The sequence below is a fragment of the Arenibacter palladensis genome, assembly GCF_900129275.1.
Classification (GTDB): domain Bacteria; phylum Bacteroidota; class Bacteroidia; order Flavobacteriales; family Flavobacteriaceae; genus Arenibacter; species Arenibacter palladensis.
The window spans coordinates 292,151-407,493 of record NZ_FQUX01000002.1 but is presented as its reverse complement, the minus strand read 5'-3'; the positions used below and the strand labels follow the sequence as shown (position 1 = coordinate 407,493).

Below are 115,343 nucleotides of genomic sequence, written 5' to 3'. Positions count from 1 at the left end.
GACCAAGGTCCTGCGAAGTGAACGCCCTAATGCCATTGCTGCTGAAAGTCCTGCATAACTTCCACCTATTATGATGACTTCAAATTCTTTTATATCCATATTGTTATTGTTTTGAGCAAAGAGTGTAATTGGTTGTGGTATTGTAAGTGCTATACCTGATACTCCTAATAGTTTAATTATTTCTCTTCTGTCCATTAAACAAACAATTAAATGCGAAGTGGTCGCAATAGTGTTTTGGCAAATATACCATATTTTTGTATTATTGCAACATATTCGCAATAAAATATGAATCGAAGAAATACACCTACAAAAGAGGCCGTACTAAACTTATTAATGAATTCGAGAAAGGCGTTGAGTCAAGACGCTATTGAAAGGCAGTTGGATATTGAAATCAATAGGGCTACGATTTATAGAGTTTTGAACAGATTTTGTGAGGATGGGATAGTCCACAAAATAGTTGCAGAAGACGGAAAACAGTATTTTGCCATTTGTAAAAAATGTGAGAATCCACAAGAAGTTATTCAACATCATTTTCATTTTCGTTGTTTGTCGTGTGATACGATTGAATGCCTGCAAGTTCCTGTTGAGTGTTCAGTTCCCAATGGCTACGAAGTTCAAAATGCAAATTGTGTTCTGACTGGTACTTGTAATGATTGTTCGTAGGTTTATATTGTCATCAACAACTGGATAGAGCAACTAGTTACTATATTACTTATTTAGGTCTGTTTTTAATAAAATTTTTTTATTGGGCTGTTTATTAATTAAAAGCTCATTGCCCTTACTTCCACTACCCTATTCTTGTTGAATCTAACCTGCACTGGCTTGTCTAATTATATGCATATAAAGAAAAACAATTATTTAAGAAGTAGGTGCGGGAAAAGCTATTAGAGATTTTTCTAGAATCCATTTCCTTTAGTCGTTGAAAATCAACCTAAGTAGACGGAAATTCAGCTGTCCCATATTTACTTGGGCACCAGACATTGTTCAGTCAAAACGGTCTCCTTGTTGGGTTTCTACAGATTTGGTGGGACAGGCAATACTGAACACACGAAGACTTGGTTATTGTAGCAATTTTGTTTTAATCAGTTTTATTTGATTCTACAGTTAACCGACCAATATCCAATATCGTTATTGTTAACATGTGTTTCATTAATTCTTAAGTAAAGTCTACCAGAAGAAGATGCTTTAATTGTTTTCTTAGAACCAATTTCAAACCACGAATCATGGCCAACTTTTCCTATTAAGGCAGAATGTCTTAGCTTTCTCACCTTACTAAAAGATTCCCAACCATCCAGACCATCGGGGGTAGCAGATAATAGCCCCACCCTAATTTTGCCCTGAGCAGTAAATGTTAGGATATCACCTTTATTTACATAAACGTCTGTAATATTCGTCCAAGAAGTCACCTTAAGTGTATTGTCATCAATCCTTTCAGCCATTACATTTGTCTCCCCATCGAAATTATTATGCACGGTAACCCTTAGATTTCCCTTGTCATCCACTTTTAAATTATATAAATTCATCCCTACATTAGTGTAAAATCCAGAATATTTGGATGTTTTGAGAGGTAGAGGTTTTAAGTTGTTATAATGCCTTTCAAACTCCTCTATAAATGGAAATACTGATTTAGAAACTTCTCTATAATTTGAATTAAGTTCCAATCTATAAAGATTAATAATATCTTCCGGTGCGTTAGGGATTACCAGTCCTGTCCAAACACCGATATTTTTATCATGTGTATCCAAAGTGCCCATAATTATTCTGTAACCTTTGGAATTTTCAAAGGAATTAAGATCACTTAATCCTTTGCTTTGTGTACTCATATATCCAAATGCTTCTATATATTGTTTTAAGTGATTTGCATCTTTTACATTATAGGTTGCATCGTTGTTAATTGTATTTGTAAAATCAACCAGGATACTTTGTAAATTCTCAAATGTTGGCAAATTAGATTCATATTTAATTTTTAGTAATTGCCTTAAGTTTTTAATTTCAGAAATTCTTTTGTCTGCAAAATCATTAAACGCTTTTTGTTTTTTTTCTTTATTAATGGCAATCTCACGCTCTTTACTTTTTATGAATTCTGCTCTTGACTTTAAACTATTTTTTATTGAAACAATGGTAGCTTGTTTTTGGTTGATTCGAGATAGATAAACTGATTCAATAGCGTTAAGTTCTTCTATATTTGAAGATTGTGCTATTTTATTGTGTATTGCATCAGATTGTCCTACAATGATAGCTGTCTTTTTTTCTAAAATATCGTTGTTTAATGCCTTGACATTGGAGTAATTGGTAAAGTTTGAAAAGTACTTGTTGAAGTTTGAATAAAATGATTCTACTTTATCTAAGGATTGTATTTGATATAACTTTTTTTGTTCTAAGGGGACTAAAGTATCTAAAAATTCTTTTATTCTTTGGTTTACGATTTCATTAGCCTTTTTTCTAGTGGATTCATCAGCTCGATCATATACTAAAGAATTAGACATTCGAAAATTATAAAGTTGTTGTAGGTTATTTATATCAATTTTCTTATTTGCATATTCATTTGCGGAGGCTATTATTGTGCTGTTAGAAATGGAGGTCTCTTTTGTTTTAATCGAACTCAATAATGTTTCGATTTCGGAAGGCATAAGCATTCGAAATTCTTTGGTTGCATAGGCTTTATATTTAATAAGTTCATCAAAAGCTACAATACCAGAATTTAATTTTGAAATTATCTCGTTATATAGGCTTCTAGTTTTATTTAACTCAATAATATTGGTTCTTACCTTATCTGTTACTCTTTTATTCCACAAGGGTTCCAGTGCAAATTGATTCAACCAGCCAATGTGCTTTAAGGTTGAATATTTTTTCTTAGACCTACAGTTTCTAAGCTTTTTCCATTTTGAGTTTCCCCAAATACTATTAATGTTTTCAAAGGATTTATTTGCAAAAGGAATAAAATATTTATCAGAATAAAGGTTATATAGTATTCGATTACTTTTTTCACTTCCGGACCTAAGACGGCTCGTATTTAATTCTGGGAATTCTTTTTCGATAATTGTATTCCATTCTTCTAAGGAATCACAATTTTGTGAGAAAACGGTATGGCAGAAATAAGAGTTAAATGCTATAAATAAAAAATAAATTGGTTTCTTCATTTTGGTTTAATTTGGCTACAACGTACGGATATAGTAACTTGTAATTAAATTTCTTATATAAGGTCCAATTTAATAAATAATTTTGGTTGTCTTGTACCACGGTCGACATTGACCCCATCTTGTTGCTTCTACCTTCTTTGGATTGTAGAATAATAGGATGGTCTTTCTCTTTGATATTTTGGAATAAGTTTGGATATCATACTTTCATACAGTACGATGTAATGGCTTTTATCTTTTCACCCTTTGCCCCCTGAAAAATATAAAAATCTGAAAAGGTTTACTGATTTCCATTTTCTATTATCATTACCCCATTTGCAGCTCCTTCTTTGCTAATGTTATCAACTTGATTCTGAGCTATTGTAGCCTTACCCTTTTTTAGATCAAAAACAATAGTACAAATGGTTGCAAAGAATACTGCTCAACTGTAATCTTCTCCTTCTTTATCAGCTAGTTTTTGCCTTCAACGGTCATCATTTGACTTGGCAATGCAGCCGTCTAAACAGGTAGCTATAAGTTAATTCATTTTTCCCTTTGTGCCATTATTGACTGAATTTCTTTCCATCCTACATTATGCCCTATAATTATCCAAAATCTTCGTACTTACCCAATAAATATCATTATTACTGCTATAAAAGAGATACTTACCGTCCTTAGTTACAAAAGGACAAAGTTCGTGCTTTTCAGTATTAATTGTGCTTCCCATATTAACCGCATCGCCCCATTTTCCATCTTTATCTTTGAAACTAATATATAAATCACCTTGACCTTTCCCTATTTTACGGATGGAACAAAATATCATATACGACTCATCAGGTGCAATAAATACATCCGCTTCGTATCTATTGGTATTTATTGATTCGGATAGTAATTCAGGTTTGACGAATTTTCCGTTAACATATTTGGAACGGTTTATATCATAAGCATAGTTTGGTGCATTTAAAGTTTTATCTTGAGATGCGAAATAAAGTGTACCATCATTTGTAAAAGAAGCATAGTACTCATTTAAAGGGCTGTTGATCGGTAACCCTAAATTGATTGGCTCTGACCAGTTTGATTGTTTATTTACCCTTTCTACATACCAAATATCCATATCATCTTTAGTAATATCTTCATTTAGTGAACGATTGGATATGAAATACAATCTTTTCTCATCCGAAGATAACATTGGATCATTGTAGCTTATTGAAGCCGAATCGAAAAGTTTACTGGGTGGAGACCAGACACCTTCTAATAAGTTCGTGTAATGAATTTCCGTAACGCCATTATTGTCTACTCCAAAATAGAATTCATTCCCATCACCCGATATTGTACAGCCGAACTCATGTCTATTAGGTTTTGAAATTATATTCGGCGCGAATATTTCTGGTTCATTCGAAGGAGTTTTTTGGCCAAAATATACCATAGTATTGTCTGTTTCCGAACCAACATTTCCTTTTGCAGATTCAATCAGTTTATTTGGATCGAAGCCAATACCATTTTTAAATACAATTTCCACTTCTCGAATAACTTTGGGGTTTCTTTCCAGATCTCCATTGAGAACTACAATATTGGCCAACTTTCCTTTCTCAATTGTCCCTATGTCAGTTCTTGACAGTAGCTTTGCTCCATTAGAGGTCATTACCTGTAATGCTTCCTCTGGCTTGAATCCAGCCTCAATAAATAGTTCGTAATTTTTTTGATCTCCAAATCCGGGCATATTGTGGAGGCCAGGATCAAGACCTGCTACCAGCAATCCACCTTGCCTGAAAAATTGAAGTTCGTATGCCATTGATTTAGCCAACCATTCTGGTTTAAAATACCAGTCGTTACCCTGTTCTTTCTTACGTAATTTACGCTGGTGATACGCTTCTTTATGAATGGGAGCCATTACTTCAAGGTCTCTGGCATCTGCCATTACATTAGCTTGTGCTTCAAAAATGGCAAGTGTTGAACCTAGTGCCACCCCATTGTTTATAAGGTTTTGTTGCACATCTTTGACCGTATCACTGTCAATGTCCAGATTTGTTCTAAAGTCGTTATTTTTAGAGCAAACTCCAGTTTCCCTTTCTGTTGCATGGTCATAACTGTGTATAAATCCATGTTCTATGGCATCGATCCCTATTTCTGCAGCTTCGGTAAAAGTTGTTGCACAAAGGTGACCTGTTACTTTTAGATTATTCCTATGTGCTTCATCAACTATTACTTTTAAGTCCTGTGGCCTGGTATTTCTATAAACCTTCAGCCATTGTACTCCTTTGCTTGCCCAATATCGAATGGTATCCCTGACCATTTTTTCATTGGTAAATCTTATGAAATTCGATTTACCCTCTGGACCTGTGAAATATGGCCCGGAATTAATGATTTCAGGACCAGGCTGCTCTCCCCTATCTATCGATTTTGCGATAGCTAACTCTTCAAAGGGATTTCCTGTCCCACAAGTTTGGATTGTAGTCACACCACTTGCTAAATATAGTTTAGGTGATGTAGATAGCATTGCGGATTCAGGTATTCTCATGTGGTTGTGCATACCAATGATGCCTGGGATAATTGTCCTGCCAGATAAATTTAGTTCAAAAAAATCATCTGCTATTTGAATGTCATTGGCATCTCCAATGCCCACTATTATTCCATTTTCCATCAGAACAGTCTGTGAATTTTTGGAAGGATTCCCTGTTCCATCAATTATTTTTACATTGGATAAGGCAATATTTGGAGAGTCGAAGGAAATAAAACTTTGGGAATAATCCGATATGTCAATTCTTGTGGATTGTATATCCGTTGCCTGTTTCTGTCCACATCCTTGCAGTGAAATTAGAAAGGTGAATGTTAAAATTACAATTATATTTATTCTGTTCATTGGGCCAATATAATAAGTATCATCCTTAATTAATAAATTGATGGTAATGAAAAACTTTGATGACCGCTGTACCTGACAACTGGTTTTTTTACATTCTGTTATTTTGCTTTTGTGCGAAGTGCCAAATCTGGCATTTGACAGTGTTTATAATTAGCCTTGAACTTAAATGGACCAATGAAAACCCTATTCATTATGTACAGTGTTACCATGTTTTTTTTGTTTTTCTATTAAATGTTTTACGATATAATCCAGTTGGCTATCAATTCCGTCGATTAAGTCCTCCACAGTTAGTTCAACTTCTATGTCGGGCAGTACTCCACTACCCTTAGGGACGGTTTTGTCAAGAACATATTTATCTATTTTTACAAATGGCACGCGAACCATAATTTTTGAATTGGGTAATTTATAAAGTGCAGAATATTGTGCCGTATGAAAATAATACCCTCCTCCTGTTTCGTTGCCAACAAGTGTAATTTCCTGACAGTTTTTTGCATTCAGCGCAAAAGCCGAAGCGGCAGAAAAAGTGTTTCCTCCTATTAATACATACACCTTGCCCTTAAATGGTTTTTTGTAAGGAATCATTTCTTCCTGGGCATGGTCTTTTGTTAATATCCAACGTCCAAATTTCTTTTCAGCAGAAGCAAAATATCTTTTAAAAAACTCATTGTAATCGGCCATAGTGTGAATCACATACCTTTTTTTGGGAAGAGTATCTGTGACCGTACTTTCAGATATTCTTTGCTCAAAAGGTTTCTCTGTTAAAAAAGAGAATAAATTAATTGCGTTTATTCTGTATCCTCCAATGTTTTGCCTAATGTCCAAAATAAGATTGGACACCCTTTTCTTCTTTATATCTTTAAAGAGATCAACCAACCTTGATTTGAATTCTTTCGGGTCTAAACCGAAAGAATTGACAGTTAGTACACCGGATTTAATGGAGTCCATGTAATATACGAAGGGCCACTTTTCAGCTAATGTATTTTTAAAATGTTCTACGCGATCGGTATTTCCGTGATACATTGCAAAATGTGAGCTTCTCTTAGGGTATCTATTTTCTAAACTTTCAAATGATTCTGGGACAATTTCGATTGTTCTTAATTCGCTGTTGTTGATAGAATACTTGACGATAAAGCTTTCCTTTTCTCCATATTCATAATAGTAGAGTATACCAAATTCCTTCTCTATCTGTCTATACTTTTTGTTTAGATTGTACCCATCGGATGCTGCGTATTTCAAAAATTCTTGAATAATTATATTACTTTTTATACTTTCTATAGAAGTTATTTCTGCTCCTAGAGGAATACCAAAATCATCGGTATCCGTATAAAGTTTTCCATCGATTATTTTTAAAAGTAATGGAAATAATGCAGGTACTGTATCCATTTTAGGGTGATAAATGACTAAATGTCCATCATATGCATTTTTTGCTATTGAATTTATAGATTTAAAAAGCTCTTTAGACTCTGTTAGATCTTTTATCCGTGTTTGTTCAAAATCGTAAAAAATACTATCCCACTGCGCCTTTGAAGTGTACTCATATAAACTTGGATGGCCCGTTGTTATAATTTCTTTGAAAATGGTATAGTCTTCTAAAACTTGTTCTGGTGATAATTCGTTTTGCCCAAAAATGCAAAAAGAAAACAGGAGTAATACGATTATGTTATAATTGGTTTTCACCTTTTTTAAGAAATAGAATTTACAATATTAGTATCAAATCCCTTAACTATCAACCAAGTTGCTAAAATCAATTCCAACAAAGCCGTAGGGAAGGTTAATGTAATATAGGTAGGTGTAATAATGTTTATAACATCAAACATAAGCAGTATGCTGGCCAAAACACTGCTCAAAATAGTGGCGAAAATCCCCCAAATTGAAAGCCATCTAGGGACAAGCTTGGATTGATACAAAATATAATAGAACATTAAGTTACCTACACTCAGGATTAAAGGCATTGCTACATGGTTTATTAAATCTCTGCCTGACCGAATCAAGTTATCCAACGTATGAAAATAACGCAAGTCAGGACTTCCAGCTTGTATGAATTCCTGACTCAAGGTCAATAGCAGCAGTATGCTCATCCAGCCGATTAAAATGAAAACCACAGTTATAATTCTAAAAACTAGAAATCCAATTGTCAGTCCAGTATTGAATGTCTTAAATAATGAATAAAGTATAATAGGTATGCTCGCATAAATAAGAGCCAAGATAAACTGCATGAATGCTCTAATAAGTATCGGTTTTGAATGGTGGGAAATATTCACAAGGTTGTCCATCCCATCAATGACCGGGTCTATACTTAGAATACCTACAGCTATGCTTGAAATTAATAATACACCAACGAATATTGATTTTTTTCTGAATACGTTCGTCATATTTTTATTTATTAAAATTTGCACAAAAATATGATGACGTTGATTTTAACTCGTTGACTTAAGTTAAGAAGTCAATTATTTGTTAATTAATCTTTTTCTAATTCGGCTTAATGACTCCGGTCTTATACCTAAGTAGCTAGCGATTTGATGTTGAGAGGCTCTTTGGAGCAAATTGGGCCTTGTTTTTAGCAATTGTAAATAGCGCTCCTCCGGTGTAGAAGATTTAAATGCAGTGTATGATTCTTGTTGCTTTGTTAATATTACTTCAGCGATCACCCTGGATAGGGATTCCAATTGTGGATACTTGTGATACATTTCATTTTCCAAGGCAGGATTGCCTACATTTACAACTGTATCTTCCAAACATTCCAAGAAATATTGGGAAGGCGTTGATTTACCTATATTGGAAGGTGTAACAACTTCTTCCTCAGTATAAAACTCTATAGTTTTTTCTTCTCCATCTTTAACAAAATAGCTTCTAATACAACCTTCCAATATGAAATAACATTCATTTGAAAAATCTCCTTCCTTAAGTAGGATATCCCCTTTTTTATAGCTTTTGAAATATGCACTTTCGTTTATTGCATTCTCTAACTGCTCTGTAATCTCAGTGTATTTTGAGAGATATTTTAATATTTTACTTTTCAAAATTCAATACTTTATTGTTTAGCCCAAATTCTAAATCGGCATATATTAAAATTAACCCAGATTTATTTTTGTTCTCTTATCAAACTCAATCAATTATATTTTATGCATTTTTTAATTGTTTAAATTTATGGTGAACAATGCCCCTTCATTAGGTTTGCTTTTGACTTCGATCTTTCCACCATGTGTCTCAACAATAGATTTAACAATGTACAGGCCAACCCCTACTCCTTCTTCATGGGTATGCAAGCGTTTAAATAGGCCGAACACTTTTTCACCATGTTTTTCAGCGTCAAAACCAAGTCCATTATCTTTTATGAGCAGATAAACACTTTCGTTGCGCTTTATGGTTTTTACTTCGATTTTTAGTAACCGATCCGGGCTTTTGAATTTCATCGAATTGCTTAGCAGATTTTGTAGGATACTTATTAAATGCAAGGGTGGATATTCAATTTCAGAGCATTCGGAAAAGTCTACGTCGATGTCGGCGTTTTTAGATTTTAGACGGTCAGGAATATTCTGTTTAACTTCATCAAATACCTTTTCGAATTCCAGGTGTTTTTTCTGGTCATTTAGGGTTGTTTTAAAATTGATGACATCGTTCAGAGCGAATACCTTTTTATAAACTTGTTCAATGTTATTTTTCAATTTATTGAATAATTCAATATCCTTGTCACCACGAATACTTTGCGTATTTATCATTTCAATTAACACATTGAGATTGGTGATAGGAGCTTTCAAATCGTGAGCGGCAACATAGGCCAACTCTTCCAATTCTCTATTTTTTGTTTCAACTTTTTTGGCGTTCAATTCCGCTTTGCTTACCTCTTCTTCCAAAGCTGTATTTAACTTCTTCATTTTTTCTTCCGCCTGCTTACGTTCGGTGATGTTTTGAATGTGGACATGTACTACCGGCCTATCGTCAATTATATACATACAGGGCGTGATATCTGCAAAAAAACGGACCCGTCCTTACGTTTAAAGGTTCTTTCAACAGTTAACTTTTGCGTAGGTATCTTGTTCCTACCAAATCGAATTGAAGGCTCTTGATCAACTTTGTATTGTAAGTCTATTAGTTTCTTTCTTAGTAGTTCATTCTTGGGGTAACCAAATTCTTTGATGGCACTGTCATTCGCCTCAATGATACGCATGTCCATATTATGGATGATTTTTGGAAAAATGGAGTACTTGAAAACTTGTTTGTAAATGTCATTGGTTATTTTAACTTGTAGAAATTCTTCAAATGGATTTGTATTGTCTGAATTATCCTTTTCATTCATTTCCTTATTAAAGTCCATTTTTATGATTTTTACATGTTTCTGATGTCAGAAATCAATTCATTTTAATATTGCCTTAAGACCATAAATAAATATCTGTTGTAGCATGCAGCTATTCTAGATCATAGTCCCAATCTAACCTTTCCTTGATCTTGTTCCCTAATAGTACCCAAAATAGTTAATTTTAAATAAATGGAAACTTGTAATGGGCATTTTTGGAAAAAGGTTCTGCAGTATTAATGGGAATAATGGGTCATATAATAAATACCGAATACATAATGGCATTAAAGTTGGTCAAATTACTTATAATCTAATTCTTGTCCCAGACCACATTTTGGTCTTTTCCAATATCATGGACTTTCCATACATAGCAACCAAATCCCCACTAATTTTTTGGGATGAATTCACAATTTTTAAGTTTAGGATTGTGCCATTCTAAAAATGTACGTGTCATGAACCAATAAACCAGATACTAAAACAGTTCAGCGAATTTCTATTGAGTTGAGGCTAGGCAGTCCTTATTTTGAGACATATAAATAAGTAGCTATTATTTCAGGGATTATTTTGGATTATTAAATGAAATCGGAGATTAATTTGGTAAAACCGATCTTATATCCGGATGTTAATTGTTGATGACATATATTAAGGTATATTAGATTAATATGAGAGAAGAAACCTTATGGATAATTGATGATGATATGGTATCACAATTTGCCATTAAGTATAAGATAGGGCAATCTTACCCCAACAATAGGGTTAGTACTTTTTATTCTGTTCAGGAGGCTTTAGCCGCCCTAAAGGAATGTATGGATGGTAAATTGGCGTTTCCAGAAAAGGTTTTATTGGACTTAGGCTTGCCAGTACTTACAGGGTGGCACTTTCTGCAGGAACTGGAAAAAATTCGGGGAAATATTACCCCGTTCGAAATTTATATCGTTTCCGCATTTTCCAATTCCATGGACCGTAAGCGCGCTAAAGATCATTCTTTGGTCAAGGGCTATTTTGAAAAACCGTTGGATAACTTTGCCGTAGACCAAATATTTATGTCGCGGTAGCATGATCATGGATTAGGTTATGCTGTTGTCCATTGAGACAAAAGTGATACCTAATCTTTCCAATTTTGAAGTCGATCAAGATATAGATAACCTTCAACAAACTTTCTATGCCCTGGACCGGACATTTTCTCCAATAGATTTAAGGCCGAAATGTAGCTTGCCAAATTACCGTTCGAAGAGCTGAATTTTCCGTCCTCTACAAAGGTCACCAAACTGTCGTTCTGTACCTTTAGATTAGGGTAATCCTTCTGTAATTGTGTGCCCCCTCCGATCCAGGTAACAATTTTATGTCCATCTGCAATTCCCGATTTTCCGATCAATTGTGCTCCGGCACAATTGCTTATGGTATATAGCGTTTCCCTATTTTTTTCCTTTATAAAACTTACAATTTTCTCATTATGAACTTGTGCGTACATGTCATAAGCACTTGGAACAAACATGGCCGTAAGTTGTGGGCAGCTCTCAAAGGTGTAATCAGGAACAAACCGTATACCTTCCTCCGATGTTATCGGGTCCGCATTTTCAGCAATGGTTATTACATTAAAAAGTTGCTTTCCTTCTATACTTGGTTTGGCAAAAACATCAGAAGTGGCAATGACTTCACTCTGCAGGACGCCATTGAACATCAGAAGTCCTATCGTAGGCAATTCCTTTTTGAAAGGTTTTAAGTGTTTCGTCAAAGTGTCCGTGGTAATGCTCTGGTCTGGTAAATGTCCAGTTTTGGCACTATTTTTTGATTGGTCCATTTTGCAGCTTCCGAAAAAAACCAACAATGCAACTAATATTAGATTATACTTTTCCATAAGTCCTTAACGTATTACTTTTTATCATTTGGTTTTATGATCATTCTAAAATACTGATCCTTATACAGGTAATACCCGATCCAATTAATCAATGTGCGAAACCTATTTTTAAAATTAACCAACCCCATAATATGCACGAAAATCCAAATTAACCAGGCTATAAATCCTTTTATAAAAAACCTTTCTTTTGGCAAATCAAAAACTGCCTTATTTCTTCCAATAATTGCCAATGACCCTTTGTCCTTGTAATTGAAAGGAGTCCATGGGCTTTTGTCCCTCTCTAAATTAAGGGCCAAGTTCTTGGCCTGTTGAATTGCGGGTTGGGCCAATTGGGGATGGCCTTCAGGATAGCCAATATCTCCTTGGACCAACGCACAATCGCCCAATGCATAAATATTATCGTATCCGTTGACCAAGTTAAAAGAGTTGGTTTTTAACCTTTTTCCCTTTCCAAAACTGTCCATGGCGAAACCATTGTAAGCCTTGGCAGTTACCCCGGCCGCCCAGATTAAATTTTTGGATTCTATTGTAGTACCATCGGACAGTAAAACAATGTCTTCCTTAAAATCATTTACCAAACAGTTCAGCTTTATTTCCACACCCAATTCATTTAGCTTGGAGGAGGTATAGCTTTGGGAGTTTTTTGACATGGTATTCAAAACTGCACTTTGACCATCTATTAAATATATTTTTCCTAAATCACTTTCACTCAATTCCGGATAATCTTTCTTCAAAATAGAGGTCTTCATCTCTGCTAAAATGCCTGAAAGTTCAACTCCTGTAGGTCCGGCTCCAGCGATAACAAATGTCAATAATTTTTTTCGTTCTTCTTTGTCATCGTGTCTTGTTGCCCTGTCCAGCCTAGTAAGAATGGTGTTTCTAAGAGTTAACGCATCACTTATGGTTTTCATCGGTAAACTATACTTTTCAATGTTCTTATTACCGAAGTAATTACTTTCAGTACCTGTGGCCATAACCAATATATCATAGTGCAACTCACCATTGCTCAGCATTACTTTGTTTTCATTGGGAACCACTTCCAATAAACTTCCAAGCCTAAAGCGAACATTCTTAAAGTTCCTCAATATTTTTCTAAAGGGGTAACTAATGGCCGATGGTTCCATAAACCCGGTAGAGACCTGATAGATCAAAGGCGGAAAGAAATTATAATTATTGGCATCTACCAATATGGTTTGGTACTTTGGTGAATTTCCGATCCTTTTTATCAATTCCAAGCCAGCAAAACCTCCCCCTACTACTATTATCGACTTTTTCATAGTATTCCATTTAAGGTACAAAGGTCCTGGATTCAGCCATAAATAATCTTGAACTGGTTCAAGAAATATCTTTTTTATTTAATTTACTTACGTATTCCGGCGATAAGCCTAAAAAGCTTGCCACTAGATATTGAGGTACATTGTTTACAAAATCAGGAAAGGCCTCTTTAAACCTAAAATAGATTTCTTCCTTTGAATAAATAAAAAGATACTTTATCCGATTAAGTGAGGCACCATAAGCTGTTTGATATATCTTTCTGAAATAAGTTTCCATTTTTGGAAACCGTCGAAGTAATTCTCTTTCGTTATTATGTGTTAAGTGAAGTATGGTCGAAGCTTTAACTCCTTGGATATAACACTCTGAACGCATATTGTCGTGATAGGCCAAATAATCCGTAATCCACCAATTCTCTATGGCAAATTGTAAAGTATGCTCGGTTCCCCCTTCATCAATAATATACAATTGTAGACACCCGCTTAAAACAAAATAGTGGTCCAGGGATTTGTTTCCGGGTTCGTAAAGCAGTTCTTTTTTTTTGACAGTTTTCAAATCAAAGTACTTGGCAATCTCCTGAAACTCATTATTGTCAATGGAAGTGTATTTGTTAATATGTTCGAACAGTTTTTGCATTTTAATAGATTCATCTAATATCAAATTTAGCACAATTCATCGATTACCCTAGACCATTCAATTTTTTAGTTTTTTCAATGATTTAATTAAATCAAGTATCTGAATAGACAGCCACCCGATAATTAACTACCCATAAGTATCATTTCACAACATATTATAAAGGGTTGTCATCATTTATTGTGCTCAGGTATGTCATTTGGGTACCTTGAACTTTTTATTAATCAATTTATCCCCCGATTATGACATTGAGATGTATAATAGTGGACGATTCGTTCATGCAGCGAACTACCATGGCCAGATTAGTGGACAATCATCCGAACTTAGCTATGGTAGCCGAATATAGTAATGCCATTGAGGCAAAAAATGGTCTAAAAAATAACGAAATAGATCTTATTTTCCTGGATGTGGAAATGCCCATCATTAGTGGTTTTGACCTTTTGGAATCATTGGAAAACCCACCGCAGGTAATTCTGATTACCGGTAATCCCGATTATGCGCTGAAGGCATTCGATTATAACGTAACCGATTATCTTTATAAACCCATTTCTTTGGCCCGGTTTAATACATCTATAAAAAGGGCAGTAGCCAATTATGAGCAGATTAATAAACAGAACGAGGAAGAGGAGTACATCTTTGTAAAAAGCAACCTACGGCAGCGTAAAGTAGTTCTTAACGACATAAATTGGGTCGAAGCTCTTGGCGATTACGTTAAGTTGGTGACGAATGAAGGCAATGTTGTTATTCTTTCCACCATGAAATCTTTTGACCAAAAGTTGCCAAAGGATAAATTTCTAAGGATACACAAATCCTATATCGTTAATCTGGAAAAAGTTGAAAAGTACAATAGTAAAACAGTAGAAGTAGCTGGTAAACAGGTACCTCTTAGCAGACATAAAAAGACAGAACTCGCCGAGGCTCTTTACAACGTCTAAATTAAAGGAGCCTATAATTTGGATTTGAATATCGGGGTATTACCCCCGATATTTTAGCATGTAAATTTAAGCTGATTTCAATTCTACTGCAATAAGTTATTTGCAATATGGTTTTCCAAGAATAACTGCGATCTAATTTTCTATTTGTTCAGGCTCGGTTAGACGAAAGTTTTCAAACTTCTGACCTTTAAGATGTTTGTGCCATTTTTCAATTAATGGTCGTTCAAGTTTAAACTCACGGAATTCGTCAGGACTCATGATTGGTATTCCTTTTACGATCGGATACAACCTTTTGCAAGATGAGCATACAAAAAAGCCTTCCAAAATATTATCATCTACATCTTTTGTGATTTCTGTTAGGTTAAGGTCCCCTTTGTCAAACGGACAACAAAGTTTATCAATTGTTTCTTTTTTCATAAGTTATTTAATTTGTGGGCATATTTTTTAATGGATTCGTTGGGGGCATCGCTACTCATAATTCCTGACACTACTGCAATTCCCGTATATTTTAACTCATCTAGTCGATGGAGGTTTTCAGGTTTGATTCCACCAGCTAAATAAATAGGTAAACCGTAATTTTTTGACGTATGATGAATGGTTCTAAAATTTACAATTTCACAACTGTTGGCCGTTTGTGACTGGAAAATGGAACAGAATGAAATATAATCCAGCTTGTTCTTACTTGCCCATTCTACATGGGTTAAATCGTTGTTGCATGTAAGTCCACTAATAAATGGATGGATTACACTTCTTACAATAGATGTATAATCCTTTGGAATATCATCAAAATGTACACCATCCAATAACGAATTATTAAGCAGTTCCCATCTGTTGTTTATCAATACCGGAATATTTTTAGCATGGCATTGTTCACAAATCCTGTTGATCAGTTCAATTATGTTTTGGTTGACTTTAAAATTGTCCCAAATTTGAACTGCGGCTAATTTTTCACTCAAACATAAGTTTAATTTATTCATGAGAATCGATTCATCCATTGCCGGGTCGACAATCAAATAGATTCCAGAACCCATGTTTCTTTTCGCTTTCCCCCTTATTTCCATCCTGAATTGAGTGCTTTGAAAAAGGCCGCCCAGTAAGGGTCGTTCTCATTGTACAATAGATCATTGGCTACATCATTGGTAACGAGTTTAATACCCTGCTCCCTATGGGTTATTTTTCCCACTTCTGAGCAGAAAATATTTTCCCTGGCCAAACGATTGATAACTTTTTTTGCACTACCCTCCTTACAGGTGATGATCATCGAACCTGCTCCAATACAGTAACGTGGATCCAACGAAAACAATTTACAAACTTCACTTTGTAGAATGCCTATAGGTAGTTTGTCGTTATAAACGATTGCACCATTGTTCGAGGCGGTTGCCAATTCATATATTGCACCCAAGACACCTCCTTCCGTAACATCGTGCATGGCGGTTACATCATTATGTTCACGGTTCTGACCTACAGCTGCCAGGGCGTCCTCAAGGGAAGAAGTTTGATAAAAAGTAGCGCATGCCTGTTGTTGTATTTCGGAACCCAGTTTGTTAGTAACCGTTTCAGGGAAACACATAGCAAGTATGGCCGTCGAAGAAATAGCACATGATTTGGTAACTAATATCACATCGCCGGGTTTCGCATATTTAGAAACCAGTATTTTAGTTTTCGGAGCAATACTGACAAATGTCCCACCGCCTGCGATGGTAGAATTTTGGCCTTCAATAAAACCTGTATGCCCCCCGGTAATGGCAATGCCTATTTTTGAGCAAAAGCTGTGGATATAATCCCAATATATTTGAAAATCGGATTTCGAAAAAGTACTCGGAAGATTTAGAACAAACTGCCCATACATAGGTGCATATCCCGTGGTTGCCATGTCATTTGCCATTAATTGCACGGATAGCCAAGCGGACTCTTCCAAACCTAGACTTGTAAGTAAGGTCAGAGGGTCACTGGTCATGGCCATCGCCATAGTTCCGGGTAAATCTACTATGGAAACATCAACACCAAAATTAGGACCTACACTTACTTCCTCTCTTTTAAAACCACATTTATTACTGATAAACTGCTCAAATACATGTGGGTCTATTTTCCCTAGTTTATCACCCATTATTTTACGTCGTTTAACTGGATATATAAGCCAAAAAAGTCCCCTAAGGGTAAACTCCATTGTTGGATTGGAAACCATTTTGGTAGGCCTGTACACGTCCATTCAATGGAATAATCGCGTCCTTGAAGTGCCTCTTCGATAATTTTTGAAAGTTTTTCAGGTGTATAAAAGGTCGCTGTTAGATAGAAAGGATTCATGCCAAATACTTCTTGTATTCTTCTTCTAACTACCTTGGTCGAATTTCTGTTCATCATTCCCATAGCTATTCCATATTTTCCAACACGTGCGGCTTCGCGAATTACTTGTACTGGGTTCTTGTAATATTCAAATGTGGTAATGAATGCAAGCGAATCAAAAGTATGGTCCTTAAATGGCATGTAGTGTGAGTCTGCCATAACCAGATCACCTTCAAATAGTTCTACGGCTTGGGAGAGCATTAGTGGTGATATGTCACCACCAGTAGCCTCTATGCCAATCTCTTTCCACCAGCGTGTAAAACGTGTTGTACCACAGCCAAACTCCAATAGTGTTTTAACACGTTTGTCTTTTGAAACCAATTGCTCCATTACCTTTTTTTGCCATATTTCAGCACGCTTGTACCTACCTTCATACCATTGTTCGTAGGTGTCTGTATGTTCTCTATTAAAAAACCATTCTGGCCTGTTCTGCCAGTTTTGATCTTCCTTGGGAATAAGTTCTGAAGTTGCTTTTTCTATTTTCATTTTATATTATTTAAAACAAAAACTCCATTCTTTGGGGTAACCAATGAATGGAGCCTAAAATGAAATATCTTAGCTTGCATCCCTACGTTGGCATTATCCAAATCAGGTCTCGGGTATTATCTCAGCTTGGCTTTTACCAGGCACCCCGTGCTTTTGTGTTGATAAATGTACGATTAAAATTTAAAATTCTAAGCTATACTAAATGTTTCAAGAAGGTAAATTGTGTTACTCAAGTTTCTATTGAGAGTATCCATAATAATTGTACTTGGAAGGCACGGTCTTTGGGAAACGCCACTGTACATATTTTTGGTTGCAAGGGAAAACGGTATTGGTTCAAGATGGGCTGGCTTGAAGAATTGAATACCACATGTTTAAAATGTATTGGGATCCATCTCCGTTACATTGCCATTTAAAATAAAAAGGGTTATTGCATCTGCAATAACCCTTTTTACATTATTATGTTAACGGCTAGAACAGGAACCGCAGCAAGAATTCATTGGTGTTTTTTGCACTGGCCAATTCGCTTCGGGTACTTACCTCATAGGCATATCCCAAGAGGAGTCTTTTTTTGATGCTGATATTCACTAGTCCGGCAAATGCCCCATCTGTCCTATAACTACCTCCGAATTCCAAAATGTTATCAAAGGAAAGCATAGCGTTGAAATCCACAGAAATTGGAGCCCCGCTTACATAACGCCCCATGGTCGACGGTCTCAGCATTAGGTTGGTGGCTGGATTTAATATTAGCTCATATCCCGCAGTGGCATAGACATGTGGCTTGGCCAAAGCTGCCGTAGCCACTCCGTTGTCGTTATCCGCTCGGTCAGTGGACAATAACCTGGGCACTGCCAAGGAAGCATACCACTTACCGTTTTTCAACAATGCCCCTACCCCAACATTGGGATTAAAGCGGGATATAGTGGAAATACTGGGGTCTGAATTTATGTTATAGGTCTCCAGACCCGAGGTGTTAACACTGTAGGTGTTGCCGCCTGCCTTTAATCCAAGGTATAGTTCCGTTCCTTGGGATAACTGTAGTCTATAGGAAAAATCGATGCCCGTAAAAGTCTGACTCTCTACAAAGGTATTGCTGTTGTAAATGGATATCCCGATCCCCAAATTTTTGCTCAGGTTGGTCCCAAAGGATACCGCCTCTGCACTGGGGGCATCCCGTACGCCTGTCCATTGTTGTCTGAAACTGGCAGTCACCATTGTTTCCCCGTCCACGCCTACAAAGGCCGGGTTATAACTGTTCATATGGTACATAAAATTAGTGATCACCCCTTCCTGTTGGGCAAACAAACTTCCGCCCACTATCAAAAGTGCGCCTAAAATAATCTTATTTAATATCTGCATTTTATTGATTTCTTTTTTTCTGTAAATTATAGTTTGGTTATCGTGAAGTGATATAAAGCCATCCGTCCTGGTCTACTTTTCCATCTCCCTCATAATCGATCTGGAAATAATAGGATCCGGCATCAGGAAGTTTGGCTCCCAGGTCTTTGTAACGGCCATCCCAATTATTCTGGTAATTCCGTGCCGAGAAGACCTCTTTCCCCCATGTGTTGAATACCCTCACCAGTGAATTGGGATAGTTCTCTATATTGGAAATCACCCAGGTATCGTTGATTCCGTCACCGTTAGGGGTAAAGGCTTGGGAAGCGTTCAGCTCCAACGTATCGCAAACATCACCATGGCCATCACCGTCCCGATCTTCCTGGCCCGGGTTGGAAACCATAGGACAGTTATCCAGGGAATCCTGAACTCCATCACCATCTGCATCCTTTTGGGAATCTGAACAACCATCGGCATCCGCTACCTCATCTGCAGGGGTATTTGGACATTTGTCCAGATTGTTGCTTACACCATCGTTATCATCGTCTTTTTGACTGTCACTACACCCATGGGCATCTACAGCCTCATCTTCAGGGGATTCGGGGCATTGATCTTCCGCATCGTTCACTCCATCAAAATCACTGTCCTTTTGGGAATCCGAACAACCATTGGCATCCGCAGACTCTCCAGCTGGAGTAGTGGGACATTCGTCTATCTCATTATTGACTCCATCACCATCTTCATCTTTTTGGGAAGCAGAACAGCCTGTGCTATCTGCAATTTCACCCGAAGGAGTATTGTCACAGATATCAATGGCATCAGAAATACCATCATTGTCACTATCCTTTTGAGAATCTGAACATCCGTTGGTATCTGCTGTTTCTCCATTTGGAGTATTGGCACAGGTGTCAACATCATCCATAACCCCGTCGTTATCACTATCTTTTTGACTATTTGAACAACCATTGCTATCCACAATTTCTCCTGAGGGTGTATTGGCACAGGCATCCAAATCATTCCTCACTCCATCTGCATCCGTGTCCATACTTATGGTGGGCACATCCGCTTCTTGTGACCTATTCCCTAGTTCGTCTTCGGCAATGACCACAAAGTTGTTAGGGGCATTATCCGATAGGGATATTGTTAAAGACCAGGCCGAAGTAGTATTCTCTCCCACGTTCGCACTGGCCAACACAGTGCTATTGTCTGCAAGGCCATCATTATTCAAGTCCGTATATAAATAGATGGTAATCCCATCCTCATTATGGCTACCACTAATTTCATAAGTATTGGCTACGTGCAATACGGAGGTGGTCGGATCTAGAACAACTGGTAATTCAGGCGCCGTTGTATCCAACATTAACTCGTGGATTGTCGCCTCAGAAGTGTTTCCAGAGCCATCGGTTGCAGTTAGGTTAATGTTATAATCACCATCGGTCAGGGTGGGAACCACTGCGTTCTCATCTGCAATAGTGGTATCTAAGCTCCATTCACCTTGATCATTAACGGCAACGGAATATTGTATGGCATGGGAACCATCATTAAAACTTATTGATACCGTACTATTGGCCTCAGCTGTACCACTTAGTGTCGGATAAAGTGTATTCTGCTTGGATTGCGAGTTGACAATTGGTGGTTCTGGCGCTACATTATCCACAACCTCAATATTGAAAGTGCTTAAAGAAACAGTTACATTGGAGGCATCCGTGACGCTAAGTACAATTCCGTTGTAATGTCCAAGATCACTAAATTCAGGAGTACCGGATAACTTCCCAGTTGTGGGACTAAAACTGGACCAACTAGGCTTGTTTAAAATACTAAAAGTTAGGACATCGCCTACATCTACATCATCGCCTATTGGGGTAAAGCTATATTCCTCACCAATATTGATCTCCGAAGCAGGAACTCCAGTAATAGTGGGTGCATCGTTTACATTGGCGACTGTGATGGTAAAACACTGATCCACGGTATCTGTGCCATCGGTAGCGGACAGACATATCTGATGATCCCCCACGTCCTCGTTGGTGGGAGTGCCGTTTAACACAGCTCCTGTTTCAAGACTAACCACCTTGTTGAAGTCGTTTATGCCCCATATCAGGGTACCACTATCATTCATAGTCATTCCCCAGACCCTACCTGTGGTTGAAATATCCGTGGTAGTAGATAAATCAGCAGATAGTTTTTTAACTCCTGCACCAAAACTACTTACATAAATGTTACCTTTTGAATCCAGCTTTACATCTGAGAGGCTGGCACTGAAACTCTTAATATTTGCTGTTAGAACATTATTTTCAAATTTTGACAAATATTTGTTGTTATAGCTGGCTATGAACAACGCGCCACTTGAATTGAATCCCAATCCAAATGGATATGGTGTACCGGTAACATAGTCCGTGACATTATCATTTGACAAGTCAATTTTACTAATTTTATTGACACTATACTGCGCTACATATATATAACCATCCTTCTCTACCATAGCCAAGGGGTCTGTAATCGGGTTGATCCAATCGACTTCCCCAGCTCCTGGATTGGTTAAGTCAAGTTTTGTTATTTTATTCATGTTATAATAAGCGATGTATAAATCATCTCCTATTACCAACATTGCATACTTGGAGCTTGCAGTCACAGTCGCAAAAGAAGTCATGGTACCATCGGGTGTGATTTTAAAAATTGTTGTTCCGGATAGCTGCGCTACATAGACATTACCTTGAGCGTCTATAGCAACTCCTCCGGGACCGGTTATCGATCCGCCAAAATCTTTTGTGGTTATACTCCCCGATTCAAAAGTTAACCAATCGGGTAGAGTGGTTCCATCTTTTACCGACATGGTCACCACATCATTATCTGCATCAGATGCATTTAAGGTGTAGTTGTAAGCTTGGTCTTCTGTAGCCTCTGTTTTGGCTGTAGATGTAATGATTGGGGCATTCTGTGCAGCCAAAGAATTACTTAGAAAAAGTAGTAAAATTGTAGTAATTTGTTTCATAAGGGGTATTTAGAAGTTAAGTAGCTAGTTATAATATTATTGTAGCTTTTTTCTTGTTAAATATTGTTAACGATCCTAAGTTCGACATATTGTAGGCACCTTCAATTTTATAATTTTATGATAATTTTTCTTGGGACTGAATAATAATTGGGAGCAAAAAAAAAACTAATTCCAAGATGGCCATAGTTTTTGTTGTGAAAAAGAGAACAGATAAACTTTAAGTTATTAGTAATCAACCATTGTATTATTTTCTTCAGGCCGTTTTTGTGGTAAACATTTTATATCGTCAAAAATGTATGCCAAAAAGTTCCGGGTTTACTGGACATGAAAAAGCAGCATCAGTTCGATTATGTTTTGCGTACCTATAAACTATCCAAAAACTGAACAGCTTTTAGCTTTTCTAGTCGGCACAGCTTTGACCTAGAGAGGGCCTTTGAGTTGTGTTTATTTTTTGGGTATAATTATTAATGACACTTATACGAGGACCTTTATAGAATTAAATCATTAATAATTTCTATAAATATGATCTCCTTCTTTATGGACCATTACCTTAGTTTCAAGTTAACGTTTTCCGTTTTCGTAGTTCGTAATTTTTGTTCTAGTTTACATAGATGCTATCAACTAAAATTGATATCCGACTGGCAGATGATGATGAGGACGATTGTATGCTCTTCAAGAATTCATTGACGAATATGCTAACAGTGAGCTGAACAAAGAGACCACTTTTAGTATTTATATTCCTGTTTGATTAAAATTTGAAACTAAAATTGTTGATTCTAAAAAGGAATATCCAAATTCCCAAGTTTTTTATCCTTATGGAGTTGTCCGAATAACTAATAATCCATCGACATTAAAGCTATTACTATGGGAGAAGATTATAGGTACCATGAAATTCATCCTTAGTGTTTTTTAGAGTTGGTTTCATATAAGCAATGCTCTAGTTCATAACCCGTATTGGCCGATCTGTTGGTTCAACAATATTCTTTCTGATTACGAAATCTCCAAAATGCTCCTCCCCTAACCTATCCTGGGCATAGGCTTTAATAATTGGCTCTAATTCCTCTAAAATGTTTTCCTCGGATAACATTTCCTTATATAAGGTATTTAATCGGTCACCGTTATGGCTTGCACCCAAGTACATGTTATATCTACCAATGGCCCTACCCACAAAACCTATTTCCCCTAGTGATGATCGTGCACAGTTATTTGGACAACCTGTCATCCGAATATTAATTTCATCTTTCTCCAGGCCATTATTTTTCATAATTACCTCCAGCTTATCTATTAAGGAAGGAAGGTAACGCTCTGCTTCGGCAAAAGCCAATCCACATGTGTTCAATGCGACACAGGCCATGGAACTCTTGCGTAGGCCCGTTAGTTTAGGATGGTTACCAACACCATACAATTCCAAAATAGCATCAATGCCCTGCTTTTTACCTTCCTCTATATTTCCAATAATGAGATTTTGGTTACCTGTCAATCGAAAATCTCCTGTATGAATTTTGGCAATTTCCCTTAAAGCCGTTTTTAGCTGATAATCATTTTCATCCCTAACTCTACCATGTTCCACAAATAAGGTGTAAAACCATTTATTGTTGGAGCCTTTTAGCCATCCATATTCATCTCCGTTTGATTTGAATCGATAGGATTTTGGTTTGGCCAGATTCCATCCCAATCGGTTTTGAAGTTCCGCTACAAACCATTCCAACCCCCTGTCGTCTATGGTATGTTTTAATCTCGATAACTTACGGTCAGATCGGTTGCCGTAATCCCTTTGGATGGCTATTACTGTTTCGGCTACATCAATCACTTTTTCCTTCGGCGCGAAACCAATAACGTCGGCTAATCGCGGATAAGTGGCGTCATTACCAAAGGTACTTCCCAATCCACCACCAACACATATATTATATCCTGCTATGTTATTGTTTTCCTCAATAGCAATAAGTCCAAGGTCATTCGCAAAAACATCGATGGCATTGTTTGGTGGAATTGCCAATGCTATTTTGAATTTTCTTGGAAGGTAGTGTTGATGATACAATGGTTCAAAATCTGGGGTTCCCGCTACTTTTTCCTGGTCCAACCAAATTTCATGATAGGCAGTTGTCTTTGGAAGAAAATAATCGCTTATTTCTTTTGCAAATTGGTATACCTCTTCGTGTATATGGGATTGGTAAGGGTTTGGATTGCACATTACGTTCCTATTCACATCCCCGCAGGTCGCAAGCGTACTTAACAAAACTTCGTTAACCTTTTGAATCGTAGGTTTTAAATTCCTTTTTAATATGCCATGAAATTGGAAAGATTGTCTAGTGGTCAATTTAAGGGTGCCATTTCCATATTGCTCAGAAAGTTCATCTAGGGCCAACCATTGCTTAGGAGAAGTAACACCACCAGCAGCTCTAACTCGAACCATAAACTGGTACAATGGCTCCAATTTCTTCTGCCTTCGTTCACTCTCCAAATCCCTGTCGTACTGCTGATAAGAACCGTGGTATTTTATAAGCTTGACATCGTCGGGAAATAAAGCTCCGGTCAAAGGGTTTTTTAGGCTGTCCTTTATACTCCCTCTGAGGAAATCGCTCTTGTCCTTGATATGTTCATCTTCCGATAATTCCTTGTAATCCAATTGTTTTCCCATAAAAATATTTCCTTGGTATTTTAGCTCACCTGAATCGGCCTTAATAGATATCTGCTTGGTAACGGTTCGCAATTTGAAGATTTTTTACATACTCTTCTGCCTTTTCAATAGTTATCCCCCCCTGTTGTTGTATAATCTGCTTTAAGGCAACATCAACATCTTTGGCCATTTTTTTAGCGTCACCGCACACATAAAAATGCGCTCCTTTCTCCAACCATTCATATAACTCCTTACCGTTTTCCAACATTCTATGTTGTACATAGTGCTTTTGATCCTGATCTCTTGAAAAGGCAACATCTGCTTTGGTCAGAACCCCCTCCTTCAAATATTGTTGCCATTCTGTCTGATAAAGGAAATCTGTAGTGAAATTCCGATCGCCAAAGAAAAGCCAGGAAGGTCCCTTTTTGTCCAATACTTCCCGTTGTTGCATAAATGCCCTAAATGGCGCCACTCCAGTTCCTGGACCAACCATAATAATAGGCACTTCAGGATTTTTGGGAAGCTTAAAGCGTGTATTCCGATCAACAAAGACCTTTACTTTATCGCCAATATCAAGCCTGTCTGCCAGGGTAGATGAACAATGCCCTTCCTTGTTTCTGCCTAATGCACTATATCGGACAACCGACACCAACAGATGTACTTCTTCATCAACTACATCTTGAGCCGAGGCTATGGAATACATCCGTGGGGTATTTTTGCGCAAAATGGAAATCAGTTCGTCAGAGGTCAACTCGTACGGCACCTCGTTTATCAGATCTAAAAAATCACGTCCGGAAAGATACTCCTGAAGTGCAATTTTATCCTCAAGGATTTTCTTTAACCCCTTATTGCCTGTTAGTTCTGCATATCCGGAAAGCGTGTTCCTTGAAAGTGGAGTAAGTTCATAGTTATATGTAAGTGCATCATGTAGCGTTTTGGTACCTTCATAGGTTTCTACCTCCTTTTCACCCGCTAACTTTGTGGTATGCAAAACTGACTCTACCAGTTCATGGGAATTGGAACCGTACACCCCTAAGGCATCCCCAGGCTCATATTTTATTCCAGATCCTTCCAGATCCAATTCAAGGTGAACGGTCTCTTTGGAAGATCCCTGTCCGTTTAGATTGATTTTCTCGAGAATGGTGGCTTCAAAAAGATTATTTCTGGAATATAGGGACTTATTAGCCGGATTATCGGGAATGTTCTCTGCTTTGACCGGGGAAGTTTGGCCATTTGTCTGCACTACGGCACTAAGAAACTTGCTTTGCCAAGCCTCTGCCTGTTCTGCGTAATCTACATCGCAGTCCTCACGCGGAACAATTCTTTGAGCTCCAAGTTTTTCAAGTACGGTATCAAAATCTTTGCCAGTCTGGCAAAAGTCAATATAACTACTATCGCCTAGGCTTAAAACCGAGAATTGTAAATGCGCCAGGTTTGGTGCCTTATTGCTGTGCAGGTATCGATAGAAATCTTCAGCTTGTACCGGGGGTTCTCCCAATCCATGGGTGCTTACGATTATGGCCAATTTTTTGATGCCCTTGAGTTCCCTGGTTTTAAATGAGGCCATGTCGGAAATTACTGCATCAATTTCCAAATCCTTTACCTTGGAATGTAGGTCTTTGGCCAAACTTTCAGAATTACCTGTATGGCTCCCGAAAAGAATATGCACTTTTTCGTGTTTAAGCTCATTTTTAGTATTGTGGCCCGAATCCAATGGTAGATTTCCAGTAGCGGGGTTGTTCAAAGACGTATGAATGAGCCCTTCGAAATAACCACTTAGCCATTGAAGCTGACCGGAGTCAAGTCCGGACAAAGCTATATTGAGTTTGTCCACTTGCTCATCGTTGAACGGTCCTCTGTCCAATCCTCTTTTTAGTTCCATGTTTTCAGATAATAAGTAATTATTTATTGGGCTGGGGCGTATACCGCAAGTATGGCTTTATAACTCGATGGCCTTTAGGATATTTGGCTTCTACATCTTCCTGCCTCACTCCTGGTGGAATAATTACATCCTGGCCATCTTCCCAATCCACTGGAGTGGCCACATTATGTTCCGCTGTAAGTTTTAGTGAGTCGACAACGCGGAGAATTTCGGAAAAGTTTCTTCCCGTAGAAGCGGGATACGTAATAATGGCCTGTACCTTTTTGTCGGGACTGATAAAATAAACAGATCTAACTGTGGCAGAAGTAGATGCGTTGGGATGTATCATATTATAAAGGGTTGCCACATTTTTGTCATTATCCGCTATAATAGGGAAATCCACATTGCAGTTTTGGGTTTCATTGATGTCCTTTACCCAGCCATAATGTGAATCCAAGTCGTCAACACTAACAGCGAGTACCTTAGTCTTTCTTTTTGCAAAATCTTCCTTTAACTGGGCGGTCCTGCCAAGTTCTGTTGTACACACAGGGGTATAGTCTGCAGGGTGTGAATATAAAATTCCCCAACTATTGCCCAGCCATTGGTGAAAATCTATTTCACCTTCCGTCGTCCGCGCCTTAAAGTTTGGCGCATCGTCTCCAATTCTCAAACTCATATCTTAAATTTTTAAATTATACTATTAGGCAACTTCAAAATTAATGAAGCCTTTCAGATTCAAATTTACGAGGGTTTATTCCCAATAGCCAATTGCAAATATTAATTTATGATAACCTAAGGTTATGACGATTGTCGACCTTGATGAGTGGAAGTTATAATAGAGTTTAATGTAATATTAGTGAATAGATGCTTCTATCGATTCTCAATTCAATAACCAATGACAACTAAAAATTATGGTTTCTCCTTAAAAAATTCATTAGTAATAAGGACAACCCTCCTTCAGGACCTTGGGGCGTTATAAAATAAAATTGCCTGTGGATCGGCAGTTTTTTAATCTCTATTATCTTTAAGACGCCGCTTTTAAGTTCTTTAAATATGGCATGTAAGGAAACGAATGCCATACAATCAGAGTGTTGTAGGTAGGATTTTATGGCTTCCGTGCTGCCCAATTGCATTTCTATTTTTAGGTCTCCAAGTCGGATTCCTTTTTGCTTTAAAGCATCGGCAATGACTTCCAAGGTCCCCGATCCGGGCTCCCGTAATAGCAAAGGAATGTTCTTCAGGTTTTCGGGTCTTATCTCTTCTTTGGTTGACATAGGATTTTTACTCCCGCAAACCAGTACGATCTCATCTTTTAAGAAAGGGGAATAGTGAATTTCACGCCTTTTGGATTTGCCCTCAACTACGCCTAGTTCAATGCTCTTATTTAGAAGGGCCATCTCAATTTGTTCCGAATTGCCACTGAACAGCTCTACCTTCACATCTTGGTGCATAGCATGGAACCGGGCCAATAATGGAGGTAATATGTACTGCGTAATGGATGTACTGGAACCCACATGTAAAACCCCTTTGAACGCCTCGTTGAACTGGTTTAGATCAAACTCGATTTGCCTATAGATTTCTTGAATGTTTTCTGTATGTTTTAGAAGAACTTCTCCTGCCCTGGATAGTATTACCTTGTTTCCCCTTCGATCAAAAAGTGCCAGGTTAAATTGACTTTCCAACTCTTTTATATGTTTGGTCACAGCAGGTTGGGATATTAATAATTCCTCTGCGGCTTTGGTAAAATTTAGCCTTCTAGCAACCGTATGAAAAACCTTTAAACGAAAATCGAACATTTACAATATTACTCATATTTTTCAGTATGGAAAGTTGGAAAAATAAAAATCTGCTTATAAGAATAAAAATTACCAAGAGCTTTAGGTATTGAAAGCAGTAAATAACCCAGAAGATTTGAACGCAATGGTCTATTCTTTTATTTTTTTGAATCTCATCATGGGTATTTCTCCAATCATTAAATTTAGCCTACCCTCCTTGTCAAGGCTAAAGGCATTTATTTTTTTCATCATATTCAAAAACTGTGGTTCGCCATCACCACAATACATCATTGTGGAAGGACCAGGTTCGCCTATGGTGATACTATTACCATCAATTTTAAAATCGGCGGAATAACCGTTACAGCTGTTATTGCCCGTAATCTTCCCTGTGGTTTGGTTAAATGAAATTACCGGCTTCTTGTCCGGATATAGGCCATCAAAAGCAATCCGCGTTCCTGATATATACTCCAATTCCCATATGGAATTGTAAAGGTTATTATTACTCCCATTCTTAGTTGCGGTACATGAAACGATAACCACCATAAACAAAAGGGTTGAAACTAAAATGTAATTCTTTTTCATATAATTATTCTTAGATCAAGTTTTTACGAAATTTTCCAGTGATTATGAGCAATGTCATCATCAGGATGGATACACCCAAAATTATGCCAATATTAAACAGGGAACGTTCGAGGCCTATTTCAGGTATATTTAGAAATGGATAGGGATAATAATTTGAAATATATCCTCTTGAAACTATGAACACAACATAGATCAATGGATATAGTAACCAGTTTAGAACTGATTTGGTCTTCAATTCAGTTGTTTTCGAATAGATGAACCAATATATTAACATGTAGATCGGGATAACCGTATGTAGTAATTCATCCACCACAAATTGTAAGCCGGTAGGGTTCCATATGTGTCTTAAACTAACCTGATATACCAAGCCTACAATTAATATAAATGTAGTTAAGGCAGTAATGGCTCCATTGGACAGAATTAGGTTTAAAGGATTCTTCTTGGAATCTAAATATGACATTGTAAAGTATAGTGCGACCAATATATTGGTCAAAATGGTGAAAAAACTAAAAAAACGAATAATGGTTTCAAATAACCCTGCTTGCCTATTCATAATCAATAGGATAAATTGACCAATAATTGCAAACCACCCCATTGTAAGTCCTATGGTTTCAAGTTTTCTTTTCATTTACTTTGAATTAATTAACTAGACCAATGGCAATATACTTATTATAAAGAAATCCGAATATTAGAGAGATATTGAATGATGAAGTTTTAAGACTTGGTAAAAAAGCTATTTATTTCCTACAACGATTATTCCTTTGCTTTGGAAATTATCCGATTCTTCCAACCCATGATTGCGGAATGCCCTTTTAAATGGGCATCATGGGAATGATAGTATATATTCTTTTTCAAATCCAAAATAACCGGCCATTGTATGTTGTCCACTCCCTGCCCCAATACATTGACAATGGCCGTTTCAACAAACTTCGAGCATATTGGCCCCAATAATCTAATTTCATCATGATGACCTGGACCGGATAAACCAATATAATAATCAGCAGGTTTACCTGAAAAGGAGCATATGGGTATTTCTGGCATATCGGGCAAAGAATTTTCCACAAGTCCTCCGAAAGTTTCGCTATTTGAAAACAAGGTATTTCTGACACTTTTCATAAATCCAAATCTAGCCTCTTTTCTGTTTGGATAGAAGATTGCCCCATTTATTTTATCATCTGAATTATTAACTATTAAATAGGCTTGGGTTCAGATTATTACAGTTTTAATCAACACAACTTGTTTTTTACCTAATTTAATTCCATAAGCCGAGTATTGGCTGGCATCTGTTTATACCTTGAAAATATAGGTATTTGGGATTTAATGAACTTGTCCTTCCCAAACCGAGACACCCCAGATGGCGGCTGGCCGGCAAGTATTTCCATAAGGCTGTTGCAAGTTCAAAATAGGTCTCATAAATGATCAAAATACTTTGGTTTGTTAATTTTAATTCGGCTGAAGCAACCAAATCTAATGATTGACGTCTTCTACGAAGAATAATTAATCTTTAATGAGATTATGGGTAGCGACGATGTTAAACTAATTTTCGGTTAATAAAAAATAATCCCAACGAACACCTAGGTATTGAATCAACCTTGACATTATAATACAGAATAGGATTGCATGAATAGACAATAGTTCCATGGCTGAAAATCGTTCGTAGCGCGGTTAATGGTATAATGGCCCCATCACATAGAATTTCCATCCTCCCCTAAAACTTAAAATGGAAATAATTTCAATTGTCAACTGGATCAATGTTATGTGGGCCTATGAGTCCTTTGGGCCTATTTCTGAAACAAAGTATTAAGCCATTTTTGAAGTCCGGATATTTTTTTTCTATGTACATGTAGCGTTTTACCGCAACCTTTCGTATAGGGAATAATTTAGGTTAATGCCATGGTCCGTAGATCATTCGGGTAATTGGCGTTAAGGTATTTAAATTCAATCTAATAACTATGCGAAGGAATGGGCCATTTTGTTTAAAGCACTATTGATGCTGGGCCGTTAAAGGTAATTCTGTCCTTTTGGAATAGGGAAGACATATTGATTTTAAATTTCGATCAAGATTAATATTAATAAATTTTTATTGGTATAAGAATAGTTCTTGCACCGCTTGAATCAAAATATAAAAAATAACAGCCGTTGCTTTAAAGGGTCATTTGATTTGAACCGGAACCCATTTATTTTAAGTATCCATTTTTGGATGGACCAAAGTTCAATAATGTCCCTAAATATATATTATTATAAAGCCATAACCATCATTTTAAATAATTCTAAGTATAAAGTGTGAACGGTTTTTTTAAAATATGGGAACCTGTTCATTCACAAAATAAAATTGCGGAGAAAAAGAACAATCAATGTGGCTACCGGTTTCAGGAAATTCTTTTTAATTCCCTTAACTGGTATAATTGTGAATAAGGTTGGGCAAGGACACTAAGGATGAAGAGACGAAATTAATTTCTGGTTGTATTTCGAAAATAGGAAAAGATCAGGAACGTCTGTATAAGAAATATTACGGTTATGTCATGGCAATAGGAATGGCATATTGTACAAATAAGGATATAGCAAGAGAAGTGGTTGATGATACCTTTATTAAGATTTTTGATTCGATCGAATCCTTTGATCACAAACAATCCTTTAAAGGTTGGATAAGAAAAATAGCCATTAATTGTGCCATAGATGAATTTAGAAGAAACAAAAAACATCTATATCATTTGGACGTATCCGATTGTTCCAGGGATTTGCCGGCGGTGGAATTATTGGACAACTTGGACATTGATGATATTTATCAATTATTGGGAGAACTTCCTGAAATGTTAAGGACAGTTTTTAATCTCTATGAAATCGAAGGATATGACCATAAGGAGATTTCTGAGTTAATGGGCATAGGCGAAAGTTCATCTAGGACTTATCTCGCAAGAGCTAAGGAGAGATTGAGGGGCTTGGTAACCAGACATTTTAAATAGTAAGGATGAAAGAACAATTTGACGAAGAATTGGCAAATAAATTAAGAGACGCAATACTTCACCATGTAGAAGTCTATGAGGATGGCGCATGGGAGCGTTTTTTAACCCGCAAGAAGAAAAGAAAGAACCGTATTCATTATTGGTGTATGACGGGAGTCGCCTCTTCTATGTTGTTACTGATTTCAATTGGCTGGATATTAATAAAAAACCCACATCATCCTGTAGATTTTCAATATCCCGTAACTATAAAGGACTTCCCCCTACCCCATTCCAGAATATTGGAATCTACATCAGGCGAGGATAGTGTTGGAACTGGTATAAATCTCCTGAAAGAGAGCACCGAGATGGATAATATTAATGTAACTAAAGTTAGTGATTCTAAGCAAATGCATCTAGATGCTGAAGATACATTGGCCCATATGAATGGTAGATATGTCGATTCTAAAGGAAAAGTGAGAACAATAGTTGCCGTAACAAAGTCTGTAATGATATTTGAGAACGCTTTGCCTATTCAAGTTGGAGACATTGATTTGTTCAATTTACCCTTTGACAATTATGATTGGAATACAGAGCAGTTTGCAACTCTCAAAAAGGATGTCGACTACAAAGTTACAAGTACTGTCCAAGGGGATGTTGAAATTGGATTCCAGGTGTCGCCAAGTTATGGTTCAAATAATGCCAATAGCCAGACCCTGACTTCCACCAACTTTGGGGCCGGGGTTGTTTTGAATGTGCCGATAAAATCCTCGGCATTTGCATTTAACACTGGCGTCATATTTAATAATTTGCGACTTAAGAATGAAGAATCAATTCTTGCAACATCTGAAGCCTCAATGGAAGAGGATAAATACAATAAGGAAGAAACCAGTCTTAAGAATTTGGATATACCTATTAATATTATGTACAAGATCCCTAGTAAAAGAAACTTTATTTTTATTCAAGCAGGGATGTCGTCCTATTTAACGTTTAATGAAAATGCGGTAGCAACAAAAACGACCTTCCGTGAGGTAGAGGTATATCACGATGTTAATGGGACTATGCAGAGTTACAGGGTTAAGGAAGAGATATCTTCAAAAAAAGAATCAGACTATAAAGGAAGTCGGTTACACCCCTTTGGTACAATTAATTTATCCATTGGTTATAAGGCTCCTTTATCGGATCGGGTAAAATATGAAATACAACCCTTTTATAAGTTACCGTTAAATTCTATATCCACTGATAATACCAAAGTTCCGATGGGCGGTATAGCCTTAAAAGTTTCCCTGAATCCATGATTGTATTCTGGAAAATCAGTACTTATAAATAAAATGATATGGAAATATAGCTGTGAGTCGGACATTTGGATACATGCAGATAATTCTGGCAGCATAGTTTTCTAGAGCCTTTAAATATATTTTATTGATTGAACTATGTTGGATGGGTTTAGTTAAGAACTGGTATTCATTATCATTGGAATAAATTGTCTTTAAGTCCACTGGAATAATGTGAATGAGTACACGAAATAAGACATAGGTTGGAAAATCACTAGAATTTGAATTAGTTGTTGTTTTTATTTATCAAAAGTCTCTATTATTCTTGATAGGGGCTTTTTTTGTATCCTCAGTTAATCCAAGTTATTGCATTTGTCATCCATGTTAAATAGTGCGTTGAAATAGCATCTCTCTTAACATTTAGTATGATATATTGTTCGTCGGAAAAACAAAGTTTATGAGCCACCTTGTCCAATGTCTTTTATTGAACTTGGCCATATTTAGGATCGATTTTTCATTCTCGTTTGGATTATTTTAAAAAAAAAATTAAAAGCATGTAGCGTTTAGTAAAGCTTTAACGTAATGGGGTTATTAACATTAAAAAACAAAAATTACATGAAAAACAAGATTAAATTTCCATTGTATTACTTTTTTATTAGTATGGCTTTAGCCCCAGTTTTGACAACGTCATGTAGTAAGGATGACGACAATGATTCGGATTCAAAAGTAGCGGCCCCTACCCTAAGCAATGCCAGTGAACTTATGGCTACTTCGTTTAAAGCATCCTGGTCGAAAGTGGATTTGGCGGATAGTTACCTCATTGAAGTTTCCACCAAAGCTGATTTTAGTACTTCGGTTACGGGTTACAATAAAAAATCGGTTACCACCAACAGTACCACAATCAGTGGATTAGAAGGGGAAACCAAATATTATTTCAGGGTCTACGCAAAAGATGGTGGTGACGTGTCAAAAGCATCTGCAGCTAAAGATGCTACGACCACTAAACTAATAGCAGGACCAGTGCTAAAGGATGCAACTGATATTCAGAATACATCATTCAAAATTGAGTGGAGTGCAATAACCGGAGCAGATAAGTACCTGGTAGAAGTTTCCACCAAATCGGATTTTAGCTCTACCGTTGCCGGTTTTAATAAGAAGGAGGTAAGTGAATTATCCGCAGCCGTAAGCGGTTTGACAACCAAAACCAAGTATTACGTTAGGGTTTATACCAAAAAAGGTACAGATGTATCCAAACCATCGCCGGTCAAGGAAATTACAACAAGTTGATTGTGATAAAGTGTTTTTAATTGAGGCTACCCTAAAAAGGTAGCCTTTTTTGTAATTAAGTAGTATCTAACTGTACTATCCATTCAATGCATTGATTTGTCGACCATCCAATAGATTGATGGTTCGTGAACCGTACGTAGCATTCTTTTCTGAGTGGGTAACTTGAATTATGGTAACCCCTTCATTATTCAATTGCTTGAAAAGTTCCATAATCTCCTCGCCCTGTTTGGAATTTAAGTTTCCGGTAGGCTCGTCGGCCAAAATAAGTTTCGGAGATGAAATTAATGCGCGCGCAATACCAACCAATTGTTGTTGTCCACCACTCAGCTGTGAAGGAAAAAGATCTTTCTTTCCAACTATATTAAAACGATCCAAGGTATCAGCCACCAAGGATTTCCGTTCAGAGCTGCCGACTTTCTTATACAACAAGGGCATTTCCAGATTTTCCTTTACCGTTAGGTCATCCAACAAGTGGTAGGATTGAAATACAAAGCCAATATATTGTTTGTACAAATTGGCTCGATTCTTTTCTTTTAAGGTGTGAACTGGCTCGTTCAAAAAACTGTATTCCCCTTCGTCAAAATTATCCAACATGCCAATAACATTGAGTAACGTTGATTTACCGGAGCCTGAGGGACCCATTACGGAAATAAACTCCCCTTCTGCCACAGTGAGGTTTATATCCTTCAACAAGAAGATACGTTGCCCGCCTGAGTTTACCCATTTAAAAATGTTGTTTAGTTGTAATAGCATAATTATTGTTTATCATTTGCTCGAACGGAGTCGAGTTATTATTCCTATGTCGTCCTGGTTTTCGATAACGGCCGCAATAAAATGTTAGATTTATTTTTCACTCCGTTCTTAAACTTTTAAGAGGTTTGATCAATGCTGCCCCTATAGACTGGTAGCTAATTGTCGCTACAGCAACAGCCATAGCAATCCCACCTGCACTCAGGAATATTTCCCATCCAATATCCACCTTATAGGCAAAATCCTCCAACCATCGGTTCATCATATACCATCCTATAGGTATCGCAATAAGTATGGCAATAACAATCAACTTCAAAAAATCCAAGGTCAACAGTTTATAAATACTTTTAAAGGGAGCTCCTAAAACCAACCGAATACTTATTTCCTTTTTTCTTTGTTCCACCATAAAGGCGGACAGTGCAAACAGCCCTAAACATGCCACTAAAATAGCAAACAGGGCAAAGCTGTTGAATATTTTCCCCATGCGTTGCACATCCTCGTGCATTTGGGTAAATTTCTGATCTAAAAAGGAATAAGCAAAGGCTTGGTTGGGTACATTTTTATTCCAAATGGCTTCAATGGCTGCCAAGCCCCCCCCAATATTATCCGACTTAAGTTTTACCGAAATTGCACCGAGGTCATTGTTTGCAACAACTAAGGTAAGAGCGCTTATATCTTCCTTCAAGGATTTAAAATGGAAATCCTGTACCACCCCTACAATGGTCCAGTCCCTACCATTGTTAATGTACTTTCCAATAGGGTTCTCATAACCGAGATCCTGGGCCATTTTCGCATTAATAATCATCGAATTAATGGAGTCGGAAGCAATTTCCCTGGAAAAATCCCTACCCTCCTTCACCTTTACCCCCAGTGTTTTTATGTAATCATAATCCACTCGCCAAAATTGCGCAGGTATCCCACGATCTTCAATCCCCTCCCCCACTTTTTTAAAAGTATTGCCATTCCTTTTGGCGCCATCGATCGGCAAATAATCACTTTTTGTTACAGCTTGTACTTGAGGAAGCTGTAACAATTGTGCCTTGAAGCTTTCCGATTTATTTCCCAAAATATTGGCCCCTTCCAAAATCACAACCTGATCTTTGTCGTAACCCAGTTCTTTATGTAGGATATAGTCCATTTGCTTGTAAATGATCAATGTTCCGATAATCAGGATAACCGATGCAGCAAACTGAAACACGACCAAACCGCTTCTAAGATTTCCGCTCTTACTGCCGACACTAAGGCTCCCTTTTAGAACATTAACAGGTCTAAAGGAAGAAAGATAAAATGCAGGGTACATTCCTGCTATAATTCCAATAAATAGGGCCGAGGATGCCATAAGCGGTACAAACCACCAAACCTCCCAGGGAAATAAAATGGACTTTGCTGCAATTTCATTAAAGGTTGGTAGCAAGACCCAGGCTAACATCAGCCCCAATAAAAAGGAGATTAGACTGTACAGTACCGATTCGGTAAGAAATTGTGCAACCAAGTTATTTTTGTAAGCCCCAACAGTTTTACGCATTCCTACTTCCTTTGCCCTATTGGCCGATTTGGCGGTTGAAAGGTTAATGAAATTGATACAGGCCAATAATAAAATAAACCCTGCTATGGCTCCAAAAAGCCAAACAAACCGAATATCACCATGTTTTAGACCATCCCCCATGGCAAGATCTGATCGTAAATGTATATCGGCAATGGGTTGCAACTTGTATTCAACAGTTTTTAGGACTTGGATAAAAGCTGGGTCACGTCCATACGCCAATTGGGCCGGGATGATGTAGTTTTCCATTATGGAAAACATTTTTTTCTCCAAGGCTGGAATACTGGCATTTTCGTCTACGAGAACATAGGTGAAATAATTCTGATTGGTCCAGCTCATATTCGTATCCTCTATGGGTAACAAAAAATTAAACTGGAGATGGGATTTTTTGGGAAAATCTGGCATAACGCCGGTAATCGTATAAGGTCTTGAGGTGTTGTTATCCAATACAATAGACTTGCCCAGGGCATTCCCTTCAGGGAAATATTTATCTGCCTTGGATTTGGAAATTACAATATTGTCAGGTTGTAATAAGGCCTCCTTGGTATTTCCCTGTACCAAGGTTATCTCAAGAATTTCAAGGATGTTCTGGTTGGCAAATACAAACCCGTCCTCAAAATTGTTCTGGGATTCACCCGTTAATCGCAGGCCACGTTTCCCAGCGCCAAAGAGCTCGCTCATATTTATTTTTCCAGCCTTTTCTATCTCCGGAAAATCGGATTGTAGGGCATCCGCAAAAGGCAATTGAAAATGGACGCTCTTTTTAATTTCACCATCCATAAAACCCTGCAAAACAACCCGATAAATACGGTCCTTGTTTTCGTATTGCTGGTCATAGCTGAGTTCATCTTTAATGAATAATGCAATCAACAGACATGCCGCAATGCCCATGGCAAAACCACCGACCTTAATAAAGGTGAAGAGCTTATCACTCTTAATGCTTCGCCAAGCAATTTTTAGATAATTTTTTATCATTATTGTTGATTTTATTGATTGATGATTATTCGTTTCTCAACGATTCTGCCGGGTTGACCATTGCCGTTTTAAACGATTGGGAGAGGATTGACAATGCTGCTACCAGTAGTACTACAATGAGTGGCACTACGAACATCCAAATACTTAGGTCAATTTTGAAGGCATATTTTTCCAACCATTTTTGGGTCACAAAATAGATGATCGGTAGTGCTATTGCCCCAGACAGCAGCACCAGGCTAAGCAATTTACTTGGAATTATAGCCAAGGCCTGTCCCACCGTGGCGCCCATAACTTTCCGAACACTTATCTCCTTGGTCTTTTGCATAGCCATATGCGAACCCAGACCGAATAGACCTAAAGCAGCAATAAAAATTGCCAACAATGAAAACACCAAACAGATGATCCCAAATTTCGATTCGGCCTGGTACTGCCGGTTAAAATAGTCGTCCATAAAAAAGGAGTTGTACAAATCGTTTGGAAAAAACTCTTTGAATTTGGACTCTATTTGGCCCGTGGTTTCACGAATATTACCAGCGGCTATATTTACAGTTACGAACGAGACCCCGTAGCCCATGAGATTCATAAAGACAATTGGGTCGTACCCTTTTTGAAGTGATTGTTGATGATGGTCTTCCACTACTCCGATTATGTCAGCTGTTCTATCAATAGGGCCATACTTAAAAATCATCTTTTTGTTGATAGCCGCTTCAGGTTCTGAAAACCCTAATATTCTTGCCGCCGAACGGTTGATCAGGACCCTATGACCGGACGGAACGGGACCTTCCCTTGTATACAATGAACTAGTATCTTCCTTCACAAAATCTCTTCCTGCCAAGAGGTCGATGTCGTAGGTCTTCATAAAATCTTGATCTATAATTACGAAATTGGCACTGACCCCCAATTCTCTTGGTTTATGCACCTGTCTTATGGTATTCCCTTGTACAATTGGTTTTCCTGGTATTTCATCGGACAAGGCAACACTATTGATTCTTGGGTTTTGAACCAATTCCATTTTAAAAGATTCCACTTTCAGTTGGGTGGTTGAATCAGCATAAGTTGGTGCTGCAAAGACAAGATTTTGTTCAGCATTGAAACCAAGGTCCTGGTTCTGCATGTATGAAAATTGGTTATAAACAATGTAGGTTCCCGCAATAAGGGCTATTGAAATGGCAAATTGAGAAACTACCATAGCCTTTTGTAGTGTATTCCCTTTTGTTGTTTTATGGAACTTTCCCCGAAGAACTTCAATGGGTACAAATCCGGACAATACAAAGGCTGGATATAGACCTGCTAAAACTCCCCCGATAAGAAATATACCTATCATGGCCCACCAGACTTGCCATTCACCCCACATCTCAAAGCTTAAAACCTCTATTCCGACCAATGAATTAAAAGAGGGAATCAACAAATTAATAAATACAAATGCTATGATAACTGCAAAAAAATTAATGAGGAGCGATTCAAATAGAAATTGATGTATAAGCACTGATCTAGGGGCGCCAACCACCTTTTTGATCCCGACTTCTTTGGCTCTCTCCATCGATTTGGCAGTAGATAGGTTGATGAAATTAATCATAGCAATGGCAATGATAAAACCCGCTACGATCAATAAAAAGTACAAGGTACCTTCGCTGTTATTGGCAGAAATCTCTTTTAATAAATGAGATTTTAAATGAATGTCCTTAACTGGTTGTAATGCCATTTTTGCTTCAAAACCGTGCTCAATCATAATATCCCCCAAATATTTTTTTACGAATTCCGGAAACTTGGCTTCAACGGTCTTCTGACTTGTTCCCGGTTTTAGTTTAATGTAATTGTAAAATTCCGGCCATACCCAACTGTTGGCATGATCGCCATTTGGGCCGAAGATGTTATAGGAAACAATCATACCCATAGGTAAGTGCGTATTGTCCGGTCGTTCTTTAAAGACACCGGTTACCTTTAATTTAAAATTATCATTGACCTCTATCATTTTTTCAATAGGGTCTTCATTCCCGAAAAAGCGATGGGCTATTTTCTCGCTCAGTATGACGGAGATAGGTTCATTGAGTGCTGTTGCGGCATCACCTTGAATGAATTGTAAATCGAAAAGATCGATAATAGAATTATCGGCAAAATAAATATGATCATCATTGGCATCAGATTTTATTTCGTCACCAAAGGTATTGGTATATGAAATATTCATGGTACCAGAAAACGCCATCGGCTTATCGGCGATACGCGTATAACTTTCAACTTCCGGAAAATCCGATAGCATGGCCCGGCCCGTCATAGGGTGATTTGTCGCTGAAGTAACAAAACCATTGTCGCCCAAGTTTGTAGTAAGGGTAACCCTATACAGGTCATCAACATCAGGAATAAAGGTATCATAGCTTTTTTCGAATGTGATGTATTGTGTCAACAGGATAAATGCCGTTATTCCAATTGCTAGCCCTAAGACATTGATGCCAGTAAACAGTTTGTTCCTTAAAAAGAATCGTAAGGCAATTTTTAGATGATTTTTTAGCATGATTCCTGTTTTTAGTCCTCCCTTTAGTCCCGCCGTAGACGGGGAAACAGTTCGGTTTTTGATTTAAATTTTAATGTCTTCGTATCAATTGCACATCATTGGATATTCTTAGATATAGGATAATCTTTACTGCTACTGCCATCGCTCTACTGATTACTTAATTATTCCGTTCTCAAACTTTTTACCGGGTTGGCATTAGCCGCTTTAATGGCCTGAAAACTCACGGTTAATATTGTAATCGCCAACGATCCAATAACGGCAAAAGCGAAGATCCACCACTCCAAGATTACATGGTATGGATAGTCTTGCAGCCAACCGTTCATAACGTAGTATGAAATAGGTATGGCTATAAAACAAGAAATGATTACCAGTTTTAAAAAATCTTTGGAAAGCATGTTCCACACGTTGAATACTGTGGCTCCTAGAACCTTCCGGACCCCAATTTCCTTGGTACGCTGTTCCGCAACAAATGATGTGAGTCCGAATAGGCCAAGACAACTTATTAATATGGCCAAGGCCGTAAAAATTCCAGATAAGGTTCCAATGCGTTCTTCAGCAGCAAATTTTTCGCCATATTCATCATCCACAAAATCATATTGAAAAGGAAGACTAGGAAAATGTTCTTTAAACACATTTTCAATAATCGCCATGTTCTGACTTGCACTTTGATTTGGATTCAATCTTAAATTGTAGAAACTGGAATTGCCGTGTTTATCAAAAACATAAACACCCTGCTTAACAGGTTCATATGGCGATTGCGTAATCATGTCTTCTACAACACCAATAATTTTTAATGGCGGACCCGGATCTTCTTCATCATCATCTTTCAAAAACTTGCCAACTGGATCCTTGATGCCCATGTATTTTACTGCAGTCCGATTGATCAATACCGCGTTTGAATCGGTAGCGAACTCCCTCGAAAAATCTCGACCATCAACAATTTTCATACCCAAAGACTTAACGTATTCCGGAGTTACTTCGGTCCATGCCAAATCTTCTTGAAAACCTTCGGGCTTCCCCTCCCAATCAAATCCACTGCGGTTGGACCAAATCTGTGTGGTTGGACTGCTGGAAGCCGACATTTCGATTACCGCACCTGAATTTAAAAATTCGCTTCGCATTAAATCATATTTACCTTCAAAATCTTGACTGAAGGTAGGTATCTGAACAAGGCCAGCTTTATCATACCCCACGGGTCGGTTTTTGGCATAATTGATCTGCTGCATTACTATGACGGTTCCAATAATAAAGGCCACGGAAACAGTAAACTGCAGTACGACCAAAATTTTTCTGGGCAAGCCGGCATATTTTCCGGATGTGAAGGTTCCTTTTAATACATCCACTGGTCTAAAAGAAGACAGATAAAGTGCCGGATAGCTACCTGCCACTAAAGCAGTAATCGTTATAAACACCAATGATACAACCCAAAAATTAGTGCTGTTCCAAGGGAACGAAATTTCCTTCTTGGATAAATCATTGAATCCGTTCATGGACAATAAGACTATTATCACGGCAATAATAAACGCAAACAATACCACTAAGAAAGATTCACTCAAAAACTGGTTGATCAATTGATTTCTTTGTGAGCCAATGGATTTTCGAATCCCCACTTCCTTGGCCCTTTTTTCGGACCTAGCCGTACTAAGGTTCATGAAATTTATACATGCCAATAGCAATACAAAAGCCCCAATTATTCCGAATAACCACACATATTTTATGCGCCCACCAACTTGCTCCCCGTTTTCGAAATTGCCTCGTAGGTACCAATCTTTCATTGGAAAGAGAAATATTTTTGGATTGAATTCCGCCGTATCCTCGTTTGCATTTTTTTTCACATTCAGAATGGCCTCGGTAACTTTTTCCATTGTAGAATTGTCAGCAATCTGGACGAACATCTGAAAGGAGTTATTTCCCCATTGATCTTCAGCATTCTTCATCCATTCTTGGGTCGCGATCATTTTGTCCCACGGCATTAGGAATTCGACATCATTAAATGAATTATTAAAAGGAATATCCTCATATACCGCACTCACCATTACATCGTATTGATTGTTTACTTTTAAGGTTTTACCAATAGGATCCTCATTACCAAAAAGTGCATGGGAGACGGATTCGGACAGCATTACGGAATTTAGTTCTCGCAAACCATCTTTCTCCCCTTTTATAATTTTTAAATCCAACATTTCAGGAGCTTCCCGCTGCATAAAATTTCCTGTTTTGGAAAGACTTTTCTCTTTGTATCGCAGATATCTGGAAATGTTCCAAGAAGACATCACCAAATGCTTAAAGTTATCTGCATAACCGTCTCGTAACACTTTTTCCAAGGGTCGGGGTATCGCAGGGCCTGTACCGGTTTCTTGGTTAAATGTTTGTGATTGGAACACTTGGGCAATACTGTCTTTGTTTTTAAAATAGCTGTTATGACTAAGTTCATCTTGGATCCATAGACCAATTATGAGCGTTACCGCCATTCCCAAGGCAAGCCCGCCAACATTTATTGCGGAATAGCCCTTATTTTTCCATAGGTTCCTCCAAGCTATTTTTAAATAGTTCTTAAACATGATTTGCGTTTTTGATTTGATTGATGATATGTGTTTTCAACTTTTAGTTGTTCACTTTCGACTATATACAACTTATTTTTACTATCAACTGCGAACTGATCGAACCACCCTTTCCATTTTCTGCCCTCTATGCCACCTTCCCCACACTCAATACCGTTGGCCAAATTCGTTCGCCTTGTTCACTGTTCACTGGCTACTAACAACCGTTTCCTTTTTCACTCCGTTCGTAAACTTTTTACCGGGTTAACAATGGCCGCTTTTATGGTATGAAAACTGACCGTAAATAACGCCACCGCTATTACCATAGCTCCCACCCCCAAAAATATGAGTGGATCGATGGATATACGATATTCATAATTCTCGATCCACATCTGCATGATATACCAGGCCAAGGGGACTGCAATTAAAAGACTGAGCAATACCAGTTTTACAAAGTGAATTGATATCATACCAACAATACTCTTCACCGATGCCCCCATAACTTTTCGTATCCCTATTTCCTTGGTTCTCAACTCTATGACCATTAATGATATGGCGAAAAGGCCTAAACAGGAAAGGAATATGGCTATGGCCGATGCAGTACTAAATACTGTGGTCATAACTATTTCGCCCTCGTACCAGGCCTGTAGATTCTCATCCAAAAAGGAAGCGTTGAAGAGGGCATTATCCGTAAGCTTTTCCCAAACTAATGCGATATGTTCCATCACCAACTGTGGATTATCCGATTTAACCTTTAGGAAAATATAATTTATGCGTTCCGTTGCGGATAGATGAATGGCAATTGGATATGATTTATCGGACGGAGAATAGGCATTAAAATCTGGTATTACTCCTATAATCCTATTCCCCAATCCTGCTTCTTCCCCTCCAAAATATTTACCAATGGGATCAGGTTCTCCCATAGCCTTTACAAAGCTTTCGGTAACCACAAACGCATTTATTGTATCCGTAGCAAAGGCAGGATCAAAATCCCTTCCCTTAATAATTGGAATTTGCAAAGTCTTTAAAAAATCATAATCCGCCAAGAGCCAATCGGCCGAAACCTGGTTTTGTTTATAATCGAACCCTACAACCGACCTGACAGTAACCTTGTCCAAGCCCCTTCCTAAATTACCACCTGTCCCGGTAATGGAAACAATATTGGGATCGTTTTGAAGTTCGTTCCGCATACGCGCCAATATTTTTCTACCATCTTGTTGGAAACCTACAGGAATACTTATAACCTGCTCCTTTTCAAAACCTATAGGTACTTCCCTTAAAAAATCCAGTTGTTGACTTGCTATCCAACTTATGCAGATTAACAGGCTGGAAATGGCAAACTGACTTACCAACAAGCTATTGCGAAGCGCTCCTGGTCTCTTGGTGGAGATCTTGCCCTTTAAGACGCCAACCAAACTAAAGTTGGCCATTTTTAAAGCTGGGTATCCCCCAGCAATCAGGGTTACCAGTAAAAAGACGCCTATCATAATTGCCAAAAAGGTGGGTTGGAATAGCGCTGAAATTTCAATACCACCTCCAAATTGAGCATTAAAGACGGGTATCAATTGGGAAGCTAGGCCCAATCCCAACATAAAACCAACAAAATAGAGCAGCAATGCTTCTCCCCATAACTGCATAAAAAGTTGCCCCTTATAGGCCCCTAGAGTCTTCCTTACTCCCAGCTCACGGCTTCTTTTAAAAGAATTGGCCATGTTAAGGTTTACAAAATTAAAACAGGCAATCAATAGAATAAAGGCCCCCAAAGACATAAGGGCATATACCAATAGCTTGGAAGAACTCCTTTCCCCTGAAAAATGAATATCATTTATATTGGTGAGGTTTATGCTCAATAGTTCGGAGGATTTCTGAACATCCGACCGACCCGACCTTAGTTGGGCCAATTGATCGGGATAGTACTTTTCCACAAAAGGTTCCAGTTTCATAGCAACTTTTTGCAGATCACTATTTTTGGAGATTTTAACAAAAACACTGGATCCATTCGAGCCCCAATTATTTTGAAGTTGTGCATAATTGGGAAGTGATTGGATGCGGGCTACCGCATCAAAACGAATACTGGAATTATTTGGACAGTCTTTGACCACAGCCGTTACGGTGTAATATTCCACGTCTTCGCCTCTGCCTATTTTTAGCTCCTTCCCTATGGGATCCGATTCCCCAAAAATGGCCTTGGCCGTAGTTTCGCTTAAAGCTATGTCTTGAAAATCGGAAAGTGCCGTGCTACCATTACCAATAAGTACAGGAAAATTGAACATATCAAAAAAATTGGGATCGGTCCTAACAACCACCCGTTCAATATTTTTTTCCTCGTATGAGAAATTTTCAGGCATCCCCATATTTACCACTATAGCAGCCTCCACTTCCGGAATATCGGTCCTTAAAGCAGCAGCGGCAGGCAATGGCATCTGGGAACTCATTTCAGTACCCTGGGGACTGTTTATAAGGCGGGAAGTTCTAAACAGCTGGGGCTTATCCCTGTGGAAAGAATCAAAACTCAGATGAAAATAGGCCGTCAAAAATAAAAGGATACAAATGGAAAAAGCGATGGCCAAGCCAAAAATATGAATGGCGGAATGCAATTTATTTCTCTGGATATTTCGCCAAGCGATTTTAAAATAATTCCTAAACATGATTTTCGTTTTGATTTGATTGATGATATGAGTTTTGATTACTATCTATCCACTATCCATTGTTTACTGTTCAATTATCACTGTATATATCATACTTCCCTCTTTCCGATTAACTATTCTGTACGTAAACTTTTTACTGGATTTGCTATGGCCGCCTTTATACTTTGGTAGCTTACAGTTAGTACCGCTATGGTGAGGGCTATTAGCGCTGCAAATACAAACACCCACCAACTAATTTCTATTCTATAGGTAAAATCCTCGAGCCACTTGTTCATTAAGTACCAGCCAACGGGCAGGGAAACAATAATGGCTACCCCTACCATTTTTAGAAAGTCGGTCGTAAGATGATAAGTTATTTGGCCAATACTGGCGCCAAGGACTTTTCGGATGCCAATCTCCTTGGTGCGTTTTTGGGCATTGAAGGCCGCTAGGCCAAACAATCCAAGGCATGCGATTAAAATGGACAATATAGTAAAGGTCACGAAAATGCGTCCTAACTGCTGCTCTGCTTCATAGGTGGTATTAAAGGAGTCCTCCATAAATCGATAGTCGAAAGGTTGCCCCGGTGCGACTTTGTTCCATATTCCTTCAATACTTGAAATCGAGTTTGAAAAATTCCCAGCCTCAAGTTTTACGGCCAAAGAACCGGTAGACCTTCCCAAAGTCATACTCAAGGCGCCAATATTTTCCCTGAGCGATTCATAATTAAAATCTTTGATGACACCAATAATTGTAAAATTGTTAGAAGTCCCATTTTCAAAATTGCGAATAATTCGCATTCCCAAGGCTTCTTTGGGCTTCACTCCCAAAATGGCAACCGCCGACTCGTTGATCAGCATAGCCGTAGAGTCGGTACCAAACTGTCTATCAAAATTCCTACCCTCCAGGATTTCCATATTCATAGTGGGGATATAATCATCGTCAACATTCCATATCTGCATATTTATGGAATTTTCCGCCGTTGCCCCCCCTTCCTTAAAAAAGGAGGTATTACTTCGAACGGATGGAGTTGGTAAAAAACTGCTCAACGTTGCACTTTCCACTTGGCCAAGTTGTTCCACCTGCTCCTTAAAAGTGGTAGCTTTATCGCCCAATGTATATACATCATCAACAATCAGAACCTGATCTTTTGTAAAACCCAGATCTTTACTTTGAATGAACTTTAATTGCATAAAGACTACCAAAGTGCTTACTATTAAAAATATTGAAATAGCAAATTGAAATACCACAAGTAAACTTCTAATGTTTCCTCCACCAGTACTAGTTGCTCCTGCCCCCTTAAGCACCTTCACCGGTGCAAAACGCGACATAAAGAATGCAGGATACATTCCAGAAAAGAGTGCTAAAACCGTAGCACCAACAAATAAGGCAATCCAGAAAATGGGATTGGTAAACGGTATGGAAATGGACTTCCCGGAAAGTGCATTAAAATAAGGGATGGCCACTATTGCTATGCCCAAGCAAAACAAAAGGGAGATAAAGGAAATTAAACCCGATTCGGTCAAAAATTGCCGTATCAAGGCAGATTTGTCCGACCCCAAAGTTTTGCGAATACCAACTTCTTTTGCCCGTTTAAGGGACTGTGCCGTTGATAGGTTCATAAAATTAACACTGGCCAATAATATCAAGAACAAGCCAATGAACGAAAGAATATAGACATTTTGAATACTACTATTTGGACTTAGTTCATGGTCTTTGTTAGAATACAGATGTATATCCTTTAATGCTATGGTGTTATAATACAGGTAATTACCAGAGGCCGCCAACTGTTCTTCGGTTACACCGGGCAGAAATGTCTGTACATACGGCATTATGTATGTACCGACCATGGACTGTAAGGGCTCCTGAAGATTGGCTATATCTGCACCTGGTATCAGCTTAATAAATGTGAAAAAATTATGACTGGTCCATTCCTGATTTTGCGCATCTTCATTCCCTGCCATCGCCATAAAAACATTGTGATTTCTAAGAAATGAACGCTCTGGCATATCCTCTATTACGCCTGTTACAGTATAGGTATCGGTGTTGTTCAATATCAAACTTTGACCTACAGCTTTTTTTAATCCGAAATGTTTTAGGGCTGCCGTCTTGGTCAGGACTAAGGTGTTGGGTTCTTTTAGGGCAGTTTGCACATCCCCAACTAACAGTTCAAGACCGAACATCTCAAAGAAAGTAGCATCCACAAAGGTTGCACTTTGTTCCTTTATGTTGGCTTCCGTATTGCTCTTTCTAAGGAGCATACTGCCCAAATTCCTAAATCTAGTAGTTAGTTCAACCTGGGAAAAATCGCTTTCCATTGCTGCAGCCATTGGTGCTGAAACTTGTGCAGATTTACTCTCCGTTCCACCAAATTTTATATCTGTATTTATTCTATAAATACGATCGGCCTCAGGGAACATGGTATCAAAATTCATCTCATCGTAGATGTATAATGATATGAGCAGTCCCCCGGCCATTCCAATGGCCAGACCAAACGTATTTAGAAATGCAAAAAAGGGCTGCCTTTTAAGGCTTCTCCATGCAATTTTAATGTAATTTTTAAACATGATTAGTGTTTTTTGGCACTGATACTTGTTCAGTTCCTATTGATTTTGATGAATAAACTCCTTTATTGCATATTGTATAAACCTCCCAGGCTTCAAAACCATGTAGGTTTCCTATTCTTATAAGTTAAACTTTCCTAGCACAGCCTAGTATTTTACATCAAGGCCCCCATAGCCCTATTATGGCTTTCGGTGGCAATCTGCCCATCAAATAAGTTTACCACTCTGTGCGCATAGTGAGAATCCCGGTCCGAGTGGGTAACCATCACAATGGTGGTTCCTTCCTGATTCAACTCTGTTAATAGGTTCATCACTTCGATCCCGTTTTTAGAGTCCAAATTTCCTGTTGGCTCATCTGCCAAGATCAACTTGGGATTGGTAACCACTGCCCTTGAAATTGCTACACGCTGTTGTTGACCTCCAGAAAGTTGTTGTGGAAAATGCTTTTCCCTGTGCGCTATTTTCATTCGTTCCAATACGGCCATTACCTTTTGCTTGCGCTCACTCTTATTCATTTTAAGATAGATCAATGGCAATTCCACATTTTCAAAGACGGTAAGTTCATCTATCAAATTAAAACTCTGGAAAACAAAACCCAGGTTTCCTTTTCGTAATTGGGTACGTTGATTTTCCTTTAGGTGTCCCACTTCATGGCTAGCGAATTGATAACTTCCAGAGGTAGGATTATCCAACATACCAATAATGTTCAATAAGGTAGACTTACCACAACCCGAAGGTCCCATTATGGCTACAAATTCGCCCTCCTGAACCTTGAGGTTTACATTGTTCAAGGCCAATGTCTCCACTTCTTCGGTCCTAAAGCTTTTTTTTAGATTTTGTATTTGTATCATTCTTCGATTGGATTTTAAGTGTTATAATTAAAGACTTCTATATTTCGTTTTAGTTACAGTTTTTTTAGCGTTATTCTTTCTGCTAGACCACCTTTCGTCTCCGCTCAAGGTTCTTTTTTCCAAATTGGGTAGCTGAGGCAAGCCGAAGTTATTTCAGCACTATATTATCGGCATCTCCAAAACTATCATAGTTGGAGGTGATTACTTTTTCTCCATTCTCCAATCCTTCCAACACTTCATAATATCTGGAGTTTTGTTTTCCTATTCTTATATTCCGCTTCAATGCCTCATTACCATCCGGGTTTACCACAAATATCCATTGTCCCCCGGTACTTTGGAAAAAACTTCCTTTGGGCAGCAAGAGTGCATCACTGGATTCGCCCAACTGAAGTTTTATATTATAACTTTGCCCTGCACGGATGTTTTGTGGTTTTTCACCTATAAAGACCAAATCGATCTTGAACTTGCCATTGCGCACTTCAGGATATACCTTTCTCAACCGCAGGGTATGCTCTGTTCCATTACGCTCAAAAGTTGCATTTAAATCGCGTTTCACACGATCTATGTAATGTTCATCTATATCTGCCTCGATCTTATAATCTGTGAGTACATTTACTTGCCCAATACGTTGGCCTTGACTTATATTCTGTCCTATTTCGGCATCCAAAAACCCCAATTGCCCATCTGCAGGTGCCCGTACGTTCAAATGGTCCAGGCGTTCGTAAACCATAGTAAGGGTCTTGCGCATACGTTCCAGATCTGCATCCAATCCCGCCAAGGAGGTGCTGCGCATTTCATCGTCATGTTCGGTCTGTAGTTTAACTATTTCATATTGCTTTTGGGATAGTTCAAAATTCTCTTTCGATACTAAATACTCCTCCTTTGAAATCAATTCATCATCGTATAATTCCTGGTTCTGTTCAAAATTCCGTTTCAATTTTGTTAAATCGTACTGCGCGTTGGCCAAAGATTTTCTACCCTCAACCTGTCTGGAATCAAATGTTATTTTGGTAGACCTTAGGTCGTTCTGCTTAAGTGCCAAATTGCTTTCACTGTTCAATATTTGCTCATATAGACCAATATTCTCCAGTTTAAGGATAATATCCCCTTTTTGTACCATGGCCCCTTCCTCAATCAGTTTTTCGGTTACACGCCCCCCTTCGTAGGCATCCATGTATATGGTAGCAATAGGGGCCACCGTACCGTTGATGGTGATATAATCATCAAATTTTCCCTGTACCACCTCTGCTATGGACAATTTATCCTTTTCCGTTCTAAAAGTATGGCCCGTATTGGCCGTTATCATTTTCCAACCCATAAATAGCATGATAACTCCAATAGCAATATACCCGTAGTGCTTTGGCCTTAATCCTTTCTTCTTTTCTAATTGTATATCCATTTTAATTGGTGCTATTAATGTTAAAAATAGGTAGACCTTGATAAAAGGCCAGTGTATTCTGGTTAATTTGAAGCAGTAGTTTTACCTGTAGATTTTTATTTTGTGATGTGGCGTACATGGACTTTGCAAGATTAAGTTCCATTATCGTAAACAAGCCCTTTTCATATTTTTTTTGTGCCACTCCAAAAGCCTGTTCCTGGGCCATAATTTGCTTTTCACTCTGAATGAGCTCAACATTTAACGCCTTATTCTCTTGAACAAGTTGTTGTATGGCCTTAAAAATTTCCTGCTCCTGTATTTCCAGATTATTTTCTTCCCTTTTTAAAGCAATTTTCCGTTGCTTGATGGCAGAACGCGTAGACCAGGCATTAAAAATGGGAACATTAAGCGAAAATCCCACATATCTGGATGCATTGTCCTGAATTTGATTTTTAAATGGAATTGTAACGCCCAAGGTGTCCCTAGTGGTTTCATAGTATCCGGTGCCATAGCCGGTAGCAAAGGAAAGTGATGGGTAAAGCGCTCCCCTGGCAACACTCAGTTGTTTTTTGACTGCCTCAGTTCTATACCTTTGGGCCTTGAGAAGGGGTACGAAATCCTTGGCCAGGCCGTAAATACTATCTGTTGACAGCTTGTTATCGGCCATTGTATTGGGTACTAAAGGGTTTATTTGCAGGGTATGGGCATTTTCCAAATTCATTTCCTGTATCAGGGTAAGCTTTGCGGCCTGTAACAGATTTTCATTCTGGGTAACGTTCAATTGATCCGTATACAATACGGATTCTGCTTCATATAGATCGGCCTTGGCCTTCAACCCTATTTCAATTTGTTTATTGGCCAGTTTAAAATTGTCTTCAGAGATTGCCAACTGCTCCTTTGAAATTGCCAGAAGACCCTCGTAAAACTGAATGTCATGATAGGCCGTCATAATCCTAAGGGCCAATAAAAATCGCTGCTGTTGCGACGTTTCCTGTGCAGCCTTTAATAAAAGCTTACTTGCTTTAATAGTGTGGACCTTTTGGAAACCTTGAAAAAGATCAATGGAAGCGTTCAAGGAATAGCCATTGGAAAAAAATTCCGTATCGATTATATCATTGGTATTTGGATCTGTAGATCTACCATATCTAATATTATAATCGCCAAAACCGTTAACCCTTGGAAGCATGTCCCTTATTGCCTGGTTATAATTCTCTTTACCCGAATCTTCCAGATATTGATAGTCCAGCAGCGTAAGATTATGTTCCAAGGCATAGGAAATGCAATTTTCCAAGGTCCAGTTCTCCTGACCATTGGCGACAACACAGCTAAACAAAAACAAGAGAAGCAATTTTCCTTCTATAAAATTCATAATACAAACAGGGTTAAAAAAATCACCAATTCGACCGCTATGACAATAATTGGCAAAGTACCCTATTCCAAGTCTGTGCCAAATAATTACTATATTGATTTACAGTTAGTTATATTTTTATTTTAGAATGCAACATATTGGATTGTAAAATAGTTGTACAACAATTGTCCAATAATTGGACACTATTTATGTCGTTATAATTACAAATTGTAGTTTTGATAAATGAAGTAATTGTCTGCTGGGATAAGAAAGGGAGGTGAAGTGGACTCTTCGTTAAACTTCAACACTGACAACAATTCTATATCCGCCCCACTTATTTCAAGCAAAAGAGATATTTATAAAAACTGATCAAAAAAAATGCCTTATTAATAATATTATGGTCGAGGGAAAAATATTAGTTGTAGACGACAATAAAAGTGTTTTGAGCGCCTTGGAAATCTTGTTGCAATTTGAATACACCAGCATTACCACAATTTCCAATCCAAATCTGATATCTTCCTTTCCCGACTTATCCCAAATTGATGTCGTTTTGTTGGATATGAATTTTTCTGCTGGAGTAAATACGGGAAATGAAGGATTATTTTGGTTGAAGGAAATTAAGAAAAAGGCACCTCTTACCGCAGTTATCATGATGACTGCTTACGGGGCGGTAGAACTAGCGGTACAGGCGCTAAAAGAGGGAGCATCCGATTTTATATTAAAACCCTGGAACAACGATAAGTTCTTGGCTACCGTAAAAGCGGCTTATATGCTTCGCAAATCCCAGAAAGAAATTAGTAAATTAAAACAAAAGGAAAGTAATTTAAAGCAGGTAATTAATCAGGACAAAAATTATATTATTGGGAATTCGAAGGCACTCACCGCCGTTTTGAACCTTACCAATAAAGTGGCCAAAACCGATGTGAACGTTTTGATTACCGGTGAAAACGGTACTGGCAAAGAACTAATTGCCCGACAATTGCACCGAATGTCTCCAAGACAAAATGAAGTTTTCATCCCGGTCGATATGGGTTCTATATCAGAAAATCTATTCGAAAGTGAGCTATTTGGCCACCTTAAGGGATCGTTTACGGATGCCAAGGAGGACAGGACCGGAAAATTTGAAGCGGCCAATGGAGGCACCCTGTTTTTGGATGAGATAGGCAACCTTTCCCTACAAATGCAGGCTAAACTACTATCCGCCATTCAGAATAAGGTCATAGTACGCGTGGGATCCAATAGGCCCATTCCGGTAGATATTAGATTGGTCTGTGCCACCAATGGCAATTTGGAACAAATGGTAACCGATGGTCTCTTTAGAGAGGATCTTTTATATCGAATAAATACCATACATATTCAGGTTCCAGCACTTCGGGATAGAGGGGACGATATTTTGATACTTGCTGATTTTTATCTGAAAAAATATAGCGCCAAATATGCAAAACACGGACTCCGGATAAACGATATTGCCGAAGAAAAGCTGATGCAATACTCATGGCCGGGAAATGTGAGGGAACTTCAGCACACTTTGGAAAGGGCAGTAATCCTTTGCGAAGGAAATATTCTGAAACCTACGGATTTTATATTGAATGCGAAACCATCCCAATTAATGCCAGCGGGACCTAAAACCTTGGAGGAAATGGAACAAATTATGATTGTAAATGCCCTGCAAAGCCATGATGGTAATTATAGTGCAGCGGCGACGCAATTGGGAATATCGCGACAAACGCTCTATAATAAAATTAAAAAACAGGATAATAATGGTGAGTAAAAACTTCTATTTCCAGACCATAGGCCGAGTTATCTTTATTACCGCCACATCCTTAATGCTTGCTTTTTTATTGGCCCGGGAAAACTATGTTTTTGGCATTTTAACCTTAATTGCACTGGTATTTCAAGCCTACTATTTAATCAGATATGTAAATGAGACCAATAGAAAAATAGCCTATTTCTTCGATGCTATAAAAAATGAGGATTTCACCCTTAGATTTCCTGAAAAATTGACTCTTAAATCCCTTGAAGAGCTCAATCACAGTCTGAATATGCTAAATGAAATGATTCAAAAGATCCATTTGAAAAATCAGACCCAAGAACGATTTTACCAAGAGATCCTAAAACAGGCGGACATTGGCATTTTAGCTATCAACAAAAAAGGTCATATCCTTTTTGCCAATCCCAGATTGGAGCATATGCTTAACTATACTCCACTTAACCACATTAAACAACTGTCCCAAATTGATGAAAACCTCTATCGTGTCTTTAGTGAATTAAAGCCTTTTGAACGCCGGATGTTTCAATTGACCAATGAACGTGAAAAAATTGATTTGGCTATAAAATCCTCATCCTTTAATTTGGATGATCAAGAATTGTTATTGGTGGTCATACAAGATATCCATCAGGAATTGGACGAAAAGGAAACCGAGTCTTGGACCAGGTTGATTAGGGTATTGACCCATGAAATTATGAATTCCATCACTCCAATAACTTCCATTTCCGATTCCATTTTAAAATATCAAACATTGGCAGATAAAAATCCCGTGGATGAAACTTCATATCAAAAACGCTTGGAGAATACCATTAAGGGATTGGAGGTGATCAAGGATCAAGGAGCCAATTTAATGAGTTTCGTACAATCGTACCGCAGTTTTCTAAATGTGCCTTTGCCGGATAAGAAAATAGTTCGAGTTCAGAATTTATTGGAAAAAGTAATAATGTTGATGGGGCAGGATAAAAAGTTTTCTAATACCTCCATTGAATTGCTCATGGATGATCAAGACTTAGAACTTTTTATTGATGAAAAACAAATTACACAGGTATTGATCAATTTGTCCAGAAATGCATTGCAGTCCATGGAACAGTTAAAAAATAGTTCACTTAAATTGATAGCCGGAATCAATAATGCGGGTCAAAAATATATAGAAGTAAAAGATAATGGCCCGGGAATACCACATGAATTGATCAACGAGATCTTTGTGCCTTTTTTTACCACCAAGAATTCGGGAACAGGGGTTGGATTAAGTCTATCCAAACAGATACTACGGATGCATGGGGGAAATTTAAAGCTGAATTCCATACCTAATAAAGAAACTTCCTTTTTTCTGATTTTTTAAATATCGCAAAAAGCCCAGCCAAAATATTACAAAGGATATTTAAACTTTTATTCTTTACATGTTCATTAGACCAGATCATTACAATTGCCACCATTATGCAAAATCATAAATATACATTCCTCTGAATAGTTGGAAAAGTGTAGTCACCGGATGATCATACTGGACATCTATAATTATATATTTATTCCATTTGAAAACCTCGGCCAATACCTGGAACAAAAAATTAATCCCAAATGAATCCATTGATTAGTCTATAGGCAAATGCATAAAGAACCATTGCGAACAAAGCGGTGCAAATCCAAAAGTATATCTTAAAACCATTTTTCACAATTTGATTCCCAAGGTGTCTAAAGGCTTCTGTATATACCTTTTTAATTAGTATTGTTTTCAACATCGTTATTGTATAATTAGAATTTTTCCAAAAATATGATGCTACCATTGGCAAGCCTGACGAATTGGATAAAAAGACAACATTTTGGTTTATTTGCAAAGGGGGCTTAATGTGCCCATTATTCTAGCCGTTGGTCGATATTGTCCATGATTCACTGGCATTTTGGATATGAAGGCACCGTTGTTTTTTAGTGTTGATCAATTCTTTTGAACTTTGAATCATGTATTGCAATTGGTCTTTTTAAAATGAAACATATCGAAAATCTATTGATTTAAAAGGATTTAGGTGGTTATTTGAATTTGGTTGCCCAACGTACAAATCTTAAATCAACTAGTTGTGGAAAACGAAAATTCTAATTTCATCCAATATACCAAACACTACAAGGCAATCTCTTTTAATGTAAACTATTGTTTTAGGAATAATGACCTTCGGGAATTGTATTTTACCGTACAAACTCTGGAATCATTGGCCGGAAACAAATCGGTTGGGGATTTTATGTATGGAAAGATCGACAAGGACTTTAAATTAGGGATAGGTATAAAGGAATTCCAAATTATAATGTCCAAAGAATTGCATGAGCGTATGGGGTTGCTTTATGACGAAATTAAAAATGAGTATGTTCAGTTCATCAATACACACCTATAGTTTTTAAAGAGGAACAGCTTATATAGTTAAATTCCAGCAAATACGCTTACTGGAAAGTTATCGTAACTACGAACCTGCCAACGTCTGCCTGAATTCCTTTGATCTGCCCGGCCTTAACGGAAACCCCGAGGTTATAATTCCTGATATTTATATCTTTTAACTCCAATTTCATTAAATTAGGCTAAATGTTAATTTTTCACCCCACTACGTAACAAATGGTGAATATTTCCTATAAAAACATGTCAAATTTACGGCTCATTGTCTAATCGTGATCGGAACCTGGAGTCTTCATTTTAATACTCGCTGGTTCCCTTCCCAAAACTTTCAAATTATGCCAACACATGTAATTACCACAGATGATCTGAGGGATTTTAAGATCGAATTGATGGAGGGCTTTAAGGAGTTGCTCTCTAAACAGGCCAATGGTACAATTAAAAGGTACCTTCGCTCATTCGAAGTGATGGAGTTGCTCAATATTAGTTCAGGTACCCTTCAAAACCTAAGGATCAATGGCACTTTGCCGTACACAAAAATGGGCGGGATCCTATTCTATGATACCGAGGATATCCAAGCTATTATGAAGAAGAACAGGGTGGATTACGAATTTTAACACCTTTACTATGAACTATATCAAACACCTGAACGGAGTCTTCCTTCAGTTCTCAAAGGATAATAGACTAAACCCTACCCACATTAGCCTTTATGTGGGACTTTTTCAATTATGGAACAGTTACCATTTTCGTGATAGCTTCCATATTAACCGGGAAGAAGTAATGGCCTATGCGAAAATAGGCTCCAAATCAACTTATCATCGCTGTTTGAAGGAATTGCACCATTGGAATTATTTGTATTACCGTCCCTCCCATAACCCCTTCCAGGGGAGTACCATCAAGATGTTCAATTTTGGGACAACTGATGGACAAGTAGTGTACCCACACCAAACCAAATCAGGGACAAGCAATGGACAAGTAGTGGTACCTATAAATAAACATATAGAAACTATAAAAAACAAAACAAATGGGGGCAAACGGGACCGACCCCGAAATGAAAAAGAAGTTATTGCCTTTTTTAATGAAAAAAACTGGCCCATAGCGGAAGCGAAGAAGTTTTACTGTTATTACAAAAGCATTGGATGGAAAGTTGGAGGTACGGCCGAAATTGTGGATTGGCATGCTCTGGCGCAAAAATGGATTTTTAAGTCCATGGAGATAAAGGAGGATAAAACAGTGGTCCCGGTCAGCCAGAATACGGACAACCTGAAGTCCAGTTCCATGAAAAATTTTAATCAGCCCCTATGAATCCACATATACGCTTTGTAGGTCATAAACAATACGTCCTAGGTAGTCTTAAGGGTAATCAGATCTGCTATGATTTCAATAAAATATTGTTATACCTCAATGCCAAAGGACAAACAATGTTCGGCAAGAATTTTAGAATATTGGAACAGGACCGCGACGTCATTTACAAACTCTGTAACTATTATATCAAGGATCCATTGAATTGCAAGAAACTGGATATCGACCTTAACAAAGGTATATTACTTTCTGGGCCCGTAGGTTGTGGTAAGAGCAGTTTAATGAAGTTGCTGCGCCATCTGACTCCTTACGGCCGAACTTATGAAGTGATACCGGCACGAAATATCACTTTTGCATTTAATAACATCGGTTTTAAAATTGTGGAAGACTACGGTGAGGGGAAATCCTATTGTTTTGATGATCTGGGAGTGGAGCCTACGGGACGATATTTTGGCAAAGATTGCAATGTAATGGGAGAAATACTTCTTTCCAGATATGAACTACTATTGAACCATAATATCCATACCCACGCCACTACCAATCTCAATGCCCAGGAACTCGAGGAACGCTATGGTCCCCGTGTTCGCTCTAGAATGAGGCAATTGTTTAATTTGATCGCCTTTAAGGAAGATAGTAAGGATAAGAGAATTTAGTTACGTCTTTATTGATAAGACATATACTACACCTTGATGTCATTTGTTTTTGGTAAAATTCAGTCCTCACTTTTTAAATAATTATAAATTCCAAGCAATATGGCTAAAGCCACTGCCTTGATATTTCTAGGTTTTTGGTAATAATCCCCTTCATCAACATGGGTAACAAAACCTGTTTCTATTAAAATTGTCGGACAAAAGTCCATCGTTTCCCTTTGTACTTGAAAATTGCCCACCTTTACCCCTCTTTCCCTAATGCCCAGTTTGCGTCCGCTCTCACCTAAAACGGACGTGGCCAACTGCACCGAGGATTCCATGTGCGGATTATCCTTATCTGCTACAAAAATTTCCATTCCACTGGCTCCTGTGATGGCCGCATTACAATGTAAAGAAATGAACAAATCGCTCTTTAGTTCCCTGGTCAACATTGCCCTATCTGATAATGATATCAATGTGTCCTTGTACCTGGTCAGATAAACCTCTATCCTGTCATCCAATATAAGGTGGTTGTGGTTTAGGATTTCCTTGGCAATTTTTAAAACTACCTCCTTTTCAAGGACCCCATGGACACCTATGGCACCGGTATCCTTACCTCCATGGCCGGGATCGATGACCACAATCTTTTTTGGCAGCTCTACTTGACAAAAACTGAAGCACATTTTTAATATCAAGAGCCAAAATATGACGCTTTTGCAACCTGCCCTACTCCCGATTTTCAAGGTTATCAACATATCAGTTTCATATTACAATTCAAATTCATGTTAATTGACATCAAAACACATTAAAACGAATCATTTAATATTTTATTCACAAATTATTGATTGTCAGTATTTTATATATAAATATAAACTATTTTTCATGTAGCTATAAAGTCTAATAACTAAATCTGAACAACATGAAAAAATTATACTATCAGGTTGGCCTTACCTTACTGATTTACAATCCTGCTTTCGCTCAAATTGGTGGAATCGAAGAATCGGTCAATGACGTATCCGATACCATCCGTACCGTTTTTCCCATTATTCTGGGAGTGATTTTTCTTATCGGTTTTCTTTTTAACGCGGGACACTTTTTTGGAGAAAACGCCGATCTCAAAAAAGGTATAACACGGGTTCTTGTTTTTGTACTTATTGCCGGTGCAGTTGTTGGAATCTTCACCTATCTCATCGGAATTGTTGTCTAATGAAAAAGTACATGATATATAGGAACATTCGTAAAAAGGCCATGATAATGGGACTCCCCCTTATGATGTTCGTACTTCAGATGACTTCCGTTATAGGTTCCTTGATGTTCATCATCTTTTCTTTCAGTTTAGGGGCGATTATTTCGGCTATCATTTTCAACATTCTGCTTTTTGTATGTCTCTCCTTTTGCCATAACAACCCGACCGTATTCCACATTAAAAAAGTGTTTCCAAACACTATTAACAATAAAAGAGCAAGTCACCTGCACTATGAAGACAATTAACTTATCCGAATTTTATCCTATAATGGATATTCAAGGAAATGTCATTTTTGCCAATAATGGCAACTTGGTCCAATGCTATTCCGTGGGGTATCCGGAGATCTATTCCTTGTCGGAGAAGGATTTTGAGGAAATTCATGGGTCTTGGTTTCAAGCCTTTAAGGCGCTACCCGTGGGTACCCTCGTGCATAAACAAGATGTTTATAGAAAGGCCGGATATTCAGCCGAAAATTTGCCCAATGAAAGTTTTCTTCAGCAAGCCACTTACCACTACTTTAAGGGACGGGAATATTTGGACCACTCCTCCTTTCTCTTTTTTGTTCTTCCGCTAAAGAAAACGTTCAATACTACAAAATACGTCAACCCCTTTCGCAAAGTGGAAAAGGGTATTCATAGGCAAATGGACCATTGTGCCCGCGAATTTGTCAATGCGGTAAATGATGCCGTGTCCTTTATCAATAATAGCAGAAAAATAACCCTTGCACCAATGTGCGAGGATAGTATCCTGGAATCGACCAATAATTACTTCAATGGTTATAACCACGGATTTGACACGGATATCCAAATGAATAAAAGGTGTTTGGAGATCGGTGACCATGATTTTGACGTCATGGCCATCAATAGCGAACTCTGCTTTGGCGATATGCTACAAAGCAGTAGGCCCAATGACAGGTTTACCTCCGATGATTTTGTATTTCATCAAGGATTTATAGATGGTTTGGGACTCAACTTACATGAAAACCATATCGTCAATCAGATCATATATCTGGACGATAAATATAAATGGCGGAAATATCTAGAGAAAAGTATTGAGGAACTTAATAAGAGTTCCAATTTTGGAACTCAAAATAAGGTCGTTCTAAAGAAAATAGAGGATATTCTGGCAAAGATCAATGATGATGAAAGTTCTAGAATAGTCCGGGGACATCTCAATATAGTTTTTTGGGGAGAGGGAACACAAGAATTGGGCAGGATTGCCACCAAGATCAAAACAGAGTTCAAGGAATTGGACATCGTTCCCTATTATCCTAAAGGTGAAGAGCGGAAGCATTATTTTCTTAACAGCTATTGTTGCTTTACCTCCAACTTCTCCAACGGGGATCTTTACGTAGCCGATCTAAAGCATGCCCTTTGCCTGTACATTAACAATAGTGTATATATTTCCGATAGTAAGGGTGTTGTCTTTAACGATAGGCAATACAACATCCCAATTTTAAAGGATGTTTGGGATGAAGCCAGAAAGCGCATAAAGGCACGCAACTTTGCTATTTTTGCACCTACTGGGGAAGGTAAATCCTTTTTGGCCAATAACATTCTGCGCCAATATTTCGAAAGTGGGGTACGCCTAGTGGTCATCGACCTGGGAGGTTCCTATGATAAATTTGCCAAGCTCTACCCCAATGACCATATTGTACTTAGGTATGAACAAGGGAAAAACTTGGGTATAAACCCCTTCTACATTAGTGATAAAGCCGACCTTACTCCAGAACGGCTGGAAGATCTTACCATTTTTATTTTGGAGCTTTTGGCCGCAGGTAATGAAACCAGCAAGGCACAGGAGGTAGCCGTTAAAAAGGTCCTGTTGTCTTATTATTCCAAGTGCACAACTGGCCATTCACTGGCGTCACTTTACCAGTATGTAGATGACCATAAAGATTCATTGGTCACAGACCTCCAGATCCGTGAAATGCATTTTAGCGTCTATGACTTCCTTCACATACTTTCGGAATATGTGGAAAATGGTATATATAGTTTTCTGTTCAATACAAACACTGACCAAACCTATAAATTGGAGGACAAACGACTGATCGTTTTTGAACTTGACGAGGTAAAGGATAATAAGGAAATTCTCTCCGTTATGTTGAAATTGATCAAATCGGCCATTCAAAGAACGATATGGAGGAACAAGGCGGAAAAAGGCATCATCCTATTTGATGAGTTTGCCAAACAGTTAAAATTTAAGAACGTTCTGGAAAGTGTGGAATTCTATTACCAGGCCATACGTAAACAAAACGGGGCTATTGGTATCATCCTTCAATCCATCAACCAACTGCCCAATAATTCGACATCCGCAAGTATCCTTGAAAATACTCAGGTCATCTATAGTCTGAGGAATGAAAAGGGATATGATGAACTGGTCAACAGGCTCCATCTTTCCTCACACGATCTTAACCAATTAAAATCCATAAGGAACCAGTTAAAAGGGGAACGTAAATACACGGAAATGTTTATCAAAATCGGGAAGGATAGCAACATTTTTCGATTGGAAGTTCCGCCAGAAGTCCATGCCGCTTACCTAACCGATGGTGAAGAGAATGAAACCATTATGGCCCTTTATAGAAAATACGGGGATATGGAGACCGCCATTACGCAGTTTGTAGCGCAACAAACAAATCCTTCCAATAAAAGCAACATTTAAACCTATATACTATGAAACTTTTTATTTATAAATTATTGTTGGCCCTGACCTTGTCCTTGGTTGTTAAAAGCAACGCGATGGCCCAGGGCATGCCGGTATATGACAATACCAATTTCATCTCCTTTATGAAATCGCTGCTGGAATCAGGGAAACAGACCGCAGAACTGTTGAAGACTGTAAAATTCTTAAAGGAACAGAAGGAGAATATCGATAAGGTCAATAGCGTAATCAAACAATTGAATGCGGTAAAGGAATTGGCCAAGAACAATCAGCGTCTTTATGAAATGGTGCAGGAGGATCTAAGGCAGATCCTAAATTCCCCATATATACGGCCCGATGAAGTTGGCCGAATCTCAGATTCCTTTCAGGGAATAATTGAAAATTCCATGATGTCCATGGACTATATCGATCAAGTACTGTCCAATGATAATTTGAAAATGACCGATGCCGAACGCACGGCCATTCTCAAGGAAAAGGAACTGCAATCCATAGAAATGGTGGCCGAGATCGAGGCCAAGACCAGGCGCTATAGAGAGATAATCGCCTTTAGGCAAATGCAGGATAAAATCAATAACAGGGAAATCAACTACTGATGTCGGGGATATTTTTGGGAATAGGGCTTGAATATGTGGATACGGTCTTTCAGACCATTAAAAACAGTAGCTTTTCACAGACGGCCATTACCGGGATGAAGGCCCTGGCCGTCGTTCTATTTCTGATCAATATCATTAAGAAATACAATGAGGGCGTGGCCAACAATGAAGGTTTTTCTTGGGGATTGACCCCAGGTGAATTGACCAAGAACTTTGCGGTAGTCGTGCTGGCCATTTTTTCTACGGAGGTGCTATCCGCATTCGATAACATTCTAGTAGCTATAGAAGCCCAGTTTAGGGATACTGCTCCGGCACTCCTACCCTTACAGCTACAGGATTTGGATATCGAACAGGATGTGGGCGCCATCGACGCTGCCAAAAAAGCGTTGGCCCTACTCTACGAGGCCTTGGTAACTCCACTGTTCGGACTGAAAATATTGTCGTTTATCATAGGCTTGATCCTTTGGCTATTGGACCTCTTTATCTATCCTCTTTTTTTAGCCCAAAGATTCTTTTTGTTGGGAATCATGCAGGCATTTTTTCCATTGGTCATCAGCTTGGCCGTGTTTGAAAAGTTTCGCTCCATGGCCTATAATTTTTTTAGATTGTATGCAGGGGTCTATATGCTGGTCCCGGCATTTTTTCTGGTCAATGTATTTATCAATAATTTCTATACCGAGGTAAACCTTAATTTTTGGTCCAACCTTTTTGGTACCGATTGGGGCAGTCAAACTTTCGCACCTGTTATTCAACTGGGTTCCATCGGGTTCATTGTCCTATTAAAATTCACTTTGTACCGTAGGGCAATAACCTTTACCCTTAAGCTCTTCAGTGTCTCCTAACCCTTTAATCCCAAGAACAATATGAAAACACCTTATAACAACATCTACAAGGTACTAGGACAGAATCGATTTATAGTCCTGTCCATACTTATTGCGGCAACTACCATAAGTGCCATTGCGCTCCTCTTGGTACTGAAACTCCATAATGATGTATTGAACAAGGCTTTTATGGTCAATGTTGATGGTCAGGTCATTCCCCTGAAATTGGTCGATCAAAAGGAGAATCTCGAGGTAGAGGCCCTAGCCCATTTGGAATTGTTCCATGACTATTTCTACGGCATCGATCCGAGTAACTATGAGAGCAATTTGGAAAAAGCCCTGTGGTTGGGCAATAGCAGTGTAGCCGATTTGTACCGTCAGAAAAAAGTAGACGGTGTATATAACCGATTGCTGCAATATTCCCTGGTACAAAAGGTGCTTGCCATAAAATCCAAAATTGTCCTGGACAAGGAACCATATCTTTTTGAAACTAAAACAATATTTGAGATCAATAGGGGCTTATCTACCGACATCTATGAATTGACCACCACCGGTAAACTCATTAGGGTGGACAGGAACTTTCCCAAAAACACCCATGGGTTCATGATTACCGATTTCTTTGAAAATACACTACGAAAATTGGATAAATATGAAAATTGAAAAGAACAAAATTGTGTTTACCTCCATTCTCCTCTGTATACTACTTTTTATTACGGCATATGCAGTACTCGTTTTGGACAGCGAACAAGGACAGGAACTGGAGGCCGATCAAATACCTGTTCCTGAAATCATGAACGAACAGAAGATATATGATTCCAAATTGGATGCCATAAATGATATGGAGACGGCGAGACCTACCCTCGCTCCTAGTGTCTACGATGAAGACCTGTTGGACTCTACTGGCCTGTACGACCCTGAATTGCTGGACAAGAAAAAAATGCAATTGGTGGACAGTATTTATAAACAGGGACAGATGCGATATTCAAAAAGGACCGGAAAAACCCTAGATGGTGATACGCTTTCCCGATCCCAGTCCAGGCATATAAAGACCGAGAAGACAGAGGAATATATTGGGGCGAAGGAAACCGAGGTGGCCTCCCAGACTCTTGCCCTGGAGCACCAGCTTTTTTTTGCTTCCCACCCCATTGAGACAGTTGGCTCTGGGAATTCCGATCCAATTATCATGGTCCGAGTGGACGGCGACCAAACTGTTAAGGCGGACCAACGTTTAAGAATGCGCCTAATAAAGGATGCCAAGATCAACAATGTATTGATTCCCAAAAATACACGTATCTACGGATTTGTCAGTTTTAAGCCGAACAGGACCTTGATACGTATTGAAAATATTGATCACCTACCGGTCAAGTTCAAAGCCTACGACCTTGAGGATGGATCTGAAGGAATTTATTTGAGGAACAATTTTAGGGCCGAAGCAACCAATGAAGTGGTGAACGATATCGTCGACGATATAAATATTACCGGAATGCCACAAATTAAGGGAGTTCGAAAAGTGTTCCAACGTAACCGAAGGAGCTTCCGGGCGAACATATCCGACAACTATAAGCTCATCTTAAAATACGACAAGAACAATTTTAAAATTAATCTGCAATGAAAACCATAATCATCTTAGCAATATGCTTCATCAGTCTTGGATTGTCCGCGCAGCAACCCTTGGATACACTTTATGCCAATGAACTTAAAAATGTGGCCCTTTTTTTTCCAGAACCCGTTCGCCAAGGGATCACGGGTGCGGCCCATTTTGTTTTTAACTATAACCGCGAAACACAGCAGCATTTCGGGCTCTTGCAGGCACAACCCGGCCCTGACAGTAATCTGTTGGTGGTGACTACCAATGGGCAGGTGTATTCCTATATTTTAAAATACAGACCCGATTTGACCCAGCACAATTACTTTTTTACCGAGCAAGCGAGTATTGGAAATGAAACCCCTATAATGGATGACATCGATAAAATGAAGCAAAAAGTGGATTCCTTGGGCCGAACAATGGACTATCTCAAAAGAGCCTCGGAGTCCGTTTTGAAGTCGGCATCTGAAAAGGTGGCATTGATCCGTGAAAAGGACTTGTATTTAAAATTATTTCAACCGGTCTATTATGGCTCGGAGGTGTTTCTTAAGATGGAGGTAAAAAATGCATCGGGAGTCGATTTTGAAATCGATTATCTTAATGTGTACACCTTAAATGGTACCGATCGACGCCAATCTTCCTTTCAAAGTTTGCCATTAAGCACCATTTATGCCCATAACCTTCCAAAGCTTTTCAAAAAAGGGCAGAGCAGGCAGTTCGTATATGTGCTGCCAAAGTTTGTTTTGGCAGCATCGGAAAAATTGGCCATTGAGTTAAGGGAACTCAACGGAGGTAGAACCTTGGTACTGCAGTCCAATTTATAGTATCGTTTCATAACAGTGATGTCATCCTGGTTCCCACTTTAGTGATGGACCAATCGAATACCAAGTTGATGTTCATACAGGGGTTGGGATTTGGACTTATAAAATGGGTGTAGGCTCCCTTATACTATTCTGCTGAAGACTTCTCGTTAAGGTGGGCGTATCGACCACTTCCGGATATAGGTATTTTTCCAGGATCTCCTTTTTCACTCCCACAGTTGTCGCCGTTTCTTTTTTTGAAGGCAAAACAACAACATTTTTGGAAGGAAAAACTGCATAAAGCCAGCGCTCCCATCCCCTACTGTTTATAAGTGTTTCCTTCCAAAAATATTGTGGACCATCAAGCAACAAAAAAAGGTAACAACGACGGCTCTATGGAAAGTAAATCAAAAATTGGAACTATGGAATCATACCGAATATCCCCAAATGGAAGTGGTCAATACCCAATAAGCTTAAGCCGGCTTGGCCAAAAAAGCCTGCATGCATCAGGAAAGGAAAACACTCCGGATATAATAAGTAAATCAGTTAATCAAAATAATGTAAATCAAATGTTTAACCTTAATTTTTTTAATCATGGGAATTATTAAAAACAATGTTCAGTTAATCGGTAATGTGGGACAGGAACCAACAGTTACCAATCTTGAAAACGGTAAAAAAGTGGCTAGGTTTTCCTTGGCGACCAATGTGTTCTTTAAAAACTCGAAAGGTGAAAAACAAAAGGAAACCAATTGGCACTATATAGTGGCCTGGGGCAAGACCGCCGAAATCGTGGAAAAGTACGCCTCCAAAGGAAAGGAAGTTGCAGTAACAGGAAAATTGAAAACCCGTTCCTTTTCCACCGATGATGGCAATCAACGCTTTGTTACCGAAGTGGAAGCTCGTGAAATTCTCCTTATGGGCAGTAAATAGCAAAAAAAAAGAGGGCATCGCCCGAATTATCGATCCCTCTTTTCACTAATTAATTTATAAATACTTGATAATGAACTACAAAGTTAATGAAATAAAGATAAGTTACAAAGAACAAATACGTTCTCCTTTCTGGCACCTCATTGGATGCTCACAGGATGCAGCGAACATATTGTTCGACCAATGGAACAAAAATACCATAGCACTCCAAGAATGCTTCAAAGTGGTTTTGTTGAACAATAGCAATAAGGTAAAAGGAATCCTTAACCTGTCCCAAGGTGGAATTACAGGAACCTTGGTGGATGTAAGGATACTTTTTTCCGTGGTACTCAAATCCCTTTCGGTGGCTATTATAATTTGCCATAACCACCCAAGTGGAAAATTGAAGGCGAGCGAGGCGGATATTCAATTGACCAATAAAATCAAAAAGGCGGCAGCACTTTTGGATATTAAAGTCCTTGACCATTTGATAATCGCGCCAGATGGACGGTACTTTAGCTTTTCGGATAATGGTTTAATCTAAATACATTTGATAAGGGATGGAAACCTTCCAATCCGCCCCAACAATAACAAAAGGACCCGTACATTTTTGTATAGGGTCCTTTTTATGACCGCCACTTATTATCGACCGTTTTTTTTAGTTCATTTTTTTTGATATCAGAACCAGTGTTTTGTACCTAAACCTCGTTTCTGTTTTCTTGGTAAATGACTTAACTTTTATACACCGATAATCGGTATTGGTTGTGCTGATATTACCACTGAAATTGTTCTTTTTTTTAAGCAACTGTTTACCAGTGGTTCGGAATTTTTGTACCCTCGGCGTACAAAAAGGAGAAGCAAGAGGATAACACGCCAAGGCGATGTTATTAATTTTAATAATTTGATATTCAGTAATTTAAGTGTATTAAGTTAAATAACAATTTTAATATTTAATGTAAATCCTTTCAGAGACCCAGTATTGGTGCAATTTTTTACAGTAAATGAAACCGCTTCATACTAAGACATACAACTTTTCGGCAATAAGTATCAAAAGCCCTGTTGCAGACCATTTCAGGAAGTTTTCCAAAAAGGTGGGGCGTTCCCATACCGAAACCCTCGAATCCATGATGAACTTTTTTGAAGGAAACCAAATTTCACCAAATGAATCCCTGGGGCCCAATATGACCACTATGGAGAACAGGCTCAAAAAACGTATTAATGCCCTGGTGGCCATCATCAAGAACATTGAAAAGAATCAGACCAAACCTACCAACACCATGCTTCAACTCCTGTTCCAAGAAGATAAGGGCAAAGAAGAATCCAGCCGAGTAGATCCCATTTTTGAAGTGCAACCGCTCATCACCGAAAACGAAGAGCTTCAATTTTACCGCAATCAATATGATGTTGTGAAGCAGCAATTACATTTCATTAAATCTGATCTGCAAAGGCTTGGTGATAGCGTCACTTTCGTCAAGGGCAATTTTGGAGGAGGTTACTTAAAAATTAATTTAACCCAGGAGGAATTCAAGAATATTATTAATAATTCTACCCATGTACATTACCATAACGAAACAAAAAATGGACGGTAATTTTGGCCAGAGTGTGGCCGATTTTGTGGCATACCTGGAAAAGGAGAACGAACAAAGGTCCCTTGAGGATCATGAACACTTTTTCAATCAATTCAGTACGGACGTTCCCACAGATGAAGTAGTACGGGAAATTGATGGGAATACGGCAAAGCTTAAAAGGACAGAGCCCAAATTCTATTCCATTACCGTTAATCCCAGTGCCTATGAACTCAAACGCCTACAAAATCCATCCGAGGACCTTAAACGCTATACCATTGAGGTGATGAAGGACTATGCGGCTTGCTTTAATCGCCAAATAGACGGTAGACCAGTATCCATAAACGATATTAAATTCTTTGCGAAAATTGAACATCAGCGTACGTTTAAGGGTACGGACTGGCAGGTCCGGCAAAATCAACCCTATGCCTCAAAAATATTGGACATCAAGAACCGGATAGGAAGGATCGAACAAGGTAAATCCCAAGGTAATATTACTAAACTAAGAAACAGGATTGCGCGTCTGGAAAAGGAGGCTCCCCACCAACAGAACGGAAAACGTATCGTTCAGGGGATGGCCAAGGAAGGTCCCCAAACCCATATACATATTATCGTAAGCCGTAAGGATATGTCCAACAAATATAGCTTGTCCCCAGGGAGCAAATATCGGCATTCGGACACCATCTTTAACGGCAAGTCCGTAAAACGTGGGTTTGATAGGGATAGTTTCTTTTCTGCCTCGGAAAGGACTTTTGACAAACTTTTTGAATATAAGCGCAACTATGCCGAAACTTATCACGCGAGAAAAACATTTATAAACGATCCAAAACAATATTTCACCATGATATCGGGACTTCCTACCCACGAAAAGCACATCGCATTCACTATCATACGCAAAACTGGTTTGGACTATTCCATGTTGAACATACCGACCAATAAGGTCCAACTGGCCCTTAAAACTATTCAAAGGTTGAAACGTGGCCTTGATAAGGCCGTTCAATCCGCTTCCATTGGTATATGACTGCCGCTTGGCCAAATATCGTTCTCGGAATAGTTGTGCCACTTTTATTTATTTCTACCCTGATCTATGCATATAGTGACAAAGGGTCCGGCCCTAAGGACAAAAGGTACCAGGTTCATTTTAAACTGCATCGGGGCAAGTTCAAAATTGATAATATAAAACGTGGAGCCTCCGTAATCGGTGCTGCGGGAAGCGGTAAAACGGAAAGCGTCATTTACAATTTTCTGCAGCATTTTAGCGCACAGAACTTTTGTGGAATCCTTCACGACTACAAGAATTTCGAACTTACCGAAATGGCCTATCCCCTATTCAAGGACATCGGAAAAATAAAGTTCTACACCATAGCCTTCGATCAGATCCACTATCGGGTGAATCCCATTGCACCCAAATATCTCCATAATGAGGAATGTGTCAACGAAATTTCAAAAGTACTTATGGAAAACCTGTTGGAAATGAACGAATCCAACACCAACAGCACCACAAAATTTTTCAACGATGCCGTGGAAGGTCTTATGGCCGGTTTGATCTGGAAGCTAAAAACGACCTATCCTCAGTTCTGTACCCTCCCTCATTTGATAGCCATTTTTCAAACTATGAATACCAAGATTTTAGCAGCTTTCCTAAACTCAGACTTGACTTCAAAAGCTATGGCCAGTGCCTTTATCAATGGGTTGGATTCCGAAAGACAGACGGCCGGAGTAAGGAGTACCTTGGCCAATGCCCTAAAAAAAATCAGTTCACAACAATTGTTTATGGTACTGTCCAAGGATGAAGTGCCTCTCAATATAAACAGCAATGCAAACCCGGCCGTGATTTCCTTAGTGAACCACCCCAAATATGAATCGGCCTTTTCCCCTATCATCGCGGCAGTAATGCATACCGTAATCAAAGAAATGAGCATAAGACGCCAGCGACCGTCCTTCCTACTCATGGAAGAGGCCCCGACCATAAGATTGCCCAATATGCACCGTATCCCAGCTACCCTACGTAGTTATGATATCGCAACAGTTTATGTTATGCAGGATAAGGTGCAAAATGAAATCCTTTATGGCGATAAGGTGGGTAAGGCCATTTTGAGCAACCTATCCTATCAGTTTTTTGGCAAGGTCAATGACCCGGATACCGCCAAATACTATGAACGCTTTTTTGAAATCGTGCGCAAAGAGACCACCAGTGTCAACCGTGGACATAATCTGAATTTTGATACGCGCATTACCACTGGGGAAAAGGAAGTGGCGAAACGACGAGCAGATCTATTCTTTAGGCTGCAACAAGGTGAGTTTATTGCCTTTGCCGATGGAAGGGACAAAAAACTGCAGTTTAAATTACAGAACATTAAAAAAGAAGTTCCGCCCAAAACCAATTACTTTACCCAGGAAGATTTGAGAATGAATTTTGAAAAAATTTACCGTGAGGCAAATTCTTTATACGACAATAGATTGTAGATTCACGAAAAAAGTGAATAGATTTTAGTAGACTTTACCCCTCATTTAGGATAACTTATACAGGATAATACAATGATCAATTGGGGCTATTATTGGAGAAAATCATATTTAAGCTAATTGGTTGGTTTTGTAAAATGTGAGCATAAACTTTTATCGATATTAACTTATATATTTACTAAGATTTGTAAATAGTCAAATTTGAGGATAGGTAAATTATTCAGAAACCTACAGATTTTTAATCTATGAAATTTGGAAGGATTTCTAGCAATACTATGAAATAGACAGTTTGATGGTACATTTTTTTAGATCAAAAAATTCATCATTTTCGGATTTAAAATAATGTTAAGAAAAATATAAAGTTTAAACAAAGCTTTATGCATTCCGCAACCTATATTCTTTTTGACATCTTAAGGACGCACGTTCAAAGAATCTTTTTAGTGCTTGACCCACGGACGAAGTAAACCATTATCACAACACTCCTAGAGTAACGGTAAAAAACTCAAAACTAAGTTCTATGGTCAAGACTTGCGGGAAGGTTTTGATCAAGAAGTTGATTTTAATGATTAATCTAAATCTGTAAAGTTTTGATGATGCCTAGTTATAAAGACGAATTCTATAATCATTTTGAAAAGAAAACACATAGATCTCCTCCCCATTATAATGAGACTGAAAATTTTCTGATGCGTTATCATGCGCAATTCCCTTACTATAAATTCGATAAGAATTGCTTAACGGCAATCTATATGGCACAAGGGAATGGTGAATTCGTACGAAAGAATAAGAAATTAAAAGCTGTCGATGGACATTTCATGATACTAAATCCAAATGATGGCTGGGAATATTTAAATGAAAGGAACAACTATATTGACGTTCTTAGCTTTGGAATTACAGATAAAATAATTAAAGGGTGCAAGTTTTATTTATGCGCAACAAAAGAGAAATCACTTGACAGCCCTCTAGGGGAGATTTCTGAGAATTCATTTTTTTTAGAATCTTCCTTGAATGCAGAACATTATGCATCCGGGCAATTACTGAAGAGAATTTATAAATTATCTGGGCAGAACGAATACAAATTTACTTGTCCAAATGAATTGACCATTGAATTACTTTATTCTTTGTATAAAGAACAAGTATTAGGATATAAAATTATCGAAAATATAGATGCTATAAAATATTCTACCAGAATTGAAACCCTCAAAAGACTACTTGTCGCATATGAATATATTCATGATAATATTAGGGAACAAATATGCATCGAGCAATTGTCAGCGGTTTCCTCTTTATCTAAGTTTCATTTATATGATTCATTCAAAAAGGCGTTTGGTAAAACTCCCCATCAATACATTAACAGGTTAAAAGTGTCAAAAGCTAAGGAGTATATAAAAAAAGGTAGTAATTCAATAAGTGAAGTATCAGATTTATTAGGGTATAATGACCTGTCCGTCTTTAGTAAGGTTTTTAAAAGGGTTTATGGGCATCCACCTTCACATTATATAAATTAAGCTTTGTCCTTGCACTTTGTTCCATTCCTATTTTATTCTTCTATAATACAAATAGCACTGATGTAGATGCTTCGTGGTATACAATAATGACCGTCACTTGATTAATTTCTATACTATTTGTGTTAAAAAAATGACTTTTTAACACATGAATGGTCATTGTCAAGCTTTATATTTGAAAGCATATTTACTAGTTTATAGCCTTAATTCTCGACTTGATACTTTAGTGAAAAAGATATGAACATAACAAAATGAATCAGGAAACATTACTCAAGGAACTTATTCAGCTGACCATCAAAAATATGGAGGTGGCTAAGGATCTTAAAAACTATAATTTGACAGTACTGAATTGGAAAAAGAACTCTAATAGCTGGAGCACCTTGCAATGTATTGAACACTTAAATTTGTATGGTGAATTCTATCTTCCCGAAATAGAAGAAAGTATTTTGAAAAATAAGTTCCAAGCTGAATCTTTTTTTAAAAGTGGGTTCATTGGAAATCGACTGGCAAAAAGTATGTTTCCTGGGGATAAAATGCGTAAAACAAAAACCTCCAAAAGCATGTACCCCTCCGACAAAAAATTAAATAACGATATATTAGAAATATTTGTTAATCAACAAGAACAACTTTTGAAATTATTGGACTTGGCAAAAAATGTGAGTCTGAATCGTAACAGAGTGTCCATAAGTATGGCTAAATGTATTAAATTAAAACTTGGTGATGTCCTTAAGGTCATAATATATCATAATAGAAGACATATTGTTCAGGCTTCCAAAGCTTTACAGGCCGGACTACCACTAGATGGTATTATTCAATTTGATAGTTTTATAAAGTGATATTGTTTTTCCATGTTTTAAAAAGCATTACTATCAATAGGTACAGTATTTTATAAGCGTCTCGAAGTAGAATTTACCCCAAAATAGTTTAGATTTTTTTATTGGAAGTATATTTTATCTTATGAAGGAAGCGCAATTGTTATACATTATAATAAAGGCAAATGCTATCTTCTCCTATGACTGGGAAATAGCCTTTGGCCTAACGAATATCGAAATCCGTGTATAAAGATTAATATAAGGGCCTTCCCAGTATTTCTGCACCAATATTTATTAATCCAAAGAACTGAACAATTAAATCTCACAAAATCCATTAATTTCCATCAATTATAATTTTTTTAACATATTCCATCGAATTCGATACGGTAATTTTAATTCCATATACACCAGATGGGTAATTTATATCTTCGATTAGATATTCGGATTTTTGAACGTCAAACTTAATATATAGAATTCTACCAGAAAAATCAAAGATTTGAATGGATTGAATAACTTCGGGAGATTGAATATATAATCTGTTCTTAACAGGATTCGGATATATCATTATACTGTCACTTTTAGTGCTATCACCTGTACTCAACGCCATTAATTGTTCAGTGTTTTGGAAAATATTGGAATTCTTATTATAGTCCTGTCCTGATAAATCCTCACAGTTTTGGGCAAGAATTGTAACTTGGCTTCCCTTAGTTATGGTAAATCCGTTTTTAAGAAAAACATTCGTTGCCTTTAGGCTGATAACATTATTGTTCGAATCACTATTGTCAAGTGTAAAGTTATTTCCTCCCAATTCAATTGATGCGGCAACAACATTATATTCCTTATAAGTTTTGTTATCTTCTTTAAACTCCGAATGACATATTGGTAACCGGCCATCGTAACTCCAAATATTTCCTACATTATCAAGTAAATAGGTCATACCTCCAGTGACTTTACCTTTAACCCATTTCGCACTAATGCTTAATGCCGGATATTGGTTGACAAGTATGGGTTTGTCCTCACCCTTCATAAAATCATATTTAAAAAATGAGGTTTGTAACCTATCGAGCACTAGAAAGTGTCTATTATCCACACTAAAGTCGAGATAATCATGTTCCCGCCAATTGGTAAATTTTTTCCTCTCATAATAGCCACCTACACTTGAACCTTGGTGTGTAATCAGCACAGGTACTGTCAAATCCCTATCCTTTAGGTACAGCCCGACTATCAACTTGTTTTTGTAAAAATCCAAATTGCGTACCAGTGTATTCCCTGAAATATCATTATTCGTATTCAAGAGCTTCCGATACTCTGCCGTAACTTGATCACTAAGAAAGCTGGTAAGTTTCCAGCCATCTGGTTTTAGATGTGCTGACCTCAATAAATTGTTCACTGTGTAGAAAATGACAAAATCCCCCATGGCTACAAAATGTGGGCCATTTTTAGATTCTAACCTATCAATAACTTCAATCTTAAGTTCCTTCTCAAGAATGTACCTATTATGGTGAAATAGATATATCCACATTTTTTCATTGTCGTGATCGACAATGACTAATCTGTTATTATTGTAATCCCATACGAAATTTCTACTTAGACCAGGCACCTCAAGTTTAGTAACGTTATAAGTGTCCCAGTTCGAATCATTATCACTTCTTGCATATCTTGAAAATACCCTTTTAAAAGTGTTACGATCTTGATATTCAACCGCAAAACTTTTATTTTCATCTGCAAACTTAACCGCTAGAGGTTCAAAATTACCAAAATGAAAAGTTCTCTTTATTGAATACCCACCTGTGATAGCCTTTTTATATAAATAAACTGTGTTGGAATTGGAAACGCCGCCAATAGGGGTTTTATATTGAGTTAAACCTAACAAATATTCATCATTTGCATCCATGTCCCTAAAAATCTCCTGGCCATTTGGATGCGAAACGGAGAAATCGGGCTGATAATCATTTGGCTCTGTAATTTCCAAAACATGATCGGCCTCAAAATGATGCCCACTATTGGTTATGATTCTTTGTACTACCTTATATGTACCAGGTGATTGATAATTGTAATATGTCGAAAAAAACCATTGGCCTTTAACATTATCCCATTCCCTATGGCTGATCACAATTTTACTTTTACTATCAGCTTTTGGAAAATACCAAATTTCTTTAATTTTGGAATTATCCTCTCGATCCACATAGGTCGTAAAGTAAGTTGGGTAATTGGCTAAATTTCCTTCGACAATAAATTCACTCCCAACCTCACCATCTTCTTCTTTTATCGTTATGGTTTCGGTTATGGTATCTTCTCCCCCACAATCATTCTTTACCTTCAGATGAACCTTATAGTCACCTGGTTGGGAGAAATACTCTGTGTGTTCTGATCCATCATACTTTTTGGTTGAGTCTTTTCCAGGGCCATCTAAACTCCAAGTAAACTCTGTAAGCCCGCAAATAAATGCCCATCCTTTGAATTTGACCTCGGAATTCACATAAAAATTACCGGCTCCAGGGTAAACCTCCATTCGAACATTTATAGGAAAGTCACTTTTAGCTAGGATTTCAATTTTATTCCTTGCCGAATATGGAGAACCACCATCATGTGGGGTAATCTCCAAACCAACACTGTAGGTACCTGGTGAAAAAAAGTTTATGGTCGGAAAATTACTTGATGCCCCACTCTTGACATACTCATATCCCCAATCAGGTTGTACTGTCCATTTTTTTGTTCCGGTTGGAACTACCCCTTCTGTGGAAAAATTTGAAACAAGCTTACCTGCATCACCGTCAATTTTGTCCGCTGTAATTCCAAAATTATAGTACCCTCCTAAATTCTTAATGACCACTTCTTTTAATGCTTGATCATTACCAAAACGATTTTTTGCCACAATTCTATAAGTGCCAAAACACAAATCTTCAAATACAGCTGGAGTACCTCCTTTTATGTCCATCCTACTTTGTTCATACGAGTTTTCTTCAGAAGTAACAGTAATGGTATATGGAGCATCGTCAGTTTCACCGTTAATGATAATAGCACCATTACAACGGTATTTTTCTGTTGAATCTGTATGGCTCACGGAAAGTTGTGCTCTAATTGGTAAACAGCATAAAATAAATAAAGTTAATACCAAAGAAATTTTTATATAAGGGTAATATATTTTCATAAATTAAGCTTTTTTATTTTCCTAATATTTCTTTTTGGATAAGTATGATATATGATTGTTAATTTTATGATTTTAGGACAGAAATAATTTGACTCAAATGATTGGGTCAACACTTCTTATTCCTTGTAATTTTGGGGATGTATCTTAGTCCAAGTACAAATGCGTGTCATAAAAGTGCTCTTCATGGAATGCCCCCATTTAATTCGGATTGTTTACCGAAATGAATAAGAATGTCATCTTTTAACCAATAACAACTTCTTACACTAATATGCGCATGGGGAGAAGGTTTCGCATGATTAGAGCTTTAAGAATTAATTTCTAACAAGCAATTACCATGACAAAGTGTATACGCTTTTATAGTTCCAATAACACTAATTGCATTTATAATCTTGATAATACTTTTTCCGCGCTTGTCAAATTCGAGATTTATCCTAGTTCTGTTTTCTACAATAAATAAAACAAAAAAGTATATTCTCCTGATGTGCTATTAATATCGAATTTTTAGGAATGCAATCATAAAATTGTTATACTTTCTTCAACTTTAGAATCTGATAATCGTTTGAATAGGATTTGTTTACTATTTACGGGAAGCGAAATAAGAACCAACTTAGAGACAAAGTTTTTTATACAATCTAAAATTTTCCCTTTATGGAACCACACTGCTGTCTAATCAAAGCAATTTCTTTTTCCATTTTAATTATATATAATGTGAGTTCTTCTACTTTTTTTAACAATCCCATTTCCATTTCAGCAACATTAATCCCTTGTTTTTCCAGAATTCTTCCTGCAGGTATTTCAGGAAGGTGTCGGTATTTTTTAATATATGCCTCTACTTCTTTTAGAGGAAGGAGCTCATAACTTTCCTCAAATACATAATCTGGAGCAGGATAATTGAGATTTACATTGATTTCTTTCGAATGCATACCTCCATTGACGGCCAATAGCACCCGCCCATTAGTGTTACGCTCCAGATTCATCATTGAAATTTCACCATTTTTAGAACCAATAGTCCATTCATATTTACCGCCCCAACGGTTTATATGAAAACCAAAAGTTCGGTTGTTTCCAATTCTACCTACAATTCGTGAATCCAATTCGTTATCCCCTAACTGCAAAACATTGTTGTTATGTATGGAAAGATTTTTAACCCATTTCCCAGATTGATGGTCGACATAACCAATTTGAAACTCTGCTTGATTTTCGTCTCCCAATTGCAATTTTAGAAGAGCATAATCCCCTTCAGGATCATCACGATACAACCTAACCCTGTCTCCGTTGTAATGTCCTCTATTAAAATCTAAAAATTCAATTCTTCTACTCTGAACTGAACCATTTACATCTAATTTTACAACTGGATTGGTAACTCCTATTCCAACAAATCCAGTATTTGTATTATAGATGTTATTCCCAGTTTGAATCCATTGGGAATAAGATACATGAATAAAAAAGGAGCATGCAAAAAGCAAACAATATTTTTTTTTCAAAGGTTTTTTTTTAAACATTATTATAAGATTTCTTACCATATTATTAAAAATTTAGCCAAAGGTAAAGTTCCAACCCTACTGCGATTTGTCAAAAAATATATTTTTTAAGGAATTTTTATATTAATAAACTTCTTTAATTGCCTATACTGTTTTGAAAATACAAATCATAATCACTGAGTTGTATTAGCTCCAACCAAAGGCAATATTTTTCTCATTACACCGAATTTTACAGTAGTTTTAATTAATTAAGATATTGTTCGATAATTACTGAAGGAAATTCCATTTAATATAAGATTAATGCGTTTCCCTAATAATAAGCCAATTCGAATATGAAGTGTTTTCGAATGCCTGTTAAATAAATTATTGGTCCTCTATGTAGTCTAAATAAATATAGTTTGAGAAAATTCTTTGGTTTTTTAGAATAACAAATTTAGGATAAAGAAAAAATTAACAGATAGCATATGAGAAATGCTTGATTAGCAATTTTTTGGGCAAGAATTGTACAAACGAAAGCAAAAATAAGAGTCCTAAATGTGAGAAAAATTTTTGGTAAAAGCAGTTGGTAATTATAAATCTTTTTAATTCAATTGGGTAAAATATCTCCGTACTGGTATAGACAGTAAATGTCTAAAGTTTAAAACGTACCATCAAAGTAATCTGTTGGATTACTCTGATAAAATACAATTGAGATATTTTAATTCCATCTAAAAGCCTATGAATACTCAATTTTTATAGATTAGGAATACAAAGTTGACTAATATAATATCCAGATCAAATGCTATTACTTAATAGAAAATCCTATTTAGAAAAGAAATCATTTTTTTTAATGCAGGCACTGCATCTTTCTTAAAATCAGTACCTAAAAGTATACTGGATCCTGAATTCAAAAAACCATGTGGGCGACCATTATGTACCCAATATTCAACTCTGGTATGCCCTGCGGCTAATATGATATCTCTATACTTTACAACCATGTTAGGAGTAATAATCTCATCTTCAGACCCAACAGTCAACAATATCGGCGGTAGTGCTCTCTTATCTTTGTCGGGTACAGTAAACAGAGGTGAAATAGCTTTATAATATTCAGGATTATTATTCACATTAATGTTATTACCAAAAATACCCCTTGCTTTTGTTTTGGCACCAATCCAAAAAATATTTGGTTCTTCGAATTTATCATATTTCACCATATCATAAAGGCTTACGGCCCCATAGTTTATTATACCTGCCTGTACACACAGCCAGTCACTATTCTTTACATCTTCCGCACTCATTCCAGGTGGCAACCAGGATGGGGTAAAAGACAAGTTTCCTTCTTCAAATCCTACTGAGCTCAGATTATCTCCATTTGTTAATACCATAGAAGCTAAATGACCTCCTGCACTATCTCCGGTAACGATAATTTTCTCAGGATCACCCTTGTATTCATGTATATTACTTTTGATCCAAAGTACTGCTCCAAAAGCATCTTCGATTATTTCATTGATTTTAATAGAATTATTCCTTTGCGGTAATAGTCTATAATCTATATTGCAAATGATATATTCGGATTGTGAAGCTAAATAAGATGCGGGCTCGCTCATTATTTCTTTGGAATTGGACATCCAAGCACCACCGTGGAACATTGCAATTACTGGATAAGAGTTTTTCCCTGTATTGGGGATATAAATATCCATCGTTAACTCAATACCTTCAGGTGATGACCAAGATATATTCTTTTCCAATGTAAAAGAATGTTTAGATTCTTCATTTATGTATTCTGAATATTCCTTAGAGCAATTGACGAATGAAATTACAAAAAACAAAAAAGTTAAACGCACTATTATTTTCATATTGGAAGATTTATTGGTTTAATTTACAAATGGGTTTTCTTTTGTAGATAAATTTATTTTGGATTTTATTACTGAGAGGTTTTGAAATATACTTACTAACGTATTTTGCCAGTAAGGATGAAAGCATTACAGTAGTAATATATAGAAGATAAATAGATTCAGAAGGAGCTTGGATTCTATTGTAAATATCTACCAAAACTATGACTATGAAGATATGGGTTAAATATATTTCATAACTCAATCTACCCATTTTTCCAATCATTTTGAGTAGCCAGAATCGAGAATGATTTAAGGTGTCTTGACGGAAATGCATCCAAATAATCATTAGTCCTGTTCCTAACGATAATATTGTAACATTTAGACCTGATGAAACCAATCCTGATTGATATAAAAAGCCTCGGAAGTACAGCACTAATATTAGCATGGAAGCTCCAAGAAACAAGCCAATTCTGTCATATTCTATCCAACATTTTAATCTTTTAAGACCTAGCGCTATAATACAGCCAATCCCTATTGAATCCATGTAAGCCAGATAATTTCGATCCCCCAATTCGTTAACAGGGTAAAGTGCGATTCTAGCCCAAGGTGCTATTAGTATAATGATCAGTATAAGGACTGCTAGGTGCCATTTTTTTCTTATAATTAGACAGAGAAATGGAAAAATCAGGTAGAAGAACCCTTCAATACATATAGACCAAAGTACATCCCAATTGGCAGGTAAGTACCCAATTTTTATTTGAAGTAAGTTGATATGGAAAGTAGCTGCAGAAAAAATAACAATTCCCAATGACACCTTTTCTTTATCAATTATAAATCCAGGTACGGACATTATATGCAATACTGTAAGAACTAATATCAATATAAATAACAAGGGCATTATTCTAGCGGCTCTCATAACGAAAAAATCCCTAACCTTAATTTGGGAAAGCTTCCCCCATTTTCTTATTACCGAGTTGGTAATTAGGTATCCCGATAACGTAAAAAATATAATAACTCCATAATATCCGCTCCAAAAGAATAAAGTATAAATTTTTTTGGGCATCAAGGTCCCTATAAAAGTTTCCTTGAATGGAACTTTGATATTTAAATGCAATAAAATTACCGATAATATGCAAAACCCTCTTAGCACATCAATTAACATATTCCTTTTTGTTTTTTTTTGCATTAATATTTATTTTTTTTTTAGGAAAGTAAATTTTATTCAATGACCTATTTGTTGGTTAATCAAATCGTTTTAAAATTTGGTTATACCAAGTGGTCATTATTGAATTAGACCCAATTCATCCAATAAATCCAATGGATTTTTAAATGGTTTGGGTGTATATCTTCTAACGGAAGTATATTACTAGTTGTCAAAAACATTGAAAATATTACTATAATAAAATTTTCTACAGGCTTATCCTCATTTTCTATTGAACATGTGTTACAAGCAAGGCGCAAAATTCGAGAAGGCGTGAGTAGGATTCTTTTTCATATGATAATTGAATTCTTAAATATTGACAACAAAAGTAGATTGTGGTAGCCATACACTTTCGTCAAAAAGTGAATTCTTTTTTTGTAAGAGCCAATGGAATTGTCAATTTAGATATCCATCAAAATAGTTAGAAGGACTTCGGCCATATATTTTTTTGAATATTTTTCCAAATACAGAGGCATCATTATAACCGAATAGGTCGGCTATCTCATTTATTGAATATTCCCCTGTCATAATGTAATTTCTGGCTTTAGCCATTTTTAATCTATTTATATATTGGTGAGGGGTTTGGCCGTATACCTTTTTAAAGGATGAATAGAGATGAAATCTAGAAAGAGCCGATACCCGGCTAATTTCCTCCAGTGATATGGAATGCGTTAGATTATCGTTTATATAGTCATTTGCAATAAGTAACCTCTTTAATGTTTCCATTCGAGTCGAATATTTTTTTACCCCAAATCGGGCGGCTATATCGTATCCCTTCCGTTGATCCATATAAACCGTATTCAACATTTCAATGCTTATCTCGTCTGGGCAAGTATTTAGATATTCTGGACTGTTACTTAGCTTGTGAATGGTTTTTAGAAGTTTTCCCGATCGATAATTATCTGCACGTAGAGCCTGCTCAATGAAATACATGTTCTCTGCAACACGTCCGAAAGGATTGTCAAGTCTATCCTGTGGTGCTGCATTGGTATAAAAATCAAACTGTTCCTTAAAACTATTTGTTAACACCATGCTTAGGACATCAATATATTCTGCTTTGTGATTAACATATTCCCACCCCTGGCCAGGGTTAACCACCATAAATTTATCGGCTTCTATTTTTAACCCTCTGTTGCCCGTCAAAAACTCCCCGGATCCATCCTTAAAATAAACTATTGTAAGGTTACTGTTGTCAAAACGATAACTCGGTAACCGAGTACAAAATCGCATCATATAACTTTTGTCCTTTGAGAAAATTGGAGGGGTTGTACTGCTATGTTTAGAAAAATGATCATAGTATTTGCCCGTATATCTCGATATCATAGTTAATCTTGTTTTTTTAAAATTCTGCGGAGGTATCTTCCAAATGTGTTAAGCTCTTTTATTTAATATTCTCATTTTATAAGCTTATCATATTGCTTTTTAGATAAAATGAAGGAATAATTATTGGTTCAATGCGGCTTTATATTCATGTGTTTTTATAGTTAACTTTAATAGTTCTTTAGTTATCGAGTGTTCGAATTGGTGTTCAAAGATTCATTGGTTGAACCCGTTTGAAGTCCCAATTTTTTACTATTGGGACTTCTTTTAACAAAAAAATAAGAGAACAATAGTATCCTTATATTTTGATCCCGAAAGTTGACAAACTATTCTGAATTGCGTGGACGAGGATAATTTCTCCGAACGTTTTAATTCTTAAAGACACGTGAAATTGTTATACTTCTTACATTTTTGTTTTGATACCTAATGGTTGTTTATAACTTTGTTGGCTTTGGTATCTTAAACAGTTTGATCAAGCATGGAAGAAAATCAATCAATGGGCCTCATGGTACTGGCGCTTTATACGCTTATGCTTTTCGCTCCGTTTTTGTTGTTGGTAATTTTACTTTTTAAAAAAAACAAAGAATTTCATGATAAAGTTTTGATAGCATGGTTGGCTGTATCTGTACTAAATTCATTTGTTGAGTTCATAAAAATTACAGAACCTCCTAATTCAATACCCATTTTACTTGACTTGAACAGGATATTTTTATTATCGAACCTCTTTTTTTTTCATTGGTATTTGAAAAGCTTGATAAAAAGTGAATACAAATGGTGTAATAACTTGGTATGGACACTTTTGCCATCCCTGCTTTGGAGTGTGGCATGTGTTGTTAATTGGTTTTTTCAGCAGTTTTTTTTAAAGAATGGCCAAAGTTACAATTCGTTGGTCTTGGAGTATGACCATTATATCGAATGGTTGGAAGTACCCCTAATAATTGGGGTTATTGTTATTGGTATTTGGGCTTGGTCCAAGTTAAAGGAAATGTTGAAATATGAGGAAAACACTTCGCTATCAATACATATAAGTAATTTAAGAAAAGTTTTACTGTTTCTTGTTTCAATTTACTTTATTGTGGTCAGTTGGGAATATTGTCTATCTAAAGTCTTGCAAAATGAAAGTATCCGATTGGTGTGTATTACTTTCCTTTTGTGGTTGATCGTTGGGTTAGTTATAGCCCTTGGTTTCTATTTTCTACGACAAAAAAGCCTGTATAAGAAACCAAAGCATTACATATATTCTAATAAGGCCATAGAGAAATTATTCGGGTTTATTGTTGACATAATGGTTAACACCAAACCTTACTTAAATCCAAGTTTGACAATTTCTGAACTTGCTGTTATGCTTGGAGAAACTCCTCAAAAAGTGTCAGAAGCTATAAAACTAAATACTAATCAAACTTTTTATTCATTTATTAACAAATATCGAGTAGATGAAGCTAAAAAGTTGTTACAAGATCCAAATTATACTTCATATACAATCCTCTCAATTGGCCTTGAAGCTGGTTTTAATTCCAAAGCAACATTTAATAGGGTCTTTAAGAATGAAACAGGTGTAACTCCTTCTAACTATTGCTACAAGGTAAAATGTAAAGAGAGAATCTAGGCCATTGTTAGGAATTAATTAATTTCAAATAAGAAGAGATCTAATACAATAGCTCCTACAATTAAAATATAGCCTATGTATATTTTCTTTTTATAGTTATAAATTGCGGCTCGTAGGTTCAGTTTATTGGTTATTTCCTTAATCGCAATCTCAAGGCCTCTATTTCAAACTATTTTCTTTTTTAAATTTGTAGCTTTTGACTTTAAGATATTCCCAAATTTGATTCGAGTTTTTAGCCTCTAGAACCTCGAAAAAATCATTTTGTGCTAAGCAAAACGTAAAAAAACCATCTAAATTTGAATGAGAGATATCAAGCCCTTCTGAAATTGTACTCCTTGAAAATTTTTTAGTGATCTCGTTTTCCTTTTTTTGGTTATAATCCCTTTTGACTGCATCTTTCAATTTTTGTGTTCTTCCTGAAATAAAATTGAGTGTTTTATGTAAATTTATATTCATATAAACACCGACTATTGGGAAGAGAAATAATGTATCTAAATGAATCCCTCCGGTTGCAAACTTTCCTCTATCTGCTTCCTTCAGTATTCTTTCGTTTTGAGATAACAGTTCAATATTTGCATTGGGCAGCTTCAATGACTGGGAATTGACAACGGGCTGTTTGTCTAGCTTTTTTAAATCCAAAGCTATTTTACCGGTAAGTCCATAGGGCCTTATATTAACTTCCTCTAATTCGATTACATTTTCCAATAAATTAACCAGAACTCCTTTTTTATTCAAAATGCTATCCGTCACAATCAATTCCTGGGTCACATATTGAACAGCAGAGAATTGTAATAAATCTCCTAATTCAACTTCTATTGAAAACTGACCAAATGAATCTGTAATAGTTGATTTTTCTGTTGTTCTGTTGATAATTAAGACGTCGGAGACATCATTATTAGGATTTTGAACCCTGCCTTTTAACCACACACTGTTTTCTTGTCCAAAAATTGGAGAAATTATTAAGCCAATTATTAGTATGATAAAGTTTTTCGAATTCAAAGAATAAGGTCTTAATTAAAATTGGATTCTGGATTTTAAATATGTTGAAAGAAGTTGTTCAAATAGATTTAGTGACGATTTTCGAAAAAATAATGGGATATTGTTCTATAGGGATAACCTCCATATCCTTGATTGGCAAATTGAACAATTATGATGTTTTGTTTGGGATTTACGTAGAGCCTCTGACCTCTTAAACCTTCAGCGGAAAAATCTCCTTCAAAGTCTTCTTGAGGTAACCACCAAAAATACTGATGTGTAGCCTTTTGTGAACCTTTTGATATATTCATTCTGTTTTTCTGACTAATTTTTACACTTCTGTCAATCCAATCAGAAGACAAAATCCGCGTAGAATCCCGCATCCCTTGATTTATTAATAATCTACCAATTTTAGCCAAATCTATTGCAGAGCATTGAAAACTACTAGGAGAATTTTCCAAACCTGTGGCATGATCCACTCCCCAGCTGGCAGCAAATTCGGCTCCAATTGGCTTCCAAATTTCTTTTTCAAAAAAGGCAGATACTTTTTGCCCAGTTACTTTTTCAAGGAGCCATGTAAGTATTAATGGATCCAAATTGCTATATTGCCATCTGCTACCCGGTACTGTATCTATTTCCGCTTTCAATAGATCTCGCTTTAATTGATTGGAATAATAGAGTCTTGCTTCATCGGAAAATATATCCGAAATATAACCATTCCCGGCCCTTTTAAATTTTAAGCCAGATTTCATATTTAGCAAATTATCTATTGTTAGTTTGTCAAAACCTTTAAGACCTTTAAATTCTGGCAGATATTTGATTACTTTTTGATCGACACTTTGGATGTGGCCAATATCAATTGCTTTTCCTATAAGGATTGAAATCATTGACTTACCAATTGAGAAAGTATTCGAAATATTGGATCTGTTAAAGCCTTTTTTGTATTTTTCATAAATTAAGGTGTCATTTCTAACAACTAAAAAGGCCAATAAATCTCCTTTGTTAAAGTAATCATGAAAAAGGACACATGCTCCTTTACCATTTTCCACGATTAGTGAGTCCAAATTAGTACTCTCACTGTAACCATGTATAAACCTAAAAGGGTCATTGCTAGGGTTTACAACTCTTAATGGAAAACTCTTGTAAGTGTCTACCTTTGGTTTTTGATACCAAATTATCCTAAACAATTGTGGATTGCTAAGCCATGTAATGAAAATTAATATCCCAACTATTCCAAGTATTAGTTTAAATAATTTTCTCATTCTAAAGTCCTTATCACCTAGCTTAAAAATAAAAAATTAAACCAATATCTAAAATCTGTAACCTACACTTAGGCCTAGTCTATAAACACTGTCGTGATCGGTGTCTTTAGCATTAAATAAAAGTTTACCTAGACCTATGTTGCCCTCAAATACAAATCCACTTTTGGTAGCCCACTTATATCCCAGTCCAACACCGGCAGCAACATCGAGTACATCTGAACCCTCCATATTCGTTAAATTACCGTTTGAATCAATTAATTGTTTTCCATCAATCGAAGTCAACATTCCAAATCCTTCAAGAAAAAAGCCGGATGCATATTTTTTTCCAAAATACCTTCTATAATATGTTGTGATAAAATAATTGACATCTATATCATTTTTTGATTTTTTTTGATTAAAGGGTGCAAAAATACTCCCTCCGAAAGACGATTTCTTATTTATGTTTCTCTCATAAATTAATTCAAATGCACCAGAAATTGGCCTGGTCACATTTAGTTTTATTTCATTTGGTTTTCTGTAAGGGTCTACAATTAAATCCCCCTTTGTTTGTGATTGCATTAAAAAAAAATTAATTAAGACTATAGCAGTTAATCCGTATTTTTTCATTTTAAGCATTTTGTTCATCCTTTTTCGGTTAATATAAAATTTAATAAAACACGCAAGCTAATGCTCATTTGTTATATAGTATCGTCAAAAAATCTTTTTTAATAAGAAAAAAACATGATGGGATGTGGTGTTTGTTAGACAAGCCTTGATCTACTATTCTTGATATATCGTTCATTGCCATTTTATAGCTAATTGATTTTAATAATATTAAGTGTGCATAAATGGTGATGCAGAAAAACAAATAACAATTAGCCATGTTACGATGTTTAATGACCCACCGTGAAACATGAATACAAAAACACATGTATATGTATATACATTGGGGATACGCAAGATGTTATATTGATAGCTTCTAACCCACAGTTTAGTAGAACTTTTCTAAGGAGAACAATCCACATAACAAGTACGTTTTTTCGGTTCCAAAAAAATATTTATCGAATGTTTTAAAATGACTAATGGTCAACTAAAGTATTATACATTAATTGAAGCAGCTTAAAACATCCTCCTCGATGTAAGGGAATTGGTTCGACCAAAAAATATAATCAATGTTCAGAAAATACTTGGCAAAAGCATGAAGCATAGGGACTCGGTTTTTTCTAGTACTTTCACCATAGTCCAAACCTTCTTCATAATCGAAGTCCGATCCGGTTTTCCCTATATAATTTCCATCCTGGACCGCAATGCCCAAGGGCACTGAATACTGTCCTTCGTGCATCAATGCCAAAGCATGGTTCAGCTGTCCTTTCCTGTCTGGCATTAAATCTGGTGCACCTAGTCCAACACCAATATCCTCTCCATAACGATATATTTCCTTCAAATAACCCATATCTTTAAAAGGAAGCCATTCTCCCGGAATAAAATTAGCATAGATTAAAGTAATTGATTCTGGAAAAGCTTTCTTCATAGCCAACATATTCTTCTTTAACCCCTTTAAATAAGCCTCTTGGGTAAAGCTTTGGTCAATTTCTTGATTAACCCCAATGGACGTTTCCTGCAGATTTATCCCCCTAATAATACCATCAAATTCTCTGCCCAAGGCTTTTAACAGCAGAGCAAATCGATTTTGTACACTTTCATTCCATCTTTTGGAGACCCAACCTTCAGGTTCATCATTATCATTATATTGCCGAGTAGCTCCCCAATCAAATTCTTGAGCCAGCAGGTAATTGGGAATTGCTTTATAGTTTGGATTAAAAGTTGCATCCTGTAATTGAATGAATAAGCTCTTGTCGTGTTGTTTTAGATAAGCAATATCATCCCTAATGATGGAAAAATCGTAACCATCCCTTATTGGCTCCAGCTGTCTCCAAGAATACATTATTTGAGCGCCCTCGAATCGTGGACTGGACAAAAACATATGTTCTTTCAGCGATTCTCTATCTCTGGAGAAATAAACGAAGTGCTTGATGTTGTCCCGCGGAATTGGACAAGTAGCCTTTTCAAAACTTTTATGTACATGTGTATATTTTTCAGCCAGATTTGTCCGTTTTTCTTGTGCATTTATTGAACTAAACACCAATACCGAAAAGCTTGTAAGGCCAAGGACAAAACCACTTTTTATGCAATTACTTATTCTTTTCATGAGTCATTTAATGTGTCTAGATGATAAAAAGGTAGTCGATTTTTTCATAAGCGAAGCTATGACTCATATATGGTTGTGTCTTGGTCAAAAAGTACTTAATTTTCGCAAAGACCTAATCAAACTGATATTCGACGGCCCCTATATCAAAATCCCTATCCCTACTTTTACCATAGAAATCAAATTCAAAACCTTTAATTGTTGCACCCGCGTTGACAGCTAGGGAATTCCTGGATAAGTTATTGGTGTCCCATCGATAATGACCTCTTCTAAACTTTCAACCGCAAGGTTGGTGATTTCGAACGTATTTTCTGCAATGTGCTTATCCACGTAATAGATCCGTCTTTGTTGTGTTAAACCAATAATATTGTTAACGAATTCATTGTTCAAGCTTGATTTGTGGTTCATCCGAATACCGTGTATAGCGGCATAGATTATGGTATTGTTAAGCACCTTGAAGTCCGCTCCCGGTCGATGCAATTCATTATTACCTATGAAAATTCCATTATTGGTATCAACGATTATGTTGTTGAACACTCTCACGTCTTCTATCCCAAAAACATCAATGCCATCGCCAAGTACAGTACATAAACATCTCCTCTGGTGCCCCCTCCTACAACGATACCTGCTCTTTGGGTAGGTTTGTTTTTCAGTCCTGTTGCATTAATGACATTGTTGAATATTTTGGCTCCACCCGTTGCATAACTAACTTGCAACCCATCCCATCCGCAATTCTCAACAATATTGTTATATATGTGGATATTCTTAATTACTGGGCAAAATCGACTGATGGAAGAACCATCACAATTCAACGCAACTGGCTGTAAAAATTTGGAATACCCTATGTACAATCCCTCATTCCCGATATTTTGAGTAAGGTTATTATGAATAATTATGTTTTTCATTTCCCATTCAGGAAATTGTGATGAGGTAGCGCACCCTGGTTTGTTTAAAATATGTATTCCCAGTTCAACGTTTTCAATCTGCAAATGGGCTATTTCAAAGTCGCTTACTTTATTGTTGATTGCCAAAGCATTTATCGAATCATTACCGCCATCGATGTTTATTACCTTGGGCTTACTGGACCCACCATACAATTGTTCGCAGTCGCAACTCAAAGAGGGTGTATCTGCACCATCTGTTTGATTAGTTTCAACCGGTTGAATTTTGCTACAAGACAAAATCAGGAAGAGGAAACACAAATAAAAAAAAAGCTTTTTCATGATATAAGATTTCCAATAAGAGCGATCGAATTTCCCTTTTCTATCGTCAAAAAATCCTTATTTTCGTGATGTGGCCATTACCACCAATAAATGTAACATTAGTCAAATGGGAATCTCCATTTGAGTGATTTAAGCCTTATCATACCTTTCCTGATTTTAGTCTTTAGCTTCAACTCATTCTAATCAACTATATGGGTTTTCCCATTTTCCATCCGGGTTAGCACAGGATCTATACCTGCTTTGTACATTAAGGTCATAAACTGTAAAATCTCCGAAGGTGTACTTTCTGGACTACCTCCTTCAAACGGTGGAGTAGGGTCATATTCCATATCCAACATTACACCCTGCGCATAACTCCTGCCCGCTATTTCTGCCAATAAAGCCAGGGACATATCCATTCCTGCAGTTACTCCGGCAGAAGTCCAATATTTTCCATCATTTGTAAAACGTTCATTGGAAAATTCAGCGCCATATTTGGCAAGCATTTTTTCAGCATCATACCAATTTGTTGTTGCCCTTTTTCCCTTCAATAGTCCTGTACTACCCAAAATCCAACCACCAGTACAAACACTTGCAGTGTATGTAGTTGTTTTGTCCACTTTACGTATCCATTCTTGAACTTCAGGGTTATAGGCGACCTCTAATGTTCCTTTGAAACCACCTGGAACAACCAAAATATCAAGACTGTCTACCTGGGAAATTGTAGTATTGGGCACAAACTCTACACCCTTTACAGTTTTGACATTCCCGGATTTTAAAGCAATCAGTATCATATCCACACCCATTATCTGACCCAACACATAACGTGGGCCAAAAACATCCAGACTATTTACACCATCATAGACTAGGATACCAATCTTTTTAATGCTATGTGATTTTGGGGCAACAGCCAGCATCAATTCTTCATGCGTGAATTGAGAGCGCTCAATTTCTGTTTTCTGATTTCCACAACTAAGTATCCCAAGTAAAGTGCTCATCGCCAATAAAATTTTTTTCATTCTCTTAGAATTTTAAATTTAATGTCATTCCATAAGTTCTTGGTGCCGATATTCTACTGCTACGTCCAAAACTTGTATCCGCTGAACCATACTGGATGAAACGTTCATCGCTAAGATTGCGCCCCCAGAAAGACAAACTATAGTTGTCATTGGAGATGCTTATCAAAGTATTGAATAGATTGTAATCACCAATTTCCAAGTCATTTTGTATATCGCTGTATTGTTGCCCAATATTTTTAAACTCTCCACGAAGGGAAAACTTAAAATCTTTGCCTAGTGAAAATTGATATTGAGTGGCCAGAAATAGGGTATGCTTTGGCGCATTGGAAAGTTGGTTCCCAGATACATCGTAAAGAATGGTTTCAACAGTTCCTGTATTCACATTAAGAACATCTCGTGAAAGCACGAAATCCTTATACTTTGAATCGTTGAAACCAAAACCTGTTTCAAGCTGTAACCCTTTAATAAGAATTGTCATGACTTCTATTTCCAATCCCGTTGACCGCGCGTCACCAACATTGGTTCTGGCAAACACCAAGTTTCCAAAGGAATTAAAAAACTGCAAGTCCTTCCAATCTATATGAAATGCGGCAATATTCAATCTTAGTCTTTTATTGAACCAATCCGATTTATAACCAAGTTCATAGTTATTGGAGAATTCTGGATCAAAACTCTGCGAAACACTTTCTGGGAGCACGTTTCCATTGATTCCACCTGCTCTAAAACCTCTGGTATACCTAGCATATAGGTTTATATTTTTATCTACCCGGTATGCCAGTGCGAATTTTGGCAATAACGCATTATAATTACCCCTTTCTTCCATTCTTGGAGAAGTGAACGTAACAGTTCCATTCTCATCATTAAATCGGCTGAAAACAAGTTTCCGGTTTTCACTTTCATAGCGCAATCCAGTTGTTACAATTAGCGATTCGGAAAGTGAATAGTTCACCTCACCAAATACTGCAATTCCATTGTTTTTACCAATGGAACTTAAAACATCTAAAGTCCTTTCATTTATGATACGTGCTGAGTTTGTAGAGGGTTCGTAATTTGTCTGATTGAAATAATAGGTTCCAGCCGTATAATTAAGTTTGTCATTCTTGTTTTCAGAAGAAATCCGAAACTCCTGCGAGAAAACTTCCTGTGGTCTGTTGAAAACCCCAACTTGTCCATCGTTATAGCTTGCGAATACTTGTCCCCCGGCTAAGGAGAAAAAATCAATGTCATCAAATCGTATACCAACCCGTTGGTACGCCGAAACAGAAGACAATTTAAACTTATTTGATTTATAGTTGGTGACCATAGCTGTGTTCAAAAGGTTTCGTCCGTGCTCACCAACCCTTCCAAGAAAAATGTTATCTGGATTTTCTAAGGCCAATTTATCATCTTGAACAGATACAAAAAAAGCACTGGCATCGCTTTGGTCAACTTGAGTTTTTAAGTTTAAAGTGACATCCCAAAGTTCATTTGGCAGCCATTTCAAAAACAAATTACCATAAAAGCTTTCTTCATCCCCAACTCGGCGACCATTGCTTCCTAAAACAGTAGAGACCTTGTCCTCATTGGAGTTGGTTAAGAACCCATCTCTATATTGGTATTGTCCACCAAGACCTAAAAAAAGTTTGTGATTTATTAAAGGGGTTTTCAAACCTAGCCCATGGCGTTGCAATCCCAGATTTCCTATGCTACTCTCATAAAATACAGACTGAGTATTTGTTGGTTTCTTGGTTGTTATGTTTACAACACCTCCCAATGCGTTTCTTCCGTACAATGTACCTTGCGGACCACGTAGTACTTCAATACGTTCAATATCCATAAACTGGAATCCTCCAGAAGCAATATCGAGGCTATTCACACCATCCACATATGTTGCAATGGCCGGGTTTTCGCTAAAAACCTGTATACCTCTGATACTCTGTACTTGCTGGAAGCCCACACCCAATTCGCTATAAGAATAATTTGGTATGATCCCAACCATATCCTCCAATTTCCATGAGCGAGTTTCTTCCACTCTTTTTGCATTTAAACTTGTTATGGCCACAGGAACCTTTTGAAGATTTTGCTCTTTCTTTTGTGCATATACAACCACTTCGTCTAGAGCCTCATTGCTTGAACTCAAACTTATATCAACCGTCATGTTTTCATCTTCGACAGATATTTCTTTTGTAATCGTAGCATAACCCAGGGCACTGATTTCTAAAGTGTATTTCCCTTTCTTGATGGGCAAAGTGTACTTCCCATTGTTGTCAGTTACAGTTCCAAGGCCGGTATTTAATGCCGAAATGTTTGTATTTGGAACTGATTCTTGTTTGGTATTTGTAATTGTCCCGTTTATACTTTGTGCGAGAGATACTTGCACACCGAGACATGCCCATAGGGCAATAACTGTAATTCTGTTCATATTTGAATTATAATTTAATTGAAAGGTCTATCTCTAGACATAAGAATGTTGTAGCTATCATTTCCCAATGATGCTACTTTGTAAATATTAATCGATACAATTAAATTATCGGGGGATGGAAAATTTCATATTCAAGAAGGAACACATAGTCATTTATACAAGCAGGTGGTTCCTCTTTTTTGCTCACAAAGTAAATAATTTCGCTTGATTTAGTTTGAAAATGAACCAGTATAAACTCGATTTTGGTTTGATATAAAATTGGAAACTCTTCTTCTTTTTCGTTTTGGGTTGCACTGAGTTGTTGCATCAAATAACACTTCCCGTTACACGCAAGTTTCCAATCGTCTTTATTGACACAGAGAAATTCCTTTATATAGTCTTGATTCAACAAAAATTCCAGCAGGACAAAACCATTGGCCACCGGCTGCACATGTAACACTAAAAGCTGTAAGAGGGCTAGATGTTTTCTCAAGACTTAGTAGTGTTCCCGTGATAATGCAAATACGATTTCAATCCAATTTCTTATTACATTAATGTCAAATGCAACGGCAAAACTCCAAATAATAGGAAATTTGAACTCCCTACAATAAAAGTAACCGGTAAGGCAACACACTAAAAATAAATTATTCATAATATAGATCAGTTATTGTAACTTTTCAAACTGGCGCCCCAATGTTTTCCCAGATACTAGCATACGTTCAAGAGGTTCAACAATACACCCCCCTTGTTACTATTGGTCATCAATACAAAACCTACATCTTGTTTATCAAAGTAAGCGGAAATACAGGTAAAATCTCCATTGTTTCCGCTGTGTCCAAAAATTGTTCCCAAAGGTGTTTTTTGTAGAAATATTCCGAGGCCCATCCAGCTCTTCCAACCAGTCTTATCTTCCCATTCGCTATAGGTCCTTGTATCAAATTCCAGATAAGCATTATAAGTTTCCGGAAGTAACCCTTTTCTATTTCTTATTCCGATAAAAAACTTGGCAAGTTCAGCAGCATTGATATGCATACTAGAGGCAACCTCGGCGTTTTCCATAAAATCCCGTCGGGTAGGGTTGCCATCCAGATGGCCATGTACCTTGTGTTCTTTTAGGTAATCGTTTTCTTCGAAGTAAGTGTTTTTCATGTTGAAAACATCCAATACCTCCTCCTTCAAGATTGATGAGATATCCCTGTCTGTCTTAATGATAATTACTTCCTTTAGATACTCAAATCCAGCTCCGCTGTAACTGTAACTTGTCCCATGAGTAAAATTGATCGACAACTTATTGTTAGCGTTTTCTCCAGGCCAATTAGGAAAACCTGTGGTATGATTGAGAACATGGCGAGCAGTTATTAATTTCATGTTAGGGTCTTCCTCCAAATCAGGGTGTATCAAAGTTTTATACAATGGTTCATCAAGATCGATGATGCCCTTGTCAACAAGCCGCATTACGGCAAAAGCTAAGATAGGTTTGGAAATTGAAGCCGCTTCAAAGAGTGACTTGTCATTTAAAGGAGTTCCGTTGGAGGCATTGGCCTTTCCTAAAATCAAGGTGTCTTTAACTTCACCATTTTTTATTATCGCAAGGCTGACACCAGGTATCTCAAAATACTCCATATAGCGTACCAGTTCTTCTTTTATCACCGTTTTATTATAATTTTTTTCATCGAGCAACAATGACAAGGGGTATTTGGGCTCATTTAAAGTTTTCAAATCCAACTCTGGCCCTTCAAGTTGAGCTTCTTCATTTCGTTTCACCAGCACTTCTGAATATGAGAGAGTCTTATCCCATTTAATCCATCTTATATCTGTAGCCTTCTTCTGTTCCCCTTTACTTGTGAAATTGGAAAATGGGATTATGGTATATTTCCCCAAGGAAAGTTGTGCCCTATATTTGCCCATACTGTCCACGACCACATCAAACCATTTTTTAACATTGTCCAACGATTTGATCCTTAGGTATTTTGGTATTTCAAATGCACCATTGATGGGTTTCTTGATCTTTCCTTGCAACTTTCCCATTTTATCTAAATAACCGATATCCGCAAAAACTAGGGTGCCCATACTCTCAGAAGTATAGTTTTTGGAACCTCCCTTTGTCCAAACAATGTACTCATTTGTATTGTCCTTGTTAAAATCTACAATCAAGTGACCTAGACCTACTGCGTGTCCTATCTTTATAGGAGCCGTAAGTTCTACCTCGTATTCAATAGTGACCTTATTTCCTTCGAGCCTAGTTTTGGATATAATGTTTGCTGATGTTAAAGGTTCGACCTCCTTAAGCCTTGGATTGTCCGTATCCCCAGTTTTTACTATTCTCTCATTTGCGTAGTGATGCATAACGGCTGAACCTCCAAAATCCCGATCTTGGTCCACATATAGAATATGCACGTCTTGAGATGCATTGGACAGGGAATCACTTACAAGTCTATACATATCGAAATACTCTACCGCCACCAACAATTTATTGCTATCTGTATCATAAGCCACCTTGAATCTTGCCTTACGCGAAGTATCTACAGCTTCCGGGTTCTTTAAAGGTCTGGATATCGGGTTCCATTTTATCGTTTGGGGCCAATCGTCCAGATTCCCATCGATTGTTGATTTCAGAATAGGGAGTGCATAGACGACCCCTTCTTGTACTTGGGACCCGAGATCTTGAGTGATTTTACAGTTAACATCGGACAGCACCAGCGTCAGTACAATGGTAAATAGGGTAATTGCTTGCATCATGTTTGTTTTCAATTGAATGTAATAAAGAACAGGTCCTTGCAATTTTATTACAATTATGTCAGGGTATTTCTGGTTCAAAGAATAACAAATTACCCTTTGTAAAAGCTCCAGAAATATTTAAACAGGTTAAACAAATAAAAGCTCCTTGCTCAATCAAGCAAAGAGTGCTTAAATGTATTTGATCGTTTCAATATACATTAGTCAAAAAGTTATTATATGTTGAATGGCGCCCATATTACCCTAAGAATTTGAAGGAACTCAATGATGGCCACGTAAATCTCATCTCTCAGAGAAGAGGAAATATTATCCGCATAAGTGATGATGCAACTCCAAGCATTTGAACAAAAAATTTTCCAATAACGAAGTAAACACAGCCCAATATTTATCAACTATTTGAATTCACAAAAACTACCCTTACAGAAAATGGCTTCTAGGACTTCAAGGTATCCAAAAGTCAACTTATGCGGTTATCCGTATCCGATGATTACGGATACTTGTTAATTTCTGCGATGCAAGGTTTTAAGTTTGGTGAGCTAGGTAAGTTCATAGATGATGCTGTAAAAGCCTTCAGCCATAATAAAGGAGTAATCATTGATATTAGAACCAATGGAGGTGGAACTGACCTGGTCTCTCGTAAAATTGCTGGAAGATTTACTAGTAAAAAAATCATTGCATATCATAAGCATCAGCGAAAAAAAGGAAAAAACACCTATAGTAGGTTACGAACAAAATATTTGAAACCTTTGGGCAAGATCCAATTTAAAGGACCTGTGATTGTTTTGGCCAGTGACTATACCGCTAGCGCGGCGGATGTTTTTGCCTTAATGATGAAAGAACTTCCCCGTGTAACTTTGATTGGAGATCGAACACAAGGTATTTTTTCGGATATGTATGGGTTTAGATTGCCCAACAAATGGCGTGCAACCTTGTCACATCAGCAATATTTTGCCGCTGAAATGAAAAACCTTGAGGGTATTGGCGTACAACCGGACATAAGGTTGCTAAATAGGCCTAAAAATATAAAAAACAATGTTGACCCCTTAATAATCGAATCATTTGAGGTATTAGAGAAAAACAGCAGCCGTCTTTAGATGCGGGCCGAGACCTTATATCTTTTCATTAGAAAAATTCCATAAAAAAAACAGGGCAAAACCAGAATTGCTATTAGCAAAGCATTGGTCAAAGACATAAGTTCTGTGAATTTCTCTTCATTTGGTGTCCCCAAAGTGTCCATTTTTGCCACAAAATCTATAATAGTATGAATAGCTATAATGGGGTACAACCTCTTTGTAATCAAAAGCAACATTCCAAACATAAAACCTATAAAAGTGGCAAAAGCCACTTGCGACAATTCGCCATAAATTCCTTTATCAAATTTCACAAGGTGTACCAGCCCAAAAAATAAAGCACTGACAAATACCGCAATGTTTACCTTTTTTGGCGCACCACCAAAATGTTTGATTAAAAGCGCTTGTAAAAAACCCCTAATACTAAATTCCTCAGCAAAACCTATTGAAATAGCATAGATGGCCAGGATGGAACAATTTGTAAACAGATTGTCCGAAGTTATGATATCATCCAAAAACACTAAATTAAGCAGAACAAGATAAACCAAAGGAAATATCAAAAGAATCCCTTTTTCTATCCTACCTTTTTCCAAACCCGCAAGTTTTACCAGCTCATTTTTCTTTATTAGGTAAACTGAAAAAACTATTAAAACAAGGTTTGCACAAACGTCCAATATCATAAGGGTGCCGTAATCCATAACCTTGTTTTCAATCAACTGTTCTTTTAGGTACTCCCTTAAAAACAAAACGCCTAGAATTACAATAGTAAACTGTATTAATTGGTTCCAAAACTTTGTTTTCGACATGTGTTCTTTTTTTAGTTTTGTATTTTGATATTTGTCGTTCCAGTTAGAAATCACCAAAAACTTGTAACTAAGAGCTTCGAAACTATTTCCTGGAAATAAGTATAAAATAAATTTCGAAAACTAAAATATTCCTTGTTCATGGGCTCTGGTCGTGAAAAAGTTATTTTTTTCAATTTTATTATGTAAATCCACCAACCAACAACTTAAATAACAGAAAAATCCCACCCTAACAAGGTGGGATTAAACAACTCAAGCTAAAATCGTAAAATCAAACTACTTTTGATCCCACCAAACTTTATCCGATACATAATCTACATCCGGAACATTTTCGGTGTTATTTAAAATTGGATTAGTCGGGTAAGGAAATCTTTCTGGAATTTGATTGTTGAATGCTGTTACCGGCAATGGCACCTCAGGATACCCTGTTCTTCGGTAATCGTTGTACGGCTCTATCTGCAAAAAACCGGCGATATATTTTTGCTCAATGATCATTTTCTGTCCTGCCTCCAAGGTTGTAGGAAAAACTATGTTGTTCAAATAGTCGTCAATATCTGTATCGTCCAATATCAATACTCCTTGGGAAGCAATCTTTTCAAAGTTGGCCCTTATGCCTCGTTTCATAAACAACTCAGCGTTGTCATAATCTCCTTTAAACAAATAGCCCTCTGCTGCTATAAACATGAGTTCATCAAAGGAAATCCAATCTACCGAAGAATCATTTTCCACAAAGTATTTGTTGGCGTTCAATGCACCCACTGCAGTATGGATAGAGACCTGGGAAGTGGCACTCAATTGAATTACAGTGCCATTTTCACCACCCACAATGTTGCCATCTGTTTGTTGCAATGCAAAGGCAATCAAACGGGGGTCCTGATAAGATTCCATCAATTCAACCATGAATTTATTAATAAATACATCGTTCCATTTATCTTCCCACTGAACCCATGGGTTGTTAGCACTCTCCTTATCCTCAAAAACAAAACTTGCATTGTCGGCATTAGAAGAGAATGATTCCTCTACATACGCAATGGCCAAATCCGCTTGACCCTGTCCTTTGGCATAAATTAATCTCATGGCATACCTTGCTCTTAAGGCATAAGCCATTTCGCCCCATTTTAACAGGTCGCCTCCATAGAGGATATCTCCTTCTATAGTTTCTGATGACTCCAAAGCCGCACCAAGCTCAGTAATTCCATCTTTAAGCAATGTATCTATTACCAAGTAGAGTTCTTCTTGGCTATCAAAACTAGGCTTCCTGATACTAGGATCAAAAGCTTGGCTCCAAGGTGCAGCACCCCAAAAATCTGCCGTAATTGATAAGGCATATGCCTGTATTACCTTAGCGATCCCACTGTAGCCTTTGTTTTGATTGACTCCTGCCTTTTGCTCTAGGAGCTTGGCATTTTTTAGCACACTGGTATATAGAGAAAACTCCCAAGAGTTGTTTACATCAGTATCTTGGAGCACTAAAGTGGATAAACCCCTGCTCTCTCCGGTAACGGCCACTTGTGCTGTCCATAGGCTAGATGTTCTTGCAAAATATCCTCCAACCAACTCGTAAGAAAACTCAGAAAGTATTCCTGGCAATAGCACTTCTTCTGTAACTTGGTAATCAGAAGGAGAATCGGGATTAGTATTGACATCCAAATAATCCGAACATCCCTGTAATAGCAGAGCCAATAACAGTATAGTGCTTGGTTTTAAATATGTTGAATACAAATTTTTCATGCTTAAAAAGTTAAATTTAACGTTAATGAATAGCTCTTGTTCGTTGGAATTTGAAAATTGGTCAAGCCCTGTCCATTTCCACTCCCATATAGACTTAGTTCTGGATCTGCGCCTGTAAATGAGTCGTGCTTTTTAATCCATAGGTTTCTTCCTGAAAAACCAAATCTGGCTCCACTAAGTCCAATCCCCAACTTTTGCAACGATTTTTTAGGCATATTATAGGCTAAAGTGACGTTCCTAAGTTTGATGAAATCCGTTTTCTGAACAAACTCTTCCAATTGAGCGTATTGGTTCCAGTATGTAAAGTCTTTTTTAATGGCTACCGTATTGGGTTGGCCATCAGATTCCCTTATTCCCTTGATAACCACATCCTTTTCTCGGTCAGCTGTCAGAATTGAGGTGCCATAGTAAGTATTATAGTTCTCATCTAGGTTAATTATTTTCCCCCCTATTCTCACATCCATTACCATAGAAAGTGAAAGCCCCTTATATTCAAAACTCGTGGTTGCCCCTCCGGTCCATTTTGGAAGAACACTTCCCGCATTCCCAACATCCCCTTGGATGGGATAACCATTATCGTCCAACAGCAATGCCCCACTTTCGTTACGTTTGTAAAGCGTGGTCCAAATAACTCCATATGGCTCCCCTTTTCTTATAAATATGCCAGGATTCGTAAATCCTGCAAGCCTTACCGATTCAACACCTTCTGCCAATTTCAATACTTCGCTTTCGTTTTTGGAATAGTTGACATTTACATCCCATCTAAAATCCTTGGTTTGTATTGGGGTAATGCTCAATGTAGCTTCTATACCCTTGTTCTGGATGGACCCCGCGTTTTCAAACTTAGCATTGAACCCCGTTGTCGCAGCTTGAGGTACATTAAATATCTGGTCTTCACTTCGTCTATCATAATAACTGACTTCCAAACCTAATCTGTTCTTAAAAAACTGTAAGTCCGCGCTTATTTCAAATTCATTGGTAAACTCTGGAGTCAATAACGGGTTCCCTTCAACAGCGCTTTGCACATAACTCCCAACTCCCCTGAATGGAAAGTCTATGTTTCCATGTTGTCCATCACTAGGGTTAGCTTTTATATAATTTGTAGTTGTCGCATAGGCCGGGGCGTCATTTCCCACCCTTGAATATGAGCCCCTTAACATTGCTCGATCTAACCAGTTTCTCAAATCAAAAGCTTTGGCCATATCAAACCCCAAACTACTTGAGTAATAGAAGAAGGAGTTGTCCTTTTTGGGCAAGGTGGAGGATTTGTCGTTTCTTCCTGTAAGGGTCAAGAAAAGAAAATCATTGAACCCAAAGTTGGCCTGTCCAAAGTAAGAAACAATTCTCCTCTCTGTGGTGATCTCGTCCGTGAGTAATGCCGTGGCATTGGAAAGATCATAAAAACTGGGAATGATAAAGGAAGAACCTTGCGAAAAACTTGTAAAGTCCTTAGTGTCAAAAACATTTGCCCCAAGGAGATAGTCCGCAGTAAATTTTTCACTGAAGTCTTTATCGAGGGTCACAATAAGCTCTCCGTTAAAGTCACGCGACTTCCTATCGGTAAGTAGTAATCTACCTGTACTGAATGTACCCAATAGCCCTTTGTTCTCAAAGACCTTCCCATTGTTTAAACTAAAGTCCAATCCTGCGGTTCCCTTCACGCTAATCCAATCGTTAACATTGTACTCCAGGGACAAAGAGGGCAAAAACCGATTTGTGATATACTCCGAGCCAGAATTATCTAGGATAAAGTATGGGTTGTTCCTGTTTGTCCTGTAGAGTCTTTGGTTTCCATCCCCATCTACCGAAGGTCTTAAGTTGTATGTAATGGGTGCTCCTGAAACGGTCCACATAATGGAACTTAGACCGTTCCCTTCAAAGGGTCTTTCATTGAAACTATTTACATAGTTCATTTTTGCATTCAGTTTGAACTTTTCGGAAATATTATGTGTGGCGTTGATAAGAAAAGAATACCTATCGAAACTACTTGTTTCCAAAGTCCCATTTTGATTGTACGCAGAAAATGAGGTGAAATAAGAGGATTTGTCCATGCCCCCTCTTACACTAACACTGTTGTCATAGGTAATACCTGTTCGGAAAATATCAAAACGTTCATACGTAGGCACATCCAATTCTGAGATTTTTGGCCCCCAGCTCAACGAGGTTTGTCTACCTGGTTCTCCAGAAAAGTATACTCCATCGCTACCCTGGGCATATTCTGTTTGAAATTCTGGCGCAATAATACTGCTCATGGTTGTGGCTGAGCGAAAAGATACCTGGGGTGCCGAATTCTTGATGCCTTTTTTTGTTTGAATTACAATAACACCATTGGCAGCCCTTGAACCATAAATAGCTGAGGCAGCAGCTCCTTTTAGTATGGTGATATCTTTGATTTGGTCTGGAGCGATATCGATAGATCCCCCTGCGGTGCTTCCATAAAACAAAGCCTGGTCGGGGTCTGAAGCATCAATATCATTTTCTGTATTTGAAATAGGCACCCCATCAATTATATACAAAGGTTCGTTTCCAAAATTTAACGATGAAACCCCTCTAATTACTATTCGTGAAGAGCTCCCTGCCAAACCAGATGAGTTGTTGATTTGAATACCGGCAGATTTTCCGGCCAAACCATTGATAAGATCTGCCTCGTTAGCTTTCAATACCTGATCCGTGTCTACTTGTGAAACAGAGTATGCAAGTTTTGATGGATCCTTTACTTGTCCAAGTCCTACCACCACCACTTCGTTCAACGCTTGGGCATCTTCCTCCATTCTCACATCAATAATCAAAGATGATCCTACGGTAATTTCCTCAGGTCTTTGCCCCAAGTAAGTAAAAATCAAAATCTGACCTGTGGCCACATCTATACTGTAGTTTCCATCAAAATCGGTCTGTGTTCCGTTAGAGGTTCCTTTGACGATGACATTAACGCCGGGTAACGGATTGCTGTCTTGATCCACTACCTTCCCGGTATGAACCTTGTTTTGTGCGTTTAATATTGTCATAGAAGACAACATCAAAAACACTGAAAAGAAATAATTTTTGATTTTCATAAAAAAATTAGTTAGTAAATTACTATGAGTTTGTTGTTTAAAGAGTAGAGTGGTGATTGTCTCTGATAGCTAATTCAAAAACTTCATAAAATGAGAACAAAACCGTTAGTTACATCAATTTATTCCGTATTGACTCTCTACCACCCTACTTCTCAAAATTTTTGACAAAAAAAAGGCAAGAATTGGGCTGCTAAGGTTAATTTTATACGATGATACCCATTCACCGATGATTCCTTACTACTTTTTTTTATTAAAACGAAGTTTATAAATATTTTAAAATCAGTGCTTTTAGTTATTTAAAGACAACAGGTGGGCAAAAGTTTTTTGCCCTTAGGACGCGACCGATATAAACATCCAGTTAATTAGTAAATCAGTCCTCTCCCTATCTTTTAATTTGTCAATGAAACTAAATGACCACCCGATCACAAAACCAGGTGGTCACCAACCATAACCAAATAACCAACAAACGCTTATTTCAAATTTTCCATAATATGCTATCATTACTGTTCAGGCTTTCAATGAATTCTGAAGGAGTCTTTTTTGTATATTTTTTGAACGCTCTATTAAACGTAGTTTTATTATTGAATCCTACATAAAAAAACACTTCACTTATACTGCCGTACTTCCCCTTTCTAAAAATGGAAATCACTTCCTTTATCCTGTAGCTATTTATATAACTATTAAAGTCTTCACCAAATTCTTGATTAATCAACTGGGAAGTCATATGCGCCGAGATACCAATTTTAGAAGCTAAATCAGTCAGTTTCAACCCGGGGTTTAAATAGGTTTTTTCACTGTCCATTAAATATTGAAGCTTTGTTTTCAATTCTTTTGCCAATTCAACGCTAAGTCCAGAATTACTATACTTCTTTGTTATCTTGTTTTGTTCAATGTTGGCAACTACGCGGGACTTGAGTTGGGCATAGTCACTTTTCACCCGAGGATTGTTTTTAATCAAAAAAAATACAGCGACTATTTGAACCAATAACAACTGTACCATTATTATCAGAAACAAAGGTTCATTCTCAACCAATTCTGAGATTATTTCTTGCAGTTGGCCTAAATAAACTTTTTTCATAGCTATTTTTGTTTCTTAAGATTACTCGCAATCAATTCTTTGTTTACTACCTGGTATTACCCTTCTGTAAAATAACGGTCCGGAAAATTCACCTCCATTATAGGCCTGACCTACCGTAAACTCTTCAACCATGCATTTACCACTTTGATGTGTTGTATATGCATAAAACCTAATTTCACGCACTCTGGAGGTTTTACCGTAAGCGGTAGACCAAAAAGATTCCCAGTCCGTATTAAATTTAACTTTTGTCAGGGTTCCATCCCAACCTTTGTCCTTATAAACCTTGGCCATTACCTTTATCACTTCTTTGGCCAATTGGGGGTCATTACGGGCTTCATCAAGATCCGCATACTTAATGCCTGTAGATACCGTTGCATTTCCGCTTTTCACTAAGGTAAATTCGCCCGCGGCCAAGGGTCTTATAATATGTTCGTTACTATTGCCAGGAATGTACTCTATTCGAACATGGTGCTCACCCTCAGGTAGTTTATCCAATTCTTGCAACCAATACCGGGACACTGGCTCATCCTCCGGTTTGGGAGCCAACCAGACTTGTCGCGTTGTATGGTGTAACGATTCTTCGGTGAACTCTACATTTTGTATGGCCCAACTCGACAACTCCCCATTGATAAACAACCTATACGAAGCTCTGGCATCTCTATAATAATCATGTCCGCGCGTCACCCATACTTTTTTCTTCTTGGTCAATAGTTGCAATCCCTCTCTATTGTCACCGTCCCTTGAAGAATTGGAGTAAAGGGTATCATTGGGTATGGAGCAGATCAAGTACATTCTACCATAAATGTTGTCACTAACGTTCAAACGTGTTTTTATTTTTGAGGCATCCTCATTTTTAAACGGAATCTTTTCATTGGAAAAAACAATTTTTCCAACACTGTTTCCGTGCATTTCACTGGTTATTTCCTGCTCTGGCAAGGTTTCTCGCCACGAGGCGGAAATATAATTGACCCCATCTTTCGTGTATTGATAGGTTTTCTTCCCTTTATGGAAACGTTGCCCGTAAAAATTTGTACTACTAAATACTAACGCCCCAATGGCTATAGCTAGCTTTACTTTTTGATTTCTCATATTATTATTTTTAATTTTGATTTTGATTGATTTGAAATCGATACCCTTTTCTGTAAATATTCCCATCATTATCTTCAAGGGTTACTTTGATGATGCTTTCTCTCGTTCTGTCTATTTCGGTCACCAAGAAACTATGGTCGACCTTCACTTGATCAGCCTTTGGGCCACCATAGTTTTGAAATGTTATATTCAAAGTTGGAATGTCCACAGTTAAGTGTTCTGCACCGTCCGAATCCGTCCCTATGACCTCTATCGTAAACTCCCCGCCCAAATTGACGCTTCCATCTTCATTATCGCCAAAAGCCTTTATAGTGATTTCTCCTTTTGAGTCCGGTTTGGAATCCAGGTCCACATCCACATCGCAGCCTATCAGCCCAACCGATAACAATGCCCAGCAAAGCTTTAGTTTTCTATTCATCTCAAATTTGAATTTTACAGATTATTATACTTTGCGGTATCAACAATACTGAAATCCGCCAATACCATCTTAAAGTCTTTCATTCATAATTACATTGTACGGTATCGTCCCTATGAAACACTTTTAAATTCAAATCACAGATAGGCCCATATATTAAGCTTATATCATTGTTCTGAATGTAGAGGTATTCCAATTGGGTAAGATTGGCAATTCGGACAGGAATATAGGTTAGCTGGTTATTGTTCAGGTAAAGGGTCTTCAGCGCCGAAAGGTCCCCTATTTCATCAGGAACAGATGGCAATTTATTATCATTTAAAGTAAGAACCTCTAATTCGGACAATTGGCCCAATTCTTCGGGTAATCTTGTCAGGGCGTTTCCACTCAAATTCAAATAATCAAGGTTCGTAAGACTGAAAAAGTCAAGGGATAGTGTAGCGATCTTGTTGTCATAAAGCGATAGATCCGTAAGGGTATTTAATTTGGTAATAGCTGAAGGAATTTCAGTAAATAAATTTTCACCTAAATACAGGCTAGAAAGACTCGTTAAGTTACCAAATTCCTGAGGGAGGTCTTTTAATTCATTTTCAGATAAACTTAATTCCCTAAGTGCCGAAAGGTTACCTATTTCAGGAGGTAAGACTTTAATTTTATTATCCCCAAGATATAACGTATCCAACTTTTTCAAACTACCAACCCAACTGGGTATTACCCCAATGGTGTTTTTACTAAGATCTAAATATTCCAAGTTTTCCAAATTAACGATCCAACTGGGCATCACCTTTTGTCCAGTTTCATAAGCTGTCAATGTCTCCAGGTTGATAAGATTTCCCAAGGAAGAGGGTAGTTCTTGGAGTTCTGGATTAAATTCAAGATAAAGCTCTTTTAAATTGGTCAACTGCCCAATTTCTTCAGGAATTTCCTCAAATTCATTCCATCCAAGATTAAGAGACTCCAAACTTTGCAGTTTGCCTATTTCAGCGGGCAAAGTGGTTAAGTTAGTAGTATCAAAGCTTAGGGATCGTAGCTGGGTCAGGTCCCCAATTGAAGACGGCAATACCATTATATTTTTAGAGGCTATGGAAATCTTCACAATCCTTCCATTTTCAACCGTGATCCCTTCCCAGTTGGCAATATCGCCATCCAGGGTCCAATTAAGACGACTATCCGGGTTGGCGTTGAAAATGTCGATCAGCACTTGCTTGTCGCTTTTTAACACTTCCACTATAACCGTATAGCTTGTTTTGGTTCCGTCCTCGGCCGTGACCGTATAGGTTACGGCTTGGCTAAAATCAACCGCTTCCTTTACTTCTTGGTCAATGCTCGCCCTTGCCGAAATCCCGATAACAGGTTTTAGTGCGGTAACGTCCGTACCGAACGGGACACGGGCCAAAACGGTCTTTTCGGCTTCATCTATGTCTGCCTCAATGTTTTCTGAAAGACCGTCGTTGTCCTCTTGTAAAAACTGAAATGATGTGATCGCTTTAGCGTCCGATTCACTAACGGTAACGGTAACGGTGTACTTTACGTCCGTACCGTCCTCTGCGGTAACCGTATAGGCAACAGCTTGGCTAAAATCTTTTGCCGCTTTGTTGTCAGGTGAGACCTTTGCATCCTCCGATAGGGTGATGCTGGGTTTCAGGGCAGTCACCTCCGTACTGCTAGGGAACTCTGCGGCAATCGTTTTTTTTTCTTCATCTATGGCTGCTTTCACATCAGCGGAAAGCGCATCATTTTCAGCAGCTGTAAACACAAAGGCGGTAATGGCCTTTGCACTGCTCTTTGCAGTACCGTTGTCATCATCATCTTTGCTGCACCCAGCGAGCACAAATAGGCTTAAAAATAGAATTTTTATCTTTTTCATTGTAGGAATATTTTTTTGGTTTTTTGAATGGGTGCTATTGTTCGCACTCGGCGGTAGTGTCTATTCTAAAATTCGGTATGTTCAAATCACAGATCTCCTTGGGTATGAGCGTAAGCTGATTCTCTTGTAGCAATAATGTTCTTAGTTTGGTAAGATTCCCAATAGAAGCAGGGACTGTGGTCAACAGATTTTTATTGGCCAATATGATTTGAAGGTTTGTGAGCGAGCCGATTTCAGTTGGCAAACTGGTGAATAGGTTGCCTCCCAATCGCAAATCTCCTAGGTTTTGTAAGTTTTCAATCTCAACAGGTAGACTGTTCAACTTGTTGCGTTCAACGAATAGCGTAGTTAGGCTGGTAAGCTTACCTATTTCAGAAGGAATATTGACCAGTTGGTTTCCTGTTAGATAAAGAACTTCTAACTTGTTTAAATTACCAATGGTACTAGGTACATTCTCTAGTTTACCGTTGAAAATGGACAAGAATTTAAGGTTTAAAAGATTTCCTATCTCATCTGGCAGGTTGGTAAATTGATTGCCTGAAAGCAACAAAGATTTTAAATTTTCTAGCTTTCCAATATCCGCATCAACTACGGTTAGGAAGTTATCACCCATAGATAGGGATTCAAGCTGTGTCAACTTCCATAGTGTACTTGGTATGTCCTTGATTTGATTTTCGGAAATTGATAGTTCTTTTAGTTTTGATAGCTCACCTATTTCATTTGGCAGCTCGGTTATGTCATTGCCATCTAAATTCAGCTTCAAAAGATTGGAAAGCTTTCCGATTACGGGGTTTAAAGCTGTCAAATTCTTTTCAAAGAAAATCAAGCTATCAACCTCAATATTGTCAGTTGAATAAACCCCTTCCCAGTTAGACATATTCTCATCGTCAAGATCCCAATCAAGGGAATTGTCGGGGTTGACATTGTAGAGTTCAATCAATACCTCTCTATTCGTAGGCCCTTTTGTAACCACGGAAACAGTATATGTGTTTATACTGCCATCTTCGGCCGTTACCACATAGTCTATCATCTCGCTAAAGTCTTTCACGGCTCCATTATCCGGGGAAACCGTGGACCCTAAAGATGTAACAATCGTTGGTACTAATTTAGAGGTTTTTGTACCAAAAGGAACCTCTACCTTTACCGTCAGATTGCTTTCACCAATCTCGCCCTCGATATCTTCCGATAAGCTATCGTTGTCTTTTGCCAAAAAAGAAAAAGTCATAATCTGCTTAGCATCTGACTTTGCCACCGCAACGGTAACGGCATACTTGGCCTCACTGCCATCCTCTGCGGTAACGGTATATTCCACAGTTTCGGAAAAGTCTTTTGCTACTATGTTCTCAGGTGAGACTGTTGCTTTCTCCGAAACCGTGACAGTGGGCTTCAGGGCCTTGACGTCAGTGTCCGAAGGTACATTGGCTGTTATCGTTTTTTCGTCTTCGTCAATTTCGGCCTTGACGTCTTCAGTCAGAGCATCATTATCCGCTGCTACAAACGTAAAGCCTGTGATGGCTTTCGCATCACTTTTTTTAGTGTTGTTATTGTCGTCGTCTTTGCTGCAGGCAGCGAGCAAAAATAATAGGCTCAAGAATAAAGCGCTTATCTTTTTCATTGTAGGGATATTTTTTAATTTTTTGAATGGGTACTACTGTTCGCACTCTGCGGTAGCATCTTTAGTGAAAGAGGCAATATCCATTGCACAGATAGATTTTGGGATTATGGTAATCTGGTTGTTTTGTATTTGCAACCACCCTAAATTGGTATTGTTTGCAATAGATGCCGGCAATGTGGTTAAAGAATTGTCATTTAACCACAAAGTGCTCATATTAATCAGATTACCTATTTCATCTGGAATTGCACTAAGCTCATTTTCTGATAATATTAGTTCCAGCATTTTGCTCAGATTCCCAATTTCAGAGGGAATTGAGGTTAACGAATTCTTAGATAAATAGAGCTGTTCAAGATTCTTTAGGTTACCTATTTCTTTAGGGATGGCAGTTAAGCGGTTATCGGTAAAGTACATCGTTGTAAGGTTTATCAAGTTTCCAATTTCGGTAGGGATAGCCGTCAAGGAGTTGCTTGAAACATCAAGACTCTTTAGGTTTGTTATATCACCTATCTCCTTTGGTATTGATACCAATGAATTACCTTCAACATTTAAAACCTCTAAGTTCTGAAGGTATCCTAACGATGCTGGCAAAACATTTAAGTTTGCTCCATCGAGTTCTTTTCCATTCAATAATAGTTCAATTACCCTATCATTCTCAACGGTAACGCCTTCCCAAGATGAGATATCTTCATATTCAAGGTCCCAATCAAGGGTATTATCAGGGTTGGCCTTGTACAGTTCAACCAATACCTGCCTATCACTTAATGCAACATTGACCGAAACCGTATAAATTGTTGTGCTACTATCCTCAGCTGCAACGGTATACTCCACCGCCCCACTAAAGTCTTTCACCGATCCATTATCTGGGGAAACCGTGGCACCTGTAGCTAATTCAATATTGGGCTTAAGCGCGGTAACGTTCGTACCAAAAGGCATCTCTGCGGTCACTGTCTTCTGCTCTTCATCGATTTCAGCCTTTACATCTTCTGAAATGGCTTCGTTATCAGCTGCCAGGAACACAAAGGACGTGATCTCCTTGGCATTGGACTTTCGAATCGTGACGGTCACGGTGTATTCTACTTCCGTGCCGTCTTCTGCGGTGACCGCATAGACAACAGCTTGGCTAAAATCTTTTGCTTCCTTGTTTCTTGGGGATACCTTTGCACCTTCCGATAGGGTCATGCTGGGTTTCAGGGCCTTGACGTCTGTGCCCGAAGGCGCCTCGGCTGTTATCATTTTTTCTTCTTCGTCTATTACTGCTTTAATATCTTCAGTTAATGTATCATTATCGTTAGCAGTGAATTTAAAGGAAGTAATGGCCTTTGCCTTACTTTTTTTTATTTGGCCGTCATTATGCTTGTCATCTGTTTTGTTGCAGGCAGCAAATAATAATAAGGTCAAAAAGTATGTACTAATTTTTCTCATATGATAATTGAATTCTTAAAAATTGACAACAAAAGTAGAATGGGGTAGCCATACACTTTCGTCAAAAAGTGAATTCTTTTTTTTGTAAGGGCCAATGGAATTGTCAATTTAGATTTCCATCAAAATAGTTAGAAGGACTTCGGCCATATATTTTTTTGAATATTATCCCAAATACAGAGGCATCATTATAACCGAATAGGTCGGCTATCTCATTTATTGTATATTCCCCTGTCATAATGTAATTTCTGGCTTTAGCCATTTTTAATCTATTTATATATTGGTGAGGGGTTTGGCCGTATAACTTTTTAAAGGATGAATAGAGATGAAATCTAGAAAGAGCCGATACCCGGCTAATTTCCTCCAGTGATATGGAATGCGTTAGATTATCGTTTATATAGTCATTTGCAATAAGTAACCTCTTTAATGTTTCCATTCGAGTCGAATATTTTTTTACCCCAAATCGGGCAGCTATATCGTATCCCTTCCGTTGATCCATATAAACCGTATTCAACATTTCAATGCTTATCTAGTATGGGCAAGTATTTAGATATTCAGGCCTGTTACTTAGCTTGTGAATGGTTTTTAGAAGTCTTCCCGATCGATAATTATCTGCACGTAGAGCCTGCTCAATGAATTATATGTTCTCTGCAACACGTCCGAAAGGATTGTCAAGTCTATACTATGGTGCTGCATTGGTATAAAAATCAAACTGTTCCTAAAACTATTTGTAAACACCAGGCTTAGAACATCAATATATTCAGATCTGTGGTTAACATCAGCAAAATACAACTAAGTAAAGCATTGTAGCCAACGGATTATGCTTCATGGTTCACCTAAGTTTCAGCGAACCCTTATACAGTTACCTTGTTAAATTTTTTATTGTGTTTTTGTGTTGATAAATTCTAGGTATTTATGGTGTTGATTCTTAAAACCTGGTATATTGATACAGTTTTTGCTTAGATTTTTGAAGACACCAATATCCATCACCACAGTTGAGCTTTTCTTCAGTAAGAACTCCATTTTATAAATTAGGTCATTATTTATTAAGTAACCCGCCTTAGATTACATGTAGTATTTACTAATATGGTAGTGTTTAATCGTCAACATAATTGCTTAATAGTTAAATATGCGTTCTGGGAATTGATAAATTGGGTTTATAGACTTTAGATTTGTGGAATTAACTATTATTATCATACACAGATGGTATATTCCATATTTCAGTTATTTTATTATTGATTATTCGACAGACCAGTACGGTGTCGAATCCAACATGAGTGCCATTAATCTGCAGTTTACTGTTTACATGCGAGATAATCAACTCATCCCCTATTGGAATATGTTTTTTTGATTCATATTTAAAAGACCCAAAGGATATTATCTCCAATTTTTGGAATAGTTTTAATATTCCGTCTATGCCTTTGTAATCACCAGATATTTCGGGAATTACTGGATTGAAAAAACGCCAGATTATACTTTTTGAAAATTTTCTTTCCATAGAGGTTCTGTCCTTTAGGTTTAACTCTTGCAGAAGTTTAATGTTCGGATGAGTTTTCTTCTTTCTTTTTGCTTCTTTCATTGTGTCAAGGTGATTAGCTGTTAAAAGGATGCCAATTTCTATGTTTTGATACTGGCACAATATGCTTTTAATAAATTCTCGAACGGATTATATTTTGCATACTTAGATATTTTGTAGCAGGATTAGGGGCCATTAAGACTTGTATATCAAGATTTATAAAAAGTTAAACGCCGTTTATTGATACGGCGCCTAACTCTTGGTCCTGTGTTAAATTGTATTTACTCAAATCAAATTAACTGATTTGAATTATTGTTATTCATTATTCTTAGTTGCCGTGATGGTTACTGTATATTTGGAGGTGGTTTCATCCTCAGCCGTTACGGTATATACAATGGCTTTGGTAAAGTCCGTAATGACTTTACTTTTTGGGCTAACGTTGGCATCTTCTGATACCGTAATGGTAGGTTTCAGTTTGGTCAATGTAGTTCCAGTAGGTAACTCCGCTTTAATGGTTTTTGCTTTACTGTCAATTGAGGCTTTGATATCTTTTGATAACCCATCATTATCACCTGCTAAAAAGCTGAAGGCTGTAATCTCTTTATCACTACTTTTTACCGGAACTTTGTTATTGTCATCATCTTTATTACAAGATACTATCACCAAGAACATTGCTACTAATAACATACTCATTTTTTTCATGTTTACTTTTTTTTTAAATTAATATTGATTCAAATTCGAGTCAAAAATAAGCTCCGATGTATACTAGCGATTAGTCAAAAAATCAAGATTTCAAACTACCTTGAAGATTTTGCGTGATGAATAGTTTATATGTTAATTAATATTCATAATTACTGTTTATGAACAGATGGGTAATAGAAAAAACCATCCATGAAAATGGATGGTCTAACGGGGGAACTTAAACATTGTGATCCACTCGGATAAAATAGCTGAGTCAAACTATACCCTTTCTAGTGATATTTTTCTAATGCCACAATTTCTTATGGATAATCTTCCAACTGGTATATTTAGTTGGTTATGGACAAATGTAATAGTTGAATTCAGGTTATATTCGTGAATAAATCCTTATTTTGAGAAATAATAAAATTTATATGTTTTCAATCAACTATCTAAGAATTTCAAAATAGTTCATACAGTGTTATACAAGTTAACTTTAGTGATAATATTTTCACCTTTATCCACTAATGGAATAGATGGTATTCCCTTTGTTGAACTGCCAAAACTAAAATGTACTGTAAAGAACTTAAAATATAATTTTAATAATGATTAACTGGAAATTGAATTGAGGATTGTGATTAAATTAAAAATATTTCATATACCATAAAGTTAATTGAGACTTGGTTCAATGGTTGGCTGGTTCATTATTTCTGAATGGCAATTACATGCCATACTTATATGGCTTACTTTTCGATCAGCTTTCCTATTATATAGCTGATTGCCACTTTAGCAAACTTTTATTTATAAACTCTCTTTTATCATCATCGCCAATTTTTAGATCCGTCTTGGCAAAGTATATTCAGTATCATTTTTAAACCCAGTAATACTTAAATGATCATTTATTTTACCAGACCTTTCCCTGTTCGTGCAAGCTCCATAACAAACCGAATGAACTCTGATTTTGACTTAGTGTATTCTTCAATGGTGTTGTAATTTTTTAAAACCAATTGCTCCTTTAATGAGGTGTACTTACTAACAAATTCAGGGTTTTTTCTTAAATAATCCCGAAATAATAATTCGTTTCTTAAATAAAAATTTTTATCATATGGGAGTATGTGTAAATTATGTGTCCAGACTTCTGCCGCAGTATATTTGGAGAATAGATGCCTGTTTGACATATCTGTAATAGAATATCTGTAATTTAAGCCCTGTAGTTTGTCATTGTAATAAGACACATTATGTAATGGAGAAACAGCAAGAAAAATATCTATGATAGGTTTTGCACTTAATTTAGGAACAGATGTACTACCAATGTGTTCAATCGCTTTAATTTCTTTCCCAAAAATATCCTCTAATACCTTGCGTTCCAGTTCATACTTTCTTTTCCAGTTTTTGGAATGTGACTGAATTTCAATTGTCATATTCTTTTGTTATTTAAAAATGGCTTGCATAAAAGGATGGCCAAAATTATCGGCGAATCGGTAACAATGGACATCCTATAATAAATATGTATTGTTTTAATTCAATTGCTTGGGGTACTTCCCTTTAAGTAAATTTATTATCTCCTCAGCCTTATTATATTTTAGGATATTTCGAGGCTTAAGCGAGTTAACACTTACATCTAAATTTCAAATTTCATCATTAGTAGTAACTTAAAGGTTAATTGTTCCCTTTCCGGATATTTCAAGGAAGGCTTCTTTCATAACCTCGGTATAGCTTGGGTGTGGGAAGGAAATATTGGTCATATCCCGATCTGTAATTTCATAAACCAAAGCTGTTACACCAATACTGATCATGTCTGCCGCTCTTGGGCTAAAAATGTGCATACCTAATATTTCACCATATTTTGGGTGGGCCAATATTTTTACAAAACCGTCTTTTTCACCTGCAGCCCGGGCACGGCCGAAAGCTGAAATGGGAATTTTTGATGATTTGAAATCAACCTTCTTCTGTGTCAGTTCCTGTTCTGTCAGACCCACTGAAGCAATTTCGGGCCAAGTATATACTACATTAGGGATGGATTTGTGGTCTAAATAAGGTTTTTGACCATCTATGGTTTCCGCAACGAATGTTCCCTCTTCTTCTGCCTTATGGGCCAACATAGCCCCCCCGATTACATCGCCAATTGCATAAATGTTCGGGATGTTGGTCTGAAGTCGCTTATTGGTTACAACAAAGCCTTTATTATCAGTTTGAACACCAATTTTATCCAAGCCCAAATTCACGGTATAAGGTTTGCGTCCAACAGCCATCATCGTGAATTCCGAAGATTTTTCTTCTTCATTCCCCTGTGAATTTAGGAATTTGACCACTGTTCTATTCCCTAGATTTTGTACACTGGTAACTTGTGCCCCTAGGTAAATTTGAACGTTATCTTTTTTTAATTTTCGGTACAATGCTTTCCCAAGGTCATGGTCCATATTGGGTAATAGAAAGTTTTCATACTCTATTATCGTTATTTCAGTGCCAATTCTAGCATATATTGAAGCCAACTCTACCCCTATTGCCCCACCACCTATAATAATTAGGGATTTAGGTTGTGCTTTAAGGGATAATGCTTCTGTTGAGCTTATAATCCGGTCTTTGTCCAGGGTGATGTTTTTTAAGGTTGCCGGTTTGGAACCAGTGGCGATAATTGCATTGTCAAACGTCAATATCTCTTCCTCATTATTCTTTTTTACCTTGATTTTATTGTTTGAAATAAAAGTCGCAACACCTTCAAATACAATTATCTTATTCTTGTTCATAAGGTACTCAAGTCCTTTATTGTTTGACTGGACTACCTCATTTTTTCTTTGGATGAACTTTGTGAAATTAAGTGAGACATCCTCTATTTCTATTCCAAACTCATTGAATTTTTTGGAGGCATCATAATAGTGTTCGGAGCTATCCAACAAGGCTTTTGATGGTATACAGCCTACATTTGTGCATGTTCCTCCCAAAACGGGGTATTTTTCGACTAGAGCAACCTTCTTTCCTAATTGTGCTGATCTAATAGCGGCAACATAACCGCCAGGGCCAGATCCTATAACGATGGTATCGAATGCATTTTTCATTTTATTGATTAATATAAGATTGTTAAACTTGTTCGATTCTTGGGTAATCTGCAATTAACTAGTAATCGTTCATAAATTTTACAGTTAACCTCGGCTTGGGGTAATTTTGATTTGGAGTTATGGGAAAAGGATCTCCATTACCTTTTGGGTTTGGATCTATAAGTAATGCTCATTTATACATTGAAATATATAAATTTTCAAACCTAATTCACTTTACACCAGTTAGTTTGCTATGGTAAATTAGTGAACGTTACTGTCAATCCCATACCAAAATTCTTAGGTAGGTTATGGACTCCAAGCAATGTTCTACTATGCAAGCCCTTGTGTTTGAGAACTTGATTAAATAGGTCTGAAGCACCATTTACAACTTTTGGGGCTTCATCCCAGCCTTTGGCACTCTGATAATAAGCACAGATGTGATTTAAACCGTCCAATCTGTCATAAGATATATATTTGTTAATCTGGGCTAGGGCGTTTAGGGCGCAAATTTGCATGCCGTAATATCCGTCACTGGTGGAAAGCTCATTTCCAAGTTTGCCTTGATAGTGGAATTCTCCATTTTTAATGGGAAACTGTATTGCCACATATCCAATATTACCCCTTATTATAACAGGGGAATAACTTCCACCGGGTATTGGTGGAGTTGGTAATATAAGGCCGGCTAGCTCCACCTTGTTCTTAATTGAAGATACCATTTTGATAGTTCTGTTTTAGGTTTTCATTTCCTGATAATTCAATATGTTTTTGTGACATATTATGATTATTGGCTTCAGTTTTAAAAAAATTTGATTTACCCTTGGCGATCAGCCGGGTCCTTTCGTTGTTCCATATATTGCATTCTGCATTAATGAATTGTTTGCCATGTTTGATAACAAAAGTTTCTGCTATTATGATTTGATCAGGTTTAGCTACTGAGAAATAATCTATAACATTGTTTATTGTGGTAAAAAATGCAGGTTCATCTAATGAAAACATAGTGGCGCCCAATATATCATCTATAATTGCAGCGGTTATACCGCCATGTAAATTTCCTATCGGATTAAGCCATTCGGGACGCAC

At 37.4% G+C, this 115,343-nt stretch carries 97 protein-coding genes and 1 riboswitch (2 of these 98 running past the window's edge); of the genes, 29 read left to right on the top strand and 68 right to left on the bottom strand.

Annotated features, from left to right (window positions below; genetic code table 11):
• Positions 1-195 carry the 5' portion of an NAD(P)/FAD-dependent oxidoreductase gene (locus tag BUA60_RS07730; RefSeq protein WP_084532534.1) on the bottom strand. 807 nt of this gene lie to the left of the window's left edge, so 195 of the gene's 1,002 nt are visible here — the first part of the coding sequence; the start codon lies at positions 193-195; its stop codon lies off the left edge, out of view.
• A gap of 90 nt (positions 196-285) precedes the next feature.
• Between BUA60_RS07730 and BUA60_RS07725 the strand changes: the two genes are divergently transcribed.
• Entirely contained in the window at positions 286-663 is a 378-nt protein-coding gene (locus BUA60_RS07725) for a Fur family transcriptional regulator (protein ID WP_072861180.1), read from the top strand.
• Positions 664-1,088: 425 nt separating this feature from the next.
• Here the strand turns inward: BUA60_RS07725 and BUA60_RS07720 are convergent, their stop codons facing one another.
• The 7 genes from BUA60_RS07720 to BUA60_RS07685 all read right to left on the bottom strand — a co-directional run bounded on the left by BUA60_RS07720 (position 1,089) and on the right by BUA60_RS07685 (position 10,291).
• On the bottom strand, positions 1,089-3,140 hold the full coding sequence (locus BUA60_RS07720; protein WP_072861179.1) for a hypothetical protein: 2,052 nt from the start codon (positions 3,138-3,140) through the stop codon (positions 1,089-1,091).
• Between the two features lie 568 nt (positions 3,141-3,708).
• The gene (locus BUA60_RS22755; protein ID WP_084532533.1) at positions 3,709-5,976 is read right to left on the bottom strand and encodes an amidohydrolase family protein; all 2,268 of its coding nucleotides are present in this window, start codon (positions 5,974-5,976) and stop codon (positions 3,709-3,711) included.
• Between the two features lie 183 nt (positions 5,977-6,159).
• Positions 6,160-7,653 (bottom strand): S41 family peptidase, encoded by a 1,494-nt coding sequence (locus BUA60_RS07705; protein ID WP_072861178.1) that lies wholly within the window; start codon positions 7,651-7,653, stop codon positions 6,160-6,162.
• A 5-nt stretch (positions 7,654-7,658) separates the two neighbouring features.
• Positions 7,659-8,348, bottom strand: coding sequence for a DUF4386 domain-containing protein (locus BUA60_RS07700; RefSeq protein ID WP_084532532.1), 690 nt, complete (start codon positions 8,346-8,348; stop codon positions 7,659-7,661).
• Positions 8,349-8,423: 75 nt separating this feature from the next.
• Positions 8,424-8,996: a Crp/Fnr family transcriptional regulator gene (locus tag BUA60_RS07695; protein ID WP_072861177.1), complete on the bottom strand. Its 573-nt coding sequence runs from the start codon at positions 8,994-8,996 to the stop codon at positions 8,424-8,426.
• A 111-nt stretch (positions 8,997-9,107) separates the two neighbouring features.
• On the bottom strand, positions 9,108-9,929 hold the full coding sequence (locus BUA60_RS07690; protein ID WP_072861176.1) for a sensor histidine kinase: 822 nt from the start codon (positions 9,927-9,929) through the stop codon (positions 9,108-9,110).
• A complete protein-coding gene (locus tag BUA60_RS07685; protein WP_072861175.1) occupies positions 9,920-10,291 on the bottom strand; it encodes a PAS domain-containing protein in 372 nt (123 codons plus the stop codon). Before BUA60_RS07685 ends, BUA60_RS07690 begins: the two co-directional genes overlap by 10 nt.
• Positions 10,292-10,932: 641 nt before the next feature.
• Between BUA60_RS07685 and BUA60_RS07675 the strand changes: the two genes are divergently transcribed.
• Positions 10,933-11,325: a response regulator gene (locus BUA60_RS07675; RefSeq protein ID WP_072861173.1), complete on the top strand. Its 393-nt coding sequence runs from the start codon at positions 10,933-10,935 to the stop codon at positions 11,323-11,325.
• Positions 11,326-11,375: 50 nt separating this feature from the next.
• Here BUA60_RS07675 and BUA60_RS07670 read toward each other — a convergent pair whose 3' ends face one another.
• From BUA60_RS07670 to BUA60_RS07660, 3 genes are all read right to left on the bottom strand, one after another.
• Entirely contained in the window at positions 11,376-12,071 is a 696-nt protein-coding gene (locus BUA60_RS07670) for a DJ-1/PfpI family protein (RefSeq protein WP_245802508.1), read from the bottom strand.
• Between the two features lie 71 nt (positions 12,072-12,142).
• Positions 12,143-13,405: an NAD(P)/FAD-dependent oxidoreductase gene (locus BUA60_RS07665; RefSeq protein ID WP_072861171.1), complete on the bottom strand. Its 1,263-nt coding sequence runs from the start codon at positions 13,403-13,405 to the stop codon at positions 12,143-12,145.
• A 58-nt stretch (positions 13,406-13,463) separates the two neighbouring features.
• A complete protein-coding gene (locus BUA60_RS07660; protein WP_072861170.1) occupies positions 13,464-14,036 on the bottom strand; it encodes a Crp/Fnr family transcriptional regulator in 573 nt (190 codons plus the stop codon).
• A 239-nt stretch (positions 14,037-14,275) separates the two neighbouring features.
• Between BUA60_RS07660 and BUA60_RS07655 the strand changes: the two genes are divergently transcribed.
• Positions 14,276-14,968: a LytR/AlgR family response regulator transcription factor gene (locus tag BUA60_RS07655; RefSeq protein ID WP_072861169.1), complete on the top strand. Its 693-nt coding sequence runs from the start codon at positions 14,276-14,278 to the stop codon at positions 14,966-14,968.
• Positions 14,969-15,100: 132 nt separating this feature from the next.
• Here BUA60_RS07655 and BUA60_RS07650 read toward each other — a convergent pair whose 3' ends face one another.
• The 13 genes from BUA60_RS07650 to BUA60_RS07590 all read right to left on the bottom strand — a co-directional run bounded on the left by BUA60_RS07650 (position 15,101) and on the right by BUA60_RS07590 (position 30,072).
• Positions 15,101-15,385 (bottom strand): Trm112 family protein, encoded by a 285-nt coding sequence (locus BUA60_RS07650; RefSeq protein WP_072861168.1) that lies wholly within the window; start codon positions 15,383-15,385, stop codon positions 15,101-15,103.
• Complete coding sequence (locus BUA60_RS07645; RefSeq protein WP_084532531.1) at positions 15,382-16,029, bottom strand: thiamine phosphate synthase; 648 nt, start codon at positions 16,027-16,029, stop codon at positions 15,382-15,384. Before BUA60_RS07645 ends, BUA60_RS07650 begins: the two co-directional genes overlap by 4 nt.
• A complete protein-coding gene (locus BUA60_RS07640) occupies positions 16,020-17,075 on the bottom strand; it encodes an AIR synthase family protein (protein WP_072861167.1) in 1,056 nt (351 codons plus the stop codon). The genes BUA60_RS07645 and BUA60_RS07640 overlap by 10 nt, the downstream gene beginning before the upstream one ends.
• Positions 17,075-17,797: a class I SAM-dependent methyltransferase gene (locus tag BUA60_RS07635; protein ID WP_072861166.1), complete on the bottom strand. Its 723-nt coding sequence runs from the start codon at positions 17,795-17,797 to the stop codon at positions 17,075-17,077. The genes BUA60_RS07640 and BUA60_RS07635 overlap by 1 nt, the downstream gene beginning before the upstream one ends.
• Before the next feature lie 62 nt (positions 17,798-17,859).
• Positions 17,860-17,955, bottom strand: a riboswitch (TPP riboswitch).
• Positions 17,956-18,265: 310 nt separating this feature from the next.
• The gene (locus tag BUA60_RS07630) at positions 18,266-19,153 is read right to left on the bottom strand and encodes a PorP/SprF family type IX secretion system membrane protein (RefSeq protein ID WP_072861165.1); all 888 of its coding nucleotides are present in this window, start codon (positions 19,151-19,153) and stop codon (positions 18,266-18,268) included.
• 37 nt (positions 19,154-19,190) lie between these two features.
• Positions 19,191-22,121 (bottom strand): T9SS type B sorting domain-containing protein, encoded by a 2,931-nt coding sequence (locus BUA60_RS07625; protein ID WP_072861164.1) that lies wholly within the window; start codon positions 22,119-22,121, stop codon positions 19,191-19,193.
• 937 nt (positions 22,122-23,058) lie between these two features.
• Positions 23,059-24,831 carry an assimilatory sulfite reductase (NADPH) hemoprotein subunit gene (gene cysI, locus BUA60_RS07620; protein WP_317043185.1) on the bottom strand — a complete coding sequence of 591 codons (1,773 nt, stop codon included), beginning with the start codon at positions 24,829-24,831 and terminating at the stop codon, positions 23,059-23,061.
• On the bottom strand, positions 24,800-26,620 hold the full coding sequence (locus tag BUA60_RS07615) for an assimilatory sulfite reductase (NADPH) flavoprotein subunit (RefSeq protein WP_072861163.1): 1,821 nt from the start codon (positions 26,618-26,620) through the stop codon (positions 24,800-24,802). Before BUA60_RS07615 ends, cysI begins: the two co-directional genes overlap by 32 nt.
• 19 nt (positions 26,621-26,639) lie before the next feature.
• Entirely contained in the window at positions 26,640-27,275 is a 636-nt protein-coding gene (locus tag BUA60_RS07610) for a peroxiredoxin (protein WP_072861162.1), read from the bottom strand.
• A 226-nt stretch (positions 27,276-27,501) separates the two neighbouring features.
• Positions 27,502-28,395 carry a LysR family transcriptional regulator gene (locus BUA60_RS07605; RefSeq protein ID WP_072861161.1) on the bottom strand — a complete coding sequence of 298 codons (894 nt, stop codon included), beginning with the start codon at positions 28,393-28,395 and terminating at the stop codon, positions 27,502-27,504.
• A 129-nt stretch (positions 28,396-28,524) separates the two neighbouring features.
• Entirely contained in the window at positions 28,525-28,956 is a 432-nt protein-coding gene (locus BUA60_RS07600; protein ID WP_072861160.1) for an META domain-containing protein, read from the bottom strand.
• Positions 28,957-28,966: 10 nt separating this feature from the next.
• Entirely contained in the window at positions 28,967-29,584 is a 618-nt protein-coding gene (locus BUA60_RS07595; protein WP_072861159.1) for a Pr6Pr family membrane protein, read from the bottom strand.
• Between the two features lie 125 nt (positions 29,585-29,709).
• Positions 29,710-30,072 (bottom strand): hypothetical protein, encoded by a 363-nt coding sequence (locus BUA60_RS07590; RefSeq protein WP_072861158.1) that lies wholly within the window; start codon positions 30,070-30,072, stop codon positions 29,710-29,712.
• A gap of 1,301 nt (positions 30,073-31,373) precedes the next feature.
• Here BUA60_RS07590 and BUA60_RS07585 point away from each other — a divergent pair.
• From BUA60_RS07585 to BUA60_RS07575, 3 genes are all read left to right on the top strand, one after another.
• Complete coding sequence (locus BUA60_RS07585) at positions 31,374-31,919, top strand: RNA polymerase sigma factor (RefSeq protein WP_084532530.1); 546 nt, start codon at positions 31,374-31,376, stop codon at positions 31,917-31,919.
• 5 nt (positions 31,920-31,924) lie between these two features.
• Positions 31,925-33,193: an outer membrane beta-barrel protein gene (locus BUA60_RS07580; protein ID WP_072861157.1), complete on the top strand. Its 1,269-nt coding sequence runs from the start codon at positions 31,925-31,927 to the stop codon at positions 33,191-33,193.
• A 591-nt stretch (positions 33,194-33,784) separates the two neighbouring features.
• The gene (locus tag BUA60_RS07575) at positions 33,785-34,456 is read left to right on the top strand and encodes a fibronectin type III domain-containing protein (RefSeq protein ID WP_178346981.1); all 672 of its coding nucleotides are present in this window, start codon (positions 33,785-33,787) and stop codon (positions 34,454-34,456) included.
• Between the two features lie 75 nt (positions 34,457-34,531).
• Here BUA60_RS07575 and BUA60_RS07570 read toward each other — a convergent pair whose 3' ends face one another.
• The 9 genes from BUA60_RS07570 to BUA60_RS07525 form a co-directional block, all read right to left on the bottom strand.
• Entirely contained in the window at positions 34,532-35,209 is a 678-nt protein-coding gene (locus BUA60_RS07570; RefSeq protein ID WP_072861155.1) for an ABC transporter ATP-binding protein, read from the bottom strand.
• 97 nt (positions 35,210-35,306) lie between these two features.
• Positions 35,307-37,724, bottom strand: a complete 2,418-nt coding sequence (locus tag BUA60_RS07565) for an ABC transporter permease (RefSeq protein WP_072861154.1) — start codon at positions 37,722-37,724, stop codon at positions 35,307-35,309.
• A gap of 25 nt (positions 37,725-37,749) precedes the next feature.
• The gene (locus BUA60_RS07560; protein ID WP_072861153.1) at positions 37,750-40,233 is read right to left on the bottom strand and encodes an ABC transporter permease; all 2,484 of its coding nucleotides are present in this window, start codon (positions 40,231-40,233) and stop codon (positions 37,750-37,752) included.
• Between the two features lie 161 nt (positions 40,234-40,394).
• Positions 40,395-42,794: an ABC transporter permease gene (locus BUA60_RS07555; protein ID WP_072861152.1), complete on the bottom strand. Its 2,400-nt coding sequence runs from the start codon at positions 42,792-42,794 to the stop codon at positions 40,395-40,397.
• 215 nt (positions 42,795-43,009) lie between these two features.
• The gene (locus tag BUA60_RS07545; protein ID WP_072861150.1) at positions 43,010-45,421 is read right to left on the bottom strand and encodes an ABC transporter permease; all 2,412 of its coding nucleotides are present in this window, start codon (positions 45,419-45,421) and stop codon (positions 43,010-43,012) included.
• A gap of 113 nt (positions 45,422-45,534) precedes the next feature.
• Positions 45,535-47,967, bottom strand: coding sequence for an ABC transporter permease (locus BUA60_RS07540; RefSeq protein WP_072861149.1), 2,433 nt, complete (start codon positions 47,965-47,967; stop codon positions 45,535-45,537).
• A 152-nt stretch (positions 47,968-48,119) separates the two neighbouring features.
• Entirely contained in the window at positions 48,120-48,815 is a 696-nt protein-coding gene (locus BUA60_RS07535) for an ABC transporter ATP-binding protein (RefSeq protein ID WP_072861148.1), read from the bottom strand.
• Between the two features lie 148 nt (positions 48,816-48,963).
• Positions 48,964-50,214: an efflux RND transporter periplasmic adaptor subunit gene (locus tag BUA60_RS07530; RefSeq protein WP_072861147.1), complete on the bottom strand. Its 1,251-nt coding sequence runs from the start codon at positions 50,212-50,214 to the stop codon at positions 48,964-48,966.
• 1 nt (position 50,215) lies between these two features.
• Complete coding sequence (locus BUA60_RS07525; protein ID WP_072861146.1) at positions 50,216-51,562, bottom strand: TolC family protein; 1,347 nt, start codon at positions 51,560-51,562, stop codon at positions 50,216-50,218.
• Positions 51,563-51,938: 376 nt separating this feature from the next.
• On the opposite strand from BUA60_RS07525, the gene BUA60_RS07520 reads away from it, so the two are divergent.
• Both BUA60_RS07520 and BUA60_RS07515 read left to right on the top strand, forming a co-directional pair.
• Positions 51,939-53,312, top strand: coding sequence for a sigma-54-dependent transcriptional regulator (locus BUA60_RS07520; RefSeq protein WP_072861145.1), 1,374 nt, complete (start codon positions 51,939-51,941; stop codon positions 53,310-53,312).
• Positions 53,302-54,651, top strand: coding sequence for a sensor histidine kinase (locus BUA60_RS07515; protein ID WP_072861144.1), 1,350 nt, complete (start codon positions 53,302-53,304; stop codon positions 54,649-54,651). Before BUA60_RS07520 ends, BUA60_RS07515 begins: the two co-directional genes overlap by 11 nt.
• 223 nt (positions 54,652-54,874) lie before the next feature.
• On the opposite strand, the gene BUA60_RS23430 is transcribed toward BUA60_RS07515, so the two are convergent.
• The gene (locus BUA60_RS23430; protein ID WP_317043184.1) at positions 54,875-55,045 is read right to left on the bottom strand and encodes a DUF6747 family protein; all 171 of its coding nucleotides are present in this window, start codon (positions 55,043-55,045) and stop codon (positions 54,875-54,877) included.
• A 333-nt stretch (positions 55,046-55,378) separates the two neighbouring features.
• Here BUA60_RS23430 and BUA60_RS07510 point away from each other — a divergent pair, with 333 nt between their 5' ends.
• The 4 genes from BUA60_RS07510 (at position 55,379) to BUA60_RS07495 (ending at position 57,635) form a co-directional block, all read left to right on the top strand.
• Positions 55,379-55,687 (top strand): hypothetical protein, encoded by a 309-nt coding sequence (locus BUA60_RS07510; protein ID WP_143153145.1) that lies wholly within the window; start codon positions 55,379-55,381, stop codon positions 55,685-55,687.
• A 331-nt stretch (positions 55,688-56,018) separates the two neighbouring features.
• On the top strand, positions 56,019-56,297 hold the full coding sequence (locus BUA60_RS07505) for a helix-turn-helix domain-containing protein (protein WP_072861142.1): 279 nt from the start codon (positions 56,019-56,021) through the stop codon (positions 56,295-56,297).
• 10 nt (positions 56,298-56,307) lie between these two features.
• Complete coding sequence (locus BUA60_RS23245; RefSeq protein ID WP_072861141.1) at positions 56,308-56,985, top strand: hypothetical protein; 678 nt, start codon at positions 56,308-56,310, stop codon at positions 56,983-56,985.
• Positions 56,982-57,635: a P-loop NTPase family protein gene (locus BUA60_RS07495; protein WP_072861140.1), complete on the top strand. Its 654-nt coding sequence runs from the start codon at positions 56,982-56,984 to the stop codon at positions 57,633-57,635. Before BUA60_RS23245 ends, BUA60_RS07495 begins: the two co-directional genes overlap by 4 nt.
• A 59-nt stretch (positions 57,636-57,694) precedes the next feature.
• On the opposite strand, the gene BUA60_RS07490 is transcribed toward BUA60_RS07495, so the two are convergent.
• Complete coding sequence (locus BUA60_RS07490) at positions 57,695-58,294, bottom strand: N-acetylmuramoyl-L-alanine amidase family protein (RefSeq protein ID WP_245802507.1); 600 nt, start codon at positions 58,292-58,294, stop codon at positions 57,695-57,697.
• A gap of 236 nt (positions 58,295-58,530) precedes the next feature.
• Between BUA60_RS07490 and BUA60_RS07485 the strand changes: the two genes are divergently transcribed.
• Genes BUA60_RS07485 through BUA60_RS07450 form a run of 8 tightly spaced genes read left to right on the top strand, consistent with a single transcriptional unit; the run spans position 58,531 to position 65,341 of the window.
• Positions 58,531-58,818: a hypothetical protein gene (locus tag BUA60_RS07485; RefSeq protein WP_072861138.1), complete on the top strand. Its 288-nt coding sequence runs from the start codon at positions 58,531-58,533 to the stop codon at positions 58,816-58,818.
• On the top strand, positions 58,818-59,102 hold the full coding sequence (locus tag BUA60_RS07480; protein WP_072861137.1) for a YhgE/Pip domain-containing protein: 285 nt from the start codon (positions 58,818-58,820) through the stop codon (positions 59,100-59,102). Before BUA60_RS07485 ends, BUA60_RS07480 begins: the two co-directional genes overlap by 1 nt.
• Positions 59,089-61,518: a TraG family conjugative transposon ATPase gene (locus tag BUA60_RS07475; protein ID WP_072861136.1), complete on the top strand. Its 2,430-nt coding sequence runs from the start codon at positions 59,089-59,091 to the stop codon at positions 61,516-61,518. Before BUA60_RS07480 ends, BUA60_RS07475 begins: the two co-directional genes overlap by 14 nt.
• Before the next feature lie 11 nt (positions 61,519-61,529).
• Positions 61,530-62,111 (top strand): conjugal transfer protein, encoded by a 582-nt coding sequence (locus BUA60_RS07470; RefSeq protein ID WP_072861135.1) that lies wholly within the window; start codon positions 61,530-61,532, stop codon positions 62,109-62,111.
• Complete coding sequence (locus BUA60_RS07465; protein WP_178346980.1) at positions 62,111-62,953, top strand: hypothetical protein; 843 nt, start codon at positions 62,111-62,113, stop codon at positions 62,951-62,953. Before BUA60_RS07470 ends, BUA60_RS07465 begins: the two co-directional genes overlap by 1 nt.
• Before the next feature lie 21 nt (positions 62,954-62,974).
• Positions 62,975-63,592 carry a conjugal transfer protein TraK gene (locus tag BUA60_RS07460; protein ID WP_072861133.1) on the top strand — a complete coding sequence of 206 codons (618 nt, stop codon included), beginning with the start codon at positions 62,975-62,977 and terminating at the stop codon, positions 63,590-63,592.
• Positions 63,582-64,544, top strand: coding sequence for a conjugative transposon protein TraM (gene traM / locus BUA60_RS07455; RefSeq protein ID WP_072861132.1), 963 nt, complete (start codon positions 63,582-63,584; stop codon positions 64,542-64,544). The genes BUA60_RS07460 and traM overlap by 11 nt, the downstream gene beginning before the upstream one ends.
• A complete protein-coding gene (locus tag BUA60_RS07450) occupies positions 64,541-65,341 on the top strand; it encodes a DUF4138 domain-containing protein (protein WP_072861131.1) in 801 nt (266 codons plus the stop codon). The genes traM and BUA60_RS07450 overlap by 4 nt, the downstream gene beginning before the upstream one ends.
• A gap of 96 nt (positions 65,342-65,437) precedes the next feature.
• Here the strand turns inward: BUA60_RS07450 and BUA60_RS23005 are convergent, their stop codons facing one another.
• Complete coding sequence (locus BUA60_RS23005) at positions 65,438-65,584, bottom strand: hypothetical protein (protein ID WP_178346979.1); 147 nt, start codon at positions 65,582-65,584, stop codon at positions 65,438-65,440.
• 327 nt (positions 65,585-65,911) lie between these two features.
• On the opposite strand from BUA60_RS23005, the gene BUA60_RS07435 reads away from it, so the two are divergent.
• The 7 genes from BUA60_RS07435 (at position 65,912) to BUA60_RS07405 (ending at position 72,589) form a co-directional block, all read left to right on the top strand.
• Positions 65,912-66,247, top strand: a complete 336-nt coding sequence (locus BUA60_RS07435) for a single-stranded DNA-binding protein (RefSeq protein ID WP_072861128.1) — start codon at positions 65,912-65,914, stop codon at positions 66,245-66,247.
• A 70-nt stretch (positions 66,248-66,317) separates the two neighbouring features.
• Positions 66,318-66,767: a JAB domain-containing protein gene (locus BUA60_RS07430; protein ID WP_072861127.1), complete on the top strand. Its 450-nt coding sequence runs from the start codon at positions 66,318-66,320 to the stop codon at positions 66,765-66,767.
• Between the two features lie 457 nt (positions 66,768-67,224).
• Positions 67,225-67,812, top strand: a complete 588-nt coding sequence (locus BUA60_RS07425) for a BfmA/BtgA family mobilization protein (RefSeq protein ID WP_072861126.1) — start codon at positions 67,225-67,227, stop codon at positions 67,810-67,812.
• On the top strand, positions 67,775-68,809 hold the full coding sequence (gene mobB, locus BUA60_RS07420; protein WP_072861125.1) for a MobB family relaxase: 1,035 nt from the start codon (positions 67,775-67,777) through the stop codon (positions 68,807-68,809). The genes BUA60_RS07425 and mobB overlap by 38 nt, the downstream gene beginning before the upstream one ends.
• On the top strand, positions 68,806-70,254 hold the full coding sequence (locus tag BUA60_RS07415) for a type IV secretory system conjugative DNA transfer family protein (protein WP_072861124.1): 1,449 nt from the start codon (positions 68,806-68,808) through the stop codon (positions 70,252-70,254). Before mobB ends, BUA60_RS07415 begins: the two co-directional genes overlap by 4 nt.
• Positions 70,255-70,997: 743 nt before the next feature.
• Positions 70,998-71,756, top strand: coding sequence for a helix-turn-helix domain-containing protein (locus tag BUA60_RS07410; protein WP_178346978.1), 759 nt, complete (start codon positions 70,998-71,000; stop codon positions 71,754-71,756).
• A gap of 248 nt (positions 71,757-72,004) precedes the next feature.
• Positions 72,005-72,589, top strand: coding sequence for a DinB family protein (locus BUA60_RS07405; protein WP_072861122.1), 585 nt, complete (start codon positions 72,005-72,007; stop codon positions 72,587-72,589).
• Positions 72,590-72,899: 310 nt separating this feature from the next.
• Here the strand turns inward: BUA60_RS07405 and BUA60_RS07400 are convergent, their stop codons facing one another.
• From BUA60_RS07400 to BUA60_RS07380, 5 genes are all read right to left on the bottom strand, one after another.
• On the bottom strand, positions 72,900-75,716 hold the full coding sequence (locus BUA60_RS07400) for a T9SS type A sorting domain-containing protein (protein ID WP_072861121.1): 2,817 nt from the start codon (positions 75,714-75,716) through the stop codon (positions 72,900-72,902).
• Positions 75,717-76,348: 632 nt separating this feature from the next.
• Positions 76,349-77,200: a hypothetical protein gene (locus BUA60_RS07395; protein ID WP_143153144.1), complete on the bottom strand. Its 852-nt coding sequence runs from the start codon at positions 77,198-77,200 to the stop codon at positions 76,349-76,351.
• Between the two features lie 785 nt (positions 77,201-77,985).
• Complete coding sequence (locus BUA60_RS07390) at positions 77,986-79,032, bottom strand: alpha/beta hydrolase (RefSeq protein ID WP_084532529.1); 1,047 nt, start codon at positions 79,030-79,032, stop codon at positions 77,986-77,988.
• Positions 79,033-79,042: 10 nt separating this feature from the next.
• Entirely contained in the window at positions 79,043-80,197 is a 1,155-nt protein-coding gene (locus BUA60_RS07385) for an acyltransferase family protein (RefSeq protein WP_072861119.1), read from the bottom strand.
• A gap of 411 nt (positions 80,198-80,608) precedes the next feature.
• Positions 80,609-81,535: a helix-turn-helix domain-containing protein gene (locus BUA60_RS07380; protein ID WP_084532528.1), complete on the bottom strand. Its 927-nt coding sequence runs from the start codon at positions 81,533-81,535 to the stop codon at positions 80,609-80,611.
• 475 nt (positions 81,536-82,010) lie between these two features.
• On the opposite strand from BUA60_RS07380, the gene BUA60_RS07375 reads away from it, so the two are divergent.
• A complete protein-coding gene (locus BUA60_RS07375) occupies positions 82,011-83,138 on the top strand; it encodes a helix-turn-helix domain-containing protein (protein ID WP_072861117.1) in 1,128 nt (375 codons plus the stop codon).
• A 159-nt stretch (positions 83,139-83,297) separates the two neighbouring features.
• On the opposite strand, the gene BUA60_RS07370 is transcribed toward BUA60_RS07375, so the two are convergent.
• The 11 genes from BUA60_RS07370 to BUA60_RS07320 all read right to left on the bottom strand — a co-directional run bounded on the left by BUA60_RS07370 (position 83,298) and on the right by BUA60_RS07320 (position 94,900).
• Positions 83,298-84,137 carry a hypothetical protein gene (locus BUA60_RS07370; protein WP_072861116.1) on the bottom strand — a complete coding sequence of 280 codons (840 nt, stop codon included), beginning with the start codon at positions 84,135-84,137 and terminating at the stop codon, positions 83,298-83,300.
• A 68-nt stretch (positions 84,138-84,205) separates the two neighbouring features.
• Positions 84,206-85,375, bottom strand: coding sequence for a serine hydrolase domain-containing protein (locus tag BUA60_RS07365; protein WP_072861115.1), 1,170 nt, complete (start codon positions 85,373-85,375; stop codon positions 84,206-84,208).
• A 48-nt stretch (positions 85,376-85,423) separates the two neighbouring features.
• Positions 85,424-85,981, bottom strand: a complete 558-nt coding sequence (locus BUA60_RS07360; protein ID WP_072861603.1) for a DUF3575 domain-containing protein — start codon at positions 85,979-85,981, stop codon at positions 85,424-85,426.
• A 478-nt stretch (positions 85,982-86,459) separates the two neighbouring features.
• Entirely contained in the window at positions 86,460-87,563 is a 1,104-nt protein-coding gene (locus BUA60_RS07355) for a hypothetical protein (RefSeq protein WP_072861114.1), read from the bottom strand.
• Positions 87,564-87,675: 112 nt separating this feature from the next.
• Positions 87,676-87,759: a hypothetical protein gene (locus tag BUA60_RS23490; protein ID WP_394333318.1), complete on the bottom strand. Its 84-nt coding sequence runs from the start codon at positions 87,757-87,759 to the stop codon at positions 87,676-87,678.
• Between the two features lie 20 nt (positions 87,760-87,779).
• The gene (locus BUA60_RS07345; RefSeq protein ID WP_072861112.1) at positions 87,780-88,097 is read right to left on the bottom strand and encodes a hypothetical protein; all 318 of its coding nucleotides are present in this window, start codon (positions 88,095-88,097) and stop codon (positions 87,780-87,782) included.
• 11 nt (positions 88,098-88,108) lie between these two features.
• Positions 88,109-88,783, bottom strand: coding sequence for a hypothetical protein (locus BUA60_RS07340; RefSeq protein WP_072861111.1), 675 nt, complete (start codon positions 88,781-88,783; stop codon positions 88,109-88,111).
• Positions 88,784-88,962: 179 nt separating this feature from the next.
• Positions 88,963-89,781 (bottom strand): DJ-1/PfpI family protein, encoded by an 819-nt coding sequence (locus tag BUA60_RS07335; protein WP_072861110.1) that lies wholly within the window; start codon positions 89,779-89,781, stop codon positions 88,963-88,965.
• Between the two features lie 4 nt (positions 89,782-89,785).
• Positions 89,786-92,182 carry a TonB-dependent receptor gene (locus tag BUA60_RS07330; protein ID WP_072861109.1) on the bottom strand — a complete coding sequence of 799 codons (2,397 nt, stop codon included), beginning with the start codon at positions 92,180-92,182 and terminating at the stop codon, positions 89,786-89,788.
• A gap of 100 nt (positions 92,183-92,282) precedes the next feature.
• Entirely contained in the window at positions 92,283-92,654 is a 372-nt protein-coding gene (locus BUA60_RS07325) for a hypothetical protein (protein WP_072861108.1), read from the bottom strand.
• Positions 92,655-92,869: 215 nt separating this feature from the next.
• Entirely contained in the window at positions 92,870-94,900 is a 2,031-nt protein-coding gene (locus tag BUA60_RS07320; protein ID WP_143153143.1) for a serine hydrolase domain-containing protein, read from the bottom strand.
• 461 nt (positions 94,901-95,361) lie between these two features.
• On the opposite strand from BUA60_RS07320, the gene BUA60_RS07315 reads away from it, so the two are divergent.
• Positions 95,362-95,991 (top strand): S41 family peptidase, encoded by a 630-nt coding sequence (locus BUA60_RS07315; protein ID WP_084532527.1) that lies wholly within the window; start codon positions 95,362-95,364, stop codon positions 95,989-95,991.
• Here BUA60_RS07315 and BUA60_RS07310 read toward each other — a convergent pair.
• From BUA60_RS07310 to BUA60_RS07235, 16 genes are all read right to left on the bottom strand, one after another.
• A complete protein-coding gene (locus tag BUA60_RS07310) occupies positions 95,988-96,773 on the bottom strand; it encodes a CPBP family intramembrane glutamic endopeptidase (protein ID WP_072861602.1) in 786 nt (261 codons plus the stop codon). The genes BUA60_RS07315 and BUA60_RS07310 overlap by 4 nt on opposite strands.
• A gap of 273 nt (positions 96,774-97,046) precedes the next feature.
• On the bottom strand, positions 97,047-98,501 hold the full coding sequence (locus BUA60_RS07305) for a SusD/RagB family nutrient-binding outer membrane lipoprotein (protein WP_072861105.1): 1,455 nt from the start codon (positions 98,499-98,501) through the stop codon (positions 97,047-97,049).
• A gap of 2 nt (positions 98,502-98,503) precedes the next feature.
• A complete protein-coding gene (locus BUA60_RS07300) occupies positions 98,504-101,554 on the bottom strand; it encodes a SusC/RagA family TonB-linked outer membrane protein (RefSeq protein WP_072861104.1) in 3,051 nt (1,016 codons plus the stop codon).
• A gap of 475 nt (positions 101,555-102,029) precedes the next feature.
• Positions 102,030-102,632 (bottom strand): helix-turn-helix domain-containing protein, encoded by a 603-nt coding sequence (locus BUA60_RS07295; protein ID WP_072861103.1) that lies wholly within the window; start codon positions 102,630-102,632, stop codon positions 102,030-102,032.
• 21 nt (positions 102,633-102,653) lie between these two features.
• Positions 102,654-103,721 carry a hypothetical protein gene (locus BUA60_RS07290; protein ID WP_072861102.1) on the bottom strand — a complete coding sequence of 356 codons (1,068 nt, stop codon included), beginning with the start codon at positions 103,719-103,721 and terminating at the stop codon, positions 102,654-102,656.
• A 10-nt stretch (positions 103,722-103,731) separates the two neighbouring features.
• The gene (locus BUA60_RS07285; RefSeq protein WP_072861101.1) at positions 103,732-104,139 is read right to left on the bottom strand and encodes a hypothetical protein; all 408 of its coding nucleotides are present in this window, start codon (positions 104,137-104,139) and stop codon (positions 103,732-103,734) included.
• Between the two features lie 79 nt (positions 104,140-104,218).
• Entirely contained in the window at positions 104,219-106,000 is a 1,782-nt protein-coding gene (locus tag BUA60_RS07280; protein ID WP_072861100.1) for a leucine-rich repeat domain-containing protein, read from the bottom strand.
• Between the two features lie 34 nt (positions 106,001-106,034).
• Positions 106,035-107,615: a leucine-rich repeat domain-containing protein gene (locus BUA60_RS07275; RefSeq protein WP_072861099.1), complete on the bottom strand. Its 1,581-nt coding sequence runs from the start codon at positions 107,613-107,615 to the stop codon at positions 106,035-106,037.
• A 33-nt stretch (positions 107,616-107,648) separates the two neighbouring features.
• Positions 107,649-109,037, bottom strand: a complete 1,389-nt coding sequence (locus tag BUA60_RS07270) for a leucine-rich repeat domain-containing protein (protein WP_072861098.1) — start codon at positions 109,035-109,037, stop codon at positions 107,649-107,651.
• A 103-nt stretch (positions 109,038-109,140) separates the two neighbouring features.
• Positions 109,141-109,551 (bottom strand): helix-turn-helix transcriptional regulator, encoded by a 411-nt coding sequence (locus BUA60_RS07265; protein WP_072861097.1) that lies wholly within the window; start codon positions 109,549-109,551, stop codon positions 109,141-109,143.
• A 663-nt stretch (positions 109,552-110,214) separates the two neighbouring features.
• A complete protein-coding gene (locus BUA60_RS07260; protein WP_084532526.1) occupies positions 110,215-110,613 on the bottom strand; it encodes a hypothetical protein in 399 nt (132 codons plus the stop codon).
• Between the two features lie 252 nt (positions 110,614-110,865).
• Positions 110,866-111,243, bottom strand: a complete 378-nt coding sequence (locus BUA60_RS07255; RefSeq protein WP_143153142.1) for a DUF5018 domain-containing protein — start codon at positions 111,241-111,243, stop codon at positions 110,866-110,868.
• An 884-nt stretch (positions 111,244-112,127) separates the two neighbouring features.
• On the bottom strand, positions 112,128-112,649 hold the full coding sequence (locus tag BUA60_RS07250; protein ID WP_072861095.1) for a GrpB family protein: 522 nt from the start codon (positions 112,647-112,649) through the stop codon (positions 112,128-112,130).
• A gap of 231 nt (positions 112,650-112,880) precedes the next feature.
• The gene (gene lpdA, locus BUA60_RS07245; protein WP_072861094.1) at positions 112,881-114,284 is read right to left on the bottom strand and encodes a dihydrolipoyl dehydrogenase; all 1,404 of its coding nucleotides are present in this window, start codon (positions 114,282-114,284) and stop codon (positions 112,881-112,883) included.
• A 230-nt stretch (positions 114,285-114,514) separates the two neighbouring features.
• Positions 114,515-114,979, bottom strand: coding sequence for a RidA family protein (locus BUA60_RS07240; protein ID WP_072861093.1), 465 nt, complete (start codon positions 114,977-114,979; stop codon positions 114,515-114,517).
• Positions 114,963-115,343: the 3' portion of a PaaI family thioesterase gene (locus BUA60_RS07235; protein WP_072861092.1), read on the bottom strand. Its footprint extends 129 nt past the window's final position; 381 of the gene's 510 nt are visible here — the last part of the coding sequence; its start codon lies off the right edge, out of view — the gene reads right to left on this strand; the stop codon is at positions 114,963-114,965. Before BUA60_RS07235 ends, BUA60_RS07240 begins: the two co-directional genes overlap by 17 nt.

Excerpts from the sequence above, each read along its gene's own strand:
- BUA60_RS07485 (WP_072861138.1), top strand. The coding sequence starts at position 58,531 with ATGAAAAAATTATACTATCAGGTTGGCCTTACCTTACTGATTTACAAT.
- BUA60_RS07410 (WP_178346978.1), top strand. The coding sequence starts at position 70,998 with ATGGCACAAGGGAATGGTGAATTCGTACGAAAGAATAAGAAATTAAAA.
- BUA60_RS07400 (WP_072861121.1), bottom strand. The coding sequence starts at position 75,716 with ATGAAAATATATTACCCTTATATAAAAATTTCTTTGGTATTAACTTTA.
- BUA60_RS07645 (WP_084532531.1), bottom strand. The coding sequence starts at position 16,029 with ATGGAAATAAGGGGGAAAGCGAAAAGAAACATGGGTTCTGGAATCTAT.
- BUA60_RS07275 (WP_072861099.1), bottom strand. The coding sequence starts at position 107,615 with ATGAAAAAGATAAGCGCTTTATTCTTGAGCCTATTATTTTTGCTCGCT.
- mobB (WP_072861125.1), top strand. The coding sequence starts at position 67,775 with ATGTACATTACCATAACGAAACAAAAAATGGACGGTAATTTTGGCCAG.
- BUA60_RS23245 (WP_072861141.1), top strand. The coding sequence starts at position 56,308 with ATGAACTATATCAAACACCTGAACGGAGTCTTCCTTCAGTTCTCAAAG.
- BUA60_RS07625 (WP_072861164.1), bottom strand. The coding sequence starts at position 22,121 with ATGAAACAAATTACTACAATTTTACTACTTTTTCTAAGTAATTCTTTG.
- BUA60_RS07290 (WP_072861102.1), bottom strand. The coding sequence starts at position 103,721 with ATGAGAAATCAAAAAGTAAAGCTAGCTATAGCCATTGGGGCGTTAGTA.
- BUA60_RS07240 (WP_072861093.1), bottom strand. The coding sequence starts at position 114,979 with ATGGTATCTTCAATTAAGAACAAGGTGGAGCTAGCCGGCCTTATATTA.
- BUA60_RS07255 (WP_143153142.1), bottom strand. The coding sequence starts at position 111,243 with ATGAGTATGTTATTAGTAGCAATGTTCTTGGTGATAGTATCTTGTAAT.
- BUA60_RS07305 (WP_072861105.1), bottom strand. The coding sequence starts at position 98,501 with ATGAAAAATTTGTATTCAACATATTTAAAACCAAGCACTATACTGTTA.
- BUA60_RS07700 (WP_084532532.1), bottom strand. The coding sequence starts at position 8,348 with ATGACGAACGTATTCAGAAAAAAATCAATATTCGTTGGTGTATTATTA.
- BUA60_RS07520 (WP_072861145.1), top strand. The coding sequence starts at position 51,939 with ATGGTCGAGGGAAAAATATTAGTTGTAGACGACAATAAAAGTGTTTTG.
- BUA60_RS07630 (WP_072861165.1), bottom strand. The coding sequence starts at position 19,153 with ATGCAGATATTAAATAAGATTATTTTAGGCGCACTTTTGATAGTGGGC.
- BUA60_RS07590 (WP_072861158.1), bottom strand. The coding sequence starts at position 30,072 with ATGAAAAGTGTCAGAAATACCTTGTTTTCAAATAGCGAAACTTTCGGA.
- traM (WP_072861132.1), top strand. The coding sequence starts at position 63,582 with ATGAAAATTGAAAAGAACAAAATTGTGTTTACCTCCATTCTCCTCTGT.
- BUA60_RS07330 (WP_072861109.1), bottom strand. The coding sequence starts at position 92,182 with ATGAACAGAATTACAGTTATTGCCCTATGGGCATGTCTCGGTGTGCAA.
- BUA60_RS07545 (WP_072861150.1), bottom strand. The coding sequence starts at position 45,421 with ATGTTTAGGAATTATTTTAAAATCGCTTGGCGAAATATCCAGAGAAAT.
- BUA60_RS07310 (WP_072861602.1), bottom strand. The coding sequence starts at position 96,773 with ATGTCGAAAACAAAGTTTTGGAACCAATTAATACAGTTTACTATTGTA.
- BUA60_RS07525 (WP_072861146.1), bottom strand. The coding sequence starts at position 51,562 with ATGAATTTTATAGAAGGAAAATTGCTTCTCTTGTTTTTGTTTAGCTGT.
- BUA60_RS07260 (WP_084532526.1), bottom strand. The coding sequence starts at position 110,613 with ATGAAAGAAGCAAAAAGAAAGAAGAAAACTCATCCGAACATTAAACTT.
- BUA60_RS07355 (WP_072861114.1), bottom strand. The coding sequence starts at position 87,563 with ATGAAAAGAATAAGTAATTGCATAAAAAGTGGTTTTGTCCTTGGCCTT.
- BUA60_RS07495 (WP_072861140.1), top strand. The coding sequence starts at position 56,982 with ATGAATCCACATATACGCTTTGTAGGTCATAAACAATACGTCCTAGGT.
- BUA60_RS07480 (WP_072861137.1), top strand. The coding sequence starts at position 58,818 with ATGAAAAAGTACATGATATATAGGAACATTCGTAAAAAGGCCATGATA.
- BUA60_RS07640 (WP_072861167.1), bottom strand. The coding sequence starts at position 17,075 with ATGGGTGATAAACTAGGGAAAATAGACCCACATGTATTTGAGCAGTTT.
- BUA60_RS07600 (WP_072861160.1), bottom strand. The coding sequence starts at position 28,956 with ATGAAAAAGAATTACATTTTAGTTTCAACCCTTTTGTTTATGGTGGTT.
- BUA60_RS07670 (WP_245802508.1), bottom strand. The coding sequence starts at position 12,071 with ATGGACCAATCAAAAAATAGTGCCAAAACTGGACATTTACCAGACCAG.
- BUA60_RS07475 (WP_072861136.1), top strand. The coding sequence starts at position 59,089 with ATGAAGACAATTAACTTATCCGAATTTTATCCTATAATGGATATTCAA.
- BUA60_RS07660 (WP_072861170.1), bottom strand. The coding sequence starts at position 14,036 with ATGCAAAAACTGTTCGAACATATTAACAAATACACTTCCATTGACAAT.
- BUA60_RS07375 (WP_072861117.1), top strand. The coding sequence starts at position 82,011 with ATGGAAGAAAATCAATCAATGGGCCTCATGGTACTGGCGCTTTATACG.
- BUA60_RS07270 (WP_072861098.1), bottom strand. The coding sequence starts at position 109,037 with ATGAGAAAAATTAGTACATACTTTTTGACCTTATTATTATTTGCTGCC.
- BUA60_RS07610 (WP_072861162.1), bottom strand. The coding sequence starts at position 27,275 with ATGAGTTTGAGAATTGGAGACGATGCGCCAAACTTTAAGGCGCGGACG.
- BUA60_RS07415 (WP_072861124.1), top strand. The coding sequence starts at position 68,806 with ATGACTGCCGCTTGGCCAAATATCGTTCTCGGAATAGTTGTGCCACTT.
- BUA60_RS07470 (WP_072861135.1), top strand. The coding sequence starts at position 61,530 with ATGAAACTTTTTATTTATAAATTATTGTTGGCCCTGACCTTGTCCTTG.
- BUA60_RS07365 (WP_072861115.1), bottom strand. The coding sequence starts at position 85,375 with ATGAGAAAATTATTTAAACTAATACTTGGAATAGTTGGGATATTAATT.
- BUA60_RS07320 (WP_143153143.1), bottom strand. The coding sequence starts at position 94,900 with ATGATGCAAGCAATTACCCTATTTACCATTGTACTGACGCTGGTGCTG.
- BUA60_RS07490 (WP_245802507.1), bottom strand. The coding sequence starts at position 58,294 with ATGTGCTTCAGTTTTTGTCAAGTAGAGCTGCCAAAAAAGATTGTGGTC.
- lpdA (WP_072861094.1), bottom strand. The coding sequence starts at position 114,284 with ATGAAAAATGCATTCGATACCATCGTTATAGGATCTGGCCCTGGCGGT.
- BUA60_RS07360 (WP_072861603.1), bottom strand. The coding sequence starts at position 85,981 with ATGAAAAAATACGGATTAACTGCTATAGTCTTAATTAATTTTTTTTTA.
- BUA60_RS07530 (WP_072861147.1), bottom strand. The coding sequence starts at position 50,214 with ATGGATATACAATTAGAAAAGAAGAAAGGATTAAGGCCAAAGCACTAC.
- BUA60_RS07295 (WP_072861103.1), bottom strand. The coding sequence starts at position 102,632 with ATGAAAAAAGTTTATTTAGGCCAACTGCAAGAAATAATCTCAGAATTG.
- BUA60_RS07435 (WP_072861128.1), top strand. The coding sequence starts at position 65,912 with ATGGGAATTATTAAAAACAATGTTCAGTTAATCGGTAATGTGGGACAG.
- BUA60_RS07505 (WP_072861142.1), top strand. The coding sequence starts at position 56,019 with ATGCCAACACATGTAATTACCACAGATGATCTGAGGGATTTTAAGATC.
- BUA60_RS07390 (WP_084532529.1), bottom strand. The coding sequence starts at position 79,032 with ATGAAAATAATAGTGCGTTTAACTTTTTTGTTTTTTGTAATTTCATTC.
- BUA60_RS07340 (WP_072861111.1), bottom strand. The coding sequence starts at position 88,783 with ATGAAAAAGCTTTTTTTTTATTTGTGTTTCCTCTTCCTGATTTTGTCT.
- BUA60_RS07430 (WP_072861127.1), top strand. The coding sequence starts at position 66,318 with ATGAACTACAAAGTTAATGAAATAAAGATAAGTTACAAAGAACAAATA.
- BUA60_RS07385 (WP_072861119.1), bottom strand. The coding sequence starts at position 80,197 with ATGCAAAAAAAAACAAAAAGGAATATGTTAATTGATGTGCTAAGAGGG.
- BUA60_RS07300 (WP_072861104.1), bottom strand. The coding sequence starts at position 101,554 with ATGAAAATCAAAAATTATTTCTTTTCAGTGTTTTTGATGTTGTCTTCT.
- BUA60_RS07405 (WP_072861122.1), top strand. The coding sequence starts at position 72,005 with ATGAATCAGGAAACATTACTCAAGGAACTTATTCAGCTGACCATCAAA.
- BUA60_RS07665 (WP_072861171.1), bottom strand. The coding sequence starts at position 13,405 with ATGAAAAAGTCGATAATAGTAGTAGGGGGAGGTTTTGCTGGCTTGGAA.
- BUA60_RS07460 (WP_072861133.1), top strand. The coding sequence starts at position 62,975 with ATGAAAACACCTTATAACAACATCTACAAGGTACTAGGACAGAATCGA.
- BUA60_RS07425 (WP_072861126.1), top strand. The coding sequence starts at position 67,225 with ATGAAACCGCTTCATACTAAGACATACAACTTTTCGGCAATAAGTATC.
- BUA60_RS07580 (WP_072861157.1), top strand. The coding sequence starts at position 31,925 with ATGAAAGAACAATTTGACGAAGAATTGGCAAATAAATTAAGAGACGCA.
- BUA60_RS07540 (WP_072861149.1), bottom strand. The coding sequence starts at position 47,967 with ATGTTTAAAAATTACATTAAAATTGCATGGAGAAGCCTTAAAAGGCAG.
- BUA60_RS07650 (WP_072861168.1), bottom strand. The coding sequence starts at position 15,385 with ATGAAAAAAGAAACAATTGATAAACTTTGTTGTCCGTTTGACAAAGGG.
- BUA60_RS07560 (WP_072861153.1), bottom strand. The coding sequence starts at position 40,233 with ATGCTAAAAAATCATCTAAAAATTGCCTTACGATTCTTTTTAAGGAAC.
- BUA60_RS07725 (WP_072861180.1), top strand. The coding sequence starts at position 286 with ATGAATCGAAGAAATACACCTACAAAAGAGGCCGTACTAAACTTATTA.
- BUA60_RS22755 (WP_084532533.1), bottom strand. The coding sequence starts at position 5,976 with ATGAACAGAATAAATATAATTGTAATTTTAACATTCACCTTTCTAATT.
- BUA60_RS07655 (WP_072861169.1), top strand. The coding sequence starts at position 14,276 with ATGACATTGAGATGTATAATAGTGGACGATTCGTTCATGCAGCGAACT.
- BUA60_RS07450 (WP_072861131.1), top strand. The coding sequence starts at position 64,541 with ATGAAAACCATAATCATCTTAGCAATATGCTTCATCAGTCTTGGATTG.
- BUA60_RS07535 (WP_072861148.1), bottom strand. The coding sequence starts at position 48,815 with ATGATACAAATACAAAATCTAAAAAAAAGCTTTAGGACCGAAGAAGTG.
- BUA60_RS07615 (WP_072861163.1), bottom strand. The coding sequence starts at position 26,620 with ATGGAACTAAAAAGAGGATTGGACAGAGGACCGTTCAACGATGAGCAA.
- BUA60_RS07315 (WP_084532527.1), top strand. The coding sequence starts at position 95,362 with ATGCGGTTATCCGTATCCGATGATTACGGATACTTGTTAATTTCTGCG.
- BUA60_RS07250 (WP_072861095.1), bottom strand. The coding sequence starts at position 112,649 with ATGACAATTGAAATTCAGTCACATTCCAAAAACTGGAAAAGAAAGTAT.
- BUA60_RS07605 (WP_072861161.1), bottom strand. The coding sequence starts at position 28,395 with ATGTTCGATTTTCGTTTAAAGGTTTTTCATACGGTTGCTAGAAGGCTA.
- BUA60_RS07465 (WP_178346980.1), top strand. The coding sequence starts at position 62,111 with ATGTCGGGGATATTTTTGGGAATAGGGCTTGAATATGTGGATACGGTC.
- BUA60_RS07335 (WP_072861110.1), bottom strand. The coding sequence starts at position 89,781 with ATGAAAAAAATTTTATTGGCGATGAGCACTTTACTTGGGATACTTAGT.
- BUA60_RS07280 (WP_072861100.1), bottom strand. The coding sequence starts at position 106,000 with ATGAAAAAGATAAAAATTCTATTTTTAAGCCTATTTGTGCTCGCTGGG.
- BUA60_RS07570 (WP_072861155.1), bottom strand. The coding sequence starts at position 35,209 with ATGCTATTACAACTAAACAACATTTTTAAATGGGTAAACTCAGGCGGG.
- BUA60_RS07555 (WP_072861152.1), bottom strand. The coding sequence starts at position 42,794 with ATGTTTAAGAACTATTTAAAAATAGCTTGGAGGAACCTATGGAAAAAT.
- BUA60_RS07265 (WP_072861097.1), bottom strand. The coding sequence starts at position 109,551 with ATGTTGAATACGGTTTATATGGATCAACGGAAGGGATACGATATAGCT.
- BUA60_RS07285 (WP_072861101.1), bottom strand. The coding sequence starts at position 104,139 with ATGAATAGAAAACTAAAGCTTTGCTGGGCATTGTTATCGGTTGGGCTG.
- BUA60_RS07685 (WP_072861175.1), bottom strand. The coding sequence starts at position 10,291 with ATGGACTTTAATAAGGAAATGAATGAAAAGGATAATTCAGACAATACA.
- BUA60_RS07720 (WP_072861179.1), bottom strand. The coding sequence starts at position 3,140 with ATGAAGAAACCAATTTATTTTTTATTTATAGCATTTAACTCTTATTTC.
- BUA60_RS07565 (WP_072861154.1), bottom strand. The coding sequence starts at position 37,724 with ATGATAAAAAATTATCTAAAAATTGCTTGGCGAAGCATTAAGAGTGAT.
- BUA60_RS07515 (WP_072861144.1), top strand. The coding sequence starts at position 53,302 with ATGGTGAGTAAAAACTTCTATTTCCAGACCATAGGCCGAGTTATCTTT.
- BUA60_RS07595 (WP_072861159.1), bottom strand. The coding sequence starts at position 29,584 with ATGAAAAGAAAACTTGAAACCATAGGACTTACAATGGGGTGGTTTGCA.
- BUA60_RS07380 (WP_084532528.1), bottom strand. The coding sequence starts at position 81,535 with ATGATATCGAGATATACGGGCAAATACTATGATCATTTTTCTAAACAT.
- BUA60_RS07575 (WP_178346981.1), top strand. The coding sequence starts at position 33,785 with ATGAAAAACAAGATTAAATTTCCATTGTATTACTTTTTTATTAGTATG.
- BUA60_RS07675 (WP_072861173.1), top strand. The coding sequence starts at position 10,933 with ATGAGAGAAGAAACCTTATGGATAATTGATGATGATATGGTATCACAA.
- BUA60_RS07635 (WP_072861166.1), bottom strand. The coding sequence starts at position 17,797 with ATGAAAATAGAAAAAGCAACTTCAGAACTTATTCCCAAGGAAGATCAA.
- BUA60_RS23430 (WP_317043184.1), bottom strand. The coding sequence starts at position 55,045 with ATGTTGAAAACAATACTAATTAAAAAGGTATATACAGAAGCCTTTAGA.
- BUA60_RS07690 (WP_072861176.1), bottom strand. The coding sequence starts at position 9,929 with ATGTATATAATTGACGATAGGCCGGTAGTACATGTCCACATTCAAAAC.